Origin of the sequence: Corallococcus sp. AB032C (genome assembly GCF_003668935.1) — a bacterium.
GTDB classification, from domain to species: domain Bacteria; phylum Myxococcota; class Myxococcia; order Myxococcales; family Myxococcaceae; genus Corallococcus; species Corallococcus exiguus.
On sequence record NZ_RAWP01000007.1, the window covers coordinates 57,672 to 170,919 of the forward strand.

Below are 113,248 nucleotides of genomic sequence, written 5' to 3' on the forward strand. Positions count from 1 at the left end.
CCCCTGGAGACGTTGCATGGGATGGACCGCTCCGGGCGGGTGCTCTACGTGGGCTCGTTCTCGAAGGTGATGGTCCCCATGCTGCGGATGGGGTTCCTCGTCGCGCCGCCGTCGCTCCAGCGGGATCTGCGGTGGGCCCGGCGCGTGATGGATTGGCACAGCCCGGTGCCGGAGCAGGCCGCACTCGCGCGGTTCATCGACAGCGGGCTGCTGGCGCGGCACATCCGCAAGATGCGGCGGGATTACGAGGCGCGGCACGCGCGCGTGGCGGAGGGGCTTTCGCGTCACTGTGGTGACTGGCTCCAGGTGGTGCCCTCCGTGGCGGGCCTGCACCTGTGCGCGACGTTCCGGCGAGGGGGTGTGGCGTTGGAGCGGGAGACGGTGGCTCGGGCCCGGGCGGTGGATGTGGGGCTCATCAGCCTGTCGCGTTACTTCGCGGGGCCACGAGCTCGGCCAGGGCTGGTGCTGGGATATGGCGGTATTCCTGCGACACGCATTCCAGAAGGCATGAAGCGGCTGGGCGCTTGTCTTTCGAAGGTGGAGGGATTGACCAGGAATTGATGAAGGAGTCTGATTTCTTTCATCATGCTCACCGCCACCGCAGGGGAAGCCGCGCCGCAGGCCGTGTGTCCAACGCATCCCAGCCGTGAGGCGGTGCGCACCTGTGTTCGTTGTGGAGGGTATGTCTGCTCCGCATGCGAACGCCAGGAGGGCCAGTGCCCCGAGTGCACGCGTCAGACCGCGCTGGAGGTGCCTGACTCACGCGCTCGTGCACTCCGGGCCGTGGTCTCCCTGCTCATCACCCTGGGGGCTTCCTTCCTGAGCCTGCTTTTCCACGTCGGGTTGTTGCTGATGGGCGAAGAGGGGGATGAAGCCCTGGAGAAGGTCACCGCGGTCGTGACTACTGTCGGCTTTCTCTCGGGCTACGGCTCGAGGGTCTACTTCTTGATGTGGTTCCACCGGGTCGTCCGCCAGCTCCAGGCCCAGGGGGCCGGTATTGGCCGCACTCCAGGCGGAGCCGTGTGGATGTGGCTGATTCCCTTCGTCAACTTCGTGAAGCCCTTCACCCTCATGAAGGATGTCGCCGAGAAGGCGGGGGGCGCGCGGTTTGCCGCGTCGCTGCACCTGGGGCTGTGGTGGGGCGTTCAGCTCCTTTTCTACGCCGTGGACACGGTCAAGCGCGTGCTGGTGAAGGTCGTCTGGAAGGAGAGCGGTGCGCCCTGGGATGCCGCCTGCGTGCTCGGCATCGTGATGGCGCTCGTCGTCGTGCTGTTGACCCTCTCCTACGTGCGGGTCGTCCGGGAGCTCCAGGCGCGGATGGACCGGCGCCGGGCTGCACTGGAGGCTGGGAACGAACCTGTTCCGGAGGATGAAGCCGTCGCCGCGTAGCCCGGCTACTTCGCCAGCCGGGTCGCGTGGCTCGCGGCGAGCTTCCACTGGCCCTCGCGGTAGACCCAGGTGTCGGTGAACTGGAAGTCGCCTTCGAACTGCGTCTTGCCGGAGTGGCCCTTGAGGGTGGTGATGCCGGTGACGACAGCGGCGTCGCCGTACAGGCGGATTTTCTGGTGGTGGTTGCGGAAGACCTCGTAGACGGGGTCCTTCTTCGCCACCTCCGCCAGGTTCTGCTCCAGGTCGGTCACCGTGCCCTTGGAGTCGGTGAGCGTGAAGCGCGCGTCCAGGCTCTTTCGCAGCGCGGCGACGTCGGCGGTCTCGAAGGCGCGGCAGAGCGCGGCCTCGACCTTGAGCAGCTCACGCTCGTCCTGCGCGGGGTCCCGGGCTTCCGCGGCGCCCGTGGCGAGGGCGAGTACGGTGGTCAGCGTGGTCTGGAGTTTCATCCGGGGCTCCGTGCGTGAGGTGGGAGGCCGCAGGCTACCGCGCTCAGACAGGGGCCGCGACGCGGACCAGCTGCTTGCCCAGGTTCCGACCCTCGAACAAGCCACGCAGGGCGGACGGCGCCTGCTCCAGTCCTTCGGCGATGGTCTCCGTCAGGGCGAGCTCCCCCCGGGCCGCCCAGGTGGACAGCTCGCGGAAGGCCTCGGGGAAGCGCGGGACGTGGTCCAGGAAGATGAAGCCCTCCATGCGCGCCCGCTGGAAGGCCAGCTGCATGTAGTTGCGAGGCGTGGCGCCGTAGTCACGGTCCTTGTAGCCGGAGGAGACCGCGCCGCAGAGCACCACGCGGGCGCGCAGCGCCAGGTGGTCCAGCGCCGCCTCCAGCACGGGCCCTCCCACGTTGTCGAAGAAGACGTCGATGCCCTTGGGCGCCAGTGCCTGGATGCGCGCCCGGACGTCCTCGGACTTGTAGTCGATGCAGGCGTCGAACCGGGCAACGCGGGTGACCCAATCGACCTTATGCTGGCCGCCCGCGATGCCGATGACGCGGCAGCCTCGGAGCCTTGCGACCTGTCCGGCGATGGAGCCCACGCTTCCAGCGGCGCCGGAGATCAGGACGGTTTCACCTGGAGCCGCGCGGGCCACGTCCGTCATGCCAATCCACGCGGTCAGCCCGCTGGCGCCGTAGAGGTTTAGCATGGCCTTGGGGTCGATGCCGTCTGGCACCTTGTTGAAGCCGAAGAGGCCCGCGTCACCGGCCAGCGCGTACTCCTGCCAGCCCGTCATGCCCGTCACCCAGTCGCCCACGGCCAGCCGTTCAGAGCGGGACGCGATGACCTGTCCGACACCCACGCCGCGCATGACCTCGCCGAGCTCGACGGGCCGGATGTAGGTCGCGTGGGGATTGAGCCACGTGCGCTGAGTGGGTTCGATGGAGAGCCAGACGACGCGCACGAGCGCTTCGCCAGGACCCGGAGTGGGCACCGGCGTCTGACGCCATTCGAAGCAGGCGTCGGAGACCTCGTCGTGGGGACGCGGCTTCAGCACCCACTGGTGGTTCATGGCGTCTCCTTGGAGAACGCGGGGGCCGCGAGCTTTCGGGCGCAGTCGCGGATGTCGTCCGGCCAGCTCCGGGTCCACTTGTTGAAGCGGGTGCGGTCGCCCGCGTAGAGCGCGCGGGCGGCCTCCTCGTAGCCCGGCGCATTGCCGGCCATCGTGGTCATGAAGCGGTCCGCGGCGGCCTGGGCGCGGCGGACACGGTCGGCGTCGCCGCTGTTCGCGCGAGCGGCCTCCACCAGCTTGCGCAGGGCCACGGATGCGCCGCCGGGTTGCTCGGACAGCCATTCCCAGTGACGGGGGAGCAGCGTCACCTCGCGGGCCACCACGCCCAGCTTCGGGCGGCCGGGGCCTCGGGGTTCCGAAGACTCGGCGGCCGGGTCGGGTGCCGGCTGGAGGCGGGCGAGTACCTCCGCCAGCGTGCCGCGCAGGTGGAAGTCCACGGTCCGGCCCGTGGCGTCGTCGAACAGAAGCAGGGATTCATGCTCGCCCGCATCGAGCGTGGCCTTGGCGGCGGTGACGACCTCGGCCGGTGAGCCGGAGGCAAGCAGGCGCTGGCCGGTGAAGGCGGTCCAGGTGACGGAAGGGGAAGGCATGGTGGGTATATTACCCGGATAGAAATGGGTGTCAATTATACCCGGGTAATATGGTTGCATTGACCGGGATGGCTGGCCGTGGGAGCAGGTCGGTCAGGAGGCGAGGCATGAAGGACGCGAACAGGATTCCCGTCATCGTGGGCGTGGGGCAGGTCAACGACCGTCCGGAGGATCCGCTGCGGGGCCTGGATTCGCTGGGCTTGATGGAGGCCGCGCTGCGGGCGGCGGACGCGGATGCGGGCGGTGGGTGGCTCTCCCGGCTGGATGCGCTGTCGGTGGTGGATCAGCTCTCGTTCCGGCAGATGGGGCCGTTGCCGCTCGCGCTGGCGGAGCGGCTGGGCGCCCGGCCGCGCATTCATGAACAGACGGCGGAGGCCAACGGGGACAGCCCGGTGCGGCTGCTCCACGAGGCCGCCAACCGCGTTGCCTCCGGTGCCGTGGAGGTCGCGGCGGTCGTGGGCGGCGAGGCCCTGCGCACGGCTGCCCGGCGCGCGGCGCTGGCTGCGGGGGATTCACCCTCCGCGCACAACGCCGCGACGAGCATCGGTGTCCAGGCTCACGCGGCCTACCGGAAGCGCTACGGCCTCAACTCTCCGGTCGACGTCTATCCCCTGTATGAGAACGCCTGCCGCGCCGCGTATGGCCAGACGCTGGCGGAGGCGCAGCGGGAGAGTGGCGAAATCTGGTCGCGGTTCTCGCAGGTCGCGGCGGGCAATCCGGGGGCATGGATCCGCGAGCCTTTGTCCGTGGAAGAGATTGTCACGCCCTCGCCGTCCAACCGGCCCATCGCGTTTCCGTATTGGAAGCGGACGGTGGCGAACAGCGCCGTCAACCAAGGCGCGGGGTTTCTTGTCACCAGCCTCGCGAATGCCCTCGCGCATGGCGTGCCGGAGGACCGCCTCGTGTACGTGGGGCGGGGCGCGGCGGCGCACGAGCCGGAGGACTTCCTCGCGCGTGATGGCTATGCAAGCTCACCGAGCATGGCCGTGTCGCTGCGCCGCACGCTGGAGTTGAATGGGCTGACCGTCGACATGCTCGACTTCGTGGAGCTCTACAGCTGCTTCCCCTGCGTGCCGAAGATGGCGCGCCGGGTGTTGGGCTGGCCGCTGGAGAAGCCCGCCACCGTGTTCGGCGGCCTCACGTTCGGCGGTGGCCCCATTGCCAACTACATGAGCCACGCGGTGGTCAGCATGGTGCAGCGGTTGCGCGAGCAGGGCCGTCATGGCCTGCTCTTTGGCAACGGCGGCTTTGCTACGCACAATCACAGCCTCGTGCTCACGCGCGAACCGCCGCCTGCTGGAACACTGCCCCAGCCCTTCGAGCATCAAGCGGAAGCGGACGCCGCGCGCGGCCCGGTCCCACCGTTCGTGGAGGACGCCACGGGCCCCGGCCGTATCGAGACGTACACGGTGCTGTACGAACGCGACGGCAGCCCGAGGTTCGGCGTCATCGTCGCGCGCGGCGCGTCCGGTGAGCGTTTCCTCGCGAAGGTCCCGGCCCACGACACCGCGGGCATCGACTTCCTGTGCGACGGGAAGGAGGAGCCTATCGGCAGTGAAGGTCACGCCGTCGCCGGACCCGGCGGGGACATCCTCTGGCACCGGGCTTCCTCCTGCAGCGTATAGGCGGGAGGGGAGACCTCAGGAGACGTGCGCCTCTTCTGGAAGGACGTCCCCACCCAGCTCAGCACGGGCGAATGGTCGCTGACGCTCGAGGTTGGCGCCGCGATGGACGCCGTCACCCACGCGACCCGCTTCGTGCACCGGGCGTCATCCATGCCCACCTACGCTGTGTGGAATCCATCCATCCATGACAGAGTGGGAGCCATCCGAATCCTCCTCTCGATCGCGTTCTGGACCTTCCTCGCGCTGTCCAGCGCGGTGTTGTTCCTTGGAGCGCTCCTGCTGTGGGCGCTCACCCGCCCGTTTGACGCGAATGGACGCGTGCTTCACCTGTACTCGTGCTTCTGGGCACAGCTGTATTTCTACGTGAACCCGATGTGGCACCTGCGGGTGGAGGGCCGCGAACGCCTGCCCTGGAAGGGCGCGGCGGTGCTGGTGGCCAACCACGAGTCGCTGGGGGACATCCTGGTCCTCTTCGGCCTCTACCGGCCTTTCAAGTGGGTCTCCAAGGCGGAGAACTTCAAGCTGCCGCTCATCGGCTGGAACATGCATCTCAACCGGTATGTGCCGCTCATCCGCGGAGACCGGGCGAGCATCATCCAGATGATGGCCGGGTGTGAGCGTTGGCTGTCGCGTGGCGTCCCCATCCTGATGTTTCCCGAAGGCACCCGCTCCAAGGATGGGGAGGTGAAGGCCTTCAAGGACGGCGCCTTCACGCTGGCCATCCAGCAGCGCTGCCCCATCATCCCCGTGGTCCTCACTGGCACCGCGCGGACCATGCCCAAGCACGGGCTGATCATCCAGCAGGCGGTCCACGCCCGGGTGCGCGTGCTGGAGCCCATCGACCCGGAGGGCTTCGCCGGGGACGTGCACGCCCTGCGCGACCACGTGCGCGATGTCATTGTCCGTGAGAAGGCGCGCATGGAAGCCGAGCGCTGAACGTCATGCAACCGGGCCGGGACACCGAGCCGTAGCCCCCACGTCCTTGAGCAGCACCCACCGCACCCGATGCGGAAAGGACGGCGTCCACTGCCGGTAGGGCACATGCGGCAGCACCCGCTCCACCAAAGGAAGGGGGAGGGGGCGAGCGATTCTGGCGCAACTGAGACTGCTCACGGCGAGTGCAAGGCTGGCCCCGGCGCGTGGGCCGCCCCAGGCCGCGGGGGGCTTCGACAGGCGGACGAGGAGGTGCTCGGAGGAGCCTGCGCCGAATTCTGTGAAAAGTGTGCCGGGCGGGTGACAGTTCCGGGGGACAGCGGTATTTCGTCCTCCCGATACGGCCTCGCGGGCGACCGCCGTCACTGCGCGATGCATGGGGGACCCCTATGTTTCCTGAATCCGGGCTCTTCAATCTCACAGCCGTCGCGCTGGCGACCGTCGCGACCCTGGCCTCTGCGGCCGGGACGCCCGTTCCAGCGCAGTCCGCCTTCTTCCTGACCCGAAGTGAGAACCGGAACCAGGTCCACTACGCCCTGCGCCTGGACGAGGCCTGCCGCCCCGTGGGGCCGAGTCCCGTGCAGGTGTACTGGCTCATGCTGGAGCGCGGGCCGTCGGAGGTGGAGGAGCTGCTGGGGGTCGAGCAACCCGTGTATGGGTTGGAGGACCCGCAGCAGGTCGAAGCCACCGCGGATGGCTGGCGGGTCCGGGTGAGCCTGAAGGCCTTTCCCTCACGCCCCATCGACATCACCACCGCGCGGGTCGACGGCAAATGCCAGGTCCAGGCGTGGACGAAGCTGGGCAACAGCGTCTCCCAATTGGAGCACGTCTTCGTGAAGACGTCCTGGCCCTTCTCGGTAGACTTCGTACGGCTGGATGGTGTTGGACCGGATGGGAAGCCGGTCCAGGAGCTGATCCGCCGGTAAGGGGACGCTGTCAGCCGTGTAGCCAAAGCCGTCACGCTTGCAGCCAGCGGTGTGACGGTTCGGGTCACAAATCCAAATGCGCACGGAGAGTGTTTGTTTTGGTATGGATATTGTAATGGGGTCGCACTCCCCGTCGGGGATTTCCCCTGCGGAAACAGGAGTGCCCCATGCGCCTGAACCTGAGCAACGGCTCCCGTCTCGTAGCCTCGGTGCTGACCCTCGTCCTTTCCGCCACTCAGTCCCGGGCGGAGACGCCGGTCTGCGTGGAGTCCAGTGGGCTGAAACACTGCGGCCTGAACGGCGCCTCGGTGAAGGAAACAGGGGAGGGCGTCCGGGTGGAGAGCCAAGACCCCTCCGTGAAGGGCGGCGTCGTCATCCACACGGAAGCGGCCACGAACTGGACGGCGGGGATGTTCATCGAGGGCGTGGGGGATGAACAGACATCCCAGACTGTCTTCTCCTCCACGTCGAAGGAGGGCAATACGAGCACGGCGACCCTGGAGCAGGTGAATGGAGAGGTTGGCTATTCGGCCGCCTTCGTCCGGGGCGGAGAGAAGTCGACCTACTCCGTGTTCATCTATCGTGACGGCGCCCTCCAGGCCTCCATGGGAGGCATCCGCAGTGGAGAGACCCTGGTCCGCTCGGTCCCGAACCCGGACCTGACGCCGACCGTGCGCCCTCTCGGTATGACCTACGATGACTGCATGCAAGGCTGCATCCGGCTCAACTGTGGTGGCATTTGCGCGCACTTGTACAACGGCGCCCAGCGCACCCTTCCCGGAGGGTCCCGTGAGTGGCAGTTCGACGTCTCCCATCCGGAGCTCCACCTGAAGGATGGGCGCGTCGTGGAAGGGGACGAGATCGTCATGCGCGAGGAGCTTCGCAAGTCGGACCGTCAGCCCCAGGCGGTGGGCGTCGAGCAGATCCAGATCCAGACCACGGCACCGGTCATCGACCTGCGTGACGAGAACGCCGCCAAGGCTTGTTTCAGCCGGTAGCGCTCCGGCGATTCAAGCTCGTACGCGCCTGCAACGATGATGCGCAGGCGCGCCCGTCCTGATGCGGGATGGCTACTTCTGGATGAACGCGGCGAAGCGCTTGTCGAGCAGGGGCGCCGCCTTGTCGACGGCGTCCCACGTGTCGTCGTCCAGCTTCGGCGCGTCGTGACCGTACTTGCCTGCGCGCTTGCCGAACACCTTGATGAGATCCTTCGTGATCCACAGGTCGTTCATGTTGTGGAACCAGCGCCACAACAGCGTCTGGAGTGCTGGCTCGTCCCTCAGATGGTTCGCCCAGAGTCCCCGAGGCATGGCCTGCTTCACCAGCTCCGACCCCTGGGCCTCCCGCCGCGCGATTCGGGTCAGCAGCGCCGGGTGTGCTGGAAACCGTGAAGTGTCCAGCAGCCCGCGCGTCACCGCGTAGCCGACGAAGAGCCCCGTGGTGACATCCGGATATCGGGCGAGATCCCCCGAGCCCCTCACCGTCAGGGTGACGGAGACGGAATCATCGAACTCGACTTCGAGCTCCAGGTACCCAGCGCTGTCGAGCGCATGGACCCAGTAGGCGACGGTGGGCTCGTCCTCATCCGTGAAGCCTGCTCGGCGGCCGGTAGGCGGCCCCAGCACCTTCGAGACCTCCTCCTCCGACTTCGCCTTCCAAGGCACGCCCAGGACGTTTTCGCCTATCGCCGGCCGTACCCACGCGGTGGAGACGTAGGGGATGAAGCTCCTGGCGGTCTTCGGAATCGGCGGGAAGGCGTCGTGCAGGATGTCGTGTGACAGGACCAGCTCGACGCCGTGCTTGGGCGCGGAGACGTTGACCGAGTCGTTGTTCTCGCTCGTCGAGGCCGGAAGCTTCTTGCCGAGCACCTCCGTCACGTAGGCGATGACCTCGGGAGAATCCCCGCGACGCCCGAGCACCGACGCCACCTGTCGTGTCTTCGGACCGAGCTTCGCCATCACCTCGGTGGGCGTGAAGGTGGGCGCGGAGGCCGGCTGCTGCGTCGCGCTGGCCTTAGCGTCGCCGTCGAGCCAGGCGGAGAAGTCGAACTCCTTCGCCTTGGGCGCCTTGACCTTGTGCTTCTTCAACCATGCGGCCAGGGCCTCGCGTCCGGACCCGGCCTCCTCGTCGTCGAGCTCGCTGATGTCCGTCTCGCCCTGGGACCACAGGGCGAGGAACTCCTCCAGGCTGTTCGCGACGGTCCGCGTCTCGCCCTCGGAGCCGAGCAGCGCCACGGCGGCCGGGGCCTTCCCGCCGGGCTTCACCAGCAGGAGCAGCGAGCCATCCGGGAGGTGCAGGAACGAGAAGGCGGAGGCGCGAAGACGGTCCGCCTTCGCCGGGTCCCACTCCTCGGGAACGGCCTCGGCCAGTAGCCCATCGAACCAACCCAGGGTTCCATGGGCTTGCGTGCCCACCCACTCGCCGACTTTCTGGAGCAGCGGTGGGACCTCATGACCTTCAGGCGCGGCGGACAGGTTCACGGAGTACTTCGGCATGGGTGGTCGGTTCAGCCTCCTGGTCCGAATCATAGGACGCCTCCCGCCGGCACAGCGCCGCGGAGTCCTCAGCGGCCAACGCATGCCCACGAAGAACCCTGATGACACTCCTCTGCGCTGGTGAGGTGCGGATGCAACTGTGTACGAGAGTGTCGGTCAGGGTTTGCAGGGGAATCGTGATGTAAGGGGGAACCCATATGTGGCGGGATTCGCTATGAATCCGGGGCCGTGTGTGGCGATTCCTGTTACAGCCTGCCGGCCCGCGGAGGCGGCGGCGTCTGGGACGGGCGCATGAGCTGTGATTGGCATCCGCGGTGCACAGGTCGCGGAATGACGAGAGGCGTTCCCACGGAACGCCTTTCCCTTCTCGTCATTCCCCACTGGGTGCCCTCATGACTCGAAAGTTCGTCCAGGCTTTCTCCCTTGTCGCGGCGCTGGTCCTGACCTCCACCACGGCCATCGCCGGTGAGCGGTTGGCGGCGTACATGCCGCGCCTCGACGCCCCGAAGGCTCCCACGCTGGAGTGCACGGACCCCCGGGCGCAGTTGCATGAAGCGGCCAAGAGGGCTGGCGTGAACGTCAACCCGGAAGAGACCGTCACTGTGTCGAAGGACGGCATGACGTTCGCCGGCAGCAGCATCGCCGGCTTCGAGCAGGTCCCCGCCACCGCGCTGCCCGGAGGCGTGGACTTCGGCTTCACCTACCTGGACGCGCCGCAGGCAGGCATCCCCGCCGGCTACTACAAGCTGCGCGCACGTGCGGCCGCCGAGGACATCCAGGTGGGCGAGTACCGCGGAGAGGTGGACGTCATCGACGCGTCCGGGAAGGCCGTGGCCCGCCTGCCCGCCACCATGCAGACCGTCTCCACGGAGGTCCCGAACCCGCTGCCCTTCGCGCGCACCACGGTGGACGCGCAGTTCCGGCAGACGAACTTCATGGGTGGGCGGCCTGACCAGATGACCCGCTATCACCACTCGCTGATCATCATCTACCACTGCCCCAACGGCACCACGATCATCATCTTCATCGACTACTGGGATTGGTACTGAGCCGCCCTTCGCGGCCCGTCTGAATGAGTGAGCCCCGGCCCCGGAGGCGCGAATCCCACGCGCCTTCGGGGCCGACTCATGCCCTCATGGGGACACCGCGACGCATCTTCGCGTGCTAGAGGTCCGGGGCACCGGGCTGCCGGGCGGTGAGTCTCCGCGCGGAGAGCCAAGGTGAAAGTCATTGCCTGAGGAGCCCTCGCTTGACCTCCGCGCCCCCTTCCTCCCGCGTCACCGGAACCGAATACGAACGCCTGCTGGCCAGCCTGCGGCGCAAGAGCACCTGGGCGCTGGAAGGCCGGAACACAGCGGTGGCGCGGGAGGGCGGGGACGTGGCCGCGCGTGTCCCGGACTCCCGGGTCGACCACGGTCCATGGCGCTCGGTGGTGGACGTCATCGCGGAGCAATGCCGGATGCACGCGGACCGCGTGGCGCTCTCGGACGGGACCACTGAAACAACCTATGCGCGACTGGACGCGCGCACCCGTGCCCTGGCCTCGAACCTGCGGGCCCGGGGCCTTGGACGGGGTGACGTGGTCACGCTCGTGCTGGACCGGGGCCCCGCTTTCGTGGAGTTCGCGCTCGCGGTCTGGAGGGTGGGCGCGGCCTACCTTCCGCTGTCGCCATCGCATCCGCGGGCCTGGCGGGAGGACATCGTTCGCAGGGTCGGTGCGGCGCTCGTGGTCGGCTTCTCGCCGGACAGCGCGGTGCCAGAGGTCCCCTTCCTGGATGCAGGGGCCGAAGCGGGCTCCGTCGCGTCTCAGGATGACGACGCGGTGCTCGTTCCGGAGGACCTCGCGTACATCATCTGCACGTCCGGTTCGACGGGTGAGCCCAAGCTGGTGATGAGCGAGCATCGCGGGGTCGCCAACCTCCTGCACGCCCAGCGCGACTTCCTGGGCGCGTTGGGGCCGGACACGCGCGCGCTCCAGTTCTTCCACCCGTCGTTCGACGCGTCCCTGTTCGACGTCCTGCTGGCGCTGCCCAACGGCGGGCGGCTGGAGACCCTGGATGCGGCACAGCTCTCCGGTGAGCCGCTGGCCCAGGTGCTGGTGCGCCGGCGCATCACCCACGCGGTGCTGCCCGCTACGGTCCTGCGCACGCTGCGACCGGGCGGTTTCCCCGACCTCCAGATGCTGATGAGCGTGGGGGACGTGTGCTTGCCGGAGACCGTGCGGCAGTGGGGCTCGCAGCACCGCTTCATCAACGGCTATGGCCCCACGGAGGTGACGGTGGCCAGCACGCTCCAGGCCGTGCGCTCCGTGGACGGCGAGCGCGTGCCCATTGGCCGCCCCATCTCGAACTACCACGTGGTCCTGCTCGATGAGCACCTGCACCCCGTCCCCGACGGAGTCCCGGGTGAGCTGTGCTTCGGAGGCGACGGGGTTGGACGTGGTTACCTGGGCCTGCCGGGCCTCACCGCCGAGCGGTTCATTCCGGATGCGTTCGGCCCGCTGCCGGGAGGACGGCTGTACCGCAGCGGCGACCTGGGCCGGTGGCTGCCGGACGGCACGCTGGAGTTCCTGGGCCGCCGCGATGACCAGGTGAAGATCCGCGGCGCGCGAATCGAACTGGGCCAGGTGGAGGCGGCCCTGGCCGCGCTGCCGGACGTGCGGGACGCGGTGGCGCTCGTCGACGGCACGGGGGAGCGTCTGCTGGGCTACGTGATGCCGGTCGCCGGAGCGGTGCTGTCAGGCGACGCGGTGCGCGCGGAGCTGCGCCGCCGGCTGCCCGGCTATCTGGTGCCGGACGTGATGGTGGTGGTGGACGCGTGGCCGCTGAACACGAGCGGCAAGGTGGACCGGGCCCGGCTGCCCCGCCCCCAGCGGATGGAGCGGACCGGCTACCAGCCGCCGGAATCCCCCGCCGAAGAGGCCCTGGCGGCCATCGCGGCGGCGCTGCTCGGGATGGAGCGGGTGGGGCGGCATGACGACCTGTTCGAACTGGGCGGACACTCGCTGTTCGCGACCCAGCTTGTCGCCCGGGTGCGCCGCGTCCTGGGCGCGCAGCTGGAGTTGAGCGCGGTGCTCCAGTCGCCCACGGTCGCTCAACTCGCGGCCGGCTTGAAGCAAGGGCAGGGTGGGGTGGACCTGGGCCCTCGCGGAGGCGAGGCCGGTGCCGCCATCGCTCCGTCGTTTGGCCAGGAGCGCGTGTGGTTGATGCACAAGCTCAACCCGGACGCGCGGGCCTACCACACGCAAGCCGTCTTCCGGCTGGCGGGGGCCCTGGACATCGCCGCGCTGCACGCGAGCCTCACGGACATCGTCCGCCGCCACGACGTGATGCGCACCCGCTTCCCCGAGGTGGATGGGGAGCTGCGCTGCGAACTGGAGGCGCCCTGGGCGGTGGAGGTGCCGCTCCAGGACTTCAGCGGCGTGGGTGAGGACGTGCTGGAAGCCCGGGTGGGCGAGGCGGTTCGCGAGGCGGTCCAGACGCACTTCGTGTTGGCGGAGGGCCGGCCGTTCCGCTGGCGGCTCCTGAAGGTGGGCGAAGAAGAGCACCTCTTCGTGCACGTCGAGCACCACGTGGTGCATGACGGCTGGTCGTTCAACGTCTTCGTCCGCGAGCTGCTCAACGGCTACGCCGACCACGTGCGCCACGGACAGGTGCGCCGCCCTCCGCTGTCCGTGCAGTACTACGACTACGCGCGTTGGCAGCGGGAGTGGGTGGGCACGGAGGCCGCGAACGCGCAGCGCCGCTTCTGGCGCAAGGCCCTGGAGGGCGCGCAGACGCAGCTCCAGCTCCCGCGCCGTGCGTTGTCCGGGACCCGGCGCTTCCGTGGGGTGGCGCCTCGGATGGAGCTGGACGCGGAGCTCGCGCGCCGGTTGCAGGACCTGGCGGACCGCAACCACACGTCCCTCTTCACCACGCTCCTCGCGGCGTTCTTCGTGCTGTTGCACCGCTACACCGGCTCGCGGGACCTCCTCGTCGGAACCGCGGTGGCGAACCGGCGCTGGCAGGACACGGAGAGCCTGCTGGGCATGCTCGTCAACACGGTGGTGCTGCGCGGCCAGCTGCACGAGGACCCCACCTTCACGGAGTTCCTGGCGCGGGTGCGGCGCAACACGCTGGAGGTCTTCGACCACCAGGAGCTGCCGTACGAGCACATCTTCGCGGAGTCACCCGCGCGGCTTCAGGGCGGGCTCAATCCGTTGATCCAGACGATGTTCAACTTCCATGACTCGTCGGTGGGCTCGCTCGACGCGTCCCCGCTCGACGTCACCATCGTCGAGGGCCTGAGCAACGGCTCCGCCAAGTTCGAGCTGTCCGTCGTCGCGGTGCCCCTCTACGCCGAACCGGGACACATCAGCCGGTTCGCCGGGGACCTGGTGACCATTCCCCGCTCCGACAGCACCGTGCGCTCCAGTCCCCGGGCCTCCTTGAGCGGCATCCTGCTCTCGTGGGAGTTCGACTCCGACCTCTTCGAGGACTTCTTCGTCACCGGCATGCTGTCCGCGTACCAGCAGCTGCTGCGCTCCATCACCGCCGCGCCGGATACCCGCGTGTCCCGACTGGCCTTGATGAGCGAAGCGCAACAGCGCGCGCTCGTCAGCGTGGGCGCCAGGAAGGAGGCTCCCACGTATCAGGTGCATGACCTGCTGGCCCAATGGACCCGGCTCTCGCCCGACGCTCCGGCGGTGAAGGCGGGTGCTTCCGTGCTGACGTACGAAGCACTGACGCGCCGGGCGGAGACCCTGGCGCACCACCTGCGAGGCCTGGGCGTCCGCCAGGGGTCGCTGGTGGCGGTGTGCACCCACCGCTCGGCGGAGCTGGTCGTGGCCCAGCTGGGAAGCCTCATGGCGGGGGCGGCCTTCCTCTCGTTGGATCCGAAGGCGCCGCCGGCCTACCTGGAGTCGCTCGTCCAGGACGCCGGGGCCCACGCCCTGGTCACCACGGCGGCGCTGTCGGACCGGCTCACCTGCCTCCCCATCGTCGTGCTGGACGACCTTCCCCCGAAGTCCGGTCCGCCGTTGCCTGCGGGGAGTCCGTCGGACCTGGCCTACGTCCTCTACACCTCCGGTTCGACGGGCAAGCCCAAGGGCGTTCAAATCGAACACCGCTCGGTCGTGTCGCTCCTGCACCGGACGGCCTTGGCCGAGGACCTGAAACCGGGCAAGACGATGCTGGCGATGGCGTCGGTCTCCTTCGATGTCTCGGTGCTGGAGGTCTGGGGGGCGCTGTTGAACGGCGCCGCGGTCCACTTCCTGCCGCCGGTCTGGGACGTGCCCACGCTGGCCCGGTGCCTCATCGAGGAGCGCATCACGCATGCGGTGATTCCTCCCGTGGTGTTGCCCCGGTTGGCAGCGGAGGCCCCAGAGTCCTTCGCCGCGCTGGACCGGGTGATGGTGGGCGGGGAGGCCTTTCCTCCGGAGGCGTTCCGCACGCTTCAGCGAGCGGGCTTCACGAAGCTGACGAACGCCTATGGCCCCACCGAGGCCACCGTCATGGCCAGCGCCTACAAGCTCGACGAAGGGCATGATCCCGAGTCCACGAACGTGCCCATTGGCCGGGCGCTGTTCAATGCCCACGTCGTCGTGCTCGACGCATCCGGGCAGGTGGCGCCGCCGGGCGCCGTGGGGGAGATCTGCATCGGAGGGGACGGTCTCGCGCGGGGGTACCGGGGCAGGCCGGAGCTCACCGCGGATCGGTTCGTGCCGGATCCGCTCGCGGCGCATCCTGGCGGGCGGCTCTACCGCAGCGGAGACCTGGGCCGGTGGCTTCCGGGGGGCATCATCGAGTTCCTGGGTCGCCGCGATGAGCAGGTGAAGGTCCGGGGCTTCCGGGTGGAGCTGGCGGAGGTGCGCGCCGCCCTGGCCGAACATCCCGGCGTGGCGGACACCCTCGCGGTCATCGACTCGCGCGCGGAGGAGCCCCGCCTCGTGGGCTATGTGGTGGCCGAGCCGGGAGTCGCGGTGGCCGCGCAGGCCGTGCGCGAGGACCTGGCGCGCAGGCTGCCAGGACACCTCGTGCCCTCGGAGGTGGTGGTCCTGGAGGCGTGGCCGTTGACCCCGCACGGAAAGGTGGACCGCTCCCTGCTGCCCACTACGACCCCACGGAGTCTGGAAGCGCCCTTCACTGCGCCCAGGACCGAAACCGAGGTCCGCATCGCGGCGGTGGTCGCGGAGTTGCTGGGCGTGATCCGGGTGGATGTCCACGAGAGCCTGCTCGCGCTGGGCATGCATTCCTTGCAGGCGATGCGGCTGGCCTCGCGGCTGAGTCGGATGATGGGGCGCGAGGTCGGGCTCGCGACCATCCTCATGGGACCCACCGTCGCGCAGCTGGCCGCCGCGCTCACCGTGGCGCCGGTCGCCTCCACCACCATCAAGCGATTGCCGCGCGCATGACGACCGCGTTCCCGATGTCCTTCGCCCAGCAGCGGTTGTGCTTCCTGCACCGGATGGATCCCACCGGCGCGGCCCACGCCACGGTCCGCTGCCACCGTGTGGCGGGGCCGCTGGAACTGCGAGCCCTGCGGGAGGCCCTGGACGTGCTGGTGGCCCGGCACGAACCGCTGCGGACCGTCTTCCCCCTGGGTACGCAGCAGCACCTCTCGCCGCATGGGCAGGCATCTCTCCACGTCGTGGACGTGGCGACCGAAGCCGAGGCCCTGCGCCACGCGCAAGCAGAGGCGGCCCGTCCGTTCGACGTGGAGCACGGACCGCTGCTGCGGCTCACCGTGCTCCGGCTGGAGCCCGGGACGCACTGGCTTGTCTTCGCGCTGCACCTGCTCGTGGCGGACGGCGGGTCGCTTCAGGTCTTCTCCGAGGACCTGGCCCTCGCCTACCGCGCGGCGGTCCTGGGCGAACCCACGGGCCTGTCCGAGCTGCCCGTGCAGTACGTGGACTGGTCCGCGTGGCAGCGCGAACAGCTCACCGCTTCACGGCGCGAGTCCCTGTCGCGCTGGTGGCGTGAGCGGCTGTCCGGCGTCCCCCTCTTCCTGGACCTCGTCGCCCCGCGTCCCGCGCTGGGCCAGGGACGCCGTGCGCATCGCGTGCTGCCCGCCACCATTGTCCGGTCCGTGCACTCCCTCGCGAGCGCTGAACGTCAGACGGTGTTCACGGTGCTGGCCGCCGCGTGTGGCGTCGTGCTCGGTCAGCGTGCGGGCCGTGAGCGGGTGTTGCTGGGGCTGGCCGTGGCCAACCGGGACCTGCCCGAGGTCGAGCGCGTGCTCGGGTTCTTCGTCAACACCGTCGTGCTGGAGGTGGACCTGCGCGGCGACCCCGACTTCCGCCAGCTGCTCACGAGGGTGGCCGCTTCCAGCGCGGATGCATACGCACACAAGGACCTGCCCTTCGAGCAGCTCGTGGAGGACCTGTCGCCTCCCAGGGACCCCACGCGGTCTCCCGTGGTCCAGGTGAACTTCGCCTACCATCCGCCCCACACGGCGGGAGCGCTGGCCCTGCACGGCTGTGAGGTGACGGAGTTGCTGTTGGATCTCCCCTCCGCGAAGTTCGAGCTCACCCTGCGGGTCGAGGAGCGCTCCGATGGCCTGTGCACGGTGTGGGCCGAATTCGATGAGAGTCTTTTCGACCTCGCGTTCATCCAAGGTCTGCTGGAGGCCTACGAAGAGGTCCTGGGGACCTTGAGCCCCGACGCACGCGTGACGAGCCTGCGTCCGCCCCGGACCGCGACGGAGGCACACCTGGCCCGCATCTTCGCCGACGTGCTGAAGGTCGCTTCGGTCGGCCCGTACGACGACTTCTTCCGGCTCGGCGGCCATTCCCTTCAGTTGATTGAAATCGCGGCCCGGGTCCGGACCGAGCTGGACCGGGACCTGGGATTGCGTGAGCTGTATCAGCATCCCACCGTGGCGGGCGCCGCCGCCCTGCTGACACGAACAGGAGCCTCCCGATGAGCAATCCCTATCCGTTTCCCAAGGACTGGCAGCATCCGTTGGAGCCTCCCGCCGACTACAAACGGTTGAGGCAGGAGGCCCCGGTGTGTCCGGTCCGGCTGTTCAACGGCAACACGGCATGGTTGATCAGTCGCTATCAGGACGTGCTCGCGGTCCTGAGCGATACCCGGATGGTCCTGGACTCCACGCTGCCAGGGTTCCCGCACATCTCCGCCTCCTCGGCGGCCCGGCAGGAGCGGACCCTGCCTTTCTTCTTTCGCCCGGACGCGGAGTACCGGGTGCAGCGGGCCATGCTCGTGCAGGAGTTCCTGCCCCGGCGGATGGAGGCCCTGCGGCCGCGAATCCAGCGCACCGTGGATGAGGCGCTCGACGCGATGCTGGCGGGCCCGCATCCGGTGGACCTGATGGCCGCGTTCGCGCTGCCCGTCGCCATCCGCGTCATCTGCGACCTGCTCGGGGTGCCCCATGACGGCGCGGAGCGCCTGCACGTCCTCAGTCGGACCATCGGCTCGCGGGCCTCGTCGCGCGAGGAGGCGACGGCGGCGCTGGCCGGACTGGATGAGGTCTTCCTGGCGCTGGTGGAGGCGAACCTGCGTGAGCCCACGGACACGCTCATCGGTCGCGTCGTGTCCGAGCAGGTGGCGACGGGCAAGCTGAGCGCCCCGGATGCCGCCGCCATGTTCCATGCGCTGTTCTACGCGGGCCACGGGCCGCCCGCGTACATGTTCGGCCTGGGCACGCTGGCGCTGCTGCTCGACCCGGAGCAGCTGGCGAAGTTCCGCGCGATGGAGGACCCGGCGGCCATCACCGCGGCCGTCCAGGAGCTCCTGCGCTTCGTCAACGTCTCGCACCTGGGCCGGCAACGCGTCGCCACGGTGGACGTCACCATTGGAGGCCAGCTCATCCGCGCCGGTGAAGGCATCCTCGCCCAGCCGGATTCAGCCAACCGCGACGAGACGGTCTTCGAGGATCCGGACCGGCTGGACCTCCAGCGCGAGGTGCACCGTCACTTCGCCTTCGGCCATGGCATCCACCTGTGCACGGGACGGGCGCTGTCGCTCATCGAGTTCGAGGTGGTCTTCAAGACGCTCTTCCAGCGCATCCCCACGCTGCGGCTGGCCGTGCCACCGGAGGAGATCCGCTTCAAGAAGGATGAGAACCTGCTCGGCGTGCACGAGCTGCCCGTCACCTGGTAGTCCGGCGCATCAGAAGGAGAGCTGAGGGATCCCCTCATTTGAATCAGATGAGTCCGAAGGCTTCTCGGAACACGGCATGCTCGCGGACCAACTGCCCGAAATGTTCCACCAGGGGACGCAGCCGCCCATCACTCATGCGGGGCATGGCCATGAAGTAGTAGGGTAAGCGTTTGAGACCGCCGGGCCAGGCTCATGTCCCTCTCCTTCCGCCCCTGAAGACAGCATGCGCTGTCTTTGGACCCTCAGGGGCCTGGGGGCAGGCGGAGCGTCACACACGTCCCTTCGCCTGGAGCGCTCGCGATGGAGAGGGTCCCGCCGTGCGCCTCGACGATGCGGCGGGAGAGGGTCAGCCCCAGTCCCACTCCGCCGGTGCCCCGCGCACGACTGCGATCGGTGCGGAAGAACGGTCTCGACAGGTGGAGCAGGTCCTCGGGCGCCACACCAATTCCGCGGTCCTCCACCTCGATGCGGAGCGCACCACCGGAATCCTCGCGACACCGGAGCACCACCGGGTCCCCGGGCTCCGAATACTTCCTCGCGTTGTCGAGCAGGTTGAGGAGCGCGCGCCGCAGGAGCGCCGCGTCCACCGCCACAGCCGGCAGCGCCGGGGCCACCTCCAGCGCGAGCGAGCACTCTGGATGGGCCTGGGAGAACCGGTCGGCCGTCTCGCCCAGCAGGGTGGCCGCCACCACGGGCACTCGCCGCAACCGGGGCCCTGGCTGTCCGGCGTCATTGGCTGCCAAGTCGAACCGAGCCATCTGGAGCACGCCTTCCACGAGCTGCCCCAACTCGCCAATGTCCCGGCGCAGATCGGGCAGCCGCCGGACCAGTTCCTCGGGCTGCCCCTCCTCGGCGAGATCCAGCGTGACGCCCAGCCGGGCCAGCGGCGTGCGCAGCTCATGTGACACATTGGCCAGCAGCGTCTTCTCGCTGCGGATGAGCAACTCCATGCGCTCGGCCATCTCGTCAAACGCACGCCCGAGTTCGGCCACCTCGTCGCGGCCCGGCAGCCGGGCGCGGGCGGACAGGCGGCCCTGGCCGAAGTCCCGCACGGCCGCGGTCAGGCGCTCCAGCGGAGCCGCGAGCGCCCACGCCAACGGAAGGGCCAGCCCCGCCATGGCGAGGAGCACCGAGCCCAGCGAGGCGCCCAGGAAGGAATGAAAGGTGGGCAGGGGATGGGGGGACTGCAAGAGGGCGTAGCCGATGAGCGAGCGGCCCCGCCAGACGGGCGCCGCCACCGTGTTCGGGCGCTCCACCCACCCCAGTTGGCGCCGGAACGTCTGGTGTTCGGCAGCGTCCAGGGGGGCAATCGGGGGTTGGACAGTGGTCGCGATGAGCGTCCCATCCATCCAATACACCGTGGCGTTCAGGGACGCGGCGGAGGCCAGCTTCCCCAGCTCCAGGGCAAGGGCTTCTGGTTCCCGGGGCGTCACCTCCATCATCCGGTCGACCGCCTGCTGCATGTCGTCATAGCGGCGTTTCGCTCCGTCGATGAAGTGAGAGGCGCCCCAGAACGCGAGGAGTGCTCCCAGCATCATCACCACGCCATAGCCATAGACGCGCCAGAACATCCGGCGGGGCGCGCGCAGCCGGGGCAATCCCTTTCTCATGCCCCGTCGTCCTCGCCCAGCACGTAGCCCACTCCGCGCACGGTCCTGAGCAGCCGGGGGTGTCGTGCGTCATCACCGAGCTTCTGGCGCAGGCGAGAGACGTGCACGTCGATGGCCCGGTCCACCGGTCCATCAACGCTCCCGTGGGTCAGCTCCAGGAGTTGCTCGCGCGACAGGACCCGGCCGGCCCGCTCAGCGAGCACGCACAGCAGGGCGAACTCGTGCCCCGTCAACGACAGCTCGCGGTCACCGAGCAGGGCCTTGCGGCCTGCCCGGACGACCGTGAGCGCCCCCACGCGGAACACCTCCCGCGAGGGTCCCAGCAGCCCGCGGCTTCGGCGCACTTGCGCGGTGATGCGTGCCAGCAGTTCGCGCGAGGAGAAGGGCTTGGAGACGTAGTCGTCCGCACCCAGCTCCAACCCCAGGACCCGGTCCACCTCTTCGTCGCGCGCGGTGAGCATGATGATGGGGACGGCCGAGCACGTGCGCAGCTCGCGGCATACCGCGAGGCCGTCCTTGCCCGGCAACATGACGTCGATGAGGATGGCATCGAAGGTGCCACGCATCGCCTCGGCCAGCCCACGCTCCCCGTCGTGTACACACCGCATCCGCACGTCATGGCGCTCCAGGTACTCGGCGGTGAGGCGCGCCAGGTGCACGTCATCCTCGATGAGCAGAACCTCGATCCGCGATGCCATGCGATCCTCCCCGGGCCTCCAGTCTACCGGGCCGTCCTCACGCCGCGAGCGGAGGAAGTCGGCGTGGACGGTCCCACCCTCGCACCCTGCTTCTCCAGGGCCTTCACCCGCGTGAAGAAATCCCCGAAGTCCGTCGGTCCACCGGGGGTGGGGGACAGGGCCGCGTCCTGCGGAGGGGCATACATGCGCACCACCACCAGCCGCAGCGAGGGAACCACCACCAGATACTGCCCCAGGAAGCCATTCGCATTGAAGGCGACGAGCGGCCCTCCCTCCCTGGCAGACGGCGGCACGCCGCGATTCTCCACCTCCGTGTCCAGAAGGCTGACGAGCGAGCCGTCCGGCCGCAGGGCCTTGAGCGCGGCGAGATATTCCTCCGGGGACGTGAACACCCGCCCCTTCAGCGCGGAGACCGCCTGGATGAAGGCAGGAGACACCCCAGCCTTCCTCCAGGAGGTGAGGAGTGCATCGTCCACCCAGTAGCGCTGCCAGATGCGCATGGGCCACCAGAGCAGCCCCGTGTGGGCGGCGGGCCCCTCCCCTCCCTGCGTGGCGCGCCGCACCCACTCGGCCGGCAACACCCGGCACCGCTGCCACATCCCCTCCTCCAACATCAGCTGGCCGAGCTTCGCCAGGTCGAGCGGCTGGAGCTGCAGCCCGGACATGACCTGGGGATTTCCCGCACCATCCAGACTCCACCCAAACCGGGTGATGCCCAGGGGGTTGAAGATCGCCTGCCGCAGGTACTGGTCCAACCGTTGGCCAGAGGCCTTCCTCACGATGGCGGCGAGCAGGTTGACCGCCTTGTTGTTGTACCGGAAGGTGCTGCCCGGCGCCTGGTCCAACTCGGCGGCCAGCGCGAGCTTCACGAAGTCAGGGCTCGCGTAGATCTCCTCCGTCGTGCGGGCCGTCTGGAGTCCCGAGGTGTGGGTGAGCAGATGGCGCAGCGTGATGTCCTTCTTGCGGCCCTGATTCCACTCCGGGAAGTAGTGGTGCACAGGCTGGTCGAGTGACGGAATCTTCCCGTCAGCCAACAGCTTCAGGACGGCGAGCCCCGCGATGGACTTGGTGATGGACATGGCCTCGACATGGCTGGGGCCGGATCCGAAGGACCACTCGCCCACGAGCTTGCCGTTCTTCAAGACGACGAGCCCGGTGGACTTCGTTTCCTTGGCGCGGCGGACAAGCTGGGACAGAGCCTCCGGGTCGATTCCCTCCGCCTCGGGGGACGCCGCGTGCGGAAGGTCCATCGGTGCCGCGAGCGCCGTCGAGGTTCCCATCAGCACGAAGAAAAGGATCAGGCGGAACCTCCGGACGGCTGCAAGACGCTGCCAGGGGACGGTGGGCATGGTGAAGCCTCTGTACGGGGACGGCGGGTGGAGAAAGGAAGCCTGTCCCGCGCATGTCTCTGTCGTATGTGTCTCGTGTAAACGATTGTAACGGCCCTGCGGAGCCCCCACGGGCGTGACAGGGCACGCTACAAGCACAGGCCCTTGTGTCGCCGGAGCGCGGCAGCAACCGTGCGCGTCATCTGCGACCTGCTCGGGGTGCCCCATGACGGCGCGGAGCGCCTGCACGTCCTCAGTCGGACCATCGGCTCCCGGGCCTCGTCGCGCGAGGAGGCGACGGCGGCGCTGGCCGGACTGGATGAGGTCTTCCTGGCGCTGGTGGAGGCGAACCTGCGTGAGCCCACGGACACGCTCATCGGTCGCGTCGTGTCCGAGCAGGTGGCGACGGGCAAGCTGAGCGCCCCGGATGCCGCCGCCATGTTCCATGCGCTGTTCTACGCGGGCCACGGGCCGCCCGCGTACATGTTCGGCCTGGGCACGCTGGCGCTGCTGCTCGACCCGGAGCAGCTGGCGAAGTTCCGCGCGATGGAGGACCCGGCGGCCATCACCGCGGCCGTCCAGGAGCTCCTGCGCTTCGTCAACGTCTCGCACCTGGGCCGGCAACGTGTCGCCACGGTGGACGTCACCATTGGAGGCCAGCTCATCCGCGCCGGTGAAGGCATCCTCGCCCAGCCGGATTCAGCCAACCGCGACGAGACGGTCTTCGAGGATCCGGACCGGCTGGACCTCCAACGCGAGGTGCACCGTCACTTCGCCTTCGGCCATGGCATCCACCTGTGCACGGGACGGGCGCTGTCGCTCATCGAGTTCGAGGTGGTCTTCAAGACGCTCTTCCAACGCATCCCCACGCTGCGGCTGGCCGTGCCACCGGAGGAGATCCGCTTCAAGAAGGATGAGAACCTGCTCGGCGTGCACGAGCTGCCCGTCACCTGGTAGGCGCATCAGGGGGCCAGGGCCTCGAAGCGACAGTCCATGTCGCCCAGCACCGTCCCCGGCGACGTGATGAAGTCCGACCAGAACTCGAGCGCGTAGGTGGCGCTCTGGGGCGCGGTGAAGACAGCCCGCCAGCGCACGTCCTCCCGATCCTCCAGGGTGAACGCCTGGACCGCCCCCTTCGCGTCGCGGAAGCCCACAGCCGGCCGGTGCTTCGCGCCCGACACCTTCCAGGGGCAGTCGAGCTGGTAGCGACGTCCGGCGATGGCTTGGAACGTGTAGACGTCGTGGTCGATGACGTTGGCGATCCGGAAGGACAGCGTCTGGGGACCGTCCGGGATGGGCGTCGCCGTGTCCAGGGTGTCCCCGTGGTCGTCCAGGCCCTGGTCGTCCACCTGGAGCGTGTAGTTCCCCGTCACGTACTTCGCTTCAAGCACGGGCGTGCCCGTCATCTCCACGTAGTGCGTCTCCTGGGACGCCTTGAAGGACGTCGAGGCGGGGATGCCCGCGGAAGCGGGATGGGTGCCGAAAGGGCCCCCCGGCGCCGCGTCCTGGATTCTGCCCTGGCTCTGTCCCCTGAGGGCGGAGGACACCCGGTAGTGGTGCCCGGGCTGGACGGAGAGGGCGAAGACGTCCCGGTCTCCGAGCACCTCGATCTTCCCCTGCACGGACGCGGTGCCCGCCGGGACCGGGGTGGCCGCTTCCGGAGTGTCCCCGTGGTCCTCCCGTCCCAGGTCGTTCAGCACGCAGGTGTAGGGGCGGGACGGCTCGAAGACGGAGTTGGCCTGGATGGAGGCATAGTAGGTGCCCCCCAGGGATTTGATGCGGGCTTCGCCTTCGGTCTCCCGGTCGTTGACGTCATACGCGACGCCTTGGGACTTCTCCTGACCGTTGAGGAACCGCAGATCCCAGGAGGGGTTCGGGAAGGCGCAGCCGAGCGCGTAGACGTGGTCCACGGTGGTCTCGAACGACAGCAGATCCCGCTCGCGCCAGTGCTCGCCGTAGCCCGTGAAGGGCTTCTCCGACGGTGTCCAAGGCGTCGCCCGGAGGAGCAGGTCCCCGTGGTCGTCCGGCCCGCGGTCCACCAGGCGGAACTGGAACGGCACGCGGGGGTGGCTGTTGAGCGGGAGCAGATAGAACGTGTGCACGGCGCCGCGCTCCAGCCCGGACCAGTGCCGCGGGCTGGGGGGATAGCTGGTGCTGTCGCTGTACTGGTCGAAGGAGTCGAGCCGCGTGCCCGCGGCATCCCGCAGGACCACCGAGTAGCCCAGGCTCCCCGGTTCCACCGTGAGGTCGTAGTGCCGACATCCCCGGGCGACGAAGGCGAAGTGCACCGGCACGCCCCCTCCGGGCGGCCATGTGATGGTGTGCACTTCGTCCGAGGGCGTCAGCAGCGTGGCGCCATCCGGCACGCCCCCGTCACCCGGGTCCCCGACCGGCCCGTCGTCCGCGCAGGCGTCGTTCCCCGCGTCCGGCTGCGGCTCACTCCCGGCATCCAGACCGGCGTCCACGCCCGCATCCGCCCCCGCGTCCGTGCCGGCGTCGAGCACGAGCGGCGGGGGCTCCGGCGTGGAATTGCATCCCGCACCGAGGATGAGCCCGCCGGACAGGAGGAAGATGGACCGCCACCGCTGCTTCACGTTCATGTCAGGGCTCCAGGACCTCGAAGAGGACCGTGTGGTCGACGAGGTTCTCTCGCAGGTAGGCGGTCATCGCGAAGTAGTAGGTCCCCGCCGTGGGCAGGGTGAACTCCTTCACCCAGCGCGAGCCGACGTGCTGCCCGGGTGCCCGGATGGAGCGCCCCTGCGCATCGTAGAGCGTTGAGAACAGCTGCTCCCCGGTCGACGTGTCCCTCCAGTCGCCGCTGAGGCGATAGCGCCCGTTGGCGACGGCCTGGAAGGAGAGGTAGTCCGCGTCGATGAACTCAGAGATGTGCACGGTGACGGTCTGCGACGGTCCTGTCAGCGGCGTCGCGGTCTGCCGCGTGTCGCCGTGGTCGTCCAGGCCCAGGTCCTCGAACCGGAGCGTGTAGGGGGCGGACGTCCACCGCGCCCGCAGGACCCGGTCCCCCTGCACGCCCACGTAGTGGGAGGTCTCGGCCGCCTTGAAGGCCAGGACGATGTCGTCGAACCCGTCGAAATCTTCGCCCGGCGCCGCCGCGAGGACCCGACAGTCGGGCGGCGTGGCGCTGGGTTCGCAGGTCGCGCGGTAGTGGTGTCCGGGCTGGACGCTCAGTGCGAAGACGTCGAAGTCCGTACGGAAGTCGAGCCGCCCCGCGACGGAGGTCGTCCCCTCGGCGAGCGCGGTCGCGGTCTCCATGCGCTCACCGTGGTCCTCCGCTCCTTCGTCCTTCAGCCGGCACTGGTAGGCGGAAGGGGACGGGGCCACCAGGGAGTTGTTGGCCCGGACCATGGCGAGGAACCGCTCCGCTGGGGCCTTGAAGGCCGTGGAGGCCTGCAGCTCCGTGAAGTTCGCGCTGTTCACCTCGCTGACGGCGTAGCTCAGGACCGGATCAAAGAAGGACAGCCCCCAGCCCTGGTGCGAGAAGTCGCAGTCCATCGAATAGACGTGGCCCGCCACGGTGGAGAACGAGAACACGTCGCGCTCCCCCGGGTGCTCCCCCTGCCCCATCAGGGGTTGCTCCGAGGGGAGCCAGGGGTATGCCGTGGTGAGCAGGTCACCGTGAGCGTCCGGCCCCTGATCCACGAAGCGGAAGACAAGGTCCCGGGTGGTGGTCTCGAACGGCGCCACCGAGACCTCCAGCGTGTAGAAGCCCTCCAGGGTGAACCCCGACCAGTGCGTGGTCAGGGGTGGATCCCCGAAGACGCCTTCCCGGCGTTCGAGGACGGCTCCGGACGGGTCCTTCAACGTCATGACGATCCTCCGCCGGTACTCCTCGATGAGGAAGTCGTAGTGCCGCCCGACCTGTCCCAGGAAGGCGAAGCGGAGCGTGACCTGGGGGTCGGTCCACGCCACGGTGCGAACGCGCGTCGCGGACGGGCGAAGGAACGTGTGGCCCTCCGGAACGCCCGGCGGTGGGGGCTCCTCGGGCCCGTCGTCCGGGCCCGCATCGGCCCCCGCGTCCACACCGGCATCCAGCCCCGCGTCCACACCGACATCCGGACCCGCGTCGCCTCCCGCATCCACGCTCGGGCCCGCGTCCGACAGGGGAGGCAGCTCATCCGGAGTGGACTCGCACCCCGAGCCCATGAGCAGACACCAAGAAACGAAAAAGGCAGACAGCGAACGCGATTTCAAAGACATCTCATGGGCTCCCGGGACGGGGCGCACCCTAGCCGAAGAGCGCCTGGGGTTGCCACGGCCGCCTTGTCAGACTCCAAGACGGCCGGCGGGCGCCGAGACTGACGCCGCGTGGATCCGCACGCGGGCCCTGGTTTCAGTGTCCCCAGGTCCCCGAGTTCCAGAGCGGGGTGATGCCGTCCTTGTCATAGACGACGAGGTTGCCGTCGTTCTGGAGGATCAAATAGGCGCCCGGATGTCCCCAGGTCATGCTGGACCAGACAGATTGGCCGACTGTCGGGGTGCTCGTGCGGTAGACCACGAAGTTGCCATCGTCCTGCATGTGGGCTGACAGCGCTCCCTGGCCTCCGGTGTTCGCTGTCCACAGGGCGCTCGTCCCGAACCAGAGGACCAGGTTCCCGTCGCTCTGCAGGACGAGCGAGAACCGGCGGTCGTTCGACGACACCGACTGTCCCAGCGAGAGGCTCTGGCCGGCGACGAGGATGTGCGTCCCCACGCCCACGGCCTGCCAGGCGGCGGTCACGGAGGCGATGTCGGCCGCGCTGTACCCGAGCTGCGCGGCGGCCTGCTCCGTGGCCAGCTTCGCGTCGGCGAACATGGCCATCGTCTTGCCAAGCAGCAGCACCGTGTTGGCCCGGTGGAAGACCTGAGCCGCCTTGGCGATGCCGATTCCGCGCACGGCGATGGAGGAGCGGCCCCGTGGGTGCTGGCCGCCCTGGGACAGCAGGTAGAACGCCAGATTGGGGATGCCCGAGCTGTAGTGGACGTCGGTGAACGGGCTGAAGGTCTGGTCGAAGTAGTCCAACGACTGCCCATCCAGCCGCGGGTCGTTCATGTAGCGGAGGGCATCGCCAGACGTGGAGGGGGTATAGATTTCCTCCGCGCACTTCCAGGTGTTGGCATTCACCACCTGGCCGTTCCGATACCACTCGCAGACACTGCCCATGATGTCGGACATCGACTCGTTCAGGGCACCGGGCTCGGCGAAGTACAACAGGTTGGAGGTGGAGATCGTGAGCCCATGGGTCACCTCATGCGCCGTCACGTCCAGCGCGTTGACCATGCTGCCGAACGTCACGCCGTCGCCGTCCCCGTACAGCATCTGATTCTTCGAGCCGCTCCACGCCGCGTTGGCGTAGCTGTAGCCGTAGTGGACCGAGCTGACGAGCTTGGACCCCGCGCCGTCGTAGGAGTCGCGGTTGAAGAGGCTTTTGTAACAGTCGTAGGTCGTCCCAAGCAGGTCGTAGTTGGTATTGACCGTGGGGTCCGCGACCGCCGCGCCGCCCTCCGCCCGGACGAGGGTTCCCGGGAGGTTCGCGGAGCCTCCGTGGTTGACGTCGTACACCGCCCGGTTCTTGAGCGTGTAGATGTTCGGCAGCCGCTGCACGACCGACCCGCTCACGGCGTTGATGACGACGTCATCATCCACCGCCATTCCGTCCTTGCTCTGCCCCGTCACGTTCACGCGGTACACGAGGTCCAGCTTTTCACCCGCCGGCCAGTAGGCCATCCGAGGTTGCGCCTCGACCTCGATCCGGTCGAGCCGCGCGGAGTCCTGCCTGGCCACAGCGATTGCGTCCTCGGGGCTGAGCCGCGCGTCTCGCGGCGCGTCGAGGTCGGCGCGAGCGTTGCCGTGGACCGCGTAGACGGCGTCATTCCTCGTGTGGAGGACGAGCGCGGCGCCCACGACTTCGCGGCCATGCTTGCGCTGCGCATAGACGAAGTGCCGTTCGCCCAGGCCATCCGTGACGGCCCGCTGGAAGGCGAGCTCCGTGGGGTCCGCGTGGAACACCTTGCTCACCGCCAGGAGGGAAGGGCGCAGCGCGCTGACTTCCGCCTCCTCGGTCCGCTCCTTCCCGCCGAGCCGGAGCTGGCCGAAGTTCCCATTCGCGAACGTGGGCACATGGCCCTCGTCAGCGCCCACCACCTGGAGGTCGGAAATGGTGACGCCCAGGGATGCGTCCGGCTCGGCGCCGGTGTGCTTCTCGTGTTCTTCCGTTCCCTGGCAGGCCGAAAGGCCGACCAGGAGGCCAAGGGTCGTGAGACCCCGAAGTCGATGCGCGGTCATCATGGTGAGGCCAATGTTCCAAACCTGTTCACAAATCAATCAAGGAAAAACAGTCAACTCGCGGGCCTGAAGTTCCCGTGACGGACGTTTCGCGGCCCCGGAGGGCAGGAACCACTTTTTCGGGTCAGGAGGCGTTACTTCACCAACTGGAAGTGCCACCCCCGGGGGGACCCATGTCGCTGAAGCTCCTGTCGCGGACGGTCGCGTCCGCCTGTGTGCTGTTCCTGCTGTCGGCGTGCCAGAGCACGGGCAATCCCATACCGCCGCCCGGTGACACACCGTGCCGTGGCACCGCGTCCGTACAGACACCCGTGCGCGAGAAGTTCCTCAGGGTCGCGAAGCCGGTCCCCGGTGAGTACGTCGTCGTGCTCAAGGAGCCCCGGGAAGGGGACGCCGCGCCAGCGCCGGTGGTAATCGCGGGGAGCCTTACCGAGCGCTTCGGCGGCAAGGCCTTCCACGTGTACGCGCACGCGCTGCGGGGCTTCGCTGCGCGCATGAACGAGAAGCAGGCCCGTGCCATGTCCGCCGCGCCCGAGGTGGAGTACGTGCAGCAGAATGCCGTGGTGACGCTGGATGAGAGCCAGTCCGGCGCGACGTGGGGGATTGACCGCATCGACCAGCGCGACCTGCCGCTCAATCAGGTCTACCTGTACCAGACGCAGGGCCGGGGCGTGCACGTGTACGTCCTCGACACAGGCCTGCGCCCCACGCACCAGGAGTTCGCCGGGCGGGCGGACATCGCCTTCGATGCCGTCGGCGATGGACGCAACGGTGTGGACTGCAACGGCCATGGCACCCACGTGTCCGCCACGGTGGGCGGAAATGTGTATGGCATTGCCAAGAGCGCGTCGCTGCACGCCGTGCGCGTGCTGGGCTGCGAGGGCTCCGGGACGACGGCGGGCGTGGTGGCGGGCGTGGACTGGGTGACCGAGCACCACCAGTCCCCGGCGGTGGCCAACATGAGCCTGGGCGGCGGGGAAGACGCGGCGCTCGATGATGCCGTGCGCCGCTCCATCGCGTTGGGCGTGACGTATGTGTTGGCGGCGGGCAACGAGAACCAGGACGCGTGCAAGCGCTCTCCCGCGCGCACCGCCGAGGCCATCACCGTGGGGGCCACCAACAGCGTGGACCGGCGGGCGTCCTTCTCCAACCATGGAGACTGCGTGGACGTCTTCGCGCCCGGCGAGGGCATTCTCTCGGCCTGGACCAGCGATGACACGGCGACCCGAACGCTGAGCGGCACGTCCATGGCCACCCCGCATGTCACCGGCATCGTCGCGCTCTTCCTGGAGGCCCATCCCGGCTCCGCGCCGCAGGAGGTCAGTACCGCCATGACGGGCAACGCCACGCCGGACAAGGTGACCAACCCCGGGCGCTGCTCACCGAACCGGATGGCCTACTCAGGCTTCATCGAACCCCTGCGGGCCCCCACCGTCCGGAACGGCGGGGAGTAGGCACGCGAATTCTGCCCCTGGGCGGTGAAGGTCGTGGCTGCTGCCTGGGGCGGTGGCTGGCGCACGGCTTCGCGCGGGTGCCTCGCGGTCAGGGCACGGTCACCGTCACCGGGGCGCTGCGCGCGGAGTTGCCTGCGCGGTCGTAGGCGATGGCGACAATCGTGTGCGTGCCCGACAGGCCCGTGGAGTTCCACGTGCGCGTGTACGGCGCGGTGGTCGCGAAGGGCGTCAGCGTAGTGCCGTCCACCTGGAAGGCGATGGACGCCAGGTCCATGTTGTCACTGCCGGTCGCGGAGAGCGTGACGACGCCGCTGACCTGCGCGCCATTGTAGGGGGCGGTGATGGCCAGATAGGCGGGTGGGGTGTTGTCCACGTCCACGAATCGCGAGTGGCTGGACACGTTGCCTGCGCGGTCCGTCGCCTCGAGCGAAATGGTGTGGCGCCCATCGCTCAGCACACTCGTGTCCCAGTGGATGAAGTAGTTGATGCCGCCTGACCCGGCCAGCGAGGTCAGCAGGACCGAGTCCTGGAAGATCCTCGCCACGGCCACCCCCGAGACCGACTGGACGATCGACCAGCTCACGGTCGGCGTGCCACGCACGAAGTAGAAGCTGTTCTGGTTCCACTTGGGCGGGCCGGGGATGATCATGGGCGGGGTGTTGTCCACCGTGACGCTCACCGCTCCGGAGGTGCCCACGTTGCCGGAGGTGTCGAAGGCCCTGGCTGTCAGCGAGCGTGTGCCCGTTGTCGGCGATGCTGTATTCCACGCGATGGTGAACGGTGCCTGGGAGGCGGAGCCGATGAGCGAAGTCCCATCGAAGAAGTCCACCCGTGCGACCCCCACGTCATCAGTGGTGTCCGCCGCCACCGTCACCGTGCCGCGCACGAAGCTGCCCGCGTCCGGTGAAGTGAGCATCGCGGTGGGCGCCTGCGCGTCCTCGCACAGCAGGTTGCTCAGGTCGGTGGCACGGCGCTGAAGTTCGTTGAAGCCGTGCGTCAGTCCGTTCGGGTCCTGGGCGGTGGTTCCGCTGACGAATCCGGACACCTGGGCCTGCTGGCCCGCGGAGCGCGGAAAGACGTGGAGGAAGGTCGTGCCCGTCTCTTCCAGGTGGCAGCCATTGCAGGTGTTGAGGGCGAAGCGGTGCCGGGCCTCGGGGTGGGTCACGCCCGGAGGGGTCCACGGAAGGCTCGCCTCGGCGAAGGCGCCCCGGAAGGCGCCTGCGTCCGTCTGCAGCGGGACCGGCGGCACGCCGCCGTCCATCAGCAGGAGGGTGTTGTCGTTGATGAAGGCGGCCAGCGAATTGCTCGTGCGCAGCGACCTGCCAGGGGTCAGTGCGACGGTGTCTGACTTCAGCAGGCCCGTGGCGGCGTCCAGATGGAACTCGCGCAACTGCCAGGGCGACGCGAGGGCAATCTCATTGGTGCGAAGCTGGTTGAGCGCACTGCCGTTGGGGCGGCCCGGCGCGGCGTTGCGAGCCGTGAAGCGGTCGGTGATGGCCTGGAGCGCGGTGTTGAACGCGGCACTGCCGGGCGTCTGTGCGCCCAGCGCGTGCCAGCGGTTGGCCCAGTCGAGCACGTCCATGCGCGTCTTCGCGGGCAGGTCGTATTCGAGGATGACGGTGAACTGCAGCGGGTTGCCGCCCGCGTCAAGCACGCCGTAGACGAAGCGTCCCTCGCCCGCGCTGCCTAGCGAGAGGTCCCGCACGTCCACGCGGTTGACGATGGCCAGCAGGCGCATGGGCGATTTCGTCAGGTCCAGCTTGCCGTTCGGGCGCTTCGGCCAGGCATTGATGATCTGCGGAGTGATGGAGGAGCGCGCCGAGATGAGCTGTCCGTTGACCGTCTGTCCCGTCTCCCACTGCGCGAGCCAGTTGCGCACGAAGTCCTCGGGCGCCACCGGGCCGCTCATCTGCGCCATCAGCCGGCCGAAGCTCCACGCGCCATCCGCGATGCCGCTGCCTGTTGGCAGGATGCCGGACCACTGGGTGCGCGCGGCGTCATTCACCACGCCGAGGTCTCGGATGAACAGCTCGCGCTCCGGCACGATGGGGAAAGCGCACGCGAGGTTGGCGGTCACCTGTCGGAACTGCGGCGGGCGCTCGTGGGGTGGGGGGCTCTCCGGCGTGGCCTGGAGCGCATCGCAGCTCGCGGCACCCAACGCGCCTACACCCGCCAGCGCGGCAATCAGGCCGCGGGCCCATTTCGAAACCACCTTCATGTGCGTCCCCCTCGGGGTTGGGCACCCTCATGGGGATGGGGTGCCGCGGAAACCAGACTTGAAAACCAGACGATATCTCAGGGCCCAGCGAGGTGGGTTCCCAGCACTTCTTCAGGCGCGGCTCCGTGGCGGAATGAGCGCATCTTGTGATTCGATGCCGCTCAATCCCTCAAGGAGAGACACGTCATGAAGAGCTTCCTGGGTGTACTGACGGTGCTGGTCGTCCCGGTGCTGGTGGCCTGTGGTGGATTGGAACCTGTCGAGGCGCCGGAGTTGGAGCAGCAGTCGAGCGCCCTCGTCACGTGCTCACAAACCTGTCCTGATGGCTCGACGGTGTCTTGTGAGGGGAACACCTGTTCGGTGCAGGCGGACTCCGTCGAGTGCGATGGCTTTTACAACATCTGCCTCCCCTCCACGCCCATCTGTGGGCTGAACAATCGCTGCAGCAGGCTCGCGGGGACCCCGTGTTCGCCCGTTGGCGGGTCGCGGAGTTGCTGCCTGCCGGGCCACCCCAATCCCAATTGCTTCTGTACGCCCCTGGGCGTCTGGGCCTGCAGCGCGCTGTGACGCGCCAACGCGGACGACCGCTGTCAGCTGCCGTCCGCGCCCCCTGCTTCATCCTCCCCGGAAATCATTTCCGGGGCGGCGTGGCGCACGCACAGCTCTCCTTGTCATACCCTTTCAGGTGGGCTGGCTGCAGGCCTCTGTCTTAGCCGGGAATCTGGATTGAGCGCCAGTCGTGCGGGGGGCGTCATGGCACGGACGTCAGTCGTTGACCCAGCAGAACCACTTGTTGAAGGGGACATCCTGGCAGTAGCACTCCCCCGGAGCGCCATTGGACCACTGACAGAAGTTCGACGTGTCATAGACACAGGGGCGGGTCTGGAGCGTCTCGCAGCTGTCGGCAAGCGCCGCGGAGTCCTGGCCGAGTGACTCTCCGCTCTCGGCGCCCTCCGGCACTTCCGTGCCTCCACAGCCCATTCCAAAGACAGAGACGACAGCGGCCATCGCGAGCCCACGAAGAAACATGATGCCACTCCCTTTCGCTGATGAATTGCGGATGCAGGAGACACGCCGCCTCTGACAGGGAATTCCCGGCCAGAGGCGGTTGCCGCGGGAACTTCAGTTGCTCAAGCAGACCCACTTGTTGAAGGGGATCTCCTGACAGAAGCACTCGCCAAAGGTGCCATTGGCCCACTGGCAGCCCGTCTCCGCCCCCGGAGAACAGCGGCGGGTCTGGAGCGTCTCACAGCTGTTGGCGAGCTCGGAGGAGACCTGACCGGCCTGCACATCGCTCTCGACACCGTCCATTCCTTCAGCGCCACCACAGCCCATTCCGAAGATGGAGACGACGGCGAACATCGCGAGTCCACGAAGCAACATGTGACGCTCCTTTTCGCTGGTGAGGTGTTGATGCAACAGCGGACGAAAGGGTTGGTCAAGGTTTACATGGAAAGCCGCGATGACACTGAAAAGCTACGCACGGAGCGGTCTCCGCGGAGTGCCCGTCAGGGTTTGGCTGCAATAGGACGCTGCTTCGCACGCAGGCTCAGCAGAACGCCCGCGAGCAGCGCGGTGCCACCCAGGAGCAGCCGCTGGGTGAGGGGCTCTCCGAGCAGCAGCACCGCGCCCACTGCCGCGATGACCGGGACGCACAGTTGCACCACCGCTGCGCGCGCGCTGCTCAGGTGGGGCAGCGCTGCGTACCAGAGGCTGTAGCCCACGCCCGAGGCGAGCGCGCCTGAGGTGACGGCGAGCAGCAGCCCCTTCGGCGACGGGGGTGGGGCCGCGTCCAGCGCGCGGGCGAACAGCACGAGTGCCAGGGCCAGTGGCACGCCGCGCACGAAGTTGCCAGCCGTTGCCGCGAGAGGATCCGTGCTCCCACGCCCCCGCAGGCTGTAGATGCCCCACGCCACGCCCGCCGCGGCCATGAGCCCCGCGCCGAGCGCATCCGGCGCGCTCGCTCCAGGAAGCGTGAGCCCCGCGAGCCCTGCGAGTGCCACCGCGAGCCCCGCCCACTCGAGCGCGCGCGGCCGCTCACCGCGCGCGAGCCCCGCCGCGAGCATGGTGAGCTGCACGCAGCCGAAGAGCAGCATGGCGCCCACGCCCGCCCCGATACGCACGTACGCGAAGCTGAATCCGGCCGCATACACGAAGAGCGCGAGCGCAGAGGCCCAGCTCCCGTGCTCCGTCGCCTTGCCGCCGCCCCGTCGGAGCCGCAGCAGCACCGCGAGCACCAGCGCTCCCGACGCAAGCCGCACCAGCGTGAACGAACCCGCGTCGATGCTGCGCGCCGCGCCACCCGAGAGGGCAGCGCGGCACAGCAGCGAGTTCGCGGCGAAGCCCAGGAGGGCAAGCAGGGTGAGGAGGGGAGTGCTCACGCAGCATCGGACATAGCGGGCCGCGTGACGCGCGTCATGTCTCCCCGGGCATCACCTTCCGGCTGAAGTGTTTCTGTCAACCCGCGCTGGCCTCCTACACGTTCGTCACCCGCGCGAGCTCGCGCTTCGCCTCGGCCTTGGTGGGACGCACGAGCCGCTGCTTGCCTGCACCCTTCCTCGGCCCTTCGAGCACCCGGCGCGCCTCGACTTCTTGGGTGACGGGAAGATGGCGCCTGTCGGCAGTGAAGGGCATGCCGTCGCCGGGCCGGGTGGAAACATCCCGTGGCACCGGGCTTGAGGCACGCCTCCGCACGTTGGGGTGCGTGTAGGTGTGTTTTCTCTCCGATGCGTCTTGCCCGAGTCAGGGGGGCGCCCGAAAATGCCGCCCCATGCGTTTAATCCTGATGGCAGTGCTGTGTGCCTCCGTGTTGGCGGGGTGCAAGAAGGACGACTCGAAGGCCGGAGCGCTGAACGTCACCCTCGCCTACAGCGGCTTCGCGCGCGGATGCGTCACGGTGACCGCCACGGACGTGGACAACGCGGCGAACACGAACAGCCTCAACGTGGCGATCCCCGGCAACACGCCGGGCAGCGTGTCGGTGGCGGTGTACCGGAAGAAGGACTGGGGCCGCGTGCTGAGCGTGACGACGCAGCTTCATGAGGTCGACTGTTCGACCCCCGCGTTGGGCGACCCGCAGGAGAAGAAGGCGGAGGTCCCCGTGGAAGGCTCGCTGGACGTGGCCTTCGTCGTGCGGGCCAACGATGCGGATGGGGACGGCTACTTCAGCAGCGACGACGCCGAGGGTGTCGTCACAGGCTCGGACTGCAAGGATGGGGATCCCACCGTGCACCCCAGCGCCGAGGAGGTGTGCAACGGAAAGGATGACAACTGCTCCGGCGATGAGTCGGACGCGACGGACAAGCCGACCTGGTACACGGACGCGGATGGGGACGGTTACGGAAGCACCGCGGTGCGGTTCTGTATCAAGCCTGCTGATGCCGTGGTCGCTGGTGGTGACTGCAACGACAATGACAAGCTCGTCCGGCCGGGACAGTTGGAATTCCGTTGCGATGGCAAGGATGACAACTGCAATGAGATGATCGACGAGATTTTCGACGTCGACGGTCCTTGCAAGGATGAGCTCAAGTGCGTGGGCAAGAACGCGTGTGCCTCTACCCCTAGCCAGACGACCTGTGTGCGGCTCCCGAGTGAGAATCCGGTGGCTTGGTTCGTGGACAGCGACGGCGACGGCTTCAAGGGACAGGACGTAGGGCTGGGCTGTGAGTCGCCCGTGGATGGCGGTGTTCCCCAATCCGAGGACTGCGATGAGAGCTCTGTCTACGTCGGGAATGGGCTGGCGGAGGTCTGCGACCGACTGGACAACAACTGCTCCGGCACCGTGGACGAGGGATGCACTGTCCCCGATTGGGGCACCGACGCAGGGGTTCTCGGACCCTCGGATAGGCTGAATTCCATTGCCCTTTACGACCAGGGGCAGAAGGGATGGATCGCGGGCCCGAACAAGCTCGCTCATCTGGACAGTGCGACCCCTGGCATCAAGGAGTTCACGGCTGATTCTTGTCGGAAGTCCTGGAATGCGGTCTGGGCTGCCCAGGATAGTCGAGTCTTCGTTGTCGGAGAGGACGGGTGGCTGTCGACTCGGAAGCTCGTCGAAGGCAGTGAAGAGTGTTTCACGCCTCAGGTTCCGACCGACAAGAACAATACGGACTTCAATGGCATCTTTGGGATTGATGACGCAGCGGTCGGTGCCACGATCTTCGCGGTCGCGAGCAACGGAAGGATCTATCGCTGGGCTCCGCCCTACATCAACCCAACCGACCTGGTTGAGATCGCGCAGGTCCCCGCGAACCTCCGTGCGATTGGAGGCTTGAAGTCAGTGGATTCGCTCCTGGCGGTAGGCAATGCGAACGCGGACGACAAGGCTCAGGCCTATCGTGCCAACTCGACAGGCGCCACTTGGGCGCCTGAGTCTCTGGATGCTCCGGATACAGGCTTTGTGCACGCGGTGCATGTCCTGAACGGTCATTATGCATACGCAGCGGGCGACAAGGGGCGGGCCTACGAGTGGACCGATGGAGCAGGCTGGCGTGCCCTGCCGCAACTCCCGATTCCCAGCGGTGAGACGGCTGTCCCGGATATCCTGGACGTGCTCTCCTTCAGCAAGAATGGCATCTATGCGGTGACGACCGCGAAGACGATTGCGTTCTTCAATGGCAGCACCTGGCGCACCGAGCACACTAACGCGAAAACATTGAGGTCTCTGGACGGACCCAAGCCCACGCGTTTTGCCGCGGCGGGCGACGGCAGCACGATTGTGAACTTCACGGCTCCCGAGCCGACGCCTCCCTGAGCCATCCGAAACCGGCTGGAATCGCGCGCCGACTCCATCGGCGCGCTTTTCCCCGGGGCCCATGGTACTGGGACGCTCCAGCACTGGCAGGTCGACGCTCTTGTCCCAACCCTCGGTTCGCTCCTCATCACCGGCTCAGGTCTCATCGCGGGACGCCGCCCCACCGACGGCGGCGTGGCGGGACACGGTCCTTCGCCTCGGCGTCGTCCTTTGGGTGGTCGTGCTGTACGCGGCCTTCCAGCCGGGGCTGATGTCGGTCGACACCATCGACCAGTACGCGCAGGGCCTCCGCGGCGTCTTCGATGACGTCCACCCGCCCCTGGGCTCGTTGCTGCTGGGCCTCAGCGGGAGGCTGGTGGGCTCTCCGTGGCTGATCCTCGTGGGCCAGCTCCTCCTGCTGGCGGGGAGCATGGCGCTGCTGGTGCGTTCTCCCGATGGGCGCATGCGACGCAGGGGCCTGCTCATCCTCGGGGCCTTCCTGGTCGTGCCGACCGTCTGGGCGCTCGCGGTCACCCTCTGGAAGGACGTGATGGCGGCGGCGGTGCTGCTCGGCGCGGTGGCCGCGCTCAAGTGCCGCCGTCCTCTCCTGGCGCTGGTGCTGCTGATGGCGGGCACGGCGTTCCGTCACAACGCGCTCGTCGCGGCCCTGCCCCTGGCCATTCCCGTGATGGCCCAGCTGTCGCGACCGAGGTGGCGCTGGCCGCTGCGGGCCCTGGTGCTCGCGGGCCTCGTGGCCGGACTTGTCCTCACGCCGTCCCTGATCAACCGCGCGTTGGGCGCCAGCAAGGCCTGGGCCGCGGGCCAGCTCTTCGTCTTCGACCTCGCGGGCATCTACGTCACGCACCCCGAGCTGTTCCCGGGCTCCACGCTGGAGCAGGACACCTCCGCCGCGGAGCTGGCGCGCAGCTACTCGCCCTTCCACGTCTGGTTCCTCCTGGCGGGCGCTCCGGATGCTCGGCCGGTCCGCCTTGAAAGCCTGCCCGGCCGGCGCGACGTGCTGGTGCGCGAATGGACCCGCGTCGTCCGAGCGCAGCCCGTCGCGTACGCGCACCACCGCTGGGAGACCTTCCGGCGCCTCATCGGAGCCTTCGAGGGGCCGGTGTTCTTCCCCTTCCAGGCGCGCATCGAGCCCAACCCCTGGGGGTTCCAGCTGCCAGAGCAAGGCTTGCTGCACCAGTGGCTGCGGAGGGGCGCGGACCTCGTGAGCAACTCCCTGCTGTTCCGGGGCTGGGCCTGGCTGGGAGCGCTCACCGCGCTGGCCCTGCTCTCGCTCTTCGACGTGAGACGCCGGCCTCTAGCGTTCTTCACCGCGCTGTCGGGCCTGGGCTACGGACTGAGCTACCTGGTCATCAGCATCGGCTGCGACTTCCGCTTCCTCTACTGGTCGGTCATCGCCACCTTCGCCGCGCTCGCCCTGCGGGTGACCGGGGAAGCTCCCGCGACCCAGACACCGTCCAAGTAGGTCCGGTCCGAAGGCTGCCGCCTTCGCACGCCAGGGGGAGAGCAGTCGGCGCTCATCCGGCTGGACGCAGGTTCGAGCCCTGCCCCTGGAGCGCTACTTCCTCCGGCGCCAGAGCCGCACCGTGGCGAGGAGGCCCAGCACCGTCAGGCCCCCTCCCGCCTGGGTGCAGCCGCTCTTGGAGGGGTTCTTGATGGGCTCCTCGTCCTCGGGGTCTTCGACCACGCCAGTGCCCCCGTCGGCGCAGCCACCGGTCATGCAGTGCGTGGCGCAGCGGAGCTCGAAGTCCACGCTCAGCGGCGGCAGCGTGATGTCCGCGTGCTCCAGCGTTCCCCGCAGCGTGGCCCGATGTCTTCCGGGCGTGAGGCCCAGGCCGGGCGGCGGCGGGTTGTACGTCGTGCAGACCGTGTAGAGGAACAGCAGCTGCCGGTTGTATTCGTACTTGTGGCTGTCCGGGTTGTCCTCGCCCGTCGAGGTCAACCCGTGGTGATTGGCGAATGACCAGGGCTGCCCGTCCACCTCCACCGCCCAGTGCACCCAGGGCAGGAACGGCACCAGCTCCGGTGATGGGGTGAAGCGCAGCGTGGTGGCGTCGCCTTCCTGCGGGCTTCCGCAGTTCGAGTCTCCGAACACCGGGAACGCCCCCCGGCTCGGCGTGTCCACGCTCAGCGTGCCCAGGGTCGTGGGCAGGGGCAGCTCCGGGCCCGCGGTGAAGGTCGCGGACTGCGTCTGCGTCTCCTGGTACTGGCAGAGGCCCTTCGCCTCGATGCGGTACTGCGTGCCCGGCACGAGCGGCGCCTTCGGGACCACGACGTGCGTCCTACGGCCGCCATTCGCCAGCGTGAAAGGCACCGGCGTGCCGTCCGACTGGAGCAGCCGGAGGGTGGAGACGTTCGTGTTCTCCAGGAGCGGCGGTACCACCACGAGCCCGGGGACGTTCGCGGGAACCGCTCCGCCGTCCTCGGGGAGCGGGAAGCGGACATCCACCATGCAGTTGGGCGCGGCGCATGCCTCCGCGGAAGGCGGCGCGAGCGCCCCCAGCCCCAGGAGGAACATCCCCACCGCGCCCCATGTCCAGGTGTGTCCGTGCATTTGCTTCATCAGACACTGGAGTCCGGGAGCGTGGGACATGCCTCAGGGAAGATTCGTGCGCGGCCCGCGTCGCCAGAGCCGGAGGGCCGCCAGCACGCCCAGCACCGACAGACCGCCTCCGGCCTGCGAGCATCCCTTGGCCTTCGGCGTGAGGTTGTCATCCGGGTCGGTGCCGGCGTCGGGGATAGGCTCGGTGTAGCCGCCGTCGGAGCCAAAGTGAGGACAGTTCACCTCGAAGGAGGTCTCCAGCGCGGGCAGCGCCGTCCCCGACTGTTCGAGCACCGGACGCAGCGTGGCCGTATGTACTCCGGGCACGATGCCCTCGGCCGAGGGCGGCATCCCGGGGGACTCGTAGCCACAGAGCGTGTAGACGGTCAGCAGGTCCCGCATCGTCCTGAATCCATCCGCGGGGATGACACCGCCGCTGGCATCCACCGCGCCGTGCGGGGCCGTGGCCCACGTCTGTCCATCCACCTCCAGCGTCCAGCGCACCCACGGCAGGAAGGGCACCAGCTCGGGGGCGGGGGTGAACTCCAGCGTCACCCAGCCACCGATGTAGCCCGACGCGCACGACGCGCTGCCGTCCCAGACCTTGATCTGCCCAAGCTGTCCGTCTCCCGCCTGCAGCACGCCGGTCGTCGTGGGCAGCGCGGCCTCCGGGCCCGCGGTGAAGTCCGCCATCGCGACGAACGGATGCCCACCACCTCCGCCACTGCAAGGGACGGTCCCCTCCAGGTGGTAGCGCGTTCCGGCAACGAGCGGGGCGGTTGGGGCGAGGACGCCGCTGTTTCCGGGGCCCTTGATGAGGCGTGCCTCCACGTCCACGCCTGCCTCTGTTCGCAAGCGCAGGCTCTGCTCCTCTACCCACTCATAGGCGGGAGGCACCACCACCAGGGCGGGCACGTTCGCCGGGACGACCGCGTCCGGGGGCAGGGGAACGCGGCTGCCCTCCACGGTGCACAAGGGGCGTCCGCACGCCTCCGCCGAAGGGGGCTTCAGCAGGCCAAAGCCTCCCAGGAACACTCCAATCGTCAGCGCCGTCCATCCGGGTGTCTTCATGGCCCTTGAGACACGCGGGCCCGGCGGGTTGGGACATGGCGTTTCCGGCATGCGCCGGTTCAGGCAGGACCGCGACCGTTCAGCGAGCGGGGCCGACCGTCCGGCCCGCGGGTCCAGGATGCGGCCCTGTCCGCGGCCCATACTGCCGGACATGCGACGCAAACTCGTGCTGCTGGTGCTGGCCGTGGCGGTGTGGCTGCCGGCGCTCCACCTCCTGTTCCGGCCCCGCGACCGGGAAGCGCTGACAGCGGCGCTGGCCCTTCGCCAACGCACGTTCTCGCTCCAGGAATCGAGCGCGGAGCGCGACGTGCTCCACCGCACGAACCCGGAGTGGGACCTGATGGTGCGCACCTTCTCCGTGCTGTCGTTCGCGAACCTCGCGCTGTCGGAGCCCGCGCGAAAGGTGGAGCACCTGGCCGTGGTGGACGTGCTCATCGCCCGGACGCTGCGAGACGAACTGCGGGCGCATGAGGCCTTCTTCCTGCCCTACGTGCACGCGGGCCCCTTCAAGGACCCGGCCGGGCGCAGTCTCTTCGTGGACGGTGAGCTGGCATTGATGCTCGCCGCGCGCCAGATGGTGGAGACGCGCGCGGACTACGCGCCGCTCTTGCGCGAGCGCGTGGACCTCATCGCCGGACAGCTGGAGCGCGCGCCGGTGCTCGCGGCGGAGAGCTACCCGGACGAGGGCTGGACCTTCTGCAACACGTTGGCGCTCGCGGCGCTGCGCCTGTCGGACAGGGTGGACGGGCGGGACCATGGCGCGCTCCTGCGCCGGTGGGTGGCCTCCGCGCGGGAAAACCTGTCCGACCGTCGGACAGGTTTGCTCGTGTCCAGCTTCACCTACGACGGCGTGACGAAGGATGGGCCGGAGGGCTCCACGCTGTGGCTCGCCGCGCACATGCTCCAGGTGGTGGACGCGGACTTCGCGAGCGACCAATACCAGCGGGCCCGCGCCGCGCTCCTGGGGCAGGCGTTGGGCTTCGCGTGGGCGGGGGAGTGGCCAGCGGAGGAGGCCACGGTGCAGGACATCGACTCCGGGCCCACGATTCCGTGGGTGAACGCGAACGCGGGCTCCAGCGGGCTGGCGCTCGTGGGCGCGGCGGCGTTCGACGACGAAGAGGTGCTGGATGGGCTGCTCACCAGCCTCCACTTCGCGGCGTTCCCGGTGCACGACGACACCGGCTTGCGCTTCGCGGCGGGCAATCCGCTCGCGGACGCGGTGCTGCTGTACGCGCTCGTCGAAGGACCCCTCTGGCGCCTCGCGCGGGCGCCGCACCTGGAGGCACACCGATGATGCGACACCCGTTCGTCATGGCCGCGCTGGGCATCGGCGCGCTCTTCCTGTCGCTGCACCTGGGCGGAGGTCGCGAGTCCGTGGGCGTGTTGTCCGGGACCGTCGTGGGCGGCCCGTGGAGCATGGGCTTTGGAGTCCTCTACGCGCTGGCCTGGTTCGGCATGGTGCTGGTGGCGCCTGTGCTGCTGCTGGCGGGGCTGGTGGACGCCGCGCTTCAGAGCAGCTCGAAGGTGAGCGTCACGTCACAGCGGGAGTAGGAGTCCTTCGCCCGGCTCATCTCCAGCGAGATTCGCAGCTCCTCGTCGTTGGTGAAGCGTCCGCCCTCCGCCGTCGAGCAGAAGCTGTTGGCCCAGCGGGGACGGCGCGAGGTGGACGGGCTGTCGAGCGCGGGCCCGGCGTTGGCGGATGCCCTGGCGGCGGAGGCCTCGGAGCCGCGCCGGGAGGGCGGCACGGACCTGGGCTTCCTCCAGCCGCCGCCTCCGCTCACGCCCGCGGTCATCAAGGACTTCGTTCGCCGGTACTTCGTGGAGGAGCGCTCCGTGCGCATCGTGAGCACGCCGCTCTGAGCCTGGCTTTCAGCGCCGGTACAGCGCGCCGCCCTTCATCACCAGCCGCACCTGGCGCACGGCGCTGATGTCCTGCGTGGGGTCGCCCTCCACGGCGACCAGGTCCGCGAAGAGCCCGGCCTTCACCTGCCCGACGCGGTCCTCCCAATGCAGCATGCGCGCGTTGCCGGAGGTGGCCGCCTGGAGCGCCTGCGCGGGCGTCACGCCGCTGGCCACCAGCAGCTCCAGTTCGCGCGCGTTCTCCCCGTGCGTGAAGACGCCCGAGTCCCCACCCACGCACAGGGGCACGCCCGCCGCCAGCGCGGCCTTGAGGCCCTCGCGCTTCTTCTTCGAGGACTCGGGCTCCGGGTCCACGCCGCGCTTCCAGCCGCGGTACTGGAGCATGGCGTCGCCCGCCGCCAGCGTGGGGCACAGGAACACGCCCCGCTGGGCCATCAGCTTCCAGACCTCCGGCGTGCCCGCGTCGCCGTGCTCGATGCTCTCCGCACCGGCGAGCACCGCGCGCTTCATGCCCTCCGGCGTGCTGGCGTGTACGGCCACCGGACGTCCGCCGCTCCTCGCCGTCTCCACGATGAGGCGCATCTCCTCCTGGGAGAAGGTAGGGAGCGCCTCGCCGCGCGGACCCCAGCGATAGTCGCCGTAGACCTTGATCCAATCCGCGCCGAGCCCCATCTGCCCGCGCACCGCGCGCGTGAGGCCGTCCACGCCGTCCGCCTCCTCCGCGCCCTGGGGCACCGTCCATTCGGACGCGAAGCCCTTGGGGCCGTAGCTGCCGGTGGCCACCAGCGCGCGCGTGGTGACGACCATGCGCGGGCCCGGGATGATGCCCTGGTCGATGGCCTGCTTGAGGCCCACGTCCGCGTCCGCCGCGCCCTCCGTGCCCAGGTCGCGCGTGGTGGTGAAGCCCGCCATCAGCGCCGCCTTCGCGTGGTTGGTGGCCCGCGCCACGCGCAGCGCCAGGGACTCCTTGAGCACCTGGTCGTTCCAGGTCGCCTCGTTGTACGGATGCAGGAACAGGTGCGAGTGGCCCTCGATGAGGCCGGGCAGCAGCGTCGCGCCGGGCAGGTCGATGACCTCCGCCCCCTCCGGCGCCTTCACGCCCTGGGACGGTCCCGCGGCGACGATGCGCTCGCCGGTGACGACCACCACCCAGCCCGTGTGGGGCTTCGCGGTGGTGCCGTCGAAGACGCGCGCGGGGCGCAGCACGTAGGAACGGGCAGGGGCCTGGGCCCGCGCGGACGCGGAGCCGAGGACCGCGGACAGGACGGTGGCGAAGAGCAGGGCGCGCATGTGGAGGCGCAGTCTGCGCGCGTCGCACCGTCCGGGGCCATCGGGTTTGTAGGGCAGGTTTGTCTGGAAGGCTTTTCTTCCCGCGCGCTGTCAGCTTGTCTGGAGTTGTGCGTCGAGGGCCCCGGCTTTCGAATGCCGCACCGTTCTTCAGGGGGACCTTCATTGCATCGCTTGATTGCGCTCGCCGTGCTGCTGTGCGTCGCCTGTGGCGACAAGACCGACCCGCCCACCCACGCTCCAGACGCGGGGACGGAAGGCCCGGCCACCCTCATCGTCCATTCGGACTGGTGGGACTTCGTCGCCGGACTTGGCGACATGCGGGGCATCACCGTCCTCCTGGGGGACGGCAGCCGCTTCCGTCAGCCGCTGGGCCGTGACGGCATCGCACGGTTCCATGACGCGGCCATCACCGGCCCCCAGGACATCACCGTCGTCATGGTGGGCGACGGCAAGGTGTGGGCCAGCACGACGCTGAACGTGGAGGGCACGGAGGTGTGGGTCCGCTCCGGCTCCGGCTTGCTCGGAGGCTTCCCGGGCAGCCGGCAGGCCACCCTCGCTGGCCGCGTGACGAACCTCTCGGGAAGACCTGCGCAGGTGCGCGTGGTGGGGAAGGGCTTCGCGGGTGTCACCAACACACAGGGGGATGGCACCTTCATCATCGAGGTCTGGGGCGAGACCGCCGGCGAGGTGGCGCTGTTCGTCACCGACAACCCCCAGCAGGTTTCGGCCGTGGGGCTGTTGAGGGACATCGCCGTGGGCGAGGGGCGGACCACCAGCGGGCTGGTCATCCCCCTGGATCACCCGGTGGATCAGCGGCTGCCCGTGGAGGTGACGAACCTCCAGCCCTATGGGGCGCTGTCGAGCGTCACCGCCACCTTCTCGCTCGGGTCGGAGTACCTCTTCACCACGAGCACCCCCGGTGCCACGCCCATCGAGGTCCCGGCCATGGCCCGGACGCCGCCGTTCGACACCGTGGGTGTCCGCTTGTCCGCGACGGCGGGCAGCGATGAGCGCATCGCGTCTGGGCGGGTGGTCGTGAACGCGCCGCTGGCCGCTGGGGGTGTCACGTCGCTGGCCCTGCCCGCGCCCGTGACGCTCACGTCGCCTTCGCCGGGCACGGAGGCGGCGCCCGGCTCGGGACCGCGCTCCGGGCTGACGCTGCGCTGGAGCGCCGACCCCGCCGTGCACAGCGTGACGATTCGCATGATTCCCCAGCAGGCGCCGGAGCTCGACTGGTACGTCACCGCCCCCGCGACCGTGGGCAGCTTCACTCCCTTCATCCTCCCCGCGGAGGTGTCGCCGCTGCGGGAGCTGGGCGCGGGTCGCTACTTCGTGCAGTGGTCCTCCCGCTCCCTGGGGATGGGCCACGGCTACCAGGACCTCTACACGGCGGCCCCGCCGGTGGTCGAGCCGGACTCGTGGAGCTCGAACACGTACGGCTACTCCGTCCTCCAGGACTGACGCGCGTGCTGGCGCTACGGCGCCAGCGCGCGGAACACCTTGGTGTCACCGTCGTAGTTGTTGGGGTTCCAGTACACCTTGTCCGCGCCGTCCCGGCCGTCGATGTCCGCGAAGAAGAAGCCGGTGTTCTCCGAGTTGCTGAAGCCCGTGTTGTCCATCACCGGGCTGCCCGCGAAGTTGGTGCCGGTGCTCGGATAGACTTGCATCCGGCCCTCGCGGAAGCCCGGCCGCCAGAAGACCTTGTCCGCCTTGCCGTCACCGTCCACGTCCGCGAAGTAGAAGCGGGACGTGTCCACGCCGCTGGTGCCTGACTCGTGCAGGAAGAACAGCGCGAACGCCCCCGCGCCGGTGGAGCGGTACACGCGCGTGCGGCCGCCTTCCTGGTCAGGATTCCAGAGGATGCGGTCCGCCTTGCCGTCGCCGTCCACGTCCGCGAAGTACACGCGGGTGCCCACGCTCGTGTTCGCTCCCGTCGTGCTCGTCACCGCTGCGCCGAAGGACACCGTGCCGTTGCACTTCGACACGAAGGTGTCGAACGCGCCGGACCTCTGCGTGGGGGTCCAGCGCACCAGGTCCGCGCATCCGTCGCCGGTGATGTCCGCGAAGAAGAAGCGCGTGGCGTCGCTGGTGCTCGCCGCCTGGGTGACGGCCACGCGGTCGCCGAAGGTGCCGTCGCACTTCGCGGGGTAGATGCGCACCTCGCCGTCCCCCAGGTTGGGCCTCCAGAGGACCTTGTCCGCGCAGCCGTCGCCGGTGACGTCCGCGAAGAAGAAGCGCGTGGTGGCGACACCGCTCGTCGCGCCCGTGTTCTTCACCGCCGTGGCGAAGCCGCCGTCGCACTTCGACTTCGCCACCCACGTCTCGCCTTCGCCCACCGCGTAGTTCCAGGTGATGCGGTCCGCGCAGCCGTCGCCGTCCACGTCCGCGAAGAACAGCTGCGTGCTGGTGGACGTGCCGTTGGGCGTCGGCGAAAGGGTGGAGCCCGCGGCGAAGATGGACGGGCGAAGGGTGGCGAGCACCGGGTAGTGGTCCGACGGCGTGAGGCCGCCGCTCTCCGTCCGGTCGATGGCGGGCGCGGACGAGGTGAGCGCGCCACCGTTGTGGAAGATGTAGTCCAGCCGTTGGTACTTCGTGGAAGTGGAGCCGCTCCACGCGTTGTTGAACGTGGCGTCTTCCTCTCCCGTCACGCCGTCGAAGCGCGCGGTGCGGAACAGCCGGGCCCCGCCCTCCAGGTCCGCGATGGTGGTCTCCCCTGGCGTGGACTGGCCCTGCGCGTCGGAGTTGAAGTCCCCCATGGCGATGACCGGCAGGCCCCCGGGCTTCGTGGCCAGGAACGACGCCATCTGCTCGGCTTCCTTGAGCCGCCCCAGCGAGCACGCCGCCGCGTAGGCGAAGTGCGTGTTGGCCACGAAGTACACCTGGCCGGACGTCAGGTCGCGCAGGCCCACCCAGGCAATCTTCTTCCCCTCCGCGTGGCTGAAGCACGTGGCGCTGGAGGCATAGGGATTCACGAGCGCCTCGTTGCCCTGGCCCACCTCGGGGGCAATCTCGAAGCGGCTCTTCTTGAAGAAGATGAGCTTCGGGCTGCCGCCGCCCGGGTTGTAGACACCGTAGGGCTTGTCCGTGCTCGTGAGCCCCGCGATGAGGTCCGCGGGGATGCTGGGGCCGCCCGAGGGCGCCTGGGCCTCCTGCACGCCGACGATGTCCGCGTTGTTCGCGAGGATGCGCTGGAGGACCGCCGCCTTGCGGTTGGGCCACGCGCGCACGCCCGTGTCCAGGGGACCGCGCACGTTGTACGTCATCACCCGGAACGCCTTGTGCTCCGTCGTCGCCAACGCCCGTGACTGTCCGGGCAGCGCGTCAGGGGAGGGCGGCGCGCCTCCGTCCGGCCCGCAGGCCAGCAGAGGAGTGAACACCGAGAGCAGCGCGGCGGCGCACGCGAGATGGGGACGGAAGCATCGCATTGCTGCGATTATAAATGTAAAACGAGAAATAGCATAAATTCCTTCCAGGCATGCTGGCGCGCCGTGGATGTCTCACGGCGCGCGGAGGCCGCGCCCGGCGTGGGGAACCGGACGCGGCCCGTGCATGACTGCGATTGCGAGCTACTGGCGCACGACGCGCTTGAGCTTGAAGGGCGAGGGCGACTCGCTCATCGTGTAATAGGCCGTGCCGGTCGGGTCGTACTCGATGGCCTCGCCCTGGCCCTCCACGGTGTCCGTCAGGGAGACGGGCGTGGCGGCGAACGCGGTCTCGAAGGCCGCGCCGGTGGCGGCGCGGAACTCATACACCTTGCGGTAGGTGCGCAGCAGGAAGCGGTTGGCGCACGGGTGGATGGCGCCGGACGTGGCGGCGCCGTAGTTGGTGTCCGTGGTGGTGGGCAGCGGGAGGTTGGCCACGAACACGAGCGTGCTCATGGTTCCCGGCGTGGGGAGCGGCTGGGGGAACTTGTAGACCTTGCTCGCGCCCGCGTAGGACTTGGTGACGACGTAGATGTCGCCCGTGGTGGGGTGGACCAGGATGGTCTCCGCGTCCTTGGGCGTGTCCGGGTACTGGAAGGGGAAGGCCTCGGCGGTGAGGTTTCCACTTGTCTGGCCCGCGCCGATGTCGGGCTCCGGGATGCGGTAGACGGCGAAGGTGGACGGCGGCGTGGGGAAGTTGGCGCTCGAGCGGCCGATGTCGCCCATGTAGATGCACTGGCCGGCGGGGCACGGGCCGGTGGCCACGTCCTCCCAGTCCGCGGGCGTCACGTTGGACACGGTGAAGGTGCCCTTCGTGCTCGCGTCCGCGGTGCTGATGGCGACGATGGCGGTGGTGTCCTCGTTGTGTGCATAGAGGACGCCCGGCGTGAGGCGGCTGGCGGCGATGCCCGACGGCTCCACCAGCGCGGTGGCCGTCACGGTGCCCTGGGTGGTGTACGCGGTGGAGAAGGTGTCCCCCACGGAGCAGGAGGAGGAGGCGTTGGCCGCGCGCAGCGCCACCACCTGCGCGGTGTTCGTCTCCGCGTAGGGGGAAGAGCCGTTGAACGAACCCTGCGCGCCCGCGGCGCCCAGGTCCTTGTGGGCCACGTTGTAGATGACGCCCGTGGACGAGGACACGAGGCAGGTGTCCACGGGCTCGGTGAAGCCCGCGGGCGGGACGATGGGGCTCGCCGGGCACGCGGCGCCGGTCCACAGCTGCGAGCCGAACCACACCGCGACGCCGTTGGCCGTGCTGGTGGAGAGTGCGGGAGTGTCGAAGCTGGCGGTGAGGCCGTTCTTCTGGCCCGTCTGTGCGTCGATGGGGTTGGCCGTGTCCACGCCGGAGAACGCGGAGATGCTGCCGGCCATGTAGCTGGCGAGGTCGATGTTGAACGCGTACGTGGACGGCTCGGACGCGGTGGCGACCTTGTAGAAGATCCACGCCTTGAGCTGCGACGCGCTCTGGTCCGAGCGCACCAGCGTCCAGCCCGCGGGAGGCGTCGCCACCGCGGCCACGTTGTTGCGGTTGATGATGCGCGCCAGCAGCACGTCACCCACCGCCGTGCCCGTGGGCTTCGCGATGCTCAGCGAGGTGCGCGTGCTGCCGCCCGCCGTGGCGCTGCTCCGGTGCGCGATGTTGGACACCGCCTGCCGGGCGGTCGCGACCTCCTGCTCGGGGAGGGAGGAGGCGTCCTCCGTCAGCGGCCCGCAACTCGCGAGCGTGAGCAGCGATACCGAGCACAGCATGCGTGAAACATTCCGGTTGAAGAACGTCAAGGTCACTCCTGCCTGGGGGATGAGGCGAATCGAGGCAGGAGGTTTTCGACAGGTCCCGGAAAGTGTTGCGGATTCCTTGCGCGGGCGGCCGTCGTGTTGGCTGTGATTGCAATCTTCCGCGAGAGGCCTTTCCTCGCGTGCGCGGGTGTGGAAGAGGGGAGGGCATGAAGCGTCACGCTCCGGCCACCGAACGCAACCGCGAACCGCTCCTCGACGTCCTCCGGGAGGTGCTGCCCACGGAGGGCACGTTGCTGGAGGTGGCGAGCGGCACCGGCCAGCACGCGGCCTTCTTCGCGAAGGCGTTCCCGGGGCTGACCTGGCAGCCGACGGACGGCGACCCGTCGTCGCTGGAGAGCATCGACGCCTGGCGCATGGAGGACGGGCTGGCCAACGTCCTGCCCGCGCGTGTGCTGGACGCGAGCTCGGACGCATGGCCGGTGGAGCACGCGGACGCCGTGCTCTGCGTGAACATGATCCACATCGCGCCGTGGGCGGCCTGCCAGGGATTGATGCGGGGCGCGGCGCGGGTGCTGCGTCCGGGCGGAAGGCTGGTGCTGTACGGCCCCTATTTCGTGGAGGGGAAGGAGACCGCGCCGAGCAACCTCGCCTTCGACGAATCGCTCCGCGCGCGCGACCCGTCCTGGGGCGTGCGCGAGCTGGGCGCGGTGACCGCGGAGGCGGCGCGCCACGGGCTCCACCGCGAGCGCGTGGTGGAGATGCCGAGCAACAACCTCACGGTGGTGTTCCGCCGGTAGGACTTCCACCGGGACGGCGCTCGCCACGCCGTCCCGGTGCGTGGGCTACATGCCGGGGCAGTTGCCGCCCTTCAGCTGACGGGCGGTCTCGTGGACCTCGTCGATGAGCTGGCGCTTCTGCATGGGGTCCTGCGCGGAGTAGGTGATGGTGATGCCCTCCGGCGTGTCCGTTGCCACGGCCTTGGAGGGGACGCTGGGCGCCCCGGCCATGCCCTGGTCGCCACCTCCGCCGGTGCCGCTATCGTCGCGGCCATCCTGCATCTCCGTGGCGCTGTCGCCCAGGTTCTCCTCCTGCGCCAGGTCCAGGGGGGTCTCCGCGCTGGCGGTGCGCTTGGACTGCTCGTGCAGCATCCGCCGGGCGCGCGCCTGGAGGTCCGACACCTGCGACGGGTCGGACGTGGTGAACATGAGCGCCACGCCGTCGGACGTGTCCTGCGTCTGGACCTGTGCGCCCGGCACTGACATGGGGCAGCGCTGGTCCCCCGTGGACGACATCGCGGTGGCGGACATCGGCGCCTGGGACTCCTCCTTGTGCATCCCCTTCTTGGAACAACCCGCGGAGAAACAAAGCGCCGTGGTCGCGGCGAGCATCAGCGGCAGTCGGGACATGGGCATGGTGTGCCTCCTCTGTCGTGGGTTCGTCGTGCGGCAAGGTGGAGAGGCATCCCAGCCCTTGCAACACGTCCTCCACGCTGCCTTGCCTGAAGGCCCCACCCCGTGGATGGACAGCGCCATCACGGAGCGGACACGCGGGGGCCGGCTCACCACACGGCTTCGAGTTGGAGCATCACCCCGTGCTTCTCGTAGTTGCCATTCGTGGCGTCATACGCGTGGCAGAGGTGCTCCGCGCCTTCGCACGCGGCGGGGTCGTCGTCCGTCAGCCGCGTGTCGATGTTGGAGCGGTTCACCAGCAACTCGTAGCGAGCGGTGAGCCGCAGGTGGCTCGACAGCCGGGCGCTCACGGAGGGGATGAGCACGAAGCGCGTGTCGTGGCGGCGGCGGACGTCCCACGTCTCGGTGGCCCCTCCGGCCGTCACGACGCGCAGGGCGTTGTCCTCCAGGTAGCGGCGCCACTCCACGTCCGCGTCCAGGCTGGCGGTGAGCCACGGCAGGGGTTGCCACCGGCTGGACGCGCCCACGGCGTGGCCCGTGAAGCCGAACGGAATGACATACGTCTGCGACACGAGGGTCGTGTCCTCGCTGGTGAAGGATTGCTCCAGCGTGCCGATGCGGTCCTGCCGGTAGCGGTACCACGCGGTGATGCTCGCGCGCCCCAGGCGCCATTCCTGGGACAGCGTCGCGTCCAGGCGTGGACCGGTGAGGTAGGCGAACTCCTCTCCAATGCCGTCCTTGCCGGCGGCGCCCAGGTCCAGCCGCGTGCTGGTGTGTTCGGTTTCGTCCCAGGCCAGCCACGCGTTGGCGTTCACGGAGGCCTGGAGCCCCCGGAAGTCGGCCAGGCCGGTGAAGAAGATGTCTCCTCCCGCGAGGAATCCCACGCGCACCCGGCGCGAGGCCTCCCACTCCGCGGCCGCCGTCGCGCGGTGCAACTGGAGCGAGTAGTCCCGCACGGAGGATTCGGAGTAGGCGCGCTGGCTGCCGCCGTAGGACAGGGCCGCGAAGAGCCGGTCGGACAGGCGGAAGCGCGCGGTGATGCCCACGCTGGCCTCCGCGAAGGGGCTCGCGGTCACCACGTCCGCGTTCGCGCCGGACACGTCGCGGGCCGCGACGCCTACCTGGAGCACGTTGCTGTCGAAGCCCGGCCCCACGCTCGCGGAGACCCAGAGGCTCGGGCCGCTGGAGCGCAGTCCGAAGGAGATCAGGTCCAGGTACTGATACGCCGTCGCGCGGTCCAGCGGGGTCAACGTCAGCGCGAGCGCCGCGGTGAGGTCCTCGCGGGCCTCCGCGCGTGAGCCCAGGCGCCAGGCCGACGCACCCGCCATGAGCCGGGCCCTGCCGGAGTCGGGCTGCCGCTCCGCCGCGCGCAGGAAGTGCGCACGGGCCTCGTCGAAGCGGCTGGCATCGAAGGACGCGAGTCCCTGGCGGTAGGCCTCATCCCCTTCGTTCACGGCGGGCGAGAGCAGGGCGCGCAGCTCCTCCACCTGCAGCGCCTCCGCCGTGGATGCATCCGGCGAGGCTCGCTCCGCCCATTGCGTGGCGCGGTCCGGAGCGCCCGCGTCGAACGCGGCGAAGCCCGCGTTGATCCACGCCACGCGGGCGAGCGGGGCACCTTCACGGACGCGGGCGAAAGCCTCCTCCGCCTCCGCGAAGCGTCCCAGGGCATAGAGGCATGCGCCCCGGTTGAAGTTCCAGGCGTCGGGCTCCGGACCATCCGAAGCGTGCCCCGCGGCCTCCAGGGCCTCCAGCGCTTCCGCGGGACGGCCCAAGCGGAAGCGGGCCAGGCCCACGAGGTACAGCGCGGCGCCGGAAGGTGGGGCCTGGAGCGCCTGCTGTTCCGCCTCCGTGTACCGGCCCGCCGCGAAGGACTCGCGCGCGTCCTCCAGCGGCTCCCCGGCCGCGAGCGCCACCAGGAGCAGCAGGCCCGTCCACACGCACCGCGACGTAGCGCATTCCCCGCACGGGTGCGAGGGCAGCGCACCGCGCCATCCGGCACGGGGGAGGGACCGGTGCGCACCGACCCATCCCGTGCGCGCTGTGTCGCAAGGTCCTCGGACGTGCCCCTCGTCCAGTTGGAGGCGAGTCGAGACCCCTGTGGGAACGCCCCCCTTGGCGGCGACCCGCACAAACTTGTCCGACAGTCGGACAGGTTTTGGACAACCGCGGCAGGGGGCCGCCGCTTCATCCAGGCTGCGGAAACCTGTCGGACAGTCGGACAGGTTTTGGAGATTCGAGGCGGGAACCCTCCTGCGCTGACGACCCCGCCTTCAGCGCCGCGGTGGCTGATGAGGCTGCGCGGGAGGCTGCTGATTGGGCGGTGGTGGTGCGCCGTCAGTCCTGGGGGACGGCGAGCGCATGCGGCCCTCATCCCCCGGCGGGCGCGACCCGTTGGGCCGGCCGTCCTGCCCCGGTCCTCCCGAGGGGCCACGCGCGTCTGGACCCGGAGGCGGACGGGCCGTGTCGCCCCGGGGCGGTGGGGCAGGGCGCTCCGCGTTCCTGCGCCCCAGGATGGTGTCCACCTGTTCTCCCGGCGCGATGACGTCCACCGTGTGCGAACTGCGCACGTGCGCCTGCTGCGCTCCAGACGGTGGGGGCGGCACGGGGGCCTCGGGCGGCCTCGCGGCCTCCGTTGGCGGCGGGGCCGGTGTCTGCTGGGCGTGCGCGGCACCGCCTCCCAGCCACAGGAGGACGGCGAGCACCGGTGTCGAGAATCCCGTCTTCATCCGCCCGTGACCTCCAGCACCACGTCGTGCTCGATGCGCTGGTCGCCCGCGCGCGCCAGCGCCGTCACCAGATAACGCCCCGGCCGCTGGCCTCGCACCGCGATGGGAATCACGTTGCTGCCCGCGCTCAGGGGTTGCGTCCACTGGTAGGAGCGCAGCGGCAATTCCTCTCCGTCCGCCCAGAAGGACAGCCCCTCCGGCAGGCTCACCTGGAAGTCCGCCTGCTCCACGGCCACGTCCGCCGTGAAGTCCAACTTGATGACCGCCACCTTGCTCACCGGCACCTGCGTGCCGGGCCGCTCGAGCTCCGCCATTCCCGGGGCTTCCGTCTCCGGGACGCCCGGCGTGCCTCGCACCGCGCCCAGCACCAGGAAGGTGGCCACGCCCATGGCGATGCCCACCGCCGGCCACAACACCGGCGCTCGGCGGCGCCAGAAGTCCCGCACCGCATCCCACCCCGACGCCGGTGTGGGAGGTCCGGCCTCCACGAGCCGCCGGTGGAGCAGGGCCTGGAAGTCGGGTCCGGGCGCGTCGTCCCGCAGCGCCGCCAGACGCTCGCGCAGCGCGCGGTCCTCGCTGTCCTCGGGCTCACTCATTTCCTGCTCCTCGCAACATGCGACGAAATGTCCTGCCCGGATGTTCCCACCGGTGCGTCATCTTCTGGGCCGCCGGGGCCCTGGCCCCCCGCCAGCAGGGCCTTCAGGTGCGCCCGGCCCCGCGACAGGCGCGACTTCACCGTGCCCACGGGCACCCCTTCGATGTCCGCCACCTCTTCATAGCTGTGGCCCTCCACGTCGAAGAGCACCACCGCCGTGCGGAACTCCGGCGGCAACCCCCGGAGCGCCCGCCACAGCCGTTCCCGCTCCTGGGCGCGCATCATTCCTTCATCCGCGGACTCGGCGTCCGACGCCGCCTTCGTGTGCTCCTGCTCCAGCGGTTCTTCTTGGGAGCGCTCGCGGCCGGCGCGGCTGCGGGTGGCGTCATAGAAGGCGTTGCGCACCACCGAATAGAGCCACGTCTGGAACGCGGACTGGAAGCGGAACGAGCGCAGGTTCTTGTAGACCTTCACCAGTGCTTCCTGCGCCAGGTCATCCACGTCCGAGTCCGACGCGGCGAAGGCCCGCGCGAAGCGGCGCACGCGCGGCAGGTGCGAGGACACGAGCATCTCAAAGGCACGCACGCTGCCGTCCTGGGCTTCGAGGATGAGTGCGCGCAGCTCGTCGTTCACGGTCGGCGGCACTCTATCCGGCCTCGCTGCACGCTCAAAAAGCCGCGGGAAAATCCCCGCCGGGAACACGGCGGAAATTCATTTCGTCTCATGGGGGCGGACGGACAGCGGCCGGGCACCGGATGACAAGGGAGCACGCACTCATGAGGCACTGGAACAGGGGCAGTCAGTGGCTGGGAGCAGTGGCGCTGGTGGTGGGCACCATGACGGTCGGTTGCGGCGGCGGGTCGCAGAGCTCGACCACGGATGCCACGTCGGATGTGTCCCAGGCGGTGGAGGCCACGTCGGACTCGAGCGACGCGGTGGAGGTGTCCAGCCTCTTGCACGGCCTGGACAAGCTGCGCCCCCAGGCCATTGAAGGCTTTCACTGTGACGCGAGCCCCGACATCACCACCGTGGAGGTGTGTGGCAAGACGCTGCCCGCCACCGTGCACCTGGAGTGGACGGACTGCGCGCCCCCCACGCGCCCCGAGGGGCCCGGCCGTGGCGGCGGCCAGCCCCCCGGCGGTGGCGGTGGTGGCGGCCAGCCTCCGGGCGGCGGTAATCAGCCTCCTCCCCCGCAGGGCGGCGAGGGCTCGCAGGTGCGCGGCCAGTCCTTCGACGGTGGAAACGGCGGCGGCAAGCCGGGCGGCAAGGGCCCCGGTGGCCCCACCAGCGGCACGGTGGACATCGTGAACGCGTACGAAGCCTCCGAGGACTGCACGGGCGCGGTGACGCAAAGCCAGACCGTCACCTTCGAGGTCTCTGGCACCAACTCCGACGGCGAGGTCTCCACCGTGAAGGGCACCACTGCCTCCACGGCGGAGCTGGTGGACGGCGCTCCGCCCCAGCGCAAGAGCACGCAGGCGGACGTGACGCGCACGCGCACGGATGCCACGGGCACGGTGGTGCAGTCGGTGCGGCTGGAGGGCTCGCTGTCCGTCGCGTTCTCCACGGACACGCCGCCGGTGCGCACCATCGACGGCGCGTACACGGAGACCTCGCTCGACGGTTCGCAGGGCACCGTGACGCTGGCGGGCATCGTCCGGCCGTCGCGCGAGGTGTGCCCCTGGCCCACGAGCGGCACGCTCACGCGCACCACCGCGGACGGCGCCAGCCACGTGCTCTCCTTCGGTCCGGAGTGCGGCGACGGCACGCTCGACGGCGCGGAGCTGAGCCTGCCCGACCGCTGCGAGCGCGGCGGCGGCCGCCACTAGCCTCACGAGGCGTCGCGGTCCGGGGGCGCACTCCCAACCCCCTCCCCCGACCGTCCCCCGGGCCGCGAGCCTCAGCCCCGCTTCGTCATGTCGAACAGCGCGCGGGCCTGCGGCCCCAGGAACCCGTCGAACCCTCCCGAGCGCTGGGCGATTTCAAAGTACGCATACGGCCATGCACGCGTGCCACCGCCCCGGAGCGTCAGGGGCAGCGGGGCCGCGTGCGTGGCCGTCTGTCGGAGTGAAGTGCCGGGCTCGCCCTCGATGTCCGCCTTCATGGGCACGCCCGCTTCGCGCATGCGCCGCTGCCACGCCTCCACGTCGTCCACCGCGCCGGTGAAGTGATTCACCTTGCGGCCGAAGGCCAGCAGCCACGCGCCGTACTGCGTCTCCTTCTCCAGCTCCAGCAGCGCGGCTTCCTCCGGGGGCGGCGGCGCCGTGAACCACGCCGCGAGCGCCTCCACGTCCTCTGGCGGCGGTGGATCCACCGGCAGCGCGGCGAGCAGCTCGCGGGCGCGCGGCGACAGCTCCTCCTGCTTCAGCTCGGACAGGAAGACGCGCGGCAGTCCGTCCGGGTGCGACAGGTAGATGGCGGACAGGTGCGCGTCCGGGAACGTGTACGCGCCGGCCGGCTTCCACCCGAACCGCTCGAACACGCGGGAGAAGAGGGCGATGCCTCCCTCCGGCCGCGCGAGGGTGCGGAACGCGACGTGGTCGTTGCGGAAGTGTCCCCCGGACAGCGTCACGAAGGTGCGCGCGAAGAGGACTTCGGAGGCGTAGCGCTCCCACAGCAGGTCCAGCAGCCGCGAGGCGTCGGAAGCGGAGGTCGTCATGCCCGGCAGTGTACGCCGCGCTTCCCCGGGCTTTGAGCGCCATCCGTGAATCGTATTAACAAGCGTAGGCCCGCTCAGGGCGGAAACGCTGAATACACGGAGACAGACGATGAACGCGATGAAGATGGGGCTGTTGGCCCTGGTGTCAGGCCTGCTGCTGGCGTGCGGAGGGGTCGTGGAGCCGGAGACCGCCGCGCCCGAGCTGGCGCGTCAGGAGAAGGCCCTGTGCGGTTCTTGCGGCGACTCCATCTGCGACCCCGGAACGGAGAACCCCTTCACCTGTCCGCAGGACTGTGGCTTCGGGCCCGTCTGCGGCGACTCCGTGTGTTGCGACGGGGAGACGCCGTCCAGCTGTCCGCAGGACTGCCCCTACCTGTCTGACTTCTGCTACGTGAGCCCCATGGGGTTCGCGTCCGCGTCCTCCGCTGGCCTGTGCGCCGTCTGTGGTGACAGCATCTGCGACCCCAGCGCGGAGAATGTCTACAATTGCCCGCAGGACTGCGGCAGCCCCGGCTACTGCGGTGACAGCGTGTGCAATCCCAATACGGAGAACTCCTACAACTGCCCGCAGGACTGCGGCAGCCCCGCCGGCTACTGCGGCGATTACACCTGCGACCCCGGCACGGAGAATGCCTTCAACTGCCCGCAGGATTGTGGCTTCGGGCCCGTCTGCGGCGACAGCGTGTGCTGCGACGGGGAGACGCCGTCCAGCTGCCCGCAGGACTGCCCCTACCTGTCTGACTTCTGCTACGTCTCGCCGGCGTACTGAGCCCGTGGGGGCGCGCGGGTGGCTTCAGCGCAGCTCCACCGTGAGCCCGCCGAAGGTCATGGCCTCCACGTGACCGTTGTCTCCGGAGTGCGTCATCGGCGCCTCCGCGAGCCCCACCGCCACCAGTGAGTCCCCGTCCGCGTCCACGCCCAGCAGGTGGAAATGGCGGCCCTGTCCCTCGGGGCCGGGCCGCCGCGTGCGCACCGTCTGGCCATCGGTGGACGCGAGCGCGAGCAGCGGGCCCGCGCCGCGCGAGATGCTCATCCCGCCGTCCCACCGGTCCCAGCCGGACGCGCCCACGGCGACCCACCCCGCGTCCGTCCAGCGCAGCGCGGAGAAGTGGTCCGCGCGGCCCGTGTCCACGCGGTGCTCGAAGCGCAGCGCGCCCGAGTCGAGCGACAGCACGCCCAGGTAGCCGTCATAGGGCGTCATCCGGTCCTCCACGCCCGGCGCGGACGGGTACCAGGCGATGGTGCCATCCGCGCCCTCCGTCACCACGGTGCCCGCGAGCGCCACCTCTCCGTCGCGCACCGCCATGTCGAAGACGACGAACTCCGCCGCCCGGGCGGGGACGAAGACCTGCGTCCCGATGCGCGTCCCCACCGGCGTGAAGGCCGTCATGGCGAAGGGCTGCCGTTCGGTGTCCGCGGGCGTGGTGACGTCGTCGCCGGAGCGGCAGTGCACGGAGGTGAAGTCATTGAACGTGCGGCTGGAGGCCAGGCAGCGGGAGCTGTTCCAGGCGCGCCCCACCACCAGCCGCCCGTCCGAGTCCACCGCGAGCAGCGGCCGGAGCGCGGCCTCGCGCCAGCGGAATTCGTCATGGGCCCAGGCGGCCGGCTGGGTGGAGTGGCGCCCGTCCACGACGCGGGTCCACTGCTCGGTGTAGCGCCCGTCCATCCACCGGAGCGTCATCACGCCCGACACCTGCTCAAAGCTGGAGCCCCCTCCAAGCGGGACGGCCACGAGCGACAGGAAGGCCACGGCCAGGTCCTCGCCGCGTGCCTCCGTGCGCAGCCAGCCGTCGGTGAGGGTGTGGACCCCGAGGGACTTCATGTGGAACGGAGGGGAGGGCAGGGTGCCTCCCAGGTCGGCTTCGGGCACCGTCTTGGGGGTGGGCAGCCGCTCCCAGGACAGCACCTTCCCCTCGGAGGACAGGCGCACCAGGTCGTACGTGTCCGCCGCCGCGATGGTGCGCTCGAGGCCCACGGTGACCTCCCCGGACGGGTGCACCGTGAAGTCACTCAAGTGGTCACGGGCCACCGCGTCGAACCGCCACAGTGGCGTGCCGTCCCGCGCGGACACGGTGAGCCGGCGGGTGTCCCGTCCTTCCGCGTCCTGCGTCGTCTCCAGCACGAAGGTGCGTCCGGCGGCCCGCCGCACCTTGAGTCCGCCGAAGCCCGTGCGTGGCTGCACCTGGGAGGACGGTGTGCCCTTCTCGAACGCCCGGATGAGCCCGGGCGCGGCGCAGTCGGCGCCCTCGCACGGGGAGCCCGGCCCGTCCGTCCCGTGACAGGCGGAGGCGCCCCATGACAGCAGGGCACCCAGCAGATACCGCGTCCGGCGGAGGTCCATGACTCGCATGCCCCCTCATACGAAGGCACGCGGCCCGGCGGGTCGTGCCCGCCGGACCGGAGGCCTTCCCGCTACGGCACCGACACCGCCTGGAGCGCGGCGCGGCTGGGCTGCTCATCCCCGGTGACGCTCACCACGAGGCGCTGGAGGCAGCCCGCGAACTCCTGCTTCAGCGCGTCCGCCGTCACCGCCTGGAGGTGCGCGGGGCGCTGCGCCACCGACTCCACCGGGAAGCCCCGCACGCGCGCCTCGAGCAGCGCCTCCACCCACGCATCCGTGGAGATGAACGACACCCCCTGCCGCGCCAGCAACCGCGCGCGGGCATTCGCCAGGTCCTTTTCGGACACCTCCTTCGCGAACGCCGACAGCGTCTCGCGCAGCGACGCCACGCCTTCGCTCATCCGCTGCGCATCCAGGCTGCCGCCCAGCAGGAGGTGCGCCGCGCCGCCCCGGCCAATCCAGGGCTCGGCGCCGAAGCCGTAGGACGCTCCTGTTCCGGAGCGCGTCCGATCGTAGACCTCCACCTCCAGCAGCTCCGCCATCAGCGCGTAGCGCGCCTCCAGCTCCGGCGTGGCCGTGGGCAGCCGGCAGGCCAGCTGCACCTGGCCCTGCGTGGCTCCGGGCCGCGCGGTGAAGAGCGTGTTCACCTTCGCGGACGCCGCGGGCAGCGCCGGCGCGGGCGGCACGGCCACCGGCTGCGGCTTGCCCCGGCTCCAGTCGCCCAGGTACTTGCGCACCATCGGCTCGACGTCCTTCACTTCGAACTCCCCCGCCACCACCACCGTCGTGTTGCCCGGGCGGTAGACGTCCTCCAGCCACTCCTGCGCCTCCGACCAGGACACCTTCGCCATCTGCGCGCCCGTGGCCTCGGTGGCGTAGGGGTGCGTGCCGTAGAGCGCCTGCATCAGGTTCCGGTGCGCGAGCACTTCCGGCCGCGTGTCCACCGCCTCACGCCAGGGCTGCACCTGCTCGCGCCAGTAGCGCACCACGGCCTCCGACGTGCGGGTGGTGGACAGGTCCTCCGCGAGCATCGCCAGCATGTTGCCTACGTTGCCCGCCGTGCCGGCCATGTCCACGCGCACGTGGTCCAGCGCCGTGCGGGTGGACTCGTGCAGGCCCCAGTCGCTCGGGCGGCCCTCGAAGTGCGACTCGCGGAAGGAGCCCCACTTGGCCAGGTCCGCCACGCCCGGCTTCACCCCGTGCGCCGTTCCGCCGCCCATCGCCGCGCCCACCCGCACCACCGGCAGGCCCGGCCGGGGCACCAGCAGCACCTCCATGCCGTTCTCCAGCTTCAGCACCTGCACGGGCGCCGTGGTGGCCGCCAGCATGGACGGCGTGACGCGCTCGCCGCCCTCCACCGCGGGCTCGCCCCCGGGCAGCTTCGCCAGCGTGGGGAGCGCCGTCGGCGTGCCGCTCTCTCCTGGCCGCACGAGGATGACGTGCGCCCGGTCGCGCTGGAGCCACTGGTACGCGAAGTCCGTCACCTTGCTCCCGCCCAGCCCCATCAGCGCCATCTGCGAGCGCGTGTACGAGCGCACGTCCGTGGTGAAGTGGGTGAGCAGCGCGCGGCTCCGGGTCCGCGCCAGCAGCCGCTCCGACTCCAGCACCATGTTCGTCACCACCTGGCGGCGCAGGGACTGGAAGTTGAACTCCTGGCCCAGCACGCCGCTGGCTTCAATCTCCCCGCTCCAGGTCTTGTGCACCTGGTCCAGGACCTTCTCCGCGCTGCGCTCCGGGTGGTCCCCGCGAGACAGGTGCACGCGCACGATGAGCAGCGACGCGCGGGTGCCGGGCACCAGCCCCGTGGAGATGCCCGCGATGTCGCCATCGCTGCGCACCGCCTCCCAGAGGTTGTTGTCCAGGCTGACGCCCACGAAGTCATGCAGGGCGCTGGCCTCGTCGAAGGAGCGCGGCAGCACCCAGGACAGGTACAGCTCCGGCGACGGCACCGCCGCCGCGTACACCGGCATCGTCTTGCTGACCGGCGCCGCCGCGGGCTCCGGGCGCTTCGCGGGCATGCGCGTGTCCAGGGCCAGCGGGGCGCCGGTGCCCACCCACGCGGGCGGCAGGTTCTGCAGGAGCGTGGCCTCCACCTCCGCCAGGTCCACGTCCCCGGAGATGACCAGGGTGACGTTGTCCGGGCGGTAGTGGGCGCGCGCGAAGCGGTGCGCGTCCGTCAGGGTGAGGGCGGACAGCGACTCGTGCGAACCCACCACGGGCCGCGCGTACGGGTCTCCCGCCGGGAAGGACGCCGCGTGCACCCAGCTGAACACCTGGCCCACGTAGCCCGTCTCGTTGCGCTGGCGCAGCTCGTTGCGCACCACCTCGCGCTCCACCGCGAAGACCTCCGGGCTGACGTTGGAGAGCGGCGATGACAGCCGCTCCCCCTCCACCTTCACCAGCGCGCCCAGCGACTCCTTGGGCGCGAGCTCCTCGTACGCGGTGTAGTCCAGGCTGGTGGAGGCGTTGGAGTGCCCCGCGCCGGAGGCATTGAGCCGCGCCTGCACGGAGGGGCCGTTGGCGGGGCGCGCGCGGAAGGCCAGGTGCTCCACCAGGTGCGCCAATCCCTCCTTGCCGCCCGGGTCGCTGGAGCCACCCGCGCCCACCACCGCGACCACCGCCACCACGGGTGCGCGCGCGTCGCGCTCCACGACCACGCGCAGGCCGGACGGCATGCGGAAGTCACGCAGGGGGAAGGACACGTCGCGCATGACGACCTGTCCTCGCGGAGGAAGCGTGGCGCAACCTCCCAGGGACAGCGAGACCAGCGCGGCCATGGCCAGGCGCGAGGCGCGGACGGAACCCGACAGGAAAGACATACGACTCCAGGCACGAACCCGGAGGCAGCCCACGAAGGGCCCACGGCCCCACGCCTCCCCCCGGGCGGGAAATGAAGAATGTGGATGATGGAACGACCGGGGAGACAACGTCTGACGGAAGCGGACCGCAAGGGCAAAGCCAGACGATGGCGTGCTCATAGCATGCTCACCCTTGGCCCGTCATCCCACCCTCTGTGTAGGAAGGGGGTGACAGGAATTACAGGGAGCACGGGCTCCGCCGTGTCCACGGTCCTCCGGCTAGGATGAAGGCCATGTCCCTTCCGCCGCGCGTCGTGCTGCCGCTGTTGGCCTGCGCCTTCTGCGTCTCCTCCTGCTTCTGGCTGGACGACGACTTCCCCAGGGCCACGGGGGAATGCCGGGGGACGCATCAGGGACGGCGCGTGCGTTGGCCCCTCGATGAGTACTCCTCCCTGGTGCACCGCTCCGTTCAGGGCGAGCTGCCGGCCACCTTCATCGACCTGGACTACACGCCGGAGGACGAGCCGGTCCTGGAGGGCTTCGGCGTGGACATCCACCTGGTGGAGGGGGCCCGGGTGGAGCAGGACCGCACCGTGAACCTCCTCTCCCGGCAGGGGCAGCTGGTGCCCTCGGAGCGGTCGCTGGTGACGGCGTGGGTGGGCAACATCGGCGGGGATACCGGCTACCTCTCCGTGCCCGGCGTTCCGGTGGAGGGCTCGGTGACGCTGGACGAGCTGTCGTCGTGGGCCGCGCAAGGGCGCTTCGTCTACCGCTACTCGGATGGCGGCGAGCTGACCTGCACCTTCGACGTCTTGGAGTCCCCCGAGGAATGACGCGGTGGGGCTGGTAGGCTCCAACCATGGGCGTCCACGACTACCGATGCAGCGTCTGCGGTCCTCCCTCGTCGTTCGAGTGCGGTGAGAAGACCGGCAAGGAGTGCGAGGAGGAGGGCATTGGCAACGACGAGGCCATCCTGGACCTGTTCTTCTTCGCCGCCGCCGAGGCGCCGGAGGACGCGGACGCCTTCGAGGAGGCCCGGGGCCGCGCCCGTCGCACGCAAACGCAGGCCTTCGGCTACGACTGGGGCGAGTGGGAGTTCGTCCCCAGCCTCAACTACCGCGAGCTGCTCATGGACGACGATGACTCCACGGGCGTCTGGCGCATCGAGCCGTACGAAGAGGACAGCAGCGACGGCGGCCCCGTCTCGCTGGAGATTCCAGACGGCGAGCGTGTCTGGGTGGTCAATTACTGTCCCGTCTGTCATCCGCTGTTCGCGGAAGGGAAGACGCCCGCGGACGAGCCCTGTCTGGAATACCTCCGGGCCGTCGCCGAGAACCTGGACCTGGACTTCGACGGCGTGAAGGGCAGCGCGGACAAGCCGGCCTTCATCGCCACCGTGCGGGAGCGCGTCGCCCGCAGGCGGCCCGTGGTCCGCTGACGCCTCAGCTGGCGGAGACCCGCGCGTCGGTGACGCGGGCGTCGTCCGGCAGGTTGGCGACCCAGGTGGTGACCTCTTCCAGGTGGAGCGTCTCCTCGCGAAGGACTTCGCGGAAGGCGTCCACCAGGTCGGGAGGTCCCAGCTCCTGCGCCAGGTCCACGAGCATCGCCCAGCCGGCGTTGTTGAGGATTTCGGCGATGAGGACCGCGCGCAGTGCGTCCGGGAGCGTGGCGCACGGGTCGTCCACGGCCCTCAGCAGCCCATGGGGCCGCGGATCCGCGCCGTCCCCTTGCGCCGTCAGCTGGGGCGCGTCCACGCCGAGCCGGTAGATGCACTCGCGGATGAGGTTCAGGTGATCCAGCTCCTGGTTGTGCAGCTCCACCAGCCGCTCCGGCGTGGGGCCTCCCGGGTAGCTGCCCAGGGCATGGGTCTTCACCAGCAGGCCCGCGTAGAGCCGTGAGCTGGTCCGCTCGAAGGCGAGCCGCTCCCGCAGCTGGGCAACGAAGAGCAGGGGCGCGGGCCCATCCAAGGTCTGGAGTGCCTGGTCCACCAGCTCACTGAAGTCCGGCGGCTGCAACTCGCCCAGGTGGCCCGCGATGCGCATGAGGTGCACCCGCAGGAACCGCACGGCACTGCCCGAGGGGGGCAGGGCCGAATCCCGGGGCGGCTCCTCACGGGCCACCTGCTCCAGCTCCTCGGCGGTGAGCTGTGCCGCTGTGTGCTTCAGTCCCCAGTCTCCGCCTTCGACAGATGACATCGCGCCCTCCCGCCAGGGATGCCTTCCGGTGCGATGGCCACGGAAGGGGGGCTCAACGTGGGAACGATGCGCCGGGTCCGCCATCGGCCTCGGGGGCTAGCGCAACGCCGCCGGGGCGGAAGCGAGGGACTCCCGCAGCCTCGCGATGTCACGCGAAGGTGGTGCACCGAACATCCTGCTGTACTCGCGGCTGAACTGGGACGGGCTCTCGTAGCCCACGGAGTGGCCGGCCATGGCCGCGTCCATGGCCTGGGCCAGCATCAGGCGGCGAGCCTCCTGGAGCCGCAGCTGCTTCTGGTACTGCAGCGGGCTCATCGCGGTAACGGACTTGAAGTGGTGGTGGAGCGCGGACGGGCTCATGTGGACGGTGCGCGCCAGCCGTTCGATGCGCAGCGGCGCCGCGTAGTGCTCCTTGAGCCAGTGGATGGCGCGGGTGACGGACTCGCGGCGGCTGTCCGCCATGGCGATGCGCCTCAGCCGTTCGGAGTTCTCGCCGGACAGCAGGCGGTAGAGGATTTCGCGGATGACGAGCGGCGCGAGCACGGGGATGTCGCGCGGCGTGTCCAACAGCCGCACCAGCCGCGCTGTCGCGTCCAGCAGCGGCGCGCCCACCGGACCCAGGGCCAGGCCTCGGACCATGTCCGTGGGGCCGGGCGCCTCCAGCGCCGCCTCCATCATCAGGCTGCCCAGCTGCCCGGGCTCCAGGTCCAACCGGAAGCAGAGGTAGGGCGCGTCCGGAGAGGCCTCCACCACCTGTCCCGTGACTGGCAGGTCCACGGACGCGACGAGGCACTGGTCCGGGCCATAGACATACAGCTCGTCGCCCAGGAGCACCTGCTTGCGGCCTCGCGCCACGATGCACAGCGCCGGCTCTTGCAGCGCGTGCAGGGGCGTGGAGGGCTGGGAGGCGCGGATGAGCACCATGCGGGGGATGGCGGTGGCGTGGATGCCGTCCGCGGGCGTGTGGCGCTCCAGGAGCGTCGCCAGTTCGGACAGGTGCGGGCTCAGGTCGGTCGGCATGCGCGTTCGTTCTAACTCCTGCCAGAGATGGGCGCTCGTGCAGGAATGGGCAAGAGTCCGCGAGCATCCGGATACCGCCGTCCCCACGCTCCTTGAGAGGGTGCATCCATCCCCGGCGCCCTTCGTGCCGGGCCCAAGAGCGAGGACGGAAGCGATGACGACGGACATGAAGGGCAAGGTGGTGGCCATCACCGGAGCGAGCAGCGGCATTGGCGAGGCGACGGCCCGCCTGCTCGCCAGTCAGGGAGCGAAGGTGGTGCTGGGCGCGCGCCGGACGGACCGGCTGGAGACGCTGGCGGGCGAGCTGAGGTCGAAGGGCGGCGAGGCTCGTTACAAGGCGTTGGATGTGACGAAGCGCGAGGACGTGGAGGGCTTCGTGGCCTTCACGCTGAAGGAGTTCGGGCGGCTGGACGTGCTCATCAACAACGCAGGGGTGATGCCGCTGTCCAAGCTGGAGGAGCTGAAGCTGGACGAGTGGAACCGGATGATCGACGTGAACATCCGGGGCGTGCTGCACGGCATCGCGGCGGGGCTGCCGGTGATGAAGCGCCAGAAGGCGGGGCAGTTCATCAACCTGTCCTCCATTGGCGGGCACGCGGTGAGCCCGACTGCGGCGGTGTACTGCGCCACGAAGTTCGCGGTGATGGCCATCTCCGAGGGCCTGCGCCAGGAGGTGGGCGCGGACATCCGGGTGACGGTGATTTCGCCGGGAGTCACCACGTCGGAGCTGGCGGACAGCATCAGTGACCCGGCGTCGCGCGAGTACATGCGCGAGTTCCGCAAGGACGCCATTCCAGCGGATGCCATCGCCCGTGCCATCAGCTACGCCATCAGCCAGCCCGCGGACGTGGACGTGAGCGAAATCATCATCCGCCCCACGTCGAGTCCATACTGAGATGGCCGGTTCCGCTGGTGAGGCCGCGACGTGGTCCCGGGACACCTGCCCGGGACCGCGGCGCTCGCATCACATGTTGCGCCGGTACTGGCCACCCACTTCGTACAGCGCGCGGGACAGCTGGCCCAGCGTGCACACCTTGCAGGCGTCCATCAGCGCGCCGAACACGTTGCCGTTGTCCAGGGCCGCGCGGCGCACCGCCTCCAGCGCCGCGGGCGCCGTCTTCGCGTTGCGCTTCCAGAAGGCGTCACGCGCGGTGATGGCGTAGTCCTTCTCCTCCTTCGTCGCGCGGATGACTTCCGGCGGCGTCACCGTGGGGGAACCCTTCGGATCCAGGAAGGTGTTCACGCCGATGATGGGCAGCGTCCCGTCGTGCTTCTGCATCTCGTAGTAGAGCGACTCCTCCTGAATCTTGGAGCGCTGGTACATGCGCTCCATCGCGCCCAGCACGCCGCCGCGCTCGGAGATGGCGCGGAACTCGTTGAGCACCGCCGCCTCCACCAGGTCCGTCAGCTCCTCGATGATGAACGAGCCCTGGTTGGGGTTTTCGTTCTTCGACAGGCCGAACTCCTTGTTGATGACCAGCTGGATGGCCAGCGCGCGCCGCACGCTCTCCTCCGTGGGCGTGGTGATGGCCTCGTCGTAGGCGTTCGTGTGCAACGAATTGCAGTTGTCGTTGAGCGCCAGCAACGCCTGCAGCGTGGTGCGGATGTCGTTGAAGGCAATCTCCTGCGCGTGCAGGGAACGGCCGGACGTCTGGATGTGATACTTCAACTTCTGCGACCGGTCGTTGCCGCCGTACTTGTCCCGGATGGCCTTGGCCCAGATGCGGCGGGCCACGCGCCCCAGCACCGCGTATTCGGGGTCCATGCCGTTGGAGAAGAAGAACGACAGGTTGGGCGCGAAGTCGTCGATGTTCATCCCGCGCGACAGGTAGTACTCGACGAAGGTGAAGCCGTTCGCCAGCGTGAAGGCCAGCTGGGAGATGGGGTTCGCCCCGGCCTCCGCGATGTGGTACCCGGAAATCGACACCGAGTAGAAGTTCCGCACCTTCTGGTCGATGAAGTACTGCTGGATGTCGCCCATCACGCGCAGGGCGAACTCCGTGGAGAAGATGCAGGTGTTCTGCGCCTGGTCCTCCTTGAGGATGTCCGCCTGCACCGTGCCGCGCACCGCCTGGAGCGTGGACGCGCGGATCTTCGCGTAGACGTCCGCGGGCAGCACTTCGTCACCGGACACGCCCAGGAGCAGCAGGCCCAGGCCGTCGTTGCCCTGGGGCAGGTCGCCCTGGTAGCGCGGACGCGGCAGGCCACGCTCCTTGTAGAGCGCTTCAATCTTCTTCTCGACCTCCTCCACCTTGCCGTTGGCGCGGATCCACTTCTCGCACTGCTGATCCACCGCGGCGTTGAGGAAGAAGCCCAGCAGCATGGGCGCCGGGCCGTTGATGGTCATGGACACGGACGTGGACGGGTCCGCCAGGTCGAAGCCGGAGTAGAGCTTCTTCGCGTCGTCCACGTTCGCGATGGACACGCCGGAGTTGCCCACCTTGCCGTAGATGTCCGGCCGGTGGTCCGGGTCCTCGCCGTACAGCGTCACCGAGTCGAACGCCGTGGACAGGCGCTTCGCCGGCAGGCCGCGCGACACGTAGTGGAAGCGCTTGTTGGTGCGCTCCGGACCGCCCTCGCCAGCGAACATGCGAGCGGGGTCCTCGCCCTCGCGCTTGAGCGGGAAGACGCCCGCGGTGAACGGGAAGGCGCCCGGCGCGTTCTCCCGCAGCAGCCAGGTCAGGATGTCGCCCCAGTCCTCATACTTCGGCAGGGCAATCTTGGGCACGCGCAGGTGCGACAGCGTCTCGCTGATGAGGTCCAGCTCGATGACCTTGTCGCGCACCTGGAACTGGTACTTGGACGCCGCGTAGCGCTTCTTCGTCGCGGGCCACTCGGCCAGCAGGCGCCGGCAATCCGCGTGCAGGCGGCTCTCCAGGTCCTGGTACAGCGCCACCAGGTCGCCCAGGTACGCGGGCTCGCCCTCCACGCGCTCCGTCACCTGCACCACGTCGGCCGCGTCCTTCGGCTCGACGATTTCCAGCTTCTTCTTCCCCACGTTCTGGCGCAGGGCCTGGATGGTGCCGTGCAGCTGGTACATGCGCCGGGCAATGGCGGCCTGGGCGCGCACGAAGCCGTCGTAGTCCTCACAGGCGTCGACGATTTCGGCCAGGTAGCGCGTGCGCTCCGGGGGGATGATCCACTTCTTCTCGCTCATGCCGGGCGAGAGCTGGAAGCGGCTGTCCAGCGTCGCGCCCGTCTTCTTCACCAGCGCGTCGATGAGGGCCCGGTAGAGCGTGTTCATGCCCGGGTCGTTGAACTGCGACGCGATGGTGCCGTACACGGGCACCGCGTCCTCGGCCAGGGTGAAGGCGTTGTGGTTGCGCTTCCACTGCTTGCGCACGTCGCGCAGCGCGTCCAGCGACCCGCGCTTGTCGAACTTGTTGATGGCGATGACGTCCGCGAAGTCGAGCATGTCGATCTTCTCGAGCTGCGTCGCCGCGCCGTACTCGGCCGTCATCACGTAGAGCGCCACGTCCGAGTGCTCGGTGATTTCGGTGTCCGACTGACCGATGCCGGAGGTCTCCACCACGATGAGGTCGAAGCCCGCCGCCTTGCAGACCTCGATGGAATGGGCGACGTGCCGGGACAGGGCCAGGTTGCTCTGGCGGGTAGCCATCGAGCGCATGTAGACGCGCGGGTTGTCGATGGCGTTCATGCGGATGCGGTCGCCCAGGAGCGCGCCGCCGGACTTGCGCTTGGACGGATCCACGGAGAGCACGGCGAGCGTCTTGTCCGGGAAGTCCGCCAGGAAGCGGCGCACCAGCTCGTCCACCAGGCTGGACTTGCCGGCGCCGCCCGTGCCGGTGATGCCCAGCACGGGCACCCGGGGCGCGTTCGTGCCGGCGTCCTTCAGCGCGGTGCGCAGCGCTTCCCCCGCGTCCGCGAAGTTCTCCGCGATGGTGATGAGCGACGCGATGCGCTCCGGCTCGCGGGGCAGCGGGTCCTTGAGCAGGCCCTTGAAGTCCGAGGGGCGCTTCTCGAAGTCACACTGGGAGATGAGGTCGTCGATCATCCCCTGCAGGCCCATGGCGCGGCCGTCGTCTGGGGAATAGATGCGCGCGACGCCGTACTTGTGCAGCTCGTCGATTTCCGTGGGGAGGATGGTGCCGCCGCCGCCGCCGAACACCTTGATGTTCGCGCCGCGCTCGCGCAGCAGGTCGATCATGTACTTGAAGTACTCGACGTGGCCGCCCTGGTAGGACGTGAGGGCGATGCCCTGGGCGTCCTCCTGGATGGCGCAGTCCACGATTTCAGCCACGGACCGGTTGTGGCCCAGGTGGATGATCTCCGCGCCGGAGGACTGCATCAGGCGGCGCATCACGTTGATGGCCGCGTCGTGTCCGTCGAAGAGGCTGGCGGCCGTGACGATGCGGACGTGGTGCTGGGGCCGGTACGGCTGGGGAGCGGTGGTCGGTTGGGGGTGTCGCACGGGCGTACACTAGGAGTGCAGTGCAGGCCCGGCAAGCGATTGAGACAGGCGTTGGCCGTTGGACGACGCGCCTTGTCAGGCCTGCGATTGCGGCAGGAATGTCCCCAGCACACGCAGTGCGGCGGAGGTGGGCGTCGCGCGGCCTTCGCGTACGGCCTGCTCCAGGACCGGTACCAGGGCGGCCACCTCGGGGTGCGCCCGCAGGGCTGCTCGCAGGCCGTCGTTCACCATGGCCCACATCCAGCCCACCTGCTGCTGGGTGCGCCGGTGCGAGAGCTCGCCGGAGGCAACGCGCTTCGCGACGACGTCCTCCACGGAGGCCCACAGCGTGTCGATGCCGGTGCCCTCCATGGCGCTGCACGTGGTGACCACCGGCTCCGCGCCGGGGCGCATCAGGTGCAGGGCGGCGCGGTACTCCGCGCGGGCCCGCGTGGCGCGCGGCAGGTTGTCGCCGTCTGCCTTGTTGATGGCCACCATGTCCGCGACTTCGAGGATGCCGCGCTTGATGCCCTGCAGTTCGTCACCGGCGCCCGCGAGCATCAGCACCAGGTAGAAGTCCACCAGGTCCGCGACCACCGTCTCGGACTGGCCCACGCCCACCGTCTCCACCAGCACCACGTCGAAGCCGGCGGCCTCGCAGAGCAGCAGCGTCTCCCGCGTCTTGCGCGCGACGCCGCCCAGCGTGCCGCTGGAGGGACTGGGTCGGATGTACGCGGCCAGCTCGCGCGCCAGCCGGTACATGCGCGTCTTGTCGCCCAGGATGCTGCCACCCGTGATGCTGCTGGACGGGTCGATGGCGAGCACCGCCACCTTCTGGCCGCCGCCCACCAGGTGCATGCCCAGCGCGTCGATGAAGGTGCTCTTGCCCACGCCCGGCACGCCGCTGATGCCCACGCGGCGGCTCTTGCCGGTGTAGGGCAGCAGCTTCGTCAGCACCTCCTGTGCGAGCGCGGCGTGCTTCGGGTGCTCGCTCTCCACCAGCGTGATGGCGCGCGCGAGCACCGCCCTGTCGCCCGCGCGCACGCCGTCCACGTAGGTGTCCGCGGGCAGCAGCTTCACGCCGCCTCCTGCTCGGCGGCCAGCTTGTCGAGCAGCTCGATGGCGGCCTTCGAGATGACGGTGCCCGGGCCGAAGATGGCGGCGGCGCCCGCGGCGCGAAGCGCGTCGTAGTCCTGCGGCGGGATGACGCCGCCCACCACGACCATGATGTCCTCGCGGCCCAGGGCCTTGAGGGCGTGCTTGAGCTGCGGCACCAGCGTGAGGTGGCCCGCGGCCAGCGACGACGCGCCCACCACGTGCACGTCGTTCTCCACCGCCTGGCGCGCGGACTCCTCCGGCGTCTGGAACAGCGGGCCAATGTCCACGTCGAAGCCCAGGTCCGCGAACGCGGTGGCGATGACCTTCTGTCCGCGGTCGTGGCCGTCCTGGCCCATCTTCGCGATGAGGATGCGCGGCCGGCGGCCGAAGCGCGCCAGGAAGTCATCCGCCTTCGCCCGCGCCTCCGCGATGCCCTGCGCCTGTCCGGCTTCCGCTGAATACACGCCCGTCACCCCGCGCACGGTGGCCTCGTAGCGCCCGAAGACCTTCTCCAGGGCGTCGCTGATTTCGCCCACGGTCGCCTTCGCCCGAGCCGCGTCGATGGCCAGCGCCAGCAGGTTGCCCTCGTTGCGGCGGCCCGCCTCGGTGAGCGCGTCCAGGCAGCGGCGGACGTCTTCCGCGTTGCGCTCCGCGCGCAGCTCGCGCAGGCGGGCAATCTGCGCCTCGCGCACGGCGGAGTTGTCCACCTTGAGGATTTCAATGTTGTCCGCGCGCTCCGGCGGGTACTTGTTCACGCCGATGATGGCCTGGCGTCCGGAGTCGATGCGCGCCTGCGTGCGCGCGGCGGCCTCTTCGATGCGCAGCTTGGGCAGGCCCGCGTCGATGGCCTTGGTCATGCCGCCCAGCGCCTCCACCTCTTGGATGTGGGCCCAGGCCTTCTGGGCCAGCTCGTGGGTGAGGCGCTCCACGTAGTAGCTGCCGCCCCACGGGTCGATGACGCGCGTGGTGCCGCTCTCCAACTGGAGATAGAGCTGGGTGTTGCGGGCGATGCGCGCGCTGAAGTCCGTGGGCAGCGCGATGGCTTCGTCCAGCGAGTTGGTGTGCAGGCTCTGGGTGTGGCCCTGGGTCGCGGCCATGGCCTCCACGCAGGTGCGCACGACGTTGTTGTAGACGTCCTGCGCGGTGAGGCTCCAGCCGGACGTCTGGCAATGGGTGCGCAGCGCCAGGCTCTTGTCGCTCTTGGGGTTGAAGCCCTTGATGAGGCGGGCCCAGAGGAGGCGGGCCGCGCGCATCTTGGCCACCTCCATGAAGAAGTTCATCCCGATGGCCCAGAAGAACGACAGGCGCGGAGCGAACGCGTCCACGCCCAGGCCCGCGGCGAGGCCCGCGCGCACGTACTCCACGCCGTCCGCGAGCGTGTAGCCAAGCTCCAGGTCCTGCGTCGCGCCGGCTTCCTGCATGTGGTAGCCGCTGATGCTGATGCTGTTGAAGCGCGGCATCCGCTCCGCCGTGAACTTGAAGATGTCCCCGATGATTCGCATCGAGGGGCCGGGCGGATAGATGTACGTGTTGCGGACCATGAACTCCTTGAGGATGTCGTTCTGGATGGTCCCGCTGAGCTGCTCGGGCTTCACGCCCTGTTCCTCGGCCGCGACCACGTAGAGCGCGAGCACGGGGAGGACGGCGCCGTTCATCGTCATCGACACGCTCATCTGGTCGAGCGGGATGCGGTCGAACAGGATGCGCATGTCCTTGATGGAGTCGATGGCGACGCCCGCCATGCCCACGTCACCCGCGACGCGCGGGTGGTCGCTGTCGTAACCCCGGTGCGTGGCCAGGTCGAACGCGATGGACAGGCCCTTCTGCCCGGCCGCGAGGTTGCGGCGGTAGAAGGCGTTGGACGCCTCCGCCGTGGAGAAGCCCGCGTACTGGCGCACCGTCCACGGCTGCTGCACGTACATGGTGGAGTAGGGGCCGCGCACGAACGGAGGCAGGCCCGGCAGCGAGCCCAGGTGCGCCACGCCCTCCAGGTCCTCGCGGGTGTAGAGCGGCTTCACCGGGATGCCCTCGGGCGTGTCCCAGCGTTCGGCGGAGGCCGTGGCCTGGCTCGCGTGCGCGCGCTGCTGCTCCAGCACGGACGCGGGCGTCTGGGTTTCGGGGGCGTCGAAGGCGACGCGGGAGAAGTCCGGAACGGTGGGGCGCATCAGGCCACTCCCAGTTGCGTGTGCAGCGTCTTCAGGAGCTGGAACAGGTCCGCTCCCGCGTAGAGGAAGAGGTCCACGCCGGCCGCGCGGAAGGCGGCCTCGTGGTCACCGGGACGGCCCGCGACGGCGACCGTGCGGGCGCCCTTCGCCTTGAGGGCCGCGACATAGGCGGGCAGGGCCTCCGGGTAGAGGGCATCCGGGCCGGAGATGACGACGAGCGTCGTGCCTGCCTTCGCGAACAGCTCCGCGGCGGCGTTCACGTCCGCGAAGCCGTGGTGCTCGTTGGGCTCGATGCCGCCCACGGCGAGCACGTTGGCGATCCACGTGGAGCGCGCGGTGTGCTCCGCCACGGTGCCCAGGTTCGCCATGAAGGCGCGAGGACGGACGCCGTGCGCCGCGTGGTAGCGGTCGCTCGCGTCGCGCAGGGACTCGAAGGCCTCCGACATGCGCACCGGGCTCGGCGGCGCGATGATGCCTTCACCCTGCGCGGGCATGGCGGCGCGGGCCTCGCGCTGCACGGGGGCCTCGTGGAGGTGGGGGAACTCGCTGACGCCCACGATGGGGAGCTTGCGCGTGCGCACGGCCTTGTCGCGCGCGGTGCGCGTCTCCGTGAGGACGCGGGCCACGTCGCCCTGCGCGATGGCGCGGGAGATGCCGCCCAGCGCTTCAATGCGTTGCAGTTCCGTCCAGGCCGCGCGGGCCAGCTCCCCGGTGAGCTGCTCCAGGTAGTAGCTGCCGCCCGCGGGGTCCGCGACGCGGTTGAGGCTGGACTCGTCGCGCAGGATGAGCTGCGTGTTGCGCGCGAGGCGCCGGCCCTGTTCGTCGGGCGTGCCCAGGGGCTCGTCGAAGGGCGCGGTGCTCACGCTGTCCGCGCCCGCGACGACGGCGGCGAAGGACTCCGCGGTGCCGCGCAGGATGTTCACCCACGGGTCGCGCCGCGTCTTGGTGGCGCTGGCCGTGCGCGCGTGCAGCGCCATGGCCTGCGACTCCGGCGCGCCGCCCGAAGCGGCGACGACCTTGGACCAGAGCAGCCGCGCCGCGCGCAGCTTGGCGATCTCAGGGAAGAACTGGCCGCCCACGGACAGGGCGAACTGCATGGACCGCGCGGCTTCACCCGGGGACACGCCCGCGCGCTCCAGCTCGCGCAGGTACTCCACGCCGGTGGCGATGCTCCACGCCAATTCATGCACGGACGTGGCGCCCGCGTCGGCCCAGGGGCGCGACGACACGAGCAGCGCGCGCAGGCCTGGTGCGTCCTTGATCAGGGACGTGACCAGAGGAGCGGCCTCCGCCAGCGTGCGGGCCACGTCCACCTTCGCGGCGCCATGGCGTGCGAGCGCCGCGATGGGGTCGATGCCCAGGCTGCCGCGCAGGGCCTGCTTCGCGGCGCCGGCCTTCTTCGCCAGCACCTCCAGCAACAGGGACGCGGGCCGCAGCACGTCCGCGGTCGGCTCCAGGTGCACCGGCGTGCGCTCCATCGGCACGTGCGCGAGCAGCCGCGCCAGCGTGGCCTCGTCCTTCACGTCCAGGCCGTGGGGCGCGTCCAGCAGCAGCCACACGCCCTGCGTGCCGCGCTCCAGGTCCTCGCGGAGCGCGTCGGCGGTCGCGGCGACGTCAGGGCCCGCGTACTCCTGGCACAAGAGCCATCCGCCCTCGGTGTGGCCCAGGGGCTGGGTGCCGCGCACGTAGGGCGCGACGCCGGGCGGCTCCGAGGGCGCTGGGGCGTCCTGGGGCGTGTAGAGGGGCTGGAGGGACAGGCCGCCCTCCAGGGGCGACTGGAGCACCGTGAAGGGCTTGCCCTTGAGGTCCTTGTCCACCAGCCGGCGCCACTCCTCGACGGAAGGGGGCGGGAAGTCCGCTGCGGTAAGAGGCACGTCAGCCATGCCCCTCCCATAGGCGCATTGCCCTACCCGGGGCAATGGAAGGCTGGAGGGGCCTGCGCGCATGCGTCCGCCGGGTGTCGTCTCCGGGCGGACGCGTCGTGTCATGCGACGTGTGCCTACTGCCGTGGCCTCTCGGAGGGCTCCGACCGCTGGGAGGCCCGGTCGGCCGGAGGAGGGGGCGTGTCCCAGCCGCCGCCCAGCGCCTTGATGAGCCCCACCGCGGACACCATCCGCCGTCCGGCGATGCTCGCCAGCGTCTGTTGGGCGGAGTAGAGGGTGTTCTGCGCGGTGACGACCTGAAGGTAGGTCACGGTGCCGGCCTTGTACTGGTTCAACACGACATCCAGCGTCTGCCGCGCGTAGCCGACCGCCTCCTGCTGGATGACGACCTCCTGCTCCAGCACGCGCAGCGAGACGAGGTTGTCCTCCACGTCCTGGAACGCGGCCAGCACCGTGGCCCGGTAGTTGGCGACAGCCTGGTCATAGGTGGCGAAGGCCTGCTCCGTCCGCGCGGCGCGCAGCCCGCCGTCGAAGAGGGTCGCCACCAGCTGCGGGCCCAACGACCAGACCAGGTGGGGCGCCGTCAGCCACTGCGCCAGGGTGGAGCTGACGAAGCCTCCGGACGCGCTCAGGTTGAGGGAGGGAAACCACGCGGCCATGGCCACGCCAATCTGCTCGTTCGCGGCGGCGGCCCGGCGCTCCGCCGCGGCGATGTCCGGCCGGCGCTCCAGCAGCGTGGAGGGGAACTCCAGCGGCAGGGGCGGCGGCGTCGCGGTCAGCGGCACGCGCGGCACGGAGAAGGTGGACGCGGGTTCGCCCACGAGGACCGCGATGGCGTGCTCGTAGGTGGCCCGGGCAATCTCATTCTCCGTCGCGGAGGCCCGCGCCAGGGCGAGCTGCGTCTGGGCCTGGAGCACGTCCGGCCGCGCCGCCACGCCCTGCGCGTAGCGGTTCTGGGTGAGCTGGAGGGACTTCTGGTAGCCGGTGACCGCGTCGTTCAGCAGCAGTTGCGTGGCATCCAGCGCGCGCAGCTGGAAGTAGTTCTGCGCGAGCAGCCCCTGCGCGGCCAGCTTCGCGTTGTCCAGGTCGGAGCCCGCGGCTTGAGCGGAGGCCTTCGCCCCGGAGACCTGGCGGCGCACGCTGCCCCAGAGGTCCGGCTCCCAGGACGCGTCCAGCGACAGGTCGAAGATGTTGCCCACCGTGCTGGCGCCCGCGTTGATGCCGCCCGGGATGGTGGTGCTGCGGCCGGCGCCCTTCGCCCGTGCCGCCGACCCGGAGGCGCCCAGGGTGGGGAACAGCGACGCGCGGGCCTCCGCCACCAGGGCGCGCGCCTGGCGGTAGGCGGCCTCGTAGCTGGCCACTGTCTGGTTGGCGTTCGCGACCTTCTCCTCCAGCGCGTCCAGCTCCGCGTCTCCGAAGCGCTTCCACCAGGGGCCCCGGTCATGTCTGTCATTGGGCTCGGCGGGCTTCCAGCCCTCCGTGGCTTCCTTGAAACGCGCGGGCACCACGGCCGTGGGGCGCTGGTAGTCCGGCCCCACCGCGCACGCGGACAGGAGGCCCAGGGCGAGCATGGGGACGGCACGGAAGTGAAGGCGCATCGTCGGCTCCAGATCCTGGCCTCAGGCCCGGCGGGGCGCGAAGCGGCGCGCTCGCCACTCGCGGACGCGCCGGCCCAGGCGGTCCAGGGTCATGTAGATGACCGGGGTGGTGTAGAGCGTCAGGAGCTGGCTGACGCACAGCCCCCCCGCGATGGCGATGCCCAGCGGCCGGCGCAGCTCGGAGCCCACGCCGGTGCCCAGCGCCAGCGGCAGCGCGCCCAGGAGCGCCGCCATCGTCGTCATCAGGATGGGGCGCAGCCGCAGCCGCGCGGCGTGGAAGATGGCGTCGCGCGAACCCAGCTGGCCCTCGCGCTCCGACACCAGCGCGAAGTCGATCATCATGATGGCGTTCTTCTTCACGATGCCGATGAGCAGGATGATGCCGATGAGGGCGATGATGGACAGGTCCAGCTTGAACAGCAGCAGGGCCAGGAGCGCGCCCACGCCCGCGGACGGCAGGGTGGACAGGATGGTGATGGGGTGGATGAGGCTCTCGTAGAGGATGCCCAGCACGATGTAGACGGCGAACAGGGCCGCGGCGATGAGCATGGGTTCGGAGGCCAGCGAGGCCTGGAACGCCTGGGCGGTGCCGCTGAAGCTGCCGTGCACCTCCGCCGGCAGGCCCATGTCGCGCACGGCCGCTTCAATCTGGGTGACGACGGGGCCCAGTGACGTCCCCGGCCCCAGGTTGAAGGACACCGTCGCGGACGGGAACTGGCCCTGGTGGTTGACGGACAGGAGCGTGCTCGCGTCCTCGAAGCGGGCGAACGCCGACAGCGGCACCTGCTGTCCGGCCGCGCTCGTCACGTAGATGTGGCGCAGGCTCTCCGGCCGCTGCCAGAAGTCCGCCTGCACCACCATCACCACGTGGTACTGGTTGCGGCTGGTGTACAGGGTGGACACCTGCCGCTGGCCGAAGGCGTCGTACAGCACGCCGTCAATCTGCTGGGCCGTGAGGCCGAAGCGCGCCGCCGTGTCGTAGTCGATGACGACGTTGGTCTCGAGCCCGTGGTCGCGCTGGTCGCTGTTGACGTCCAGCATCCCGGGCACCCGCTGCAACCGCTCCAGCACCCGCGGCGCCCACGCGTTCAGCACCGGCAGCGTGTCCGAGGACAGGGTGTACTGGTACTGCGCGTTACCCTGCCGCCCGCCAATCACCAGGTCCTGCGCGGACTGGAGGTACACCGTGGCACCGGGCACGGCCAGCAGCCTGCCCCGCAGCCGCCCCATGACGGCGTCCGCGGACAGCTTGCGCTCCTCCAGCGGCTTGAGCGTGATGAACAGCGTGCCCGCGTTGGAGGAGCCGCTGGGGCCGGAGCCGCCAATGGATCCCGCCACCGCCTGGACCGCCGGGTCCTCGCCAATGATGCGCACGTAGGTGGTGAACTTCTGGCGCATCGCCGCGAAGGAGATGTCCTGCTCCGCCTGGATGCTGGCGGTGAGCCGGCCGGTGTCCTGCTGCGGGAAGAACCCCTTGGGGATGACGACGAACAGGAAGCCGCTGAGCGCGACGGCGGCGAAGGTGAGCAGCAGCAGCAACCCCGGGTGTCCCAGGGACCAGGACAGGCTGCGGGCATAGCCCGCGCTCAGCCGCGTGAAGGGGTGGAAGGAGGAGCGCGAGCGACGGGGCTTCTTGGGCCGCAGCAGCCGGGCGCACATCGTGGGCGTCACGGTGAGCGACACCACCAGCGACATGAGGATGGCCACCGACAGCGTGACGGCGAACTCGCGGAACAGCCGGCCCACGATGCCCTGCATGAGCAGCAGGGGGATGAAGACGGCGATGAGGGAGATGCTCATCGACAGCACGGTGAAGCCGACCTCGCGCGCGCCGCGCAGCGCCGCCTCCATGGGGGACAGGCCTTCCTCGATGTGCCGTTCGATGTCCTCCAGCACCACGATGGCGTCATCCACCACGAAGCCGGTGGAGATGGTGAGCGCCATCATGGACAGGTTGTCCAGGCTGAACCCCAGCAGCTTCATCACCGCGAAGGTGCCCAAGAGCGACAGCGGCACGGCGACGCTGGGAATCAGCGTGGCGCGCAGGTTGCCCAGGAAGGCGAACACCACCAGGATGACCAACCCGATGGAGATGAGCAGCGTCATCTCCACGTCGCGCAGCGACGCGCGGATGGTGGTGGTGCGGTCCATCATCACCGTCAGGTCCACGTCCGCTGGCAGGATGGCCTTGAATTCGGGAAGCCGCGCCTGGAGCGCATCCACCGTGTCGATGACGTTGGCCCCCGGCTCCTTGAAGATGATGAGGATGATGGCTTCCTTGCCGTTGGCGAGCCCCAGGCTGTGCACGTCCTCCACGTTGTCGTCGCTGACGTGGGCCACATCCTGGAGCCGCACGGCTGCGCCGTTGGAGTAGGCGATGACGAGCGGCCGGTACTGCTCCGCGCGGAGGATCTGATCATCCGCGGTGAGCAGGACGGCCCGGGGCCCATCCTCCAGCTGGCCCTTGGGGCGGTTGGCGTTCTGCGCGCCCAGCGCGGTGCGGACCGCGTCCAGTCCCAGGCCGTACTTCTCCAGCGCGGTGGGGTTCACCTCCGCGCGCACCGCGGGCAGCGCGCCCCCGCCCACCAGCACCTGGCCCACGCCCGTCACCTGGGACACCTGCTGCTGGAGGAGGGTGGAGCCCAGGTCGTAGAGCGCGCCCCGGCCCCGGTGGGGCGACGTGAGCGCCAACAGCATGATGGGCGCGTCCGCGGGGTTCACCTTCCGGTAGGAGGGGTTGTTGGGCAGGTTCGTGGGCAGGTTGCCCCGGGCGGCGTTGATGGCGGCCTGGACGTCGCGCGCCGCCCCGTCGATGTTCCGCGACAGGTCGAACTGCACGACGATGCTGGTGGCGCCCAGGTTGCTGGACGACGTCATCTGGGTGATGCCCGCGATGCGGCCCAGCTGCCGCTCCAGCGGCGTGGCGACCGACGTGGCCATGATCTCCGGGCTCGCCCCCGGCAGGGCCGCCTGCACGCTGATGGTCGGGAACTCCACCTGGGGCAGCGGCGCGACGGGGAGGAGGTTGAAGGCCAGCGCCCCCACGAGCGCGATGCCCAGCGCCAGCAGCGACGTGGCCACCGGGCGCCGGATGAAGAGCGCGGAGGGGTTCATGCCGGGCTCCGCGGCGGCGCGGGGACGGAGGTCCGCCGCAGGTGCTGGACCCTGCGCGACAGGCCCGCGAAGCCCAGGTAGATGACCGGGGTGGTGAAGAGCGTCAGCAACTGGCTGACCATCAACCCGCCGATGATGGCGATGCCCAGGGGCTGGCGCAGCTCCGCGCCAATGCCCCCGCCCAGGGCCAGGGGCACGGCGCCCAGCATGGACGCCATCGTGGTCATCAGGATGGGGCGGAAGCGCAGCAGGCACGCCTCGTGGATGGCGTCCCGGGGGGCCTTGCCCTCCAGGCGTTCGGCCTCCAGCGCGAAGTCGATCATCATGATGGCGTTCTTCATCACGATGCCGATGAGCAGGATGATGCCGATGAGGGCGATCATCCCCAGCTCCAGCCCGCACACCCTCAACGCCAGCAGCGCGCCCATGGCCGCGGACGGCAGCGTGGACAGGATGGTGAGCGGGTGGACGTAGGATTCATACAGCACGCCCAGCACCAGGTAGACGGCCACCACGGCCGCCAGCACGAGGAAGCCCTCGTTCTTGAGCGAGTCCTGGAACGTGCGCGCGGTGCCCGCGAAGGCGGTCTGCACGGAGGCGGGAATCTGGAGCTTCTCCCGCACCCCATCGAAGGCGCTCACCGCCTGGGACAGGGACACGTCCCTCGCGGGGTTGAAGGAGACGTTGGCGACGGGGAACTGGTCCTGCCGGTTGACGCTGAGCGGCCCCGTTCCCGGCGTCACGCGGACGATGGACGCGAGGGGCACGGCGCCGCCGGTGGCGGACTGCAGGTAGACGGACCGCAGGGCGGTGTCCACGCGCTGGAGCGAGGGATGCACCTCCAGCACCACGCGGTACTGGTTGAGCTGGGTGAAGATGGTGGACACCTGGCGCTGGCCAAAGGCGTCGTAGAGGGCATTGTCGATCTGCTGGGGCGTGATGCCCAGCCGCGCGGCGGTGTCCCGGTCCAGGGTGACGTTGAGCCGCAGGCCGCCGTTCTGCAGGTCGCTGGAGACGTCCGTCAGTTCGGGCTGCGTGCGCAGGTGGGCGACGAGCCGCTGGGTCCAGGTCTCCAGCGCCGCTTCGTCCGGGGAGCCGAGGCTGTACTGGTACTGGGTGCGGCTCACGCGGCTGTCCAGCGTGAGGTCCTGCACGGGTGACAGGGACAGCGAGATGCCGGGCACGCCGTCCAGCGCTGGCTGGAGGCGGCGGATGACCTCCGTGGCGGAGGCGTCGCGGTCCGCCAGCGGCTTGAGGGTGACGAGCATCCGGCCGCTGTTGGGCGTGGTGTTGGTGCCATCCACGCCGATGAAGGACGACAGCCCCTCCACGGCCGGGTCCTCCAGCACCACCCGGGCCAGGGCCTGCTGGCGCTCGGACATGGCGGGGAAGGAGATGGACTGGGGCGCCAGGGAGATGCCCTGGAGCACGCCGGTGTCCTGGACGGGGAAGAAGCCCTTGGGGATGGTGTAGAGCAGCAGGCCCGTGAGCACGAGCGTCACCGCGGCGGCGAGCATCGTCAGCGCGCGGTGACCCAGCACCCACGTCAGCGCGACGTCGTAGTGGCCGACCAGGCGGTCGAACGCACCGCCCACGACGCGCTCGAAGCGGTGGGCCTCTTCCGGCCGGTGACGGCGCAGCAGGCGTGAGCAGAGCATGGGCGTGAGGGTCAGGGACACGACCGCGGACAGCAGGATGGTCACCGCCAGGGTGATGGCGAACTCGCGGAACAGGCGGCCCACCACGTCCCCCATGAAGAGCAGGGGGATGAGCACGGCGATGAGCGACACCGTGAGGGAGACGATGGTGAAGCCAATCTGCTTGGAGCCCTTGAGCGCGGCCTCCATGGGAGGCATGCCGTCTTCGATGTAGCGGCTGATGTTCTCAATCATCACGATGGCGTCGTCGACGACGAAGCCCGCGGCGATGGTGAGCGCCATCAGGGTCAGGTTGTTGAGCGAGAAGCCCAGCAACGACATGGCGGCGAAGGTGCCCACCAGGGACAGCGGCACGGCGATGCTGGGGATGAAGGTGGCGGAGGCGTTGCGCAGGAAGAGGAAGATGACGAGCACGACGAGCGCGATGGAGAACATCAGGTCGTGCTGCACGTCGCGCACGGAGGCGCGGATGGTGGTGGTGCGGTCGCTGAGCACGGACACCTTCACCGTCGCGGGCAGGGTGGACTGCAACTGGGGCAGCAGCTGGCGGACGCTGTCCACGACGGCAATGACATTGGCGCCCGGCTGGCGCTGCACGTTGAGGATGACCGCGGGCGTGGTCCCCGCCCAGGCGGCCTGCCGTACGTTCTCCGCGCCGTCGAAGACGTGCGCCACGTCGGACAGCCGCAGGGGGGCGCCGTCGCGGTACGCGATGATGAGCGGGGCGTACTCCTTGCTCGACAGGCGCTGGTCGTTGGAGTTGAGGGTGTAGGCCTGGCGGGGACCGTCGAAGCCGCCCTTGGGGCTGTTCACGTTGGCGGCGGCGACGGCGTTGCGGACGTCCTCCAGCGTCAGCCCGTGCGAGGCCAGCGCGAGCCCGTTGGCCTGGATGCGGACGGCGGGGCGCTGGCCGCCGCTGATGCTCACGAGTCCGACGCCGGACAGCTGGGAGAGCTTCTGCGCGATGCGCGTGTCCGCCAGGTCCTCCACCTGGGTGAGCGGCACGGTGTTGGACGTGAGGGCCAGGGTGATGACCGGCGTGTCGGCGGGGTTGACCTTGTTGTAGATGGGCGGGTTGGGCAGGTCGGTGGGCAGCAGGTTGTTGGCGGCGTTGATGGCGGCCTGGACCTGCTGCTCCGCGATGTCCAGGCTCATCTGGAGCGTGAACTGGAGCGTGATGACGGACGCGCCGCTGGAGCTGGACGACGTCATCTGGTTGAGGCCGGGCATCTGCCCGAACTGCCGCTCCAGGGGCGCGGTGACGCCCGAGGCCACCACGTCCGGGCTCGCGCCCGGCTGGAAGGTGAGGACCTGGATGGTGGGGTAGTCCACCTCCGGCAGCGCGGACACGGGCAGCAGGCGGTACGACAGCACGCCGCCTAGCAGCAGGGCCAGCATCAGCAGGGACGTCGCGATGGGCCGCAGGATGAAGGGCTCGGACATCAGCGCCCTCCGTCCGCGGCACCCGGGCCGCCGTCGGTTCCCCCGGCTCCGCTGCCACCCACTCCGGGGCCCGTGCCCGGGGCGTGCTGGCGCCGGATGGCCGCGCCGTCAGTGAGGTTGTCCGCGCCCTCCACCACCACGGCCTCCCCTGGCCGCAGCCCCTGGGTGATGACGGTGTCGTCGCCGTCCGCCGGGCCGGTCACCACCGCGCGCTGGCTGACGGTGTCGTTGGGCTGCACGACGTAGACGAACGTCCCATGCACGCCGTGCTGGAGCGCGGCGGTGGGCACGATGGTGGCCCCGTGCAGGGTTTCGATGATGAGCCGCGCGTTGACGAACTGCTGTGGGAACAGCCGCGAGTCGCGGTTGGGGAACGTCGCCTTGAGCCGCACGGTGCCGGTGTTGGGGTCGATCTGGTTGTCCACCGTGAGCAGCGTCCCGGTCGCCAGCAGGCGCTGGGCGCCGCGGTCATAGGCCTGGACGGTGAGGGGCTGGTGCGCGTTGAGCTTTTCCAGGAGCTCCGGCACGCGGTCCTCGGGGATGGAGAAGATGACCGTGATGGGCTGCAGGGTGTTGACGATGACGATGCCGTTCGTGTCCGACGCATGGACGATGTTGCCGGGGTCGACGAGCCGGAGGCCGACGCGGCCGGGGACGGGCGAGGTGATGCGCGTGTAGAGGAGGTTGACCTTGGCGGCGGCGACCGCGCCCTTGTCGGCCTTCACGATGCCCTCGTACTGGCGCACGAGGGCGCGCTGGGTGTCCAGTTGCTGGCGCGCGACGGAGTCCTGCTCCACGAGGACGGTGTAGCGGCGCAGATCCAGCCGGGCGTTCTCCAGGAGCGCCTCGTCGCGGATGAGCTGGCCGTGGGCCTGCTCCAACTGGCTCTGATAGGGGCGCGGGTCGAGCTCCGCCAGCAGGTCGCCTTCTTCGACGTGCTGGCCCTCCTGGAAGGCCACCCGCATGAGCTGTCCATCCACCCGTGAGTGCACGGCCACGGAAGCGGTGGGGGTCACCGCGCCCAGGCCCACGAGCGACACGGGCACGTCGCGCGTCGTCGCCTGCGCCGTCACCACGGGCCTCGGGCCGTGCGCACCCGCGCCTCCATCCGCGCCGCCATGCCCGCCGGCGGCCGTGGCTCTGGAGGTGTGGGGACGGTGGAGCTGCGCGGCGACGATGGCCGCGATGACCAGGCCCGCGAGCAGCAGGAGCCATCCCCAGCGGATGCGGCGGCGAGGGGGCGGCGCCTCGTGAGAGGTGTCCGGAGCGGAAGGAGGCGGCGTGCTCATGCGAAGGACCGCCGGACAGGCCCGGAGGGGTGGGGGCTCCAACGTGCGGCCGGGGGCCCCCGCCCTCAACCCGCCCGGAGGGAAGGACGGCTGCCCTCCAGCGGACATCCTCTCCAGGCGGCGGCGCGGCGCGTGCGATGGCGGACAATGAGGGGAGACCGATAGATTCGCGGGCAATGAACCCCGAAACGAAGTCCCCGTCGCGCGAGCCCGACCTCGAAGGCCAGCTCCTGCTGGATGGGGTGCGGCGGCTGTCCTCCGAGACGGGCAGCACCGGGGCGCCGCTCACGCCGGGCGCCGTGCGGATTCGGGCGCTGCGGACCCTGGCGAAGGGCGCGGGACTGGTGCTGCTAGGCGCCGTCATCATCGGGGTGCTGGTCTGGTTGGGCTTTGACGGCAACGGTGTATTGCCCCAGCTCCTGGCAATACCCACGTTCTTCCTGGGCGCCGCCTGGTTCATCGCGGGCCTCACGGGCCTCGTGACGGGACGCCCGTGGGACCGCACGCCCTTCTGGGTGAAGCTGCCGATGATGATCCTCGGGGCCTTCCTCGCGTTCACGGCCCTCATCGTCATTGCCTCCGTGGGCATGGATGCCCTGCGCTCGACCCTGGACTCAACGCCAGACGTCCAGGTGGGCCCGGGCGAATGATTCGAAGTCGCGTGGAGCGCGGCCGGTGACCCGCCGCACTGTGTCCGTCACGCGGTCCTCCGCCCCGTCGCGGATGAGCGTGTCGAGCATCGTGAGGAAGCGCGCGTAGGTTTCCGGCATGCCGGAGTCCTGAAGGTGCCGCTGTGCCTCGTCGGGTGTCACGTGCACGTGCCGGATGGAGCGGCCCGACACCCGGGACAGGATGGCCGCGAGGTCGTCGTAGCTCAGCGCCTGGGGGCCGGTGATGACATGCGCGGTGTCGTGCGACTTCCCGTCCGCGAGCGCGCAGCTCATCACCGCGGAGACCGCCCTGCCGGGGCCGGGCAGCGCGCTGGTGCTGGGCCGGCTGGCGGACGTGCTGCTCGTCCACGCGCTGCGGGCCCAGACGTCACTTGGGGGAACGAAACAGGCGGGGTGGAAGGCGCTGGCCGACCCCGCCATCGGAAACGCACTCGCGCTGATGCACGAACAGCCCGGCACCCCATGGACGGTGGAGCGGCTGGCTCGGTCCGTGGGCGTGTCGCGCTCCGGGTTCGCCGCGCGCTTCCACTCGCTGGTGGGGGAGACACCGCTGCACTACCTGGCCCAATGGCGGATGATCCGCGCCGCGCGCTGGCTGCATGAATCCAACGACAGCCTGGACACCATCGCTGAGCGCGCCGGCTACGAAAGCGCGCCTGCCTTCAGCAAGGCCTTCAAGCGCCGCTGGGGCGTGGGGCCCGGAGCGTATCGGCGTGCGGCCACGCGTCAGACTTCAGCGTGAGCCGCGGGTCCCGGTTTCAGTAATAGCAGCGCCAGTAATCGTACCCTTCCCCGTCGCAATAGCAGAAGGCATGGCCCACACCCCCGGGGCGGATACACTGACGCGGGTTGGCCCCAGCAGACGGACAGGACATGCCATCCAACTCCTCGCACTCAAGCAATACCGAGGAGGTGACGTCGGGAGCCGTCTGGTTCGCCGTGTCATCCACGGCCGCGGGCTCCATGGCGCCACCACAGCCAATGAGCAGCCCAAACATCAACGCTGAAATAATCCCGCGCATGTGCCCTCCGGGTTGAAAGCCATTGCGAGGCTAACACCGCTTCGCGATGAGTCTCAATATGTGGGCAATGTGTCGCAGCACGTCAGTACTGCGCCTGACATGATGTCCTGACAGCCCCTGAACGACGCGTCCTCCGGCGGCCCTCAGTGAGGAATGGCCACGGCCTGCTCCAGGCCCTCGGTCCACTCCAGCAGGCACGATGCGTCCACGCTGAAGTTGACCTCGATGCGCGCCTTCGGGCTCGCGTAGACGAGGGTGAAGTCCGGCTTCCACCGGTCGCTGGCCGCATCCGAGTGGGGACGGACCTCGACGGTGCAGGTGACGTCCCGTCCATGGTCCAGGTCCAGGCTGAACGGCTCCTGGGTGACCTGCCATTGCCGGAGTGCTCGCAGCAGCGCGTCGAAGTGGGAGCGGAGCACCACGACCTGTGGCAGCCGGAGGTCGAAGTCTTCCACGACCTCCATGAAGTCATGATTGTCCCTGCGGAAGCAGGTGCCGGTGCTTCGCAGCTCCATCAGCAGGCAGGGCTCCGAGTCCAGGGACACGGCCCGGCGGACCTTCCCTTCCAGCATGCTGTGGCCAGCGTTCGAGGGAAGGCGGAAGTTCATGTTCAAGCCCGCGCCCTGACGTGGTTCACGAGGTGGGACTGACGGGCGACACCAGCAGCCGGACCGCCTCCACTACGGAGCGGCGCCGCCGGCGGATCTCCGCGGGTGTGGGCGGGGTGGCCGTGGCGCAGTACGACAGCGGGAAGGCCCACGTCTTGGACAGGGCCAGCACCAGCGCCAGCAGCTCGTCCGCGGCGAAGTGCTTCGACACCAGCCCCTCCTTCTGTGCCTTCGCGATGGCGGCCGCCTTGTGCTGGTTGCTGCGCGCGACAGGCTCCGGGATGTCCACGGAGGGGCCGTGCTCCAGCTCGTACCAGGTGGCCAGGCGCAGCACCTGGGGCCGGGTCTGGAAGCCGTCGAACAGCCGCCCCGCGTAGGCGGGCAGGTCCGCCGCGTCAATGGGCGTCTCGCGCGCCACCTCCGCCACGTGCGCTTCGAAGACCGCGTCGAACAGCTGCTCCTTGCTGCCGAAGTACGAATAGATGAGCGCCTTGTTGCAGCCGGCCGCCGCCGCGATGCGGTCCACGCGCGCGCCCGCGATGCCCTTCTCCGAGAACTCCGCCGCGGCCGCTTCCAGCAGGCGCTGCCGGGTCTTCTGAGCGTCTCCAGCCATGCCTGCCCACCATGCCCCAGACCATTCCGGGTTGCACCCTGTCAGGAGGGCCAATATATCCATGTAACCAACTGGTTAGTTGAAAGGATTTCCTGACATGAGTGCGACCCCTGAGACGTCCCGTGTCTGGCTCATCACCGGCTCCTCCCGAGGCCTGGGACGCAGCTTCGCGGAGGCCGTGCTGGCGGCCGGGCACCGCCTGGTGGCCACGGCGCGCAAGCCGGAGCAGCTGGCTTCCCTGGTGGAGCGTTACGGGGACCGGGTCCGCGCGGTGGCGCTGGACGTGACGAACCCCGAGCAGGCGAGGGCCGCCGTACAGGCAGCAGTGGATGCGTTCGGCCGCCTGGACGTGGTGGTGAACAACGCGGGCTACGGCAGCCTCGCGCCCATCGAGCAGGTGACGGACGAGGACTTCCGCTCGCAGCTCGACACCAACCTCTTCGGCGTCCTGAACGTCACGAGGGCCGCGCTGCCGGTGCTCCGCGAGCAGCGCTCCGGGCACATCATCCAGGTGTCCTCCGTGGGAGGCCGCCTGTCCACGCCGGGGCTGGGCGCGTATCAGGCCGCGAAGTGGGCAGTGGGAGGCCTCTCCGAGGTCCTGGCCAAGGAGACCGCGCCCTTCGGCGTGAAGGTGACGGTGCTGGAGCCGGGTGGCTTCCGCACGGATTGGGCGGGAGCGTCCATGACCATCCCGGAGTTCCGGCCGGAGTACGCGCCCACGGTGGGCGTGGTGGCCCAGCACATGCGTTCGCGAACGGGCAAGGAGGCGGGGGACCCGGACCGCGCGGCGCAGGTGCTGCTCCAGGTGGCCTCGATGGAGTCCCCGCCGCTGCACCTGGTGCTGGGCAGCGACGCGTTCGAGTTGTCACAGCAGAAGCTGGATGCGCTCAAGGCGGAGGACCAGAAGTGGAAGGACCTCTCCGTGTCCACCGACTTCCCGGAGGCCCGCGCTCCGGCCCCGCGCTTCTGACGGCTACCAGAGGTTGCGGCCGTCCACGAACCTCACGCGCACCGCGTCCAGATTGAAGTCGTCGAACAGGCGCGCGTTGAGGCCCACCTTGAACCTGCCGGGCACGGGCGCGTTGTCTTCCCAGACGGGCGTGTCCGTCCACGTGCCGCAGCCGCACTGCTGGCAGTGGTGGTGCGCCACGGGCTCGTTGCGCGCGTAGGTGGCCACGTTCTCGCGGCGCGTGAACGTCACCTGCTCGGGCTCGTAGTAGGCCCAGAGCACGCCGCGCTTGGAGCAGAACGTGCAGTTGCAGCGGGTGACGTCCTTGGGGTGCACGGTCACCTTGAACCGCGTCGCACCGCAGTGACAGCTGCCCTTCAAGGTCGCGGCTTCGCTCATCCCGCCATCATCCGGAGTGCCGCATTTCCTGGAAGCGCGGTGCGCGCACGGTGTTCGTGCGTCGACGCTTGCACCGTGAGCACGGGTGCCTTCCGCCTGCCTTGACAGGCCTGGGGGCACTCGTGAGGATGCAAGTCATTATCAACTTCGAGTCAAGAGACGGGGTCGCGCGGTGGACGCGATGTTGAGCCTCGCCGCGCTGTGTTTCTGCGTGTCGGCGGTGTCGTGGATGGGCGTGGGTGGCCGTGCGCGGTGGCTCGCGGCCGTGCCGGGGCTCGCGTCGCTGGGGTGCTGCGTGGGTGATTTCGGGTGGGTGGCGGGGCTGCTGGTGCTGCTGGTGCTCGCGATGACGGCGGCCTCGGTGCTGGTGCTGGTGCTCTCGCCCCGGCCTTCGCGGGCGCGCACGTTCGCGTGGGCGAGTGGCGTGGCGGGACTGGTGCCGGTGGCGCTGATGGGCGTGGGGCGATGAGCGCGGGTCGCGGTAACAATGCGGCGAACCACTCCGTCGCGCGGACGCTGGCGACGGTGATGGGGGCTCCGCTCGCGGCGTTCGCGGTGGGCGCGGCGGTGATGGCGTTCCTGCCGGTGTCGGGGCCGTGGGCCTTCGCGCTGGGCTTCCACGTGGTGCTGCCCGTGTGGGTGGGATTCGCGTGCGCGCTGCCGCTGGCGCGGAATGGCCGGGTGGCGTGGGGCGTGTGCCTGGCGGTGGTGGTGCCGGTGGCCGTCGCGCTGGCCGTGCGGGGGCCGCGATGAAGCTGTCGCCCCGGACGTTCCGCATCCAGTTCGACCTGCACGCGTGGGCGGGCGTCGTCGCCAGCCTGTTCCTGTTCGTCATCTTCTTCTGTGGCGTCTTCGCGATGTTCCGTGAGGAGCTGGAGGTGTGGCAGGAGCCCGCGCTCCACGTCGCGCCGCCCTCGGAGTCACCGCCGTCGTTCGACCTGATGCTCGACCGGGTGCGCGAGCAGGGGCCGCTGCCGCGCGGCGCTCACGTGGGGATGCTCACGCACGAGGAGACGCGGTTCATCACCGCGTACCTCTTCGAGCCCACGGGGATGCGCGTGCTGTGGCTGGACCCCGTCACCGGCACCTCGCTGCCGGAGCGCAGCCGGCTGGCGAGCGAACTGTACTGGATGCACTTCTTCTACCGGGTGCCCTGGGGGATGGAGTTCACGGGGCTGGTGTCGGTGGCGCTGCTGGTGGCGCTGGTCAGCGGCCTGTGGATCCACCTGAAGGACCTGCGCGCGCAGTGGTGGCGCTTCCGGCCCACGGCGAAGCCGCGCTTCTCCGCGTCGGACGCGCACAAGGTGCTGGGCATCTTCGGGCTGCCGTTCACCGCGATGCTGGCGTGGACGGGGGCGGTGTTGTGCATGGCGGGGCTGGCGGCGCAGGGCTTCGGGAGCGTGGTGTACCGGGGGCAGGCGGACCGGGTGACGAAGCTGCGCGGCTACAGCGTGCCCGTGCGGGAGGCGGCGGGGAAGGACGCGCCCATGTTGTCGCTGGACACGGTGGTGGACCGGGCGCGCGCGTCGGTGCCTGGCGCGGAGGGCACGCCCCGCTACGTGGAGCTTCACGACTACGGCGACGCGCGCGGCTGGGCGGGCGTGTACTTCCAGTTGTCCCCGCTGGGGCCGGACCACTTCGCGCACGTGGACAGCGTGAGTGGAGAGACGTTCGGGTCGAGCGTGGAGTCCCGCACGCCGAATTTCTCCTTTGAGCGGCTGCTCTTCGACCTGCACGCGGGCCGGTTCGCGGAGGCGCTGATGAAGCCGCTCTATGCGCTGCTCGCGCTGGCGATGTGCGCGGTGCTCGTCACGGGAAACCTCATCTGGCTGGAGCGCCGGGACCCGCTGCGCACGCATAGGGGCAACCGCGTGCTGGAGCGGCTGACGGTGGGCGTCTCCGCGGGGCTCGCATTCGGCACGGCGGTGTACTGCGCCGCGAACCGCGTGCTGCCGTGGGCGCTGGTGCGGCGGGGCGACTGGGAGTTCGGCCTGTTCCTGGGCGCGTGGGCGCTCGCGGTGGTCATCGCGCTCGTGCCGCGAGGGTCGTCGCGCCGGGTGGGCAGCGTGCTGAGCGCCGCGGCCGCGGTGCTGTTCGGCGCGGTGGTGGTGGGCGACGTGGTGACGCAGGACGCGAACCTGTTCACTGCGCTGTCGCGTGGTCTGCCACCGGTGTTCATTGCGGAAGCGTTCCTGGCCGCGATGGCGCTGGGGTGCGGCGGGCTCGCGTGGGGTGTGCGCAGGCGCAAGACGGCGGAGCCCGTGTCCGGTGGCGCCGCGCCCGAAGGGCCCCTCGTCAAAGCGTAATCACAGAGGCTGACATGCGCGCGGGACGCGCCGGGCCCCGGACTCCCATGCAGTCCGTCCCCTGCCCGACGCGGTCCGCCAAACCTGTCGGACAGTCGGACAGGTTTCCGCGCATCGGCCGGGACGGAGGCCCTCCCTGGACGTGGGCTTCCAAAGCCTGTCGGACAGTCGGACAGGTTTCCGCTGCATCGGAGGGGGCAGGGGCCCGCCCTGGGCATGAGGTTCCAGAACTTGTCCGACAGTCGGACAGGTTTCCGCTGCTCGGCGGGGGGCAGGGGCTCACCCTGGACATGCGGTTCCAAGACTTGTCCGACAGTCGGACAGGTTCTCGCTGCCCGGGTGGAGCGGAGCCGCCGGGCCTCGGACTTCAAAACTTGTCCGACAGTCGGACAGGTTCTCGCTGCCCGGGTGGAGCGGAGCCGCCGGGCCTCGGACTTCAAAACTTGTCCGACAGTCGGACAGGTTTCCGCTGCCCGGGCGGAGCGGAGCCCCCGCGCCATGGGCTTCAAGACTTGTCCGACTGTCGGACAGGTTTTTTCGGTGCGCCGCCGGCGGGGCGCCCCGTCGGGGTTCTTACCTTCTCACCCAGGGGGACAACCTTCGTTGCGCGGGCCTGGCGCTCGGGAGCCGTCCCGTCAACGCGCGACCGTGGCGCTTCCGGAATCTCGAGGCGCGGCCCCCGGGAACGACTGCGGCCCTCGCTGGCGGAGACGTGCCAGGCGAAGGCCCCAGGGGTTCCGCAGTGTGTGATGGCTTCAGGCCCTTCCGGCGGTGAGGCTTCCGGAAGGACCCTTCAGGCCTGCGTGATGGCTACCAGGTGTAGCCGACCGTGGCGGACGCGCGGCGGCGCTCGCCGTAGAAGCAGGCCGTCGCGGAGCTGCACGAGGACACGTAGGTCTTGTCGCCCAGGTTGGAGGCGTTGACGGCCGCTCGCCACGGGCCGCGCTCGAAGTGCACGCTCGCGTCCACCAGCGTGAAGCCCGGCACGTCCAGCGTGTTCTCGCGGTCCGCGAAGGAGCTGCCCACGCCGCGCACTCCCGCCGCCGCGCCGAAGCCGCGCAGCGCTCCGTCCTGGAACGTGTAGTCCAGCCACAGCGACGCCAGCACCTCCGGCACACCCACCGGGCGCTTGCCCAGCTCGAAGTCCGCGCCCTCGGTGATCTCCAGCGAGTACAGCGACGCGGAGCCAATCAGGCTCAGCCCGTGCATCAGCGTGGCGTTGGCCTCCACCTCGAAGCCGCGCGAACGGACCTCGCCAATCTGCAGCTGGTTGAAGGAGCCGTCCGTCGTCACGAAGTTCTGACGCTTCAGCTCGAACACCGACAGACCCACCAGCACCGGGAACGCATCCGGCTGGTACTTCACGCCCGCTTCAAGCTGCTGGCCCTTCTCCGGCTCGAAGATCGAGCCGTCCGACTTCGTCCCGGCCACCGGGTTGAACGACTTGGAGAAGCTGACGTACGGCGCGACGCCGAAGTCGAAGCGGTAGAGCAGACCCGCGCGGCCGCTGAAGGCGCTCTCGCTGCCGTCGTAGTTGGCCGTGGGCGCGAGCTCGTTGTCCACGTCCATGCCTACCCAGTCATGACGCCCGCTCAGCACCAGGCTCAGCCGGTCGCCGATGCGCAGCTGGTCCTGGAGGTAGACGCCCAACTGGTTCTGCGTGGACTGGTTCAGCGTGTAGCGCGACTCCGTGGGCGTGTAGTCGCCACGCACGGGGTTGAGCAGGTCCAGCGGCGCGCCGGCCTCGTAGCCCTGCTCGTCGTTCAGCACGTAGTTCTTGAAGTCCACGCCCGCGAGCACCAGGTGGCGCACGGGGCCGGTGCTGAACCGCACGTCGCCCTGCGTGTCCACCGAGAAGAGGTTCGCGGTCGGCCGGGTGACGAAGTTGCCGCGGGACAGCTGCGCGTCCGCCGGCTCACCCACGTAGCCCACGCCGTAGAGCGTCTGGAAGTCCAGGTCCAGGTGCGCGTAGCGCAGGTTCTGCCGCAGCGTGAAGGTGTCGTTGAAGCGGTGGGAGAACTCGTAGCCCGCCCAGGACTGGTTGCGCTGGAAGTGGTCCAGGCTCTTGTCGCTGGTGAAGAGGTCGGTGGGGATGCGGCCATAGGGCGCGTCCACCACGGTGCCCACGTACGGCAGGAAGTTCTGACCCTGCGTGCGGTCCGCCAGGAAGCTGCCGTGCAGCGTCAGCGCCGTATTGTCCGACGGTGCCCAGGTGAGGGCCGGCGCGATGAAGAGCCGGTTGTTGTCCGTCTCCTCCACCTGCGTGCCGCCGCCGCGCGCCAGCGCCGTCACCCGGTAGCGCCAGTGATTGCCCGAGTCGATGGCGCCGCCGAAGTCCACGGCCGCGTAGCCGTTGGCGAACTCGTTGACGCTCAGCTCCACGTGCCGGATGTGCCCTTCCACCGGCGGACGCTTGCCCACCATGTTGAGCAGACCGCCCGGAGACGTGCCGCCGTACAGCACGGACGAGGGGCCGCGCACGGTCTCCACGCGCTCCAGGCCGAAGGTCTCCAGGCGCCAGGTGGCGAAGCTGCTGGAGTACAGCTGGAGCCCGTCCAGGAAGTAGCCGCCCTCCTGGGACGTGAAGCCGCGAATCAGGAACCAGTCGTTGCGAGGGTCCGCGCCGAACGTGTCCGAGCGCACGCCCGGCGTGTAGCGCGTGGCCTCCGTCACGGACTGCACCTGCTGCGCGTCCATCTGCGCCCGGCCCACCACCGACACCGACTGAGGCGTGTCGCCAATCGCGGTGTCCGTCTTCGTGCCGCTGCCGCTGCGGCGCGCGGTGTAGCCCTGCACCGGGCCGTTGGCGCGCTCGCTCTCCACCACCACCGTGGGCAGGTCGTAGACGCCGTCGTCCGCGGGCGCGGCGCCGGGTTCCGGGTTCGAGGCCTGCGCGGGCGCCGGGGTCTCCGGAGCCGGGGCCTCCTGGGGCGCGGCGGGCTCCTGCGCCAGGGCAGGGGAGGCGAGGAGGGAGATGGAGGCGCCAAGCAGCGCCCCCGGGACGAGGCTGCGCGGACGGCTGCGGAACAAAGTGGGCATGTTGAGAATGATTTGCGAAATCAGGGGGACGCCCTGTCGCGTAACACGCGCCCCCTGAGGCGGCAAGCCGGGAGTCGCCCACGCCCTCCCGGTCCTCGCCGCGTCACACCGGATGTCTGTATTTACGGCCCCGGGTATGGGATTACCCGGAGCTGTCTTTCCCTGCTATCCGGAGGTCCGGGTTTCAGGCGCGCTCGACGCGAAGCTTCGCGGGCAGGCCGTTGAGGCTGGCCTCCTCCTCCGTGCCGGTGAGCCCCTCGGGGCCCACGTGGATTTCGGAGGCGAGCGTCTCGCGGGCAATCTCGTCGCGGGCCGCGTCGACGACGCGCTTCACGCGGTCATCGCCGTCCACCCACAGGCGGATGCGGTCGGTGTAGCCCAGGTTCATGTCCTTGCGGGAACCCTGCACGCGCGCCAGCAGCTCGCGCACCAGGCCTTCGTCCACCAGGGCTTCCGTGAGCTGCGTGTGCATCACCACCACGCCCACGCCTCCGCCCGCGGCGGCGTAGCCCGGCTGTGCCTCCACCAGCGTCTCCAGCTCCTCGGCGGGGAAGACCATGTCCTCGCCGCCCACGTTCAGGGCGACCTTGCCCGTCTGGAGCAGCTCCTGGTGCAGCGCGCGGCCATCCCCCGAGTCGAACGCCTTGCGCACCGGCGCGAGCTTGGGGCCCAGCCGGCTGCCCATGGCGCGCAGGTTGGGACGCACGCGGTAGCGCACCACGTCCGCCTCCGGGCTGCCCGGCTCCACCCACTTCACGGTGTGCACGTTCAGCTCGTCGCTGATGAGCGCCTGGTACACCGCCACGCGCTCCGTCAGCTCGCGGCGCGACAGGATGACGTCCGCGCGCGACAGCGGCTGGCGCACCTTGAGCCGGTTGTCCGTGCGGACCTTGAGACCCAGCGACACCAGCTCGCGCACCGCGCCCATCTCCGCGGCCAGCCCCTCGTCGATGAGGCTTGCGTCCACGTCCGGGAAGCTCGCCAGGTGCACGCTCTCCGGCTGCGCCGCGCCCCACGGCTTGCCCACCAGGTTGCCCCACATGTCATCCGCGAAGAACGGGATGAAGGGCGCGGACATGGCGGTGATGGTCGTCAGCGCTTCGTAGAGCGTGAAGTACGCGTCCTGCTTGTCCTGCTCGAAGCCCGGCGCCCAGAAGCGCTCGCGGCTGCGGCGCAGGTACCAGTTGGACAGCGCGTCCACCAGCGCCACCATCCGCTGGGCCGCGTCGTAGACCTGGTACGTGTCCAGCGCCTTGGCCACGTCGCGCAGGGTGAGCTGCACCTCGGAGAGGATCCACCGGTCCAGCACCGGCCGGGCCTTCACCTCGCGCCAGCCCTGGCTCTTGCGGATGGCCAGCCACGGGGCCTCCGTGCTGGACTCGGTGCCCTTCGCCGGGTTGAACCCGTCGATGTTCGCGTAGATGGTGAAGAACGAGTAGACGTTGCGCAGCTTGACCTGGAAGTCCTTCTGCAACAGCCGCACGTTCGCCAGCGAGTGGCGCGTGTTGGACCAGGTGGGGCTGGCCGCGTAGAAGAACCACCGGAACGCGTCCGCGCCCGGCGCCTTGGTGGCGGGGTCCTTGAGCACCACGCGCTCGGTGGCCGCCAGCCGGGGCACCTCCACCGGCATCACGTCCACGCCGCGCGCGGAGGGCTTCACGCCCAGCTGCTCAAGCTCCTGCGGCGCCAGCAGCACCACGCGGCGCTTGAGCTTCTTGTGCACCTTCACGGTGACGCTGACGGGCGCGTCCGGCCGGTCCGGGCGGAAGAGCAGCACCTTCGCGCCCTCCTGCGTGTCCAGGCCCTCCAGGTCCTCGCGCGCGATGAGCGCCACGCCGGGCTCCGCCGGGACGCCGGCCTCCGTGGCGGTGAGCACCGCGAAGTCCATGCGCACCTCGTCCAGGATGATCTCCGGCGGGGTGTAGTTGCCCTTGGACTTGGACTCCTTCTTGCCCTCCTTGTCGGAGACATGGCCGAGCACGATGCAGCTCTTGTACGGCATGGGCCACTCACGCTTGGGCGTCAGGCCCATGCGCTTCTGCGTCTCCTCGTCGAAGAGGAGCGTGCTCACCATCAGCAGCGAGTAGAACCAGCCGCGCGTCTGGTCGATGGCCTCCGAGATGAAGTCCGCCGGGAACGCGCGGTTGAAGGTCTCCTTGCTGCCTTCCGCGTGCGGGAAGCCCCACTGCGCGAAGGGCATGCAGCCGGAGTCGAACCACACGTCCACCACTTCCGGGACGCGCTGGAACTTCCCACCGGAGCCGGCCTTCTCGTACGTGACCTTGTCGATCCACGGCTTGTGGACCAGCAGGTGCTCCGCGTTGGACTCGTGCGGCTTGCCGGCGAGGAACGCCTTCAGCTCCGCCTCCACGGCGGCCACGTTGTTGCCCGGCTTCTGGCGCAGCTCCGCGATGGAGGCCACGGCCTCCGTCTCACCCGTCTCCGAGTGGATCCACAGCGGCAGCGGCGTGCCCCAGTAGCGCTCGCGCGACAGGGCCCAGTCCACGTTGTTGTCCAGGAAGTCGCCGAAGCGGCCGTCCTTGATGTTCTCCGGGACCCAGTTGACCTGCTGGTTGTTGGCCTTGGCCTGCTCGATGACGGAGGTGGTGCGGATGTACCAGGCGGGGCGGGCGTACTGGATGAGCGGGTCTTCGTCCGCGCGCCAGCAGAAGGGGTACTCGTGGCGGTACTGCTCCGTGTGGATGAGCAGCCCGCGCTCCTTCAGGTTGCGCTGCAGGTCCTTGTCCGCGTCCTTCACGAAGCGGCCGGCGACGAGCGGCACCTCTTCCGAGAACGTGCCGTCCGGCTTCACCGCGCAGCGCATGCCCAGCGCGTCCGGGTCCTGGAAGCGCGTGGCGTCCTTGCGGTAGGCCTTGTAGTCGTCCTCGCCGAAGGCGGGCGCCGTGTGGACGATGCCCGTGCCGCTGTCCAGCGTGACGAAGTCCGCCGGAATCACGCGCCAGCCCACCGTGTCCTGTCCGCCGTCCTTCAGGGGCAGCGTGGCGTCCGCCTCCTTCGCGAAGTACGTGTCGAAGGGCGGCGTGTAGCGCTTGCCCACCAGGTCGCTGCCCTTCTGCGTGGACAGCACGGGCAGGTCCTTCTTCAGCTTCTTGGCCAGCTCCTCGCGCAGCGCCGCGGCGAGGATGAGCTTGCGGTCGCCCGCGTCCACCGTGACGTAGTCCACGGACGGGTTCACCGCCGCGTACATGTTGGACGGCAGCGTCCAGGGCGTCGTCGTCCAGATGAGCAGCGACGTGTCCGGAGCATCGCGCAGGGGGAAGGCCACGTAGACGCTGGGGTCGTCCACCGTCTTGTAGCCCAGGCCTACTTCGGCGGCGGACAGCGCGGTGCCGCCGCGCGGCCACCACCACACCACCTTGTGGCCCTGGTACAGCAGGCCCTTCTTGTAGAGCTCGGAGAGCGCCCACCACACGCTCTGCACGAAGCCACGGTGATAGGTGACGTAGGCCTCGTTGAGGTCCACCCAGAAGCCGATGCGCTGGGTCAGCCGCTCCCACTCCCCCGTGTAGCGGAACACGGACTCGATGCAGCGCTCCGTGAAGGGCTCCACGCCGTACTTCTCAATCTCCGCCTTGCCGTGGATGCGGAGCTCCTTCTCCACCTCCACCTCCACCGGCAGGCCGTGCGTGTCCCAGCCCGCCTTGCGCGGCACGTAGTGGCCTCGCATGGTCTGGTAGCGCGGGAACAGGTCCTTGATGACGCGCGTGAGGACGTGGCCGTTGTGGGGCAGGCCGTTCGCGGTGGGCGGGCCTTCGTAGAAGACGAAGGAGGGCTTGCCTTCGTTCGCCTTGAGCGATTTCTCGAAGATGCCGCGCTCCTTCCAGAAGGCCAGGATGCGGCGCTCCTCGGCCGGGAAGTCCATCTCCACGGGGACCGCGTTGAACAGGGGCGAAGGCGTTTCAGGCATGGTGGCCTGCTTGATAGCACCGGAGCGGCCCTTTGGCAGTGAATCCAGGCCCTTGCAAACCCGCCCGCACGCCGGTGGACAGATGCGCCTAAGCTGAAATTCATGCAATTCGCGCAGGAGAGGTGACACCCTGGCTGCTCCCCGGGCAGCCACTGGAGGTCCTCGCGTGACGCACGTCCCCCCGAAGCCATCCCTCTCCTTCCTTCTGGCCGCGCTGGTGCTGTGCCTGGGCGCGGGCCGCGCGAGCGCCCAGGTGTCCCGGACGTTGAGCACGCCCGGCCCCACGGCGCAGGCGCAGAAGGTCTACAACCTGCTGACGGACCTGGAGAACAACAGCCGCGACGGCGGGACGAAGCAGACCATCATGGGCCAGCACTGCGAGGCCCAGAAGGAAGCCTACGCGGGCGAGTACTGGGTGAAGGTGGGGGACATCTCCGGCCGCCGTCCAGGCTTCGTGGAGTTCGACTTCGGGCCGGGCAATTACCGCAACACGTACGCGGAAGCCTACGTGGACTATGCGGTGGGCTTCGCGCGAGACCGCTTCAGCTACGGCGAGGGCATCGTGGGGTTCAGCTTCCACATGTCCTATCCGGGCGCATCCGTGAAGAGCTGGCCGAACAACTTCCGGCAGTCATGGATGGACTACAACTGGTTCGGCCGGGTCATCAACTGGCAGGCCAACACGGCGGAGTACCAGGCGCTGCTGCGGGACTTGTCCTTCGCGGCGGACAAGCTCGAGTACCTCCAGCAGCAGGGCGTGCCGGTGCTGTACCGCCCCTTCCACGAGATGAACAAGAAGGGGAGCGCGTCGCCGTTCTGGTGGGCGAACCAGGACCCCGCTCAGTACAAGCAGCTCTGGAACATCACGCACGACTACCTGGTGAAGACGCGCGGTTTGAAGAACCTCCTCTTCGTCTGGTCGCCGTACGAGTGGGACGGCACCTACGGCGGGGACCCGTGGAACTACTACCCGGGCAACGACCGCGTGGACGTGGTGGGCGTGGACATCTACCACGGCAATCCCTACTTCCCGGCCCAGTTCTACACGGGGCTCGCGGGCTACAACAAACCGCGCATGCTGGCGGAGACGGACAAGCTCCCGGTGCGCTGGGGTGACAGCCGTTACGGCACGGTGTCTGAGTTGGACGCGCGCCCGTGGGCCATCTACTCCATCTGGGGCGACTCGCTTGTCTACAACCTGGGCACGACGAGCCCCAACGACTGGAACGTGTCCAGCGGCTACAAGGCCATCAAGGACACGTATGGCTATCAAGGCACGTACTGGCGCGTGCTGACCGGCGGGAGCAACGCGACCTACAACTGGGGCGCGTTGCGCTGAGGGCCGGGGCTCACCAGTTCGTGGGGCGGTAGTCCTTGAAGAAGTTGCCCCAGACGTACTCGCCGGTGTTCACGGCGGTGATGACGGGGTCCACGATGCGCGCGGCCCCGTCCAGGATGTCCAGTGGGGGCTGGAAGTCCAGCTCCTGCACCTTGCGCTCGGCATGATGAGCGGGGTCCTCGTCGGTGACCCAGCCGGTGTCCGCCGCGTTCATGAAGATGTTGTCGCGCGCGTAGTCCGGCGCGGACGTCAGCGTCATCATGTTCAGCGCGGCCTTGGCCATGTTGGTGTGCGGGTGCTTGTCCGTCTTCGTCCCTCGGGAGAAGCTGCCCTCCATCGCGGACACGTTGACGATGTGGCCCGGCCGCGAGCGGTCCTTCAGCATCAGCGGCCTCAACTTCCCGCACAGGATGAAGGGCGCCACCGCGTTCACCAGGTGTACCTCCAGCATCTCCGCGGTGCGCACCTCCCCCAGCCGCAGGCGCCAGGAGTTCGTGGCCCTCAGGTCCACCTGCTGGAGGTCCGCGTCCAGCCGGCCTTCCGGGAAGAGGGCGCGCGTGTCGCCCTCCTGCTCCATGGCGTAGGGCATCAGGGACAGCGCCGCGGAGGAGTGGATGCCCAACGCCGGGTCGCCGCTGCGCCAGGTCGCCACGGGCAGTGACGTGTTGCCCATATCGCCCGGGCCCAGCGCGGGACGGAGCGCGGAGATGCAGGCCTCATGGCCCGCGAGCAGCGCGCGCAGCTTGGGCTCCAGGGTGCCGGCGTCGCTCAGCTCGCCCTCCAGTAGGTGCTGGTAGAAGCCCGGTGGCCGGCGCACGGTCTGCGCGGCGTTGTTGATGAGGATGTCCAGCCGCTCGTGCGTCTGTTCGATGTGGCGCGCGAACAGCTCCACGCTGGGCGCGTGTCGCAGGTCCAGGCCGTGCACCTGGAGCCGGTGGGCCCAGTCCGAGAAGTCCGGCTCGCGCGCGTAGCGGTGCACCGCGTCCTGGGGGAAGCGCGTGGTGGCGATGACGGTCGCGCCCGAGCGCAGCAGCATCAGCGACGCCTGGAAGCCAATCTTCACCCGCGCGCCGGTGATGAGCGCCACCTGGCCCTTGAGGTCCGCGCGCTGCGTGCGCCGGGCGTAGTTCAGGTCCCCGCACGGGATGCACATGGCGTCGTAGAAGAAGTGGAGCTTGCGGTACTCCCCCTTGCACACGTAGCACTTGCGCGGCACCTCCAGCAGGCGCTCCGGGGTCGCTTCCGGCGGCGGCGCGGGCAGCGCGGGCAGGCTGAGCACCGGCGCCTTGCGCAGCATGCGGATCTCCGTGCTGGAGCGCACGGCCCGGTCGTTGGCGCGCTGCGCGTCCTTGCGCTCCTTCTTGAGCGCGCTCTGGAGCCGGTTCTTCGAGGCCTTGTCCGGGTAGACGAGCCGGCTCGCGGAGGCCAGCAGGGCGTGGTGGTCCTCATCCGGGAGGCGGTGCAAGAGCACGCGGTGCTTGGCGAGCGTGTTGAGCAGCGCCGTGGCGCGGCGCACGTCCTCGACGGAGACATCGGAGGGCGGGGCCGAGTCAGTTTCAGGGGACGACGGCGGGAGGTTCTCGACGGCCAGGTTCTTCACGCCCTGGTGCTTACCCTCCCGGGCGCGCCAGGGAAAGGTGCGACTTGAGCGGGCCTGGAGGGCGAGCAGCCGGGCCCCGGTTTCAGCCCAGGCCCAGGCGGGGGAGCGTCACCTCGCGCACGCGGGGGATGCGGAAGCGGTAGAGGAACGCGTCCGCGAAGTAGTGCGCCAGCACCACCGCGTTGGTGGCGAGGACCCCCAGCGACCACAGGGGCTGCTGCCGCAGGAAGAAGGCCGTCGCCGCGCCCTGCGTGACGCCGTCCGCCAGGGTGACGAAGGGGCTGTTGACCACGCCCACCAGGATGATGGGGGCCATCACGGCCAGCATCGCCGCCCACACGCGCGGGCCGCGCAGGCGGGTCGTGGTCTCCCCTGGCGTGGGCTGGAGCATGCGGCCGGTGAGGAAGAAGTACTCCAGGCCGTGGATGCCCGCGCTCAGGATGGCGCCCCACAGCGGCCACACGAGGTACACCGCCACCACCGCCACGTGAGCGAGGACGTAGACGCGCCGGGGCCCGCTCTGTCCCGGAGGCCCGCGCAGCGCGAGCAGCAGCTTCGCGGCGAAGACGCCCCAGACCGCGAGCAGCACCCAGGTGAGGCCGTGCGGCAGCGAGCCTGCTTCCGCCTGGCCGATGTTGATCATCGGCCGCGAGCCCAGGGCGCTGGTGACGGGCAGGGCCAGCGAGCGGAGCATCATCAAGGTCAGCGCGACGGGGACGAACTGGCGCTGGAGCGTGCGCTCGGACTCGGACAGGGGCGGGGCGCCCGCGGCGCGGGCCCGGAGGCCGTGCAGCGCCCAGAGCCCCTTCACCTGCGACAGCGTGTGGTGCGCCGCGAGGACGTGGATGCCCGCGCCCAGCAGCAGCGCGAGCAGCGGCGCGTACCTGTCCCCGTACCAGAGCAGCGCGAAGGTGAGCGCGAACACCGCCGAAGCGCCGCCCACGAGCAGCCGGGATTGGTGGGGCGTGGTGTGCAGCAATTCGCGCCGCGTGCCCACCAACAGGAAGGTGAGGATGACGTGCGTGCCGTTGAGGAAGACGTACTGCGACGTCCACCGGCCAATGGACTGGGCGAACCCCTGCGAGCCCTCGCCGGTGAGGCTCGCGAGCCACACGGAGGCGAGCATCAGCAGCGTGGGCAGCACGAGGATGCTCAGGTCCGCCCGGGGCGAGAAGAGCCACAGCCCCTGGAAGCGCACGGACGCCGGGGCTGCGGACGCTTCGAGGGCGGGGGCGGGCAGGGTGGACATGCGCGCCGCAGTATAGACGTGTGTGGGACGGGGAGGGTCCGGTGGGCCTCCTCCTCCCATGCAGGGCGGGCGGGGAGGCTTCCTACGGGAGCGTGAAGAGGCTCCGGTACTGGGCCCACGTGGTCCGGTCTCCCGGCAGCCGGCCCTGCCAGTAGCGCACCATCAGGAAGAGCTCGTACGCGACGAGTAATGCCAGCACCGCGCCCACGGCCTTGCGGAGCGCGGGGCGCTCCAGGCGCGCGAGGAAGCCCGCGAGGCCCAGCGCGAAGAACGCGCTGCCCTCGGTGAAGGCGCGGTGGCCGAAGCTCAGGCCATAGGGCCAGTGCCACCAGGCGGCCGTGAGGTAGACCTGGAAGAGGGAGAAGAGCAGCACCGGCAACAGGTAGTCGCGCAGGTGCTCCCGGTCCCGCGCGAAGCCCACCACCGCGAAGAGCCACACCGGCGTCCAGAAGAAGAGCCCCTTGCGGAGGCTGAAGAGGACGGCGAGGAACTGGGGTTGGGTGAACTCGAAGCCCTGGCCCCGGTAGGAGTACATCACCCAGCGGCCGGTGGCGTAGTGCCAGTATCCGAACAGGATGCTCAGCACCGCGCCCATCGCCAGCAGGGCCAGCGCGACGCCGCCCTTGTGCTTCCAGAGGAACGCCAGCCGCTCCCGCTGCGTCAGGCCGTCATAGACGCCGTACAGCGGCACCAGCACGAGCGCCAGCCCGTTGGGGGGCCGCACCAGCACGATGTAGCCCGCCACCGCGCCCAGCAGCAGCGACGTTCGCACCGTGGGCGCCCGGTACCACGCGGGCACCAGGAGGAGCAGCGCGGAGTAGAGGGCGAAGGAATAGACGTGACTGAAGATGGCGTCCGCGGTGCCGTAGTGGAACAGGTTGGTGCCGAAGGTGACGACGGTCAGGGTCGCCAGCACCACCGCCGCGGGGAAGAGCGCTTCCAGGGCCCTGCGCAGCAACGTCAGCCCGATGAGCAGCGCGCACAGTCCGTTGAGCGCCGCCGCGAAATGATAGGGCAGCGAGAAGCCGTCCTGACGGAACCCCAGCAGCGGCGCGCTGAAGTGCGCGCCCAGGAAGGCGGGCAGCATCAGCAGGGCTTGCCCCGGAGGGAATCGGTTCAGGTAGCGGCCGGTGGTCTCATCCCGCGTGAGGCCCATGTTGTAGTCCAGGTCCGCGCCCCACTCGGCGGCCTCGGTGCGGAAGGACAGGTCGTGCTGGACGAAGGCGGCCGTGAGGTAGAGGTGGTAGCCGTATCCGTCTGACCGGATGAACGGAAGGTCCGGGTGCATCCGGTAGTAGGTGACCAGCGACAACAGCCCGAGGATCCCCACCACCGGAACGAAGAGCCTCAGCGCACGGTGGACCCACGTCCGCGCGGGCGGGGCGGACGTGGCCAGGGACGGGGTGGCGGAGGTCATGGCGCGGACTCTAGTCCCGGAGCCGCCCACGTCACGGATGGGTCAGGACTCCTTGAAGGTCTGGCTCCAGGTGGGGGCCACCTTCTCGATGAGCGTCACCAGCTCCGGCGGGATGTCTCCGGCGCCGGTGAGGGGGCGGACCTCCATCACGTCGTCGTTGCCCATGCCGCCTGGATAGCGGCGGGCCCATTCGATGGCCTCTTCCTTCGACTTCACCTCCAGCACGTAGAAGCCGCCGATGAGCTCCTTCGTCTCCGCGTAGGGGCCATCCTTCACGCTGGACTTGCCGTCCTTGAAGACGACGTGCGCGCCCGGGGAGGGGCTGAGGCCCTCGGAGGCGACCAGCACGCCGGCCTTGTGCATCTCCTCGTTGAACTTCATCTGCGCGATGAAGACGGCCTCGTCGAAGGGCGCGTCCGTGTGCGTGGGCTCGAGGGTGGAGGGGCGGGGGATGAGCATGAAGCGCATGGGGGCTCCTGGGTGTGAGGTGTGGCTCCATCCGCACGACGAACGGCCGTGCGGCGGATCGACACGGATATCTCACGAGCCGGTGCGCTTGACGCACAACCCCGGTCTCAGTTCGACCGGGCCATCTCCACGGCGTCCGCGCCGGCGGGCAGACGGATGGGGGACGACGGGTCGTTCACCGCGCGCCAGATGGCCTCCGCCACGTCGAGCGACCGGGTGACCGGTCCGGAGGCATGCGCCGTTCTTTGCTCGAAGATGCTCCGCACGAAGCCAGCGTACGCCTCGGGGACGGAGACGCCCTGGTCCTGCATCCGGGCCTGGGCGTTCTGGGAGAAGGGCGTCTCCGGAGACCGCCCCGGAATCACCAGGCTCACCCGCACATTGAAGGGCTGGAGCTCCAGCGCGAGCGACTCGGTGAACGCGTTGAGCGCCGCCTTGCTCGCGGTGTACACGGCGAGCAGTGGGAGCGGCTTGAACGTCGTGCCCGACGAGACGTTCACGATGACCCCCGATTTCTGCTGCCTGAATCGGGGCAGGAACGCCTGGGTCAGGGCCATGACACCGAACGTGTTCGTCTCGAAGGTGTTGCGGACCGTCTCCATGGAGGTGCCCTCGAAGACGCTCATCAGGCCGACGCCCGCGTTGTTGACCAGCACGTCGATGGGGCCCGCGGCCTCCACCAGCTCGCGGATGCTTTGGGGGTCGGTGACGTCGAGCGGAAGCACGCGCAGGTGCTCCGAGCGGGGCAGCACGTCCTCGCGCGGCTTGCGCATCGTGGCGATGACCTTCCAGCCGCGCTCGAGGAAGTAGCGGGCGGTGTCGAGTCCAAAGCCAGACGAGCAGCCGGTGATCAATAGGGTCTTCATGGCGGTTCCTGTCAGTGCGGGTCCGGTGACAGGTATAGGGAGCGCAATCCGGACCTGCTACAACAGGGAGTCCAGATTTCATTCGCAGGAGTCCGGTCATGGTCGATCCCCTCGCGGAAGTGGTCTCGCTGCTCCAGCCGGGCGCCCCGTTCTCGAAGCTCGTCAGCGGCGCGGGCCGGTGGCGGGTCCGGCGCGCGGAGAACGGGAGGCCCTTCTATTGCGCGGTCCTCATGGGGCGGAGCCGCCTCGCGGTGGACGGACGCGAGCCGGTCATCCTCGAGAAAGGGGACTTCGTCTTGATCCCCGCGGCGTTCGACTTCACGACGTCGAGCATCGATCCGCCGAAGGGCAAGCACGAGACGCCCCGCATCGTGCTGCCGGATGGTGAAATCAGGAACGGCGTCCACCACGGCCCTCCCGATGTCCGGATGATGGTGGGGTACTGCGCCTTCGCCTCTCCGGACGCCAGCCTGCTCGTTTCGCTCCTGCCCCAGTTCGTGCACGTTCGCGGCGAGCAGCGGCTCACCTCCCTCGTGGAACTGCTGAGGGACGAGTCGCGCGAGCGGCGGCCCGCGCGCGAGGTCATCCTCGCCCGCCTCATGGAGGTGCTGCTCATCGAAGCGCTCCGCTCCACGGCGGGCATCGCGGCGTCGCCGGGCCTCCTGCGCGGGCTCTCCGACGAGCGCCTGTCCGTCGCGATCCGCCGGATGCACGAGCGCCCGACCCAGGCGTGGACCGTGGCGCAGCTGGCGAAGGAGGCCGCGCTGTCCCGTTCCGCGTTCTTCGAGCGCTTCAACCGCGCGATGGGCGTGGCCCCGATGGAGTACCTGCTCGGCTGGCGCATGGCCCTGGCGAAGGACCTGCTGCGGCGCAAGCAGGAGGTCACCGTCGCCGAGGTCGCGGAGCAGGTCGGCTACAGCTCCGCGAGCACCTTCAGCGTGGCCTTCACCCGCCACGTCGGACTGCCACCCACGCATTACGCGCGGGAGCAGCGCCTGGCCCCTGCCCCGAAGCCGGGGACCCGTCACCGCGGGCCACCGGGCAGCCAGGCCCCGGGCGGCCCACCCGGAGGGGCGGCGGACGCACCCCCGCGAGTCGGACCCCGGTGGTAGAGCTGTCCCGCCATGGATGATCCCACCGACAGGGACCCGGACCGCCGCCGGGAACCTCGCAAGCCGAAGCCGCCCCGGAAGGTGTCGCAGCGCTATCTGGAGAACGCGGCGCTGCATTACCTCAAGCGGTACGCGGCCACGGTGAGTCAGCTCAAGCGCGTGTTGATGCGCCGGGTGGACCGCTCCGTGAAGTTCCACGGCACCGACCGCGCGGAGGCCGTGGGCTGGGTGAATGCGCTGGCGGAGAAGCTCATCCGCAACGGCCTCGTCAACGACCGGACCTACGCGGAGACGCGCGTGCACTCGCTGCGCGCGTCCGGCCGCAGCGCGCGCGTCATCACCCAGAAGCTGCGCATGAAGGGCGTGGCGCCGGAGCTGGTGCAGGAGAAGCTGGCGGAGGCCACCCTGGACGTGCCCGAGGACGCCGCCGCCCGCATCTGGGCACGCAAGAAGCGGCTGGGCCCCTTCCGGCGCGACCCGAGCACGCGCGAGGAGAACCGCAAGAAGGACCTGGCGGCGCTCGCCCGCGCGGGCTTCTCCTTCACCATCGCGAAGCGCGTCATCGACGGGACGGCGGAAGACCTGCCGCCCCGCGACTGAAAGCGCTGGGGCTCAGTACATCTTCAGGTCGTACTTCGCGGTGGGCGTGTAGTCGGACCCAGACGGCCGGTTGCGCGTGTCGGTGAGCTTCACCGCGTAGACGCCATTCGCCACGACGTTCGCCGTCGCGCGGTAGACGAAACAGGACGGGGTGATCTGCGAGCAGACGGTGCTCGACGTGCTGCCCACGAGCGTGCCCAGCGTGCGGGTGGCGTAGTTGTACGCGTAGATGTCGATGCGCATCCACGGGCCGTTGCGCAGGTTGTAGGTCTCCACCGTCATCACCTGGTTGATGGGCGTGGCCACCAGCACCCAGTCCACGTCGTTCTGGCGGTGGAAGGAGTGGTTGAGCTGCGGCGTGCCCAGATACGAGGACGCGGTGGTGTGCGTGTTGTCGCTCTCGTACGAATCCGGAGGCGCCAGCAGGCAGTTGGCGGGCGGGCTGAAGCCGCCGTCGTTGACGCAGACGTTGCTCACGCAGTTGCAGCCGGAGGTGCAGTCCGCCCCGGTGGTGCAGGCACGCACGGGTGCCTGGTCGCAATAGCCCGCGGGCGGCGGCGGACCGAAGACGGAGATGCACTGGCCACCTTCGCAGCCACAGCCGGACACGCAGTCGAGGTCCGTGGAACAGACCCGCAGCTCCGACTCCTGCGTCGCCAGCGCCTCCGGCTCCAGCGCCACCTCCTCCACACTCCCGCAACCCACGACGAACAGCGCCAGCGCCGCCGCACTCCAACGAAGCATCTTCACAGAGCCCCCTCGGGTGGGAATCCCGGAAAGGGGCGCGGAAGTGCGCCGCCTGAAGGGAAACCTTGTTTCACCCGCAGTGAATTCTGCCTTCCAGGGATTGGCCTGACAATCCTTACCAGGTGCAACACTTCGGGATTCTTGAGACCTCGGAAAGTGCGTTGAGCAGGCGCGTTTTCGAGCAGCACGGAGCGTCTGACGGTGCATTGAGGACGGCGGATTTGTGATGCCATTGCTACTTTCCGGTGCGAGCATTCTCCACGTGGAGCTGGACATCCAGGCCACGCCCGTGAAGGCCTGACGCCCGCTCGCTCCAAGAAAACACAGCGGCCCGGCGCCCCTCTTCGTGAGGGACACCGGGCCGAGAAGTCCTGCCGTCTGGCTTTGACTACTCCTGGAGGTGCGTGACGGTCAGCGCCGGGTCGCCGGCGATCTCCGCCTCCGTGTAGCGACGGTCCACCCACTGCTTCTGGGAGAACATCGCCGTCTGGTCCGCGTACCAGGGCGAGGCCGGGTTGGTGGACTGGGAGTAGGTGAGCACGGACTTCGCCACGGGGCCCGCGTCCGTGAAGGACACGGCCATGACGAAGCTGGAGCCCAGGACGGGCTCATAGGTGCCGTCCGGCAGGAGCTGGTTGGCGATCTGGTTGAAGCAGCCCTCGTCGTGGGCGCAGCCGTGCACCGGGTAGAAGATGCCGTTCTTGCGCTTGCCCTGCACGGAGCCCGTCGTCGCGTCCAGGGCGATGCCGCGCTCGCGCAGCGTGCGGATGGCGGTGCCCAGCGCCTGGGCCACCTGCGGGTTCAGGGTGTTGAGCGTGCGCGGCGTGTTGACGGGGTCGTTCGCGTTGAAGGGCACCAGGTACGGCCCGCCGGTGGCGCCCACCGCGGTGAAGAGGAACACGCGCCAGAGCAGCTCGCCCCGGCTGTCCAGGTCGCCCTTCAAATCCCACGCGGCCAGCACGGGGCAGGCGGGGCGCAGGTCCTGGAAGGTGAGGTCCGGCATCAGCACGAAGGGCGTGCGGCGGCACAGCGACACCGCGGCGTCGCGCAGCAGCTCGCCGGAGTAGTTGCGGTTGTTGAACATCACCGTCTGGAGCTGCTCCAGCGTGAAGCCCTGGCCCGCCAGTCCGTCCGTGCCCGCGATGCGGCCCTGCACCATCTTCAGGCCCAGGCGGGTGCGCAGGCTGCGCACGTTCTTCTCACCGCCCAGGATGCGCGGGAAGCCGGTGAGCGGCTGGGCGGGGTTGGGCAGCCAATAGCTGTCATTGGAGTTGGTGACGTAGTCGGCGCGGGTGAGGCGCGGCAGGCTGCTCGGGCCGAAGATGCCCGGCTCCACCGCGTCCGCGTCGCTGCCCAGCGCGCAGTCGGAGCGCGAGCCGTCCAGCACCGGCAGCCCCGCGCTCGCGAGCACCAGCAGCGGGATGGGGGACAGCACGCAGCGCAAGAGCTTCGCGTCGGTGACGTGCGGCACCACGCTCATGTCCGCGTAGTACGCGCGGCCCTGCGCGTCCGTGGCGATGGTGTTCACCCACGGGATGCCCTGCCAGGTGGCCTGCGCCGTGTGCAGTTCCTCCACGTTCGCCGCGCGGTCCATGGCGAAGAAGGCGTCCAGCAGGCGCAGGTTGGAGGCGTTGGCGTCATGGAACGCGTAGCCGGTGAGGCCGTTCCACGTCATCAGGCCGGACGGGTACTCCATCATTGGGCCCAGGTGCGAACGGTAGAACGTGTGCTGCCGCGGCGTGAGCGAGCCGTCCGCCGCCTTCGCCTGCACCGTGACGGTGCGGGTGGTCATGTCGCGAATCTGGCCGTCGTACAGGTACTTCGTGGGGAAGCCCGGGATGAGCTTCAGCTCGAAGGGGGTGAAGCGGTACGCGGTGGAGACGGTGTGGCTCCAGGCCAGCGTCTCGTTGTGGCCGATGAGGATGGCGGGCACGCCCAGGAGGCTCACGCCGGAGACGTTGAGCTTGCCCGGCACCGTGAGGTGGGCCTCGTAGAAGCGCTCCGAGCCTTCCCAGGGGAAGTGCGGGTTGGCCAGCAGCATGCCCTTGCCGTTGCGCGTGGCCTGACTGCCCAGGCCGAAGGCGTTGCTGCCCAGGCCCAGCGTCTCCGAGCTGGGGAACACCTTGCGGTCCAGCGTGGCGGGCGCGGGCAGCGGCAGGGGCAGCGTGCCGTCCGGCAGGAGGGACGGGGGCTTCGCGTCCACCAGCGCGTCCAGGAAGAAGAGCGAGCTGGCGAAGAGGCTGAGCTGGTAGTAGCGCCGGTACAGGTCGCGCTCGGTGATGGGGCGCACCCAGGCCGCGCCCTTGCAGCGCGGATCCGTCAGCCCGTCCACGCCGGTCTCCGCCAGGTAGCGGTTGAGGCCCGCCGTGTAGCCGCGCACCAGCTCGCGCGCGTCCTGGGACGGACCCAGGGGCGGCGGCTTCGCCAGCAGCGCCTCCACCGTGCCGTCGTCGTTGATGGCCTGGTAGAAGAAGTCGCTCTTCAGGTTGTTGTACTGGCTGCCCAGCGCGGCCAGGTATGTGCCGTCCGGCCCGAAGTAGCGCGAGCGCTCGGCGTTCACTGTCACCAGCGCGTCCATCAGCGCACAGAAGTTGTCCTGCGCGAACGCGTAGCCGTAGCCGTAGCCCACGCCCGCGAAGTCGTCCGCCAGCACGTGGGGAATGCCGTGCGCCGTCCTGCGCACGGTGGCGGAGAGGCTGCCCGCTCCCAGCTTCATCTCCGCCGTGGAGCCTTCCGGCGCCGGAGGCGTCGCGGTGCGCGGCTCACACCCGGTGGCCAGCAGCAGCGCCGTCAGCGGCAGCAGCCGGGCGCCGCCGGTCCTTCCGTTACGTCCATCCATTCGAGGGATTCCTTTCACGGCGAGGAGAAATTCCCTTCTAATTGTAGAAACGCATCACTCCTGGATCGCGCCGGGCCGCGAGGCGAGCGGAATCCCGTGTTTACGTGTATGGCTCGCGGACGGGAGCCCGGAGTGCCGGTCATGGCGCGCGGGCCCGGTGTTTCACGAAAGGAAACCAGCACATGAAACGGATGTTCGCGGGCGCGCTCGTCGTCGCGGCGTTGGGGACCCTGGGGTGTGGTGGGGCGAAGGCCTCCGGGCCGGGCGCGGAGGTCGGGACGGCGCGGCAGTCGCTGGAGGACCTGCGCGCGGGGTTGCGTGCGGCGGACCAGGCCATGTCGGACTCGGCGGAGAAGGCCGGTTCGGCGCAGGCGTTCGCGGACTTCGTCGCGGACGACGCGGTGCTGCTGGTCGACGGCACGTACGCGCCGAAGGGCAAGGAGGCCATCCGCGCGTGGCTGGCCGCGCATCCGCTGGAGGCGGAGGGCAAGGTGCGCTGGGCGCCCGTGCGCTGGGACGTCAGCGCGGACGGGACGCTGGGGTACTCGGTGGGCAACGTGTCCGTGGAGTCGGGAGGCACGTCGGTGCGGCCGTCCTCGCGCTACATCACCGCGTGGAAGCGCCAGCCGGACGGGCAGTGGCGCGTGGCGGTGGCGGTGCTCAACGCCGCCAAGACGGCGATGACGGCGCCCGCGGGCTTCACGCCTTCGTCCACGCTGCCGGCGCCGGAGCCGCGCGCGCTTGCGCCCGCGCAGGCGCTGGAGGAGGCGAAGGCCGCGGACCGCGCGTTCTCCGCCATGTCCACGTCCGAGGGCATGGGCAAGGCCTTCGCCGCCTACGCCGCGGAGGACGTGGTGATGCCGCTCGGAGCCGCCGGCATCTTCGGCCATGACGCCATCGCGAAGGCGTACGCGCCGTTCACGCTGGAGGCCATCGACCTGCGCTGGGAGCCGGTGCTGGGAGACGCGGCGGGCTCCGGCGACCTCGCGTACACGGTGGGCCGCGCCATCGCCACGGGCAAGGACGAGAAGGGCCAGCCGGAGGTGGACCACGTGAAGTACCTCACCGTCTGGCGCCGGCAGGCCGACGGCCAGTGGCGCTACGTCACCGACGGCGGCAACTCCAGCCCCGGCCCGCAGGGGCCGTGACACATCGCCGTGGTTGGCTCCCTGGCGTGAATGTTTCAGCAATATTCCGCCAAGAGCTGAAATAGCCGTTTAGTCTTGTATTCCAGACTGACGCGCCGCAAGAAGGGAGCTCCCCCGTGGTGAGGAGTTCCCCTTCATGCGTGCCCCTCGTTCCGTGCGTCGGTTGTCGCTGTCGTTCGTTCCGCTGTTCGCGCTCGCGGCCTGTGGTGGCCCCGCGGAGCCCGTCGCTCCTGAGGCTCCGGCACTCACCGCTCAGGAGGCCGCGCTCACCGAACTGCTCACCAACGGCACCTTCAACTCCGGCTCGGTGGCGCCGTGGTGGAACAACGCCAGCACGCAGTCGTATGTGGAGAGCGGCAAGTGGCGTGTGGACGTGGCTGCGAACACGGCGAACCCGTGGGACGCCATCGTGGGACAGAGCGGCCTGACGCTCACCGCCGGGAAGACGTACACGCTGGCGTTCACCGCCACCGCCACGGCCACCATCACCGCGCAAGCGACCGTGCAGCAGGAGGTGGCACCGTACACGGCCACGCTCACGCGGACCTTCACGTTGGACGGCACGTCGCGCCGGTTCTCCTTCCCCTTCACGTCCTCGTTCTCGTCCGGCCAGGGACAGGTGACGTTCCAGCTGGGTGGCCGCGCCAACGCCGTCACTGTGCGGCTGGATGACATCTCGCTCACCACCGAGAGCGGTACCGGCTCCGGCCCGGTAGCGATGACGAGCGGCTTCTACGTGGACCCCAACTCCAACCCCGCGGTGTGGGCGCGCAACAACAGCGGTGATGGCCGCGCGGCGCGCATCAACGCGTCCATCGCGTCGAAGCCGATGGCTCGCTGGTTCGGCAACTGGAACGGCAACATCGCCCAGGATGTGTCCAACTTCGTGGCCGCGGCGGACACGGCGGACAAGCTGCCCGTGCTGGTGGCCTACAACATCCCCGGCCGTGACTGCGGCAGCCACTCCGGCGGTGGTGCGGGCAGCGCGGACGCGTACCGCACCTGGATCTCCGCCTTCGCGACGGCCATCGGCAACCGGCCTGCGGTGGTCATCGTGGAGCCGGACGCCGTCGCGCAGCTCGACTGCCTCCCCAACGACGCGGAGCGCACCACGCGGCTGGGCCTCATCCGCTACGCCTCCGAGCAGTTGCGCGACCGCGCTCCCAACACCTGGACGTACCTGGACGGCGGCAACGCGAGCTGGATCGCCGCCGACACCATGGCGCAGCGCCTGGAGTCCGCGGGCGTGCGCAACGTGCGCGGCTTCTCCCTCAACGTCTCCAACTTCTACCCGACCGCTCAGTCCACCACGTACGGCGACGCGGTGAACGCCGCGCTGAACAGCCGCTACGGCTACACGCGGCAGTACACCATCGACACCAGCCGCAACGGCAACGGCTCCAATGGCGAGTGGTGCAACCCCGGTGGTCGCAAGCTGGGCGTGACGTCGCAGACGGGCGGCGGCGCGGAGCTGCTCCTGTGGGTGAAGACGCCGGGGGACTCGGATGGCCAGTGCGGCATCGCCCCGGGCACGCCCGCTGGACAGTTCAGCCCGGACCTGGCGAACCGCCTCATCGACGGCACCTGAGCTCCTCGCGGTGGCTGTACGAGCTGGGCTCCGCGCAGTGGCCGGAGGCGCGGCTGAAGAGCGTCATCCAGGGGGGCACGCGCAACCCGTGCATCGTCCAGAGCATCGGGCCCGTCACGCTGGTGGTGGGCGAGCCTCTGTAGTCCTCCGAACGTGAAAACGCCTTCCCCGGCGCGAGGCTGGGGAAGGCGTTGGGACGACACGGGGATGCGCGGGTCCTAGCTGGACTCGCCCACGCTCAGGCGCCGGCTGGCTCCGCCGTTGCCCTTGCCCAGGGGCTGGGTGCGCTCCAGGTTGGCTTGGGCCAGGGCCTCGCGCTGCTCGGTCGTCTTCGCGGTGCCGTCCTTCTGCACCGTCATCACGCCGCCGCTGCCGTGCTGCTCCTGCGCCTGGGAGATGCTCTTCTTCAGGTCGCTGGCCTTCACCCAGTAGGCGCCGTTGACGGGGTCGCGCACGCGGTAGAGGTCGTCGTCCGTGCTCTTGCTCTTGCCCGGGTTCACGCCGTCGATGGTGAGCCAGTGCAGCTCGCCGCTGTCCGGGCCCTTCTCGCCCTCCGCCAGCGTCGTGTTGAGCAGGGCGTTGGAGTCCACCAGCGCCAGGGCCATCTGCCCGTTCTTCAGCGCGCCGCTCAGCGCGTCCGTGTTGCACTCGTCGAAGCCGTTGGTGACCTTGATGCCCATGCTGCCCAGCATGGCGCCCATCTCGTCCGCGGTCGCGCCGTCATCCAGGTTCACGTCCACGCGGTCCTTCACGGACGTGGTCATCGTGTCCGCCTTGTTGCGGACCTTCTCGCGGGCCTCCTGCTGCGTCAGCGGGGCGGCCTCTTCGGCGCTGGACTGCTCAAGATAGGTGAGGGTGGCCTCCGCGCAGCCCTTCTTGCTCGTCTGCGCCACGGTCGTCTGCGGCGCGTTCCAGCCCTGCTCCTTCTGGGCCTGCGTCGCTTCGTTGGTGGGGATGGCGCTGGCGGCCGGATCCGTGCCTGGAGGCGGGGGGGCGGCCAGGGACGGCATGCCCATCTTCTGGGCGCGCTCCTCCTCGAAGGAGTCCAGGTAGCGACCTTCCGCGGGGTTGACCGCCTTGGCGTCCGGAGCGTCCGGCAGGGGCTCCTTCACGGACTGGGCGGCCGCCGCCATGTCCGCGCGGGCCTGCTCCGCGGCCTGGCGGATGCGGGCCATGACCGAATCGAGCTTGGAGCCAATTCCGAGAGCCATCGACGTCTCCTGTCGCGTCTGGGTCTTTTTTCTCCCGCATTATCCGCGCAGGACTTTGGAGGTTGCTTCTGGATCACGGCTTTTGACGGAAGCGCGTGATTTCAGACGCAACCAGGCAGGCTGCCGGGCCGAAGAACCATGGAATCCTGGAATGAGGGGTACACTGGACCCATGGCGAACCGGCATGACAGGGACGACGGGCCTTCCGCGCCCGGCTCCGCGCCGCGCGTTTCGACGTCGCGAGAAACTTACGGTACGGGTCGAGGCAGCGCGCCCGCGACGGGGCGGGGTGGGGCGGAGGCGTCGGC

Annotated in this window: 88 protein-coding genes (1 of these 88 running past the window's edge); 36 read left to right on the forward strand and 52 right to left on the reverse strand. The window is 69.6% G+C overall.

Annotated features, from left to right (window positions below; translation table 11 throughout):
• Together D7X99_RS04445 and D7X99_RS04450 are read left to right on the forward strand one after the other, a co-directional pair.
• A protein-coding gene (locus tag D7X99_RS04445) for a PLP-dependent aminotransferase family protein (protein WP_121776628.1) crosses the window boundary here: on the forward strand, positions 1 to 561 show its final stretch. Its footprint begins 882 nt before the window's first position; the window shows 561 of its 1,443 coding nt (coding positions 883–1,443); its start codon lies off the left edge, out of view; the stop codon is at positions 559 to 561.
• A gap of 222 nt (positions 562 to 783) precedes the next feature.
• The gene (locus tag D7X99_RS04450) at positions 784 to 1,389 is read left to right on the forward strand and encodes a DUF4328 domain-containing protein (protein ID WP_158626919.1); all 606 of its coding nucleotides are present in this window, start codon (positions 784 to 786) and stop codon (positions 1,387 to 1,389) included.
• 5 nt (positions 1,390 to 1,394) lie between these two features.
• Here the strand turns inward: D7X99_RS04450 and D7X99_RS04455 are convergent, their stop codons facing one another.
• Genes D7X99_RS04455 through D7X99_RS04465 form a run of 3 tightly spaced genes read right to left on the reverse strand, consistent with a single transcriptional unit; the run spans position 1,395 to position 3,482 of the window.
• Positions 1,395 to 1,835 carry a nuclear transport factor 2 family protein gene (locus D7X99_RS04455; protein WP_120594938.1) on the reverse strand — a complete coding sequence of 147 codons (441 nt, stop codon included), beginning with the start codon at positions 1,833 to 1,835 and terminating at the stop codon, positions 1,395 to 1,397.
• 43 nt (positions 1,836 to 1,878) lie between these two features.
• The gene (locus D7X99_RS04460; RefSeq protein WP_121776630.1) at positions 1,879 to 2,892 is read right to left on the reverse strand and encodes an NADP-dependent oxidoreductase; all 1,014 of its coding nucleotides are present in this window, start codon (positions 2,890 to 2,892) and stop codon (positions 1,879 to 1,881) included.
• Positions 2,889 to 3,482 carry a DUF2239 family protein gene (locus D7X99_RS04465; protein ID WP_121776631.1) on the reverse strand — a complete coding sequence of 198 codons (594 nt, stop codon included), beginning with the start codon at positions 3,480 to 3,482 and terminating at the stop codon, positions 2,889 to 2,891. The genes D7X99_RS04460 and D7X99_RS04465 overlap by 4 nt, the downstream gene beginning before the upstream one ends.
• Before the next feature lie 107 nt (positions 3,483 to 3,589).
• Here D7X99_RS04465 and D7X99_RS04470 point away from each other — a divergent pair, with 107 nt between their 5' ends.
• From D7X99_RS04470 to D7X99_RS43440, 4 genes are all read left to right on the forward strand, one after another.
• On the forward strand, positions 3,590 to 5,107 hold the full coding sequence (locus tag D7X99_RS04470) for an acetyl-CoA acetyltransferase (RefSeq protein ID WP_121776632.1): 1,518 nt from the start codon (positions 3,590 to 3,592) through the stop codon (positions 5,105 to 5,107).
• A gap of 150 nt (positions 5,108 to 5,257) precedes the next feature.
• Positions 5,258 to 6,043 carry a 1-acyl-sn-glycerol-3-phosphate acyltransferase gene (locus D7X99_RS04475; RefSeq protein WP_169831286.1) on the forward strand — a complete coding sequence of 262 codons (786 nt, stop codon included), beginning with the start codon at positions 5,258 to 5,260 and terminating at the stop codon, positions 6,041 to 6,043.
• Between the two features lie 386 nt (positions 6,044 to 6,429).
• Positions 6,430 to 6,966 (forward strand): DUF4833 domain-containing protein, encoded by a 537-nt coding sequence (locus tag D7X99_RS04480; protein WP_121776633.1) that lies wholly within the window; start codon positions 6,430 to 6,432, stop codon positions 6,964 to 6,966.
• 167 nt (positions 6,967 to 7,133) lie between these two features.
• On the forward strand, positions 7,134 to 7,964 hold the full coding sequence (locus D7X99_RS43440) for a hypothetical protein (protein WP_233613085.1): 831 nt from the start codon (positions 7,134 to 7,136) through the stop codon (positions 7,962 to 7,964).
• Between the two features lie 72 nt (positions 7,965 to 8,036).
• On the opposite strand, the gene D7X99_RS04495 is transcribed toward D7X99_RS43440, so the two are convergent.
• Positions 8,037 to 9,461, reverse strand: a complete 1,425-nt coding sequence (locus tag D7X99_RS04495; protein ID WP_121776635.1) for a hypothetical protein — start codon at positions 9,459 to 9,461, stop codon at positions 8,037 to 8,039.
• A 392-nt stretch (positions 9,462 to 9,853) separates the two neighbouring features.
• Here D7X99_RS04495 and D7X99_RS04500 point away from each other — a divergent pair, with 392 nt between their 5' ends.
• From D7X99_RS04500 to D7X99_RS04515, 4 genes are all read left to right on the forward strand, one after another.
• Positions 9,854 to 10,510 carry a hypothetical protein gene (locus D7X99_RS04500; protein WP_121776636.1) on the forward strand — a complete coding sequence of 219 codons (657 nt, stop codon included), beginning with the start codon at positions 9,854 to 9,856 and terminating at the stop codon, positions 10,508 to 10,510.
• 200 nt (positions 10,511 to 10,710) lie between these two features.
• On the forward strand, positions 10,711 to 15,852 hold the full coding sequence (locus D7X99_RS04505) for a non-ribosomal peptide synthetase (protein WP_121776637.1): 5,142 nt from the start codon (positions 10,711 to 10,713) through the stop codon (positions 15,850 to 15,852).
• On the forward strand, positions 15,849 to 17,363 hold the full coding sequence (locus D7X99_RS04510; RefSeq protein WP_121776638.1) for a condensation domain-containing protein: 1,515 nt from the start codon (positions 15,849 to 15,851) through the stop codon (positions 17,361 to 17,363). The genes D7X99_RS04505 and D7X99_RS04510 overlap by 4 nt, the downstream gene beginning before the upstream one ends.
• Entirely contained in the window at positions 17,360 to 18,559 is a 1,200-nt protein-coding gene (locus tag D7X99_RS04515; RefSeq protein WP_121776639.1) for a cytochrome P450, read from the forward strand. Before D7X99_RS04510 ends, D7X99_RS04515 begins: the two co-directional genes overlap by 4 nt.
• Before the next feature lie 242 nt (positions 18,560 to 18,801).
• Here D7X99_RS04515 and D7X99_RS04520 read toward each other — a convergent pair whose 3' ends face one another.
• The 3 genes from D7X99_RS04520 to D7X99_RS04530 are packed head-to-tail and all read right to left on the reverse strand — an operon-like array spanning position 18,802 to position 22,147.
• Positions 18,802 to 20,169, reverse strand: coding sequence for a HAMP domain-containing sensor histidine kinase (locus D7X99_RS04520; RefSeq protein ID WP_121776640.1), 1,368 nt, complete (start codon positions 20,167 to 20,169; stop codon positions 18,802 to 18,804).
• The gene (locus D7X99_RS04525) at positions 20,166 to 20,867 is read right to left on the reverse strand and encodes a response regulator transcription factor (RefSeq protein ID WP_121776641.1); all 702 of its coding nucleotides are present in this window, start codon (positions 20,865 to 20,867) and stop codon (positions 20,166 to 20,168) included. Before D7X99_RS04525 ends, D7X99_RS04520 begins: the two co-directional genes overlap by 4 nt.
• Positions 20,868 to 20,890: 23 nt before the next feature.
• Positions 20,891 to 22,147: a serine hydrolase gene (locus D7X99_RS04530; protein ID WP_158626921.1), complete on the reverse strand. Its 1,257-nt coding sequence runs from the start codon at positions 22,145 to 22,147 to the stop codon at positions 20,891 to 20,893.
• A gap of 240 nt (positions 22,148 to 22,387) precedes the next feature.
• On the opposite strand from D7X99_RS04530, the gene D7X99_RS04535 reads away from it, so the two are divergent.
• Positions 22,388 to 23,152 (forward strand): cytochrome P450, encoded by a 765-nt coding sequence (locus tag D7X99_RS04535; RefSeq protein WP_233613086.1) that lies wholly within the window; start codon positions 22,388 to 22,390, stop codon positions 23,150 to 23,152.
• 5 nt (positions 23,153 to 23,157) lie between these two features.
• Here D7X99_RS04535 and D7X99_RS04540 read toward each other — a convergent pair whose 3' ends face one another.
• The 3 genes from D7X99_RS04540 to D7X99_RS04550 form a co-directional block, all read right to left on the reverse strand.
• The gene (locus D7X99_RS04540) at positions 23,158 to 24,795 is read right to left on the reverse strand and encodes a hypothetical protein (protein ID WP_121776643.1); all 1,638 of its coding nucleotides are present in this window, start codon (positions 24,793 to 24,795) and stop codon (positions 23,158 to 23,160) included.
• 1 nt (position 24,796) lies between these two features.
• Positions 24,797 to 26,359, reverse strand: a complete 1,563-nt coding sequence (locus tag D7X99_RS04545; protein ID WP_121776644.1) for a hypothetical protein — start codon at positions 26,357 to 26,359, stop codon at positions 24,797 to 24,799.
• A 187-nt stretch (positions 26,360 to 26,546) separates the two neighbouring features.
• The gene (locus D7X99_RS04550) at positions 26,547 to 28,313 is read right to left on the reverse strand and encodes a M4 family metallopeptidase (protein WP_158626922.1); all 1,767 of its coding nucleotides are present in this window, start codon (positions 28,311 to 28,313) and stop codon (positions 26,547 to 26,549) included.
• Between D7X99_RS04550 and D7X99_RS42655 the strand changes: the two genes are divergently transcribed.
• Entirely contained in the window at positions 28,314 to 28,559 is a 246-nt protein-coding gene (locus D7X99_RS42655) for a hypothetical protein (RefSeq protein WP_158626923.1), read from the forward strand.
• A 92-nt stretch (positions 28,560 to 28,651) separates the two neighbouring features.
• Positions 28,652 to 29,932 carry a S8 family peptidase gene (locus D7X99_RS04555; RefSeq protein ID WP_169831275.1) on the forward strand — a complete coding sequence of 427 codons (1,281 nt, stop codon included), beginning with the start codon at positions 28,652 to 28,654 and terminating at the stop codon, positions 29,930 to 29,932.
• A gap of 88 nt (positions 29,933 to 30,020) precedes the next feature.
• Here the strand turns inward: D7X99_RS04555 and D7X99_RS04560 are convergent, their stop codons facing one another.
• The 5 genes from D7X99_RS04560 to D7X99_RS42660 form a co-directional block, all read right to left on the reverse strand.
• Positions 30,021 to 32,150, reverse strand: a complete 2,130-nt coding sequence (locus tag D7X99_RS04560) for an Ig-like domain-containing protein (protein ID WP_121776646.1) — start codon at positions 32,148 to 32,150, stop codon at positions 30,021 to 30,023.
• A gap of 765 nt (positions 32,151 to 32,915) precedes the next feature.
• Positions 32,916 to 33,179, reverse strand: a complete 264-nt coding sequence (locus D7X99_RS04570) for a hypothetical protein (protein ID WP_121776648.1) — start codon at positions 33,177 to 33,179, stop codon at positions 32,916 to 32,918.
• A gap of 93 nt (positions 33,180 to 33,272) precedes the next feature.
• Positions 33,273 to 33,533, reverse strand: coding sequence for a hypothetical protein (locus tag D7X99_RS04575; RefSeq protein ID WP_121776649.1), 261 nt, complete (start codon positions 33,531 to 33,533; stop codon positions 33,273 to 33,275).
• Between the two features lie 125 nt (positions 33,534 to 33,658).
• Positions 33,659 to 34,531: a DMT family transporter gene (locus D7X99_RS04580; protein ID WP_121776650.1), complete on the reverse strand. Its 873-nt coding sequence runs from the start codon at positions 34,529 to 34,531 to the stop codon at positions 33,659 to 33,661.
• A gap of 94 nt (positions 34,532 to 34,625) precedes the next feature.
• Positions 34,626 to 34,784 (reverse strand): hypothetical protein, encoded by a 159-nt coding sequence (locus D7X99_RS42660; RefSeq protein ID WP_158626924.1) that lies wholly within the window; start codon positions 34,782 to 34,784, stop codon positions 34,626 to 34,628.
• 136 nt (positions 34,785 to 34,920) lie between these two features.
• Between D7X99_RS42660 and D7X99_RS04590 the strand changes: the two genes are divergently transcribed.
• Both D7X99_RS04590 and D7X99_RS04595 read left to right on the forward strand, forming a co-directional pair.
• Entirely contained in the window at positions 34,921 to 36,903 is a 1,983-nt protein-coding gene (locus D7X99_RS04590) for a putative metal-binding motif-containing protein (protein ID WP_121776652.1), read from the forward strand.
• 214 nt (positions 36,904 to 37,117) lie between these two features.
• Positions 37,118 to 38,365 (forward strand): hypothetical protein, encoded by a 1,248-nt coding sequence (locus D7X99_RS04595; RefSeq protein WP_121776653.1) that lies wholly within the window; start codon positions 37,118 to 37,120, stop codon positions 38,363 to 38,365.
• A 93-nt stretch (positions 38,366 to 38,458) separates the two neighbouring features.
• Here the strand turns inward: D7X99_RS04595 and D7X99_RS04600 are convergent, their stop codons facing one another.
• Positions 38,459 to 39,463, reverse strand: coding sequence for a hypothetical protein (locus tag D7X99_RS04600; RefSeq protein ID WP_233613087.1), 1,005 nt, complete (start codon positions 39,461 to 39,463; stop codon positions 38,459 to 38,461).
• Between the two features lie 33 nt (positions 39,464 to 39,496).
• Entirely contained in the window at positions 39,497 to 40,513 is a 1,017-nt protein-coding gene (locus D7X99_RS04605; RefSeq protein WP_147476022.1) for a hypothetical protein, read from the reverse strand.
• A gap of 151 nt (positions 40,514 to 40,664) precedes the next feature.
• On the opposite strand from D7X99_RS04605, the gene D7X99_RS04610 reads away from it, so the two are divergent.
• Genes D7X99_RS04610 through D7X99_RS04620 form a run of 3 tightly spaced genes read left to right on the forward strand, consistent with a single transcriptional unit; the run spans position 40,665 to position 42,373 of the window.
• Positions 40,665 to 41,807: a hypothetical protein gene (locus tag D7X99_RS04610; RefSeq protein WP_121776656.1), complete on the forward strand. Its 1,143-nt coding sequence runs from the start codon at positions 40,665 to 40,667 to the stop codon at positions 41,805 to 41,807.
• A complete protein-coding gene (locus D7X99_RS04615) occupies positions 41,804 to 42,064 on the forward strand; it encodes a hypothetical protein (RefSeq protein WP_120580445.1) in 261 nt (86 codons plus the stop codon). Before D7X99_RS04610 ends, D7X99_RS04615 begins: the two co-directional genes overlap by 4 nt.
• Before the next feature lie 51 nt (positions 42,065 to 42,115).
• Positions 42,116 to 42,373, forward strand: a complete 258-nt coding sequence (locus D7X99_RS04620) for a hypothetical protein (RefSeq protein WP_147476023.1) — start codon at positions 42,116 to 42,118, stop codon at positions 42,371 to 42,373.
• Between the two features lie 9 nt (positions 42,374 to 42,382).
• Here the strand turns inward: D7X99_RS04620 and D7X99_RS04625 are convergent, their stop codons facing one another.
• Positions 42,383 to 43,663: an amidohydrolase family protein gene (locus tag D7X99_RS04625; RefSeq protein WP_121776658.1), complete on the reverse strand. Its 1,281-nt coding sequence runs from the start codon at positions 43,661 to 43,663 to the stop codon at positions 42,383 to 42,385.
• A 162-nt stretch (positions 43,664 to 43,825) separates the two neighbouring features.
• On the opposite strand from D7X99_RS04625, the gene D7X99_RS04630 reads away from it, so the two are divergent.
• Positions 43,826 to 45,124 (forward strand): hypothetical protein, encoded by a 1,299-nt coding sequence (locus D7X99_RS04630; RefSeq protein ID WP_147476024.1) that lies wholly within the window; start codon positions 43,826 to 43,828, stop codon positions 45,122 to 45,124.
• 14 nt (positions 45,125 to 45,138) lie between these two features.
• Here the strand turns inward: D7X99_RS04630 and D7X99_RS04635 are convergent, their stop codons facing one another.
• On the reverse strand, positions 45,139 to 47,088 hold the full coding sequence (locus D7X99_RS04635; protein ID WP_121776660.1) for an FG-GAP-like repeat-containing protein: 1,950 nt from the start codon (positions 47,086 to 47,088) through the stop codon (positions 45,139 to 45,141).
• A gap of 141 nt (positions 47,089 to 47,229) precedes the next feature.
• Positions 47,230 to 48,831: a cell wall anchor protein gene (locus tag D7X99_RS04640; protein WP_233613088.1), complete on the reverse strand. Its 1,602-nt coding sequence runs from the start codon at positions 48,829 to 48,831 to the stop codon at positions 47,230 to 47,232.
• Positions 48,832 to 49,025: 194 nt separating this feature from the next.
• Here D7X99_RS04640 and D7X99_RS04645 point away from each other — a divergent pair, with 194 nt between their 5' ends.
• The gene (locus D7X99_RS04645) at positions 49,026 to 49,616 is read left to right on the forward strand and encodes a DUF938 domain-containing protein (RefSeq protein WP_121776662.1); all 591 of its coding nucleotides are present in this window, start codon (positions 49,026 to 49,028) and stop codon (positions 49,614 to 49,616) included.
• 45 nt (positions 49,617 to 49,661) lie between these two features.
• On the opposite strand, the gene D7X99_RS04650 is transcribed toward D7X99_RS04645, so the two are convergent.
• The 5 genes from D7X99_RS04650 to D7X99_RS04665 all read right to left on the reverse strand — a co-directional run bounded on the left by D7X99_RS04650 (position 49,662) and on the right by D7X99_RS04665 (position 54,182).
• Positions 49,662 to 50,231 carry a hypothetical protein gene (locus tag D7X99_RS04650; protein WP_121776663.1) on the reverse strand — a complete coding sequence of 190 codons (570 nt, stop codon included), beginning with the start codon at positions 50,229 to 50,231 and terminating at the stop codon, positions 49,662 to 49,664.
• 146 nt (positions 50,232 to 50,377) lie between these two features.
• Positions 50,378 to 52,165 (reverse strand): tetratricopeptide repeat protein, encoded by a 1,788-nt coding sequence (locus tag D7X99_RS04655; protein ID WP_147476025.1) that lies wholly within the window; start codon positions 52,163 to 52,165, stop codon positions 50,378 to 50,380.
• 333 nt (positions 52,166 to 52,498) lie between these two features.
• On the reverse strand, positions 52,499 to 52,954 hold the full coding sequence (locus tag D7X99_RS42225; RefSeq protein ID WP_147476026.1) for a hypothetical protein: 456 nt from the start codon (positions 52,952 to 52,954) through the stop codon (positions 52,499 to 52,501).
• On the reverse strand, positions 52,951 to 53,550 hold the full coding sequence (locus D7X99_RS04660) for a hypothetical protein (RefSeq protein ID WP_120579842.1): 600 nt from the start codon (positions 53,548 to 53,550) through the stop codon (positions 52,951 to 52,953). Before D7X99_RS04660 ends, D7X99_RS42225 begins: the two co-directional genes overlap by 4 nt.
• Positions 53,547 to 54,182 (reverse strand): RNA polymerase sigma factor, encoded by a 636-nt coding sequence (locus D7X99_RS04665; protein ID WP_158624518.1) that lies wholly within the window; start codon positions 54,180 to 54,182, stop codon positions 53,547 to 53,549. The genes D7X99_RS04660 and D7X99_RS04665 overlap by 4 nt, the downstream gene beginning before the upstream one ends.
• Positions 54,183 to 54,325: 143 nt before the next feature.
• Between D7X99_RS04665 and D7X99_RS42665 the strand changes: the two genes are divergently transcribed.
• Complete coding sequence (locus tag D7X99_RS42665) at positions 54,326 to 55,378, forward strand: hypothetical protein (protein WP_158626925.1); 1,053 nt, start codon at positions 54,326 to 54,328, stop codon at positions 55,376 to 55,378.
• A gap of 71 nt (positions 55,379 to 55,449) precedes the next feature.
• Here the strand turns inward: D7X99_RS42665 and D7X99_RS04675 are convergent, their stop codons facing one another.
• Positions 55,450 to 56,208, reverse strand: a complete 759-nt coding sequence (locus D7X99_RS04675) for a DUF1338 domain-containing protein (protein ID WP_121776665.1) — start codon at positions 56,206 to 56,208, stop codon at positions 55,450 to 55,452.
• A gap of 109 nt (positions 56,209 to 56,317) precedes the next feature.
• Here D7X99_RS04675 and D7X99_RS04680 point away from each other — a divergent pair, with 109 nt between their 5' ends.
• A complete protein-coding gene (locus D7X99_RS04680; RefSeq protein ID WP_121776666.1) occupies positions 56,318 to 56,977 on the forward strand; it encodes a hypothetical protein in 660 nt (219 codons plus the stop codon).
• Between the two features lie 24 nt (positions 56,978 to 57,001).
• Here the strand turns inward: D7X99_RS04680 and D7X99_RS04685 are convergent, their stop codons facing one another.
• Positions 57,002 to 58,558 carry a hypothetical protein gene (locus D7X99_RS04685; protein ID WP_121776667.1) on the reverse strand — a complete coding sequence of 519 codons (1,557 nt, stop codon included), beginning with the start codon at positions 58,556 to 58,558 and terminating at the stop codon, positions 57,002 to 57,004.
• Between the two features lie 62 nt (positions 58,559 to 58,620).
• The gene (locus D7X99_RS04690; protein WP_121776668.1) at positions 58,621 to 61,368 is read right to left on the reverse strand and encodes a pitrilysin family protein; all 2,748 of its coding nucleotides are present in this window, start codon (positions 61,366 to 61,368) and stop codon (positions 58,621 to 58,623) included.
• A 272-nt stretch (positions 61,369 to 61,640) separates the two neighbouring features.
• Here D7X99_RS04690 and D7X99_RS04695 point away from each other — a divergent pair, with 272 nt between their 5' ends.
• Both D7X99_RS04695 and D7X99_RS04700 read left to right on the forward strand, forming a co-directional pair.
• Positions 61,641 to 62,180, forward strand: coding sequence for a hypothetical protein (locus D7X99_RS04695; protein WP_121776669.1), 540 nt, complete (start codon positions 61,641 to 61,643; stop codon positions 62,178 to 62,180).
• A 26-nt stretch (positions 62,181 to 62,206) separates the two neighbouring features.
• Positions 62,207 to 62,785: a hypothetical protein gene (locus D7X99_RS04700; protein WP_121776670.1), complete on the forward strand. Its 579-nt coding sequence runs from the start codon at positions 62,207 to 62,209 to the stop codon at positions 62,783 to 62,785.
• 4 nt (positions 62,786 to 62,789) lie between these two features.
• Here the strand turns inward: D7X99_RS04700 and D7X99_RS04705 are convergent, their stop codons facing one another.
• Both D7X99_RS04705 and D7X99_RS04710 read right to left on the reverse strand, forming a co-directional pair.
• On the reverse strand, positions 62,790 to 63,542 hold the full coding sequence (locus D7X99_RS04705) for a ferritin-like domain-containing protein (protein ID WP_121776671.1): 753 nt from the start codon (positions 63,540 to 63,542) through the stop codon (positions 62,790 to 62,792).
• A 96-nt stretch (positions 63,543 to 63,638) separates the two neighbouring features.
• The gene (locus tag D7X99_RS04710) at positions 63,639 to 64,562 is read right to left on the reverse strand and encodes an AraC family transcriptional regulator (protein ID WP_121776672.1); all 924 of its coding nucleotides are present in this window, start codon (positions 64,560 to 64,562) and stop codon (positions 63,639 to 63,641) included.
• 154 nt (positions 64,563 to 64,716) lie between these two features.
• On the opposite strand from D7X99_RS04710, the gene D7X99_RS04715 reads away from it, so the two are divergent.
• Entirely contained in the window at positions 64,717 to 65,457 is a 741-nt protein-coding gene (locus tag D7X99_RS04715; RefSeq protein ID WP_121776673.1) for an SDR family oxidoreductase, read from the forward strand.
• Between the two features lie 69 nt (positions 65,458 to 65,526).
• On the opposite strand, the gene D7X99_RS04720 is transcribed toward D7X99_RS04715, so the two are convergent.
• The 8 genes from D7X99_RS04720 to D7X99_RS04755 form a co-directional block, all read right to left on the reverse strand.
• Complete coding sequence (locus D7X99_RS04720) at positions 65,527 to 68,994, reverse strand: methylmalonyl-CoA mutase family protein (RefSeq protein ID WP_121776674.1); 3,468 nt, start codon at positions 68,992 to 68,994, stop codon at positions 65,527 to 65,529.
• A gap of 75 nt (positions 68,995 to 69,069) precedes the next feature.
• Positions 69,070 to 70,053: a methylmalonyl Co-A mutase-associated GTPase MeaB gene (gene meaB, locus D7X99_RS04725; RefSeq protein ID WP_121776675.1), complete on the reverse strand. Its 984-nt coding sequence runs from the start codon at positions 70,051 to 70,053 to the stop codon at positions 69,070 to 69,072.
• Entirely contained in the window at positions 70,050 to 72,236 is a 2,187-nt protein-coding gene (gene scpA / locus D7X99_RS04730) for a methylmalonyl-CoA mutase (RefSeq protein WP_121776676.1), read from the reverse strand. Before scpA ends, meaB begins: the two co-directional genes overlap by 4 nt.
• Positions 72,236 to 74,119: a methylmalonyl-CoA mutase family protein gene (locus D7X99_RS04735; protein ID WP_121776677.1), complete on the reverse strand. Its 1,884-nt coding sequence runs from the start codon at positions 74,117 to 74,119 to the stop codon at positions 72,236 to 72,238. Before D7X99_RS04735 ends, scpA begins: the two co-directional genes overlap by 1 nt.
• A 116-nt stretch (positions 74,120 to 74,235) precedes the next feature.
• Positions 74,236 to 75,717, reverse strand: a complete 1,482-nt coding sequence (locus D7X99_RS04740) for an efflux transporter outer membrane subunit (RefSeq protein WP_121776678.1) — start codon at positions 75,715 to 75,717, stop codon at positions 74,236 to 74,238.
• Positions 75,718 to 75,738: 21 nt separating this feature from the next.
• A complete protein-coding gene (locus tag D7X99_RS04745; RefSeq protein ID WP_121753164.1) occupies positions 75,739 to 78,831 on the reverse strand; it encodes a multidrug efflux RND transporter permease subunit in 3,093 nt (1,030 codons plus the stop codon).
• Complete coding sequence (locus D7X99_RS04750) at positions 78,828 to 81,932, reverse strand: multidrug efflux RND transporter permease subunit (protein WP_121753165.1); 3,105 nt, start codon at positions 81,930 to 81,932, stop codon at positions 78,828 to 78,830. Before D7X99_RS04750 ends, D7X99_RS04745 begins: the two co-directional genes overlap by 4 nt.
• The gene (locus tag D7X99_RS04755; RefSeq protein ID WP_158626926.1) at positions 81,932 to 83,221 is read right to left on the reverse strand and encodes an MdtA/MuxA family multidrug efflux RND transporter periplasmic adaptor subunit; all 1,290 of its coding nucleotides are present in this window, start codon (positions 83,219 to 83,221) and stop codon (positions 81,932 to 81,934) included. The genes D7X99_RS04750 and D7X99_RS04755 overlap by 1 nt, the downstream gene beginning before the upstream one ends.
• A 176-nt stretch (positions 83,222 to 83,397) precedes the next feature.
• Between D7X99_RS04755 and D7X99_RS04760 the strand changes: the two genes are divergently transcribed.
• The gene (locus D7X99_RS04760; RefSeq protein ID WP_121776680.1) at positions 83,398 to 83,871 is read left to right on the forward strand and encodes a hypothetical protein; all 474 of its coding nucleotides are present in this window, start codon (positions 83,398 to 83,400) and stop codon (positions 83,869 to 83,871) included.
• Here D7X99_RS04760 and D7X99_RS04765 read toward each other — a convergent pair.
• The gene (locus D7X99_RS04765) at positions 83,836 to 84,165 is read right to left on the reverse strand and encodes a hypothetical protein (protein ID WP_199756318.1); all 330 of its coding nucleotides are present in this window, start codon (positions 84,163 to 84,165) and stop codon (positions 83,836 to 83,838) included. The two genes, D7X99_RS04760 and D7X99_RS04765, sit on opposite strands and share 36 nt — an antisense overlap.
• Between D7X99_RS04765 and D7X99_RS04770 the strand changes: the two genes are divergently transcribed.
• Positions 84,128 to 84,634, forward strand: a complete 507-nt coding sequence (locus D7X99_RS04770; RefSeq protein ID WP_233604976.1) for a helix-turn-helix domain-containing protein — start codon at positions 84,128 to 84,130, stop codon at positions 84,632 to 84,634. The genes D7X99_RS04765 and D7X99_RS04770 overlap by 38 nt on opposite strands.
• Before the next feature lie 423 nt (positions 84,635 to 85,057).
• Here D7X99_RS04770 and D7X99_RS04780 read toward each other — a convergent pair whose 3' ends face one another.
• Positions 85,058 to 85,486, reverse strand: a complete 429-nt coding sequence (locus tag D7X99_RS04780) for a hypothetical protein (protein ID WP_147476027.1) — start codon at positions 85,484 to 85,486, stop codon at positions 85,058 to 85,060.
• Positions 85,487 to 85,547: 61 nt separating this feature from the next.
• Positions 85,548 to 86,135 (reverse strand): TetR family transcriptional regulator, encoded by a 588-nt coding sequence (locus tag D7X99_RS04785; protein ID WP_121776682.1) that lies wholly within the window; start codon positions 86,133 to 86,135, stop codon positions 85,548 to 85,550.
• 97 nt (positions 86,136 to 86,232) lie between these two features.
• On the opposite strand from D7X99_RS04785, the gene D7X99_RS04790 reads away from it, so the two are divergent.
• The gene (locus D7X99_RS04790; RefSeq protein ID WP_121753171.1) at positions 86,233 to 87,105 is read left to right on the forward strand and encodes an oxidoreductase; all 873 of its coding nucleotides are present in this window, start codon (positions 86,233 to 86,235) and stop codon (positions 87,103 to 87,105) included.
• A gap of 3 nt (positions 87,106 to 87,108) precedes the next feature.
• Here D7X99_RS04790 and D7X99_RS04795 read toward each other — a convergent pair whose 3' ends face one another.
• Positions 87,109 to 87,483: a GFA family protein gene (locus D7X99_RS04795; RefSeq protein WP_121753172.1), complete on the reverse strand. Its 375-nt coding sequence runs from the start codon at positions 87,481 to 87,483 to the stop codon at positions 87,109 to 87,111.
• A 181-nt stretch (positions 87,484 to 87,664) separates the two neighbouring features.
• On the opposite strand from D7X99_RS04795, the gene D7X99_RS04800 reads away from it, so the two are divergent.
• Genes D7X99_RS04800 through D7X99_RS04810 form a run of 3 tightly spaced genes read left to right on the forward strand, consistent with a single transcriptional unit; the run spans position 87,665 to position 89,789 of the window.
• On the forward strand, positions 87,665 to 87,952 hold the full coding sequence (locus tag D7X99_RS04800) for a hypothetical protein (protein ID WP_121753179.1): 288 nt from the start codon (positions 87,665 to 87,667) through the stop codon (positions 87,950 to 87,952).
• Positions 87,949 to 88,236 (forward strand): hypothetical protein, encoded by a 288-nt coding sequence (locus D7X99_RS04805; protein WP_121753173.1) that lies wholly within the window; start codon positions 87,949 to 87,951, stop codon positions 88,234 to 88,236. The genes D7X99_RS04800 and D7X99_RS04805 overlap by 4 nt, the downstream gene beginning before the upstream one ends.
• Entirely contained in the window at positions 88,233 to 89,789 is a 1,557-nt protein-coding gene (locus tag D7X99_RS04810) for a PepSY domain-containing protein (RefSeq protein ID WP_121776683.1), read from the forward strand. Before D7X99_RS04805 ends, D7X99_RS04810 begins: the two co-directional genes overlap by 4 nt.
• 810 nt (positions 89,790 to 90,599) lie before the next feature.
• Here D7X99_RS04810 and D7X99_RS04815 read toward each other — a convergent pair.
• Together D7X99_RS04815 and ileS are read right to left on the reverse strand one after the other, a co-directional pair.
• The gene (locus D7X99_RS04815; RefSeq protein ID WP_121776684.1) at positions 90,600 to 92,828 is read right to left on the reverse strand and encodes a TonB-dependent siderophore receptor; all 2,229 of its coding nucleotides are present in this window, start codon (positions 92,826 to 92,828) and stop codon (positions 90,600 to 90,602) included.
• A gap of 184 nt (positions 92,829 to 93,012) precedes the next feature.
• Positions 93,013 to 96,756 carry an isoleucine--tRNA ligase gene (ileS, locus tag D7X99_RS04820; protein ID WP_121776685.1) on the reverse strand — a complete coding sequence of 1,248 codons (3,744 nt, stop codon included), beginning with the start codon at positions 96,754 to 96,756 and terminating at the stop codon, positions 93,013 to 93,015.
• Between the two features lie 166 nt (positions 96,757 to 96,922).
• Here ileS and D7X99_RS04825 point away from each other — a divergent pair, with 166 nt between their 5' ends.
• Positions 96,923 to 98,095: a glycosyl hydrolase gene (locus D7X99_RS04825; protein WP_121753177.1), complete on the forward strand. Its 1,173-nt coding sequence runs from the start codon at positions 96,923 to 96,925 to the stop codon at positions 98,093 to 98,095.
• Positions 98,096 to 98,105: 10 nt separating this feature from the next.
• Here D7X99_RS04825 and D7X99_RS04830 read toward each other — a convergent pair whose 3' ends face one another.
• The 5 genes from D7X99_RS04830 to D7X99_RS04850 form a co-directional block, all read right to left on the reverse strand.
• A complete protein-coding gene (locus D7X99_RS04830; protein ID WP_121776686.1) occupies positions 98,106 to 99,695 on the reverse strand; it encodes an SDR family NAD(P)-dependent oxidoreductase in 1,590 nt (529 codons plus the stop codon).
• 82 nt (positions 99,696 to 99,777) lie between these two features.
• Positions 99,778 to 100,944: a hypothetical protein gene (locus tag D7X99_RS04835; RefSeq protein WP_121776687.1), complete on the reverse strand. Its 1,167-nt coding sequence runs from the start codon at positions 100,942 to 100,944 to the stop codon at positions 99,778 to 99,780.
• A gap of 82 nt (positions 100,945 to 101,026) precedes the next feature.
• A complete protein-coding gene (locus D7X99_RS04840; protein WP_121776688.1) occupies positions 101,027 to 102,361 on the reverse strand; it encodes a hypothetical protein in 1,335 nt (444 codons plus the stop codon).
• A gap of 42 nt (positions 102,362 to 102,403) precedes the next feature.
• Positions 102,404 to 102,829, reverse strand: a complete 426-nt coding sequence (locus tag D7X99_RS04845; protein ID WP_121776689.1) for a YciI family protein — start codon at positions 102,827 to 102,829, stop codon at positions 102,404 to 102,406.
• 107 nt (positions 102,830 to 102,936) lie between these two features.
• Positions 102,937 to 103,695: an SDR family oxidoreductase gene (locus tag D7X99_RS04850; RefSeq protein WP_121776690.1), complete on the reverse strand. Its 759-nt coding sequence runs from the start codon at positions 103,693 to 103,695 to the stop codon at positions 102,937 to 102,939.
• A 98-nt stretch (positions 103,696 to 103,793) separates the two neighbouring features.
• Here D7X99_RS04850 and D7X99_RS04855 point away from each other — a divergent pair, with 98 nt between their 5' ends.
• Both D7X99_RS04855 and D7X99_RS04860 read left to right on the forward strand, forming a co-directional pair.
• Positions 103,794 to 104,807 (forward strand): AraC family transcriptional regulator, encoded by a 1,014-nt coding sequence (locus D7X99_RS04855; protein ID WP_121776691.1) that lies wholly within the window; start codon positions 103,794 to 103,796, stop codon positions 104,805 to 104,807.
• Positions 104,808 to 104,819: 12 nt separating this feature from the next.
• Positions 104,820 to 105,407 carry a regulatory protein RecX gene (locus D7X99_RS04860; protein ID WP_121776692.1) on the forward strand — a complete coding sequence of 196 codons (588 nt, stop codon included), beginning with the start codon at positions 104,820 to 104,822 and terminating at the stop codon, positions 105,405 to 105,407.
• A 12-nt stretch (positions 105,408 to 105,419) separates the two neighbouring features.
• Here D7X99_RS04860 and D7X99_RS04865 read toward each other — a convergent pair whose 3' ends face one another.
• Both D7X99_RS04865 and D7X99_RS04870 read right to left on the reverse strand, forming a co-directional pair.
• Positions 105,420 to 106,151 (reverse strand): hypothetical protein, encoded by a 732-nt coding sequence (locus D7X99_RS04865; RefSeq protein WP_147476028.1) that lies wholly within the window; start codon positions 106,149 to 106,151, stop codon positions 105,420 to 105,422.
• Between the two features lie 391 nt (positions 106,152 to 106,542).
• Positions 106,543 to 108,993, reverse strand: a complete 2,451-nt coding sequence (locus tag D7X99_RS04870; protein ID WP_121776694.1) for an acylase — start codon at positions 108,991 to 108,993, stop codon at positions 106,543 to 106,545.
• 182 nt (positions 108,994 to 109,175) lie between these two features.
• On the opposite strand from D7X99_RS04870, the gene D7X99_RS04875 reads away from it, so the two are divergent.
• Positions 109,176 to 110,141: a DUF4440 domain-containing protein gene (locus D7X99_RS04875; RefSeq protein WP_121776695.1), complete on the forward strand. Its 966-nt coding sequence runs from the start codon at positions 109,176 to 109,178 to the stop codon at positions 110,139 to 110,141.
• Between the two features lie 136 nt (positions 110,142 to 110,277).
• A complete protein-coding gene (locus tag D7X99_RS04880; protein WP_121776696.1) occupies positions 110,278 to 111,729 on the forward strand; it encodes a glycoside hydrolase family 6 protein in 1,452 nt (483 codons plus the stop codon).
• 218 nt (positions 111,730 to 111,947) lie between these two features.
• Here D7X99_RS04880 and D7X99_RS04885 read toward each other — a convergent pair whose 3' ends face one another.
• The gene (locus tag D7X99_RS04885) at positions 111,948 to 112,940 is read right to left on the reverse strand and encodes a hypothetical protein (protein WP_121776697.1); all 993 of its coding nucleotides are present in this window, start codon (positions 112,938 to 112,940) and stop codon (positions 111,948 to 111,950) included.
• Between the last annotated feature and the right edge of the window lie 308 nt (positions 112,941 to 113,248).

Coding starts and splice junctions, on each gene's coding strand:
- D7X99_RS04575 (WP_121776649.1), bottom strand. CDS start 33,533: ATGTTGCTTCGTGGACTCGCGATGTTCGCCGTCGTCTCCATCTTCGGA.
- D7X99_RS04810 (WP_121776683.1), top strand. CDS start 88,233: ATGAAGCTGTCGCCCCGGACGTTCCGCATCCAGTTCGACCTGCACGCG.
- D7X99_RS04555 (WP_169831275.1), top strand. CDS start 28,652: ATGTCGCTGAAGCTCCTGTCGCGGACGGTCGCGTCCGCCTGTGTGCTG.
- D7X99_RS04645 (WP_121776662.1), top strand. CDS start 49,026: ATGAAGCGTCACGCTCCGGCCACCGAACGCAACCGCGAACCGCTCCTC.
- D7X99_RS04845 (WP_121776689.1), bottom strand. CDS start 102,829: ATGCGCTTCATGCTCATCCCCCGCCCCTCCACCCTCGAGCCCACGCAC.
- D7X99_RS04460 (WP_121776630.1), bottom strand. CDS start 2,892: ATGAACCACCAGTGGGTGCTGAAGCCGCGTCCCCACGACGAGGTCTCC.
- D7X99_RS04465 (WP_121776631.1), bottom strand. CDS start 3,482: ATGCCTTCCCCTTCCGTCACCTGGACCGCCTTCACCGGCCAGCGCCTG.
- D7X99_RS04685 (WP_121776667.1), bottom strand. CDS start 58,558: ATGCGAGTCATGGACCTCCGCCGGACGCGGTATCTGCTGGGTGCCCTG.
- D7X99_RS04500 (WP_121776636.1), top strand. CDS start 9,854: ATGACTCGAAAGTTCGTCCAGGCTTTCTCCCTTGTCGCGGCGCTGGTC.
- D7X99_RS04800 (WP_121753179.1), top strand. CDS start 87,665: ATGTTGAGCCTCGCCGCGCTGTGTTTCTGCGTGTCGGCGGTGTCGTGG.
- D7X99_RS04480 (WP_121776633.1), top strand. CDS start 6,430: ATGTTTCCTGAATCCGGGCTCTTCAATCTCACAGCCGTCGCGCTGGCG.
- D7X99_RS04705 (WP_121776671.1), bottom strand. CDS start 63,542: ATGTCATCTGTCGAAGGCGGAGACTGGGGACTGAAGCACACAGCGGCA.
- D7X99_RS04680 (WP_121776666.1), top strand. CDS start 56,318: ATGAACGCGATGAAGATGGGGCTGTTGGCCCTGGTGTCAGGCCTGCTG.
- D7X99_RS04805 (WP_121753173.1), top strand. CDS start 87,949: ATGAGCGCGGGTCGCGGTAACAATGCGGCGAACCACTCCGTCGCGCGG.
- D7X99_RS04850 (WP_121776690.1), bottom strand. CDS start 103,695: ATGAAGACCCTATTGATCACCGGCTGCTCGTCTGGCTTTGGACTCGAC.
- D7X99_RS42655 (WP_158626923.1), top strand. CDS start 28,314: ATGGCCCTCGTCAGCGCCCACCACCTGGAGGTCGGAAATGGTGACGCC.
- D7X99_RS04735 (WP_121776677.1), bottom strand. CDS start 74,119: ATGGCTGACGTGCCTCTTACCGCAGCGGACTTCCCGCCCCCTTCCGTC.
- D7X99_RS04560 (WP_121776646.1), bottom strand. CDS start 32,150: ATGAAGGTGGTTTCGAAATGGGCCCGCGGCCTGATTGCCGCGCTGGCG.
- D7X99_RS04860 (WP_121776692.1), top strand. CDS start 104,820: ATGGATGATCCCACCGACAGGGACCCGGACCGCCGCCGGGAACCTCGC.
- D7X99_RS04750 (WP_121753165.1), bottom strand. CDS start 81,932: ATGTCCGAGCCCTTCATCCTGCGGCCCATCGCGACGTCCCTGCTGATG.
- ileS (WP_121776685.1), bottom strand. CDS start 96,756: ATGCCTGAAACGCCTTCGCCCCTGTTCAACGCGGTCCCCGTGGAGATG.
- D7X99_RS04625 (WP_121776658.1), bottom strand. CDS start 43,663: ATGCGCGCCCTGCTCTTCGCCACCGTCCTGTCCGCGGTCCTCGGCTCC.
- D7X99_RS04740 (WP_121776678.1), bottom strand. CDS start 75,717: ATGCGCCTTCACTTCCGTGCCGTCCCCATGCTCGCCCTGGGCCTCCTG.
- D7X99_RS04760 (WP_121776680.1), top strand. CDS start 83,398: ATGAACCCCGAAACGAAGTCCCCGTCGCGCGAGCCCGACCTCGAAGGC.
- D7X99_RS04605 (WP_147476022.1), bottom strand. CDS start 40,513: ATGAAGACACCCGGATGGACGGCGCTGACGATTGGAGTGTTCCTGGGA.
- D7X99_RS04715 (WP_121776673.1), top strand. CDS start 64,717: ATGACGACGGACATGAAGGGCAAGGTGGTGGCCATCACCGGAGCGAGC.
- D7X99_RS04525 (WP_121776641.1), bottom strand. CDS start 20,867: ATGGCATCGCGGATCGAGGTTCTGCTCATCGAGGATGACGTGCACCTG.
- D7X99_RS04880 (WP_121776696.1), top strand. CDS start 110,278: ATGCGTGCCCCTCGTTCCGTGCGTCGGTTGTCGCTGTCGTTCGTTCCG.
- D7X99_RS04495 (WP_121776635.1), bottom strand. CDS start 9,461: ATGCCGAAGTACTCCGTGAACCTGTCCGCCGCGCCTGAAGGTCATGAG.
- D7X99_RS04675 (WP_121776665.1), bottom strand. CDS start 56,208: ATGACGACCTCCGCTTCCGACGCCTCGCGGCTGCTGGACCTGCTGTGG.
- D7X99_RS04520 (WP_121776640.1), bottom strand. CDS start 20,169: ATGAGAAAGGGATTGCCCCGGCTGCGCGCGCCCCGCCGGATGTTCTGG.
- D7X99_RS04635 (WP_121776660.1), bottom strand. CDS start 47,088: ATGCGATGCTTCCGTCCCCATCTCGCGTGCGCCGCCGCGCTGCTCTCG.
- D7X99_RS42660 (WP_158626924.1), bottom strand. CDS start 34,784: ATGCCCTTCACTGCCGACAGGCGCCATCTTCCCGTCACCCAAGAAGTC.
- D7X99_RS04755 (WP_158626926.1), bottom strand. CDS start 83,221: ATGAGCACGCCGCCTCCTTCCGCTCCGGACACCTCTCACGAGGCGCCG.
- D7X99_RS04885 (WP_121776697.1), bottom strand. CDS start 112,940: ATGGCTCTCGGAATTGGCTCCAAGCTCGATTCGGTCATGGCCCGCATC.
- D7X99_RS04710 (WP_121776672.1), bottom strand. CDS start 64,562: ATGCCGACCGACCTGAGCCCGCACCTGTCCGAACTGGCGACGCTCCTG.
- D7X99_RS04855 (WP_121776691.1), top strand. CDS start 103,794: ATGGTCGATCCCCTCGCGGAAGTGGTCTCGCTGCTCCAGCCGGGCGCC.
- D7X99_RS04660 (WP_120579842.1), bottom strand. CDS start 53,550: ATGAGTGAGCCCGAGGACAGCGAGGACCGCGCGCTGCGCGAGCGTCTG.
- D7X99_RS04795 (WP_121753172.1), bottom strand. CDS start 87,483: ATGAGCGAAGCCGCGACCTTGAAGGGCAGCTGTCACTGCGGTGCGACG.
- D7X99_RS04875 (WP_121776695.1), top strand. CDS start 109,176: ATGAAACGGATGTTCGCGGGCGCGCTCGTCGTCGCGGCGTTGGGGACC.
- D7X99_RS04540 (WP_121776643.1), bottom strand. CDS start 24,795: ATGAACGTGAAGCAGCGGTGGCGGTCCATCTTCCTCCTGTCCGGCGGG.
- D7X99_RS04640 (WP_233613088.1), bottom strand. CDS start 48,831: ATGCTGTGCTCGGTATCGCTGCTCACGCTCGCGAGTTGCGGGCCGCTG.
- D7X99_RS04790 (WP_121753171.1), top strand. CDS start 86,233: ATGAGTGCGACCCCTGAGACGTCCCGTGTCTGGCTCATCACCGGCTCC.
- D7X99_RS04745 (WP_121753164.1), bottom strand. CDS start 78,831: ATGAACCCCTCCGCGCTCTTCATCCGGCGCCCGGTGGCCACGTCGCTG.
- D7X99_RS04840 (WP_121776688.1), bottom strand. CDS start 102,361: ATGACCTCCGCCACCCCGTCCCTGGCCACGTCCGCCCCGCCCGCGCGG.
- D7X99_RS04785 (WP_121776682.1), bottom strand. CDS start 86,135: ATGGCTGGAGACGCTCAGAAGACCCGGCAGCGCCTGCTGGAAGCGGCC.
- D7X99_RS04780 (WP_147476027.1), bottom strand. CDS start 85,486: ATGCTGGAAGGGAAGGTCCGCCGGGCCGTGTCCCTGGACTCGGAGCCC.
- D7X99_RS04865 (WP_147476028.1), bottom strand. CDS start 106,151: ATGCTTCGTTGGAGTGCGGCGGCGCTGGCGCTGTTCGTCGTGGGTTGC.
- D7X99_RS43440 (WP_233613085.1), top strand. CDS start 7,134: ATGCGCCTGAACCTGAGCAACGGCTCCCGTCTCGTAGCCTCGGTGCTG.
- D7X99_RS04650 (WP_121776663.1), bottom strand. CDS start 50,231: ATGCCCATGTCCCGACTGCCGCTGATGCTCGCCGCGACCACGGCGCTT.
- D7X99_RS04545 (WP_121776644.1), bottom strand. CDS start 26,359: ATGGGCTCGGGGTGCGAGTCCACTCCGGATGAGCTGCCTCCCCTGTCG.
- D7X99_RS04470 (WP_121776632.1), top strand. CDS start 3,590: ATGAAGGACGCGAACAGGATTCCCGTCATCGTGGGCGTGGGGCAGGTC.
- D7X99_RS04765 (WP_199756318.1), bottom strand. CDS start 84,165: ATGAGCTGCGCGCTCGCGGACGGGAAGTCGCACGACACCGCGCATGTC.
- D7X99_RS04600 (WP_233613087.1), bottom strand. CDS start 39,463: ATGAAGCAAATGCACGGACACACCTGGACATGGGGCGCGGTGGGGATG.
- D7X99_RS04455 (WP_120594938.1), bottom strand. CDS start 1,835: ATGAAACTCCAGACCACGCTGACCACCGTACTCGCCCTCGCCACGGGC.
- D7X99_RS04690 (WP_121776668.1), bottom strand. CDS start 61,368: ATGTCTTTCCTGTCGGGTTCCGTCCGCGCCTCGCGCCTGGCCATGGCC.
- D7X99_RS04510 (WP_121776638.1), top strand. CDS start 15,849: ATGACGACCGCGTTCCCGATGTCCTTCGCCCAGCAGCGGTTGTGCTTC.
- D7X99_RS04530 (WP_158626921.1), bottom strand. CDS start 22,147: ATGGGAACCTCGACGGCGCTCGCGGCACCGATGGACCTTCCGCACGCG.
- D7X99_RS04815 (WP_121776684.1), bottom strand. CDS start 92,828: ATGCCCACTTTGTTCCGCAGCCGTCCGCGCAGCCTCGTCCCGGGGGCG.
- scpA (WP_121776676.1), bottom strand. CDS start 72,236: ATGCGCCCCACCGTTCCGGACTTCTCCCGCGTCGCCTTCGACGCCCCC.
- D7X99_RS04515 (WP_121776639.1), top strand. CDS start 17,360: ATGAGCAATCCCTATCCGTTTCCCAAGGACTGGCAGCATCCGTTGGAG.
- D7X99_RS04475 (WP_169831286.1), top strand. CDS start 5,258: ATGCCCACCTACGCTGTGTGGAATCCATCCATCCATGACAGAGTGGGA.
- D7X99_RS04700 (WP_121776670.1), top strand. CDS start 62,207: ATGGGCGTCCACGACTACCGATGCAGCGTCTGCGGTCCTCCCTCGTCG.
- D7X99_RS42225 (WP_147476026.1), bottom strand. CDS start 52,954: ATGAAGACGGGATTCTCGACACCGGTGCTCGCCGTCCTCCTGTGGCTG.
- D7X99_RS04695 (WP_121776669.1), top strand. CDS start 61,641: ATGTCCCTTCCGCCGCGCGTCGTGCTGCCGCTGTTGGCCTGCGCCTTC.
- D7X99_RS42665 (WP_158626925.1), top strand. CDS start 54,326: ATGAGGCACTGGAACAGGGGCAGTCAGTGGCTGGGAGCAGTGGCGCTG.
- D7X99_RS04615 (WP_120580445.1), top strand. CDS start 41,804: ATGATGCGACACCCGTTCGTCATGGCCGCGCTGGGCATCGGCGCGCTC.
- D7X99_RS04870 (WP_121776694.1), bottom strand. CDS start 108,993: ATGGATGGACGTAACGGAAGGACCGGCGGCGCCCGGCTGCTGCCGCTG.
- D7X99_RS04570 (WP_121776648.1), bottom strand. CDS start 33,179: ATGTTTCTTCGTGGGCTCGCGATGGCCGCTGTCGTCTCTGTCTTTGGA.
- D7X99_RS04590 (WP_121776652.1), top strand. CDS start 34,921: ATGCGTTTAATCCTGATGGCAGTGCTGTGTGCCTCCGTGTTGGCGGGG.
- D7X99_RS04835 (WP_121776687.1), bottom strand. CDS start 100,944: ATGTCCACCCTGCCCGCCCCCGCCCTCGAAGCGTCCGCAGCCCCGGCG.
- D7X99_RS04610 (WP_121776656.1), top strand. CDS start 40,665: ATGCGACGCAAACTCGTGCTGCTGGTGCTGGCCGTGGCGGTGTGGCTG.